The sequence below is a fragment of the Shewanella marisflavi genome (assembly GCF_002215585.1).
GTDB classification, from domain to species: Bacteria; Pseudomonadota; Gammaproteobacteria; order Enterobacterales; family Shewanellaceae; genus Shewanella; species Shewanella marisflavi.
Genome location: NZ_CP022272.1, coordinates 1,209,929 through 1,325,271 on the forward strand (window position 1 = coordinate 1,209,929; position 115,343 = coordinate 1,325,271).

At 49.5% G+C, this 115,343-nt stretch carries 96 protein-coding genes (2 of these 96 running past the window's edge); 54 read left to right on the plus strand and 42 right to left on the minus strand.

Features of this window, described 5'->3' with window-relative positions; translation table 11 throughout:
- Positions 1-1,355 carry the 3' portion of an NCS2 family permease gene (locus CFF01_RS05425; RefSeq protein ID WP_088904118.1) on the plus strand. Its footprint begins 4 nt before the window's first position, so the window shows 1,355 of its 1,359 coding nt (coding positions 5-1,359); its start codon lies beyond the left edge, outside the window; the stop codon is at positions 1,353-1,355.
- A gap of 173 nt (positions 1,356-1,528) precedes the next feature.
- On the opposite strand, the gene CFF01_RS05430 is transcribed toward CFF01_RS05425, so the two are convergent.
- Positions 1,529-1,957 (minus strand): CBS domain-containing protein, encoded by a 429-nt coding sequence (locus tag CFF01_RS05430; RefSeq protein WP_033537433.1) that lies wholly within the window; start codon positions 1,955-1,957, stop codon positions 1,529-1,531.
- A gap of 196 nt (positions 1,958-2,153) precedes the next feature.
- Here CFF01_RS05430 and dapE point away from each other — a divergent pair, with 196 nt between their 5' ends.
- A complete protein-coding gene (gene dapE, locus CFF01_RS05435) occupies positions 2,154-3,344 on the plus strand; it encodes a succinyl-diaminopimelate desuccinylase (protein WP_157704945.1) in 1,191 nt (396 codons plus the stop codon).
- Between the two features lie 67 nt (positions 3,345-3,411).
- Here dapE and CFF01_RS05440 read toward each other — a convergent pair whose 3' ends face one another.
- The 3 genes from CFF01_RS05440 to CFF01_RS05450 all read right to left on the minus strand — a co-directional run bounded on the left by CFF01_RS05440 (position 3,412) and on the right by CFF01_RS05450 (position 10,600).
- The gene (locus CFF01_RS05440) at positions 3,412-5,166 is read right to left on the minus strand and encodes a GNAT family N-acyltransferase (RefSeq protein WP_198387153.1); all 1,755 of its coding nucleotides are present in this window, start codon (positions 5,164-5,166) and stop codon (positions 3,412-3,414) included.
- 123 nt (positions 5,167-5,289) lie between these two features.
- Positions 5,290-8,964 (minus strand): two-component regulator propeller domain-containing protein, encoded by a 3,675-nt coding sequence (locus CFF01_RS05445; RefSeq protein ID WP_088904121.1) that lies wholly within the window; start codon positions 8,962-8,964, stop codon positions 5,290-5,292.
- 280 nt (positions 8,965-9,244) lie between these two features.
- Positions 9,245-10,600, minus strand: coding sequence for a YjiH family protein (locus CFF01_RS05450; RefSeq protein WP_033537436.1), 1,356 nt, complete (start codon positions 10,598-10,600; stop codon positions 9,245-9,247).
- Between the two features lie 433 nt (positions 10,601-11,033).
- Between CFF01_RS05450 and CFF01_RS05455 the strand changes: the two genes are divergently transcribed.
- A complete protein-coding gene (locus CFF01_RS05455) occupies positions 11,034-11,759 on the plus strand; it encodes a DUF998 domain-containing protein (protein WP_052125438.1) in 726 nt (241 codons plus the stop codon).
- 33 nt (positions 11,760-11,792) lie between these two features.
- On the opposite strand, the gene CFF01_RS05460 is transcribed toward CFF01_RS05455, so the two are convergent.
- Both CFF01_RS05460 and ubiU read right to left on the minus strand, forming a co-directional pair.
- Complete coding sequence (locus CFF01_RS05460; protein ID WP_088904122.1) at positions 11,793-12,641, minus strand: U32 family peptidase; 849 nt, start codon at positions 12,639-12,641, stop codon at positions 11,793-11,795.
- Between the two features lie 31 nt (positions 12,642-12,672).
- A complete protein-coding gene (ubiU, locus tag CFF01_RS05465; protein ID WP_088904123.1) occupies positions 12,673-13,674 on the minus strand; it encodes a ubiquinone anaerobic biosynthesis protein UbiU in 1,002 nt (333 codons plus the stop codon).
- A gap of 196 nt (positions 13,675-13,870) precedes the next feature.
- Here ubiU and ubiT point away from each other — a divergent pair, with 196 nt between their 5' ends.
- Positions 13,871-14,383: a ubiquinone anaerobic biosynthesis accessory factor UbiT gene (gene ubiT / locus CFF01_RS05470; RefSeq protein WP_088904124.1), complete on the plus strand. Its 513-nt coding sequence runs from the start codon at positions 13,871-13,873 to the stop codon at positions 14,381-14,383.
- Between the two features lie 147 nt (positions 14,384-14,530).
- Here ubiT and CFF01_RS05475 read toward each other — a convergent pair whose 3' ends face one another.
- Positions 14,531-14,788, minus strand: coding sequence for a YfhL family 4Fe-4S dicluster ferredoxin (locus tag CFF01_RS05475; RefSeq protein WP_088904125.1), 258 nt, complete (start codon positions 14,786-14,788; stop codon positions 14,531-14,533).
- Between the two features lie 266 nt (positions 14,789-15,054).
- A complete protein-coding gene (gene trhP, locus CFF01_RS05480; protein WP_088904126.1) occupies positions 15,055-16,413 on the minus strand; it encodes a prephenate-dependent tRNA uridine(34) hydroxylase TrhP in 1,359 nt (452 codons plus the stop codon).
- Between the two features lie 290 nt (positions 16,414-16,703).
- Between trhP and CFF01_RS05485 the strand changes: the two genes are divergently transcribed.
- Positions 16,704-17,546 carry an HDOD domain-containing protein gene (locus tag CFF01_RS05485; protein WP_033537449.1) on the plus strand — a complete coding sequence of 281 codons (843 nt, stop codon included), beginning with the start codon at positions 16,704-16,706 and terminating at the stop codon, positions 17,544-17,546.
- Positions 17,547-17,615: 69 nt separating this feature from the next.
- The gene (locus CFF01_RS05490) at positions 17,616-19,124 is read left to right on the plus strand and encodes a putative bifunctional diguanylate cyclase/phosphodiesterase (RefSeq protein WP_088904127.1); all 1,509 of its coding nucleotides are present in this window, start codon (positions 17,616-17,618) and stop codon (positions 19,122-19,124) included.
- Between the two features lie 28 nt (positions 19,125-19,152).
- Here the strand turns inward: CFF01_RS05490 and CFF01_RS05495 are convergent, their stop codons facing one another.
- Together CFF01_RS05495 and CFF01_RS05500 are read right to left on the minus strand one after the other, a co-directional pair.
- Positions 19,153-19,596 carry a thioesterase family protein gene (locus CFF01_RS05495; RefSeq protein WP_088904128.1) on the minus strand — a complete coding sequence of 148 codons (444 nt, stop codon included), beginning with the start codon at positions 19,594-19,596 and terminating at the stop codon, positions 19,153-19,155.
- Between the two features lie 65 nt (positions 19,597-19,661).
- On the minus strand, positions 19,662-20,456 hold the full coding sequence (locus CFF01_RS05500; RefSeq protein ID WP_088904129.1) for a substrate-binding periplasmic protein: 795 nt from the start codon (positions 20,454-20,456) through the stop codon (positions 19,662-19,664).
- A 311-nt stretch (positions 20,457-20,767) separates the two neighbouring features.
- Between CFF01_RS05500 and CFF01_RS05505 the strand changes: the two genes are divergently transcribed.
- The 5 genes from CFF01_RS05505 (at position 20,768) to CFF01_RS05525 (ending at position 28,966) form a co-directional block, all read left to right on the plus strand.
- Positions 20,768-23,800 carry an EAL domain-containing protein gene (locus CFF01_RS05505; protein WP_088904130.1) on the plus strand — a complete coding sequence of 1,011 codons (3,033 nt, stop codon included), beginning with the start codon at positions 20,768-20,770 and terminating at the stop codon, positions 23,798-23,800.
- Positions 23,801-23,886: 86 nt separating this feature from the next.
- Positions 23,887-25,197 carry a DEAD/DEAH box helicase gene (locus CFF01_RS05510; RefSeq protein WP_088904131.1) on the plus strand — a complete coding sequence of 437 codons (1,311 nt, stop codon included), beginning with the start codon at positions 23,887-23,889 and terminating at the stop codon, positions 25,195-25,197.
- 119 nt (positions 25,198-25,316) lie between these two features.
- Entirely contained in the window at positions 25,317-26,366 is a 1,050-nt protein-coding gene (locus CFF01_RS05515) for a CobW family GTP-binding protein (RefSeq protein WP_088904132.1), read from the plus strand.
- Between the two features lie 45 nt (positions 26,367-26,411).
- Complete coding sequence (locus CFF01_RS05520; RefSeq protein ID WP_088904133.1) at positions 26,412-27,758, plus strand: MATE family efflux transporter; 1,347 nt, start codon at positions 26,412-26,414, stop codon at positions 27,756-27,758.
- A gap of 143 nt (positions 27,759-27,901) precedes the next feature.
- Positions 27,902-28,966: a TonB family protein gene (locus tag CFF01_RS05525; protein ID WP_088904134.1), complete on the plus strand. Its 1,065-nt coding sequence runs from the start codon at positions 27,902-27,904 to the stop codon at positions 28,964-28,966.
- Between the two features lie 102 nt (positions 28,967-29,068).
- Here the strand turns inward: CFF01_RS05525 and nadK are convergent, their stop codons facing one another.
- On the minus strand, positions 29,069-29,947 hold the full coding sequence (gene nadK, locus CFF01_RS05530; protein WP_033537457.1) for an NAD(+) kinase: 879 nt from the start codon (positions 29,945-29,947) through the stop codon (positions 29,069-29,071).
- A gap of 361 nt (positions 29,948-30,308) precedes the next feature.
- Between nadK and grpE the strand changes: the two genes are divergently transcribed.
- The gene (gene grpE / locus CFF01_RS05535; protein ID WP_033537458.1) at positions 30,309-30,926 is read left to right on the plus strand and encodes a nucleotide exchange factor GrpE; all 618 of its coding nucleotides are present in this window, start codon (positions 30,309-30,311) and stop codon (positions 30,924-30,926) included.
- A gap of 67 nt (positions 30,927-30,993) precedes the next feature.
- Here grpE and dxs read toward each other — a convergent pair whose 3' ends face one another.
- Genes dxs through xseB form a run of 3 tightly spaced genes read right to left on the minus strand, consistent with a single transcriptional unit; the run spans position 30,994 to position 34,006 of the window.
- The gene (dxs, locus tag CFF01_RS05540) at positions 30,994-32,862 is read right to left on the minus strand and encodes a 1-deoxy-D-xylulose-5-phosphate synthase (RefSeq protein ID WP_088904135.1); all 1,869 of its coding nucleotides are present in this window, start codon (positions 32,860-32,862) and stop codon (positions 30,994-30,996) included.
- Positions 32,863-32,884: 22 nt separating this feature from the next.
- Entirely contained in the window at positions 32,885-33,766 is an 882-nt protein-coding gene (gene ispA, locus CFF01_RS05545; RefSeq protein WP_088904136.1) for a (2E,6E)-farnesyl diphosphate synthase, read from the minus strand.
- Positions 33,767-34,006: an exodeoxyribonuclease VII small subunit gene (gene xseB, locus CFF01_RS05550; protein ID WP_033537461.1), complete on the minus strand. Its 240-nt coding sequence runs from the start codon at positions 34,004-34,006 to the stop codon at positions 33,767-33,769. It abuts the gene before it with no gap.
- 395 nt (positions 34,007-34,401) lie between these two features.
- Here xseB and pomA point away from each other — a divergent pair, with 395 nt between their 5' ends.
- The 3 genes from pomA (at position 34,402) to thiI (ending at position 37,809) form a co-directional block, all read left to right on the plus strand.
- Complete coding sequence (gene pomA, locus CFF01_RS05555) at positions 34,402-35,169, plus strand: flagellar motor protein PomA (RefSeq protein WP_033537462.1); 768 nt, start codon at positions 34,402-34,404, stop codon at positions 35,167-35,169.
- A gap of 4 nt (positions 35,170-35,173) precedes the next feature.
- Complete coding sequence (locus tag CFF01_RS05560) at positions 35,174-36,118, plus strand: flagellar motor protein MotB (RefSeq protein WP_088904137.1); 945 nt, start codon at positions 35,174-35,176, stop codon at positions 36,116-36,118.
- 233 nt (positions 36,119-36,351) lie between these two features.
- Positions 36,352-37,809 carry a tRNA uracil 4-sulfurtransferase ThiI gene (thiI, locus tag CFF01_RS05565; RefSeq protein WP_033537464.1) on the plus strand — a complete coding sequence of 486 codons (1,458 nt, stop codon included), beginning with the start codon at positions 36,352-36,354 and terminating at the stop codon, positions 37,807-37,809.
- 233 nt (positions 37,810-38,042) lie between these two features.
- On the opposite strand, the gene CFF01_RS05570 is transcribed toward thiI, so the two are convergent.
- Positions 38,043-38,273, minus strand: coding sequence for a hypothetical protein (locus CFF01_RS05570; RefSeq protein ID WP_033537465.1), 231 nt, complete (start codon positions 38,271-38,273; stop codon positions 38,043-38,045).
- Positions 38,274-38,455: 182 nt separating this feature from the next.
- Between CFF01_RS05570 and CFF01_RS05575 the strand changes: the two genes are divergently transcribed.
- From CFF01_RS05575 to rlmM, 4 genes are all read left to right on the plus strand, one after another.
- On the plus strand, positions 38,456-39,367 hold the full coding sequence (locus CFF01_RS05575) for a transcriptional regulator GcvA (protein ID WP_033537466.1): 912 nt from the start codon (positions 38,456-38,458) through the stop codon (positions 39,365-39,367).
- Between the two features lie 46 nt (positions 39,368-39,413).
- Positions 39,414-40,109 carry an alpha/beta fold hydrolase gene (locus tag CFF01_RS05580; RefSeq protein WP_088904138.1) on the plus strand — a complete coding sequence of 232 codons (696 nt, stop codon included), beginning with the start codon at positions 39,414-39,416 and terminating at the stop codon, positions 40,107-40,109.
- Positions 40,102-40,491: a DUF423 domain-containing protein gene (locus tag CFF01_RS05585; RefSeq protein ID WP_088904139.1), complete on the plus strand. Its 390-nt coding sequence runs from the start codon at positions 40,102-40,104 to the stop codon at positions 40,489-40,491. The genes CFF01_RS05580 and CFF01_RS05585 overlap by 8 nt, the downstream gene beginning before the upstream one ends.
- A gap of 98 nt (positions 40,492-40,589) precedes the next feature.
- On the plus strand, positions 40,590-41,681 hold the full coding sequence (gene rlmM / locus CFF01_RS05590) for a 23S rRNA (cytidine(2498)-2'-O)-methyltransferase RlmM (RefSeq protein WP_088904140.1): 1,092 nt from the start codon (positions 40,590-40,592) through the stop codon (positions 41,679-41,681).
- Between the two features lie 125 nt (positions 41,682-41,806).
- Here the strand turns inward: rlmM and CFF01_RS05595 are convergent, their stop codons facing one another.
- Complete coding sequence (locus tag CFF01_RS05595; RefSeq protein WP_033537469.1) at positions 41,807-42,814, minus strand: isocitrate dehydrogenase; 1,008 nt, start codon at positions 42,812-42,814, stop codon at positions 41,807-41,809.
- Positions 42,815-43,080: 266 nt separating this feature from the next.
- Here CFF01_RS05595 and CFF01_RS05600 point away from each other — a divergent pair, with 266 nt between their 5' ends.
- Positions 43,081-45,894, plus strand: coding sequence for a S9 family peptidase (locus CFF01_RS05600; RefSeq protein ID WP_088904141.1), 2,814 nt, complete (start codon positions 43,081-43,083; stop codon positions 45,892-45,894).
- A gap of 96 nt (positions 45,895-45,990) precedes the next feature.
- Positions 45,991-46,461 (plus strand): methyltransferase family protein, encoded by a 471-nt coding sequence (locus CFF01_RS05605; RefSeq protein ID WP_232479512.1) that lies wholly within the window; start codon positions 45,991-45,993, stop codon positions 46,459-46,461.
- Between the two features lie 24 nt (positions 46,462-46,485).
- Here CFF01_RS05605 and CFF01_RS05610 read toward each other — a convergent pair whose 3' ends face one another.
- The 5 genes from CFF01_RS05610 to CFF01_RS05630 form a co-directional block, all read right to left on the minus strand.
- A complete protein-coding gene (locus CFF01_RS05610) occupies positions 46,486-46,872 on the minus strand; it encodes a DUF3192 domain-containing protein (protein WP_033537472.1) in 387 nt (128 codons plus the stop codon).
- Between the two features lie 151 nt (positions 46,873-47,023).
- Positions 47,024-47,794: a flap endonuclease Xni gene (gene xni, locus CFF01_RS05615; protein WP_088904143.1), complete on the minus strand. Its 771-nt coding sequence runs from the start codon at positions 47,792-47,794 to the stop codon at positions 47,024-47,026.
- Positions 47,795-47,812: 18 nt separating this feature from the next.
- Entirely contained in the window at positions 47,813-49,165 is a 1,353-nt protein-coding gene (gene ppnN, locus CFF01_RS05620; protein WP_033537474.1) for a nucleotide 5'-monophosphate nucleosidase PpnN, read from the minus strand.
- A gap of 70 nt (positions 49,166-49,235) precedes the next feature.
- Positions 49,236-50,792: a GGDEF domain-containing protein gene (locus CFF01_RS05625; protein ID WP_033537475.1), complete on the minus strand. Its 1,557-nt coding sequence runs from the start codon at positions 50,790-50,792 to the stop codon at positions 49,236-49,238.
- 197 nt (positions 50,793-50,989) lie between these two features.
- A complete protein-coding gene (locus tag CFF01_RS05630; RefSeq protein WP_088904144.1) occupies positions 50,990-53,140 on the minus strand; it encodes a tetratricopeptide repeat protein in 2,151 nt (716 codons plus the stop codon).
- Between the two features lie 125 nt (positions 53,141-53,265).
- Here CFF01_RS05630 and CFF01_RS05635 point away from each other — a divergent pair, with 125 nt between their 5' ends.
- A complete protein-coding gene (locus CFF01_RS05635) occupies positions 53,266-55,059 on the plus strand; it encodes a M61 family metallopeptidase (RefSeq protein ID WP_088904145.1) in 1,794 nt (597 codons plus the stop codon).
- Positions 55,060-55,141: 82 nt separating this feature from the next.
- On the opposite strand, the gene rdgC is transcribed toward CFF01_RS05635, so the two are convergent.
- Positions 55,142-56,053 (minus strand): recombination-associated protein RdgC, encoded by a 912-nt coding sequence (gene rdgC, locus CFF01_RS05640; protein ID WP_088904146.1) that lies wholly within the window; start codon positions 56,051-56,053, stop codon positions 55,142-55,144.
- Positions 56,054-56,354: 301 nt separating this feature from the next.
- Here rdgC and CFF01_RS05645 point away from each other — a divergent pair, with 301 nt between their 5' ends.
- The 8 genes from CFF01_RS05645 (at position 56,355) to CFF01_RS05685 (ending at position 65,355) form a co-directional block, all read left to right on the plus strand.
- Positions 56,355-57,305 (plus strand): porin, encoded by a 951-nt coding sequence (locus tag CFF01_RS05645; protein ID WP_033537479.1) that lies wholly within the window; start codon positions 56,355-56,357, stop codon positions 57,303-57,305.
- 187 nt (positions 57,306-57,492) lie between these two features.
- Positions 57,493-58,182, plus strand: coding sequence for a phosphate regulon transcriptional regulator PhoB (gene phoB, locus CFF01_RS05650; RefSeq protein WP_033537480.1), 690 nt, complete (start codon positions 57,493-57,495; stop codon positions 58,180-58,182).
- A 282-nt stretch (positions 58,183-58,464) separates the two neighbouring features.
- Positions 58,465-59,763 carry a phosphate regulon sensor histidine kinase PhoR gene (gene phoR, locus CFF01_RS05655; protein ID WP_088904147.1) on the plus strand — a complete coding sequence of 433 codons (1,299 nt, stop codon included), beginning with the start codon at positions 58,465-58,467 and terminating at the stop codon, positions 59,761-59,763.
- Positions 59,764-60,011: 248 nt separating this feature from the next.
- Positions 60,012-60,983, plus strand: a complete 972-nt coding sequence (locus CFF01_RS05660) for a PstS family phosphate ABC transporter substrate-binding protein (RefSeq protein WP_088904148.1) — start codon at positions 60,012-60,014, stop codon at positions 60,981-60,983.
- A gap of 1,345 nt (positions 60,984-62,328) precedes the next feature.
- Positions 62,329-62,943: a hypothetical protein gene (locus CFF01_RS05665; protein WP_198387126.1), complete on the plus strand. Its 615-nt coding sequence runs from the start codon at positions 62,329-62,331 to the stop codon at positions 62,941-62,943.
- Between the two features lie 120 nt (positions 62,944-63,063).
- Complete coding sequence (locus CFF01_RS05670; RefSeq protein ID WP_088904150.1) at positions 63,064-63,681, plus strand: MarC family protein; 618 nt, start codon at positions 63,064-63,066, stop codon at positions 63,679-63,681.
- A gap of 699 nt (positions 63,682-64,380) precedes the next feature.
- Entirely contained in the window at positions 64,381-64,578 is a 198-nt protein-coding gene (locus tag CFF01_RS05680) for a hypothetical protein (protein ID WP_088904152.1), read from the plus strand.
- 33 nt (positions 64,579-64,611) lie between these two features.
- Positions 64,612-65,355, plus strand: a complete 744-nt coding sequence (locus CFF01_RS05685) for an alpha/beta hydrolase (protein WP_157704947.1) — start codon at positions 64,612-64,614, stop codon at positions 65,353-65,355.
- An 11-nt stretch (positions 65,356-65,366) separates the two neighbouring features.
- Here CFF01_RS05685 and CFF01_RS05690 read toward each other — a convergent pair whose 3' ends face one another.
- Positions 65,367-66,248, minus strand: a complete 882-nt coding sequence (locus CFF01_RS05690; protein WP_088905885.1) for a collagenase — start codon at positions 66,246-66,248, stop codon at positions 65,367-65,369.
- A gap of 168 nt (positions 66,249-66,416) precedes the next feature.
- Between CFF01_RS05690 and CFF01_RS05695 the strand changes: the two genes are divergently transcribed.
- Positions 66,417-68,240: a M1 family metallopeptidase gene (locus CFF01_RS05695; RefSeq protein ID WP_088905886.1), complete on the plus strand. Its 1,824-nt coding sequence runs from the start codon at positions 66,417-66,419 to the stop codon at positions 68,238-68,240.
- Between the two features lie 848 nt (positions 68,241-69,088).
- On the opposite strand, the gene CFF01_RS05700 is transcribed toward CFF01_RS05695, so the two are convergent.
- On the minus strand, positions 69,089-69,577 hold the full coding sequence (locus tag CFF01_RS05700) for a glutathione peroxidase (protein WP_088904154.1): 489 nt from the start codon (positions 69,575-69,577) through the stop codon (positions 69,089-69,091).
- Positions 69,578-69,860: 283 nt separating this feature from the next.
- On the opposite strand from CFF01_RS05700, the gene CFF01_RS05705 reads away from it, so the two are divergent.
- The gene (locus CFF01_RS05705) at positions 69,861-70,397 is read left to right on the plus strand and encodes a YfaZ family outer membrane protein (protein WP_198387128.1); all 537 of its coding nucleotides are present in this window, start codon (positions 69,861-69,863) and stop codon (positions 70,395-70,397) included.
- A 113-nt stretch (positions 70,398-70,510) separates the two neighbouring features.
- On the opposite strand, the gene CFF01_RS05710 is transcribed toward CFF01_RS05705, so the two are convergent.
- Both CFF01_RS05710 and CFF01_RS05715 read right to left on the minus strand, forming a co-directional pair.
- Positions 70,511-70,774 (minus strand): hypothetical protein, encoded by a 264-nt coding sequence (locus CFF01_RS05710; RefSeq protein ID WP_088904156.1) that lies wholly within the window; start codon positions 70,772-70,774, stop codon positions 70,511-70,513.
- 46 nt (positions 70,775-70,820) lie between these two features.
- On the minus strand, positions 70,821-72,212 hold the full coding sequence (locus tag CFF01_RS05715) for an RsmB/NOP family class I SAM-dependent RNA methyltransferase (protein WP_088904157.1): 1,392 nt from the start codon (positions 72,210-72,212) through the stop codon (positions 70,821-70,823).
- Positions 72,213-72,564: 352 nt separating this feature from the next.
- On the opposite strand from CFF01_RS05715, the gene CFF01_RS05720 reads away from it, so the two are divergent.
- The 5 genes from CFF01_RS05720 to CFF01_RS05740 all read left to right on the plus strand — a co-directional run bounded on the left by CFF01_RS05720 (position 72,565) and on the right by CFF01_RS05740 (position 78,893).
- Entirely contained in the window at positions 72,565-73,041 is a 477-nt protein-coding gene (locus tag CFF01_RS05720; protein WP_033537489.1) for a MarR family winged helix-turn-helix transcriptional regulator, read from the plus strand.
- A 90-nt stretch (positions 73,042-73,131) separates the two neighbouring features.
- A complete protein-coding gene (locus CFF01_RS05725; protein WP_088905887.1) occupies positions 73,132-73,992 on the plus strand; it encodes a patatin-like phospholipase family protein in 861 nt (286 codons plus the stop codon).
- Positions 73,993-74,248: 256 nt separating this feature from the next.
- A complete protein-coding gene (gene pcaC, locus CFF01_RS05730) occupies positions 74,249-74,632 on the plus strand; it encodes a 4-carboxymuconolactone decarboxylase (protein WP_088904158.1) in 384 nt (127 codons plus the stop codon).
- Between the two features lie 1,382 nt (positions 74,633-76,014).
- Positions 76,015-77,106 carry a DUF4297 domain-containing protein gene (locus CFF01_RS05735; RefSeq protein ID WP_088904159.1) on the plus strand — a complete coding sequence of 364 codons (1,092 nt, stop codon included), beginning with the start codon at positions 76,015-76,017 and terminating at the stop codon, positions 77,104-77,106.
- A 47-nt stretch (positions 77,107-77,153) separates the two neighbouring features.
- The gene (locus CFF01_RS05740; protein WP_088904160.1) at positions 77,154-78,893 is read left to right on the plus strand and encodes a hypothetical protein; all 1,740 of its coding nucleotides are present in this window, start codon (positions 77,154-77,156) and stop codon (positions 78,891-78,893) included.
- 99 nt (positions 78,894-78,992) lie between these two features.
- Here the strand turns inward: CFF01_RS05740 and CFF01_RS05745 are convergent, their stop codons facing one another.
- The gene (locus CFF01_RS05745; protein WP_088904161.1) at positions 78,993-79,628 is read right to left on the minus strand and encodes a glutathione S-transferase; all 636 of its coding nucleotides are present in this window, start codon (positions 79,626-79,628) and stop codon (positions 78,993-78,995) included.
- 427 nt (positions 79,629-80,055) lie between these two features.
- On the opposite strand from CFF01_RS05745, the gene CFF01_RS05750 reads away from it, so the two are divergent.
- Entirely contained in the window at positions 80,056-80,655 is a 600-nt protein-coding gene (locus CFF01_RS05750) for a TetR/AcrR family transcriptional regulator (RefSeq protein ID WP_088904162.1), read from the plus strand.
- Between the two features lie 6 nt (positions 80,656-80,661).
- Here the strand turns inward: CFF01_RS05750 and CFF01_RS05755 are convergent, their stop codons facing one another.
- Both CFF01_RS05755 and CFF01_RS05760 read right to left on the minus strand, forming a co-directional pair.
- A complete protein-coding gene (locus CFF01_RS05755) occupies positions 80,662-81,531 on the minus strand; it encodes an SPFH domain-containing protein (RefSeq protein ID WP_232479513.1) in 870 nt (289 codons plus the stop codon).
- Positions 81,532-81,543: 12 nt separating this feature from the next.
- A complete protein-coding gene (locus tag CFF01_RS05760) occupies positions 81,544-82,242 on the minus strand; it encodes a DUF2461 domain-containing protein (RefSeq protein WP_088904163.1) in 699 nt (232 codons plus the stop codon).
- 158 nt (positions 82,243-82,400) lie between these two features.
- On the opposite strand from CFF01_RS05760, the gene CFF01_RS05765 reads away from it, so the two are divergent.
- The 3 genes from CFF01_RS05765 (at position 82,401) to CFF01_RS05775 (ending at position 85,111) form a co-directional block, all read left to right on the plus strand.
- Positions 82,401-82,853, plus strand: a complete 453-nt coding sequence (locus CFF01_RS05765; RefSeq protein WP_088904164.1) for a YaiI/YqxD family protein — start codon at positions 82,401-82,403, stop codon at positions 82,851-82,853.
- A 258-nt stretch (positions 82,854-83,111) separates the two neighbouring features.
- Positions 83,112-84,203 (plus strand): PfkB family carbohydrate kinase, encoded by a 1,092-nt coding sequence (locus CFF01_RS05770; protein ID WP_088904165.1) that lies wholly within the window; start codon positions 83,112-83,114, stop codon positions 84,201-84,203.
- Positions 84,197-85,111, plus strand: coding sequence for a pseudouridine-5'-phosphate glycosidase (locus CFF01_RS05775; RefSeq protein ID WP_033537497.1), 915 nt, complete (start codon positions 84,197-84,199; stop codon positions 85,109-85,111). The genes CFF01_RS05770 and CFF01_RS05775 overlap by 7 nt, the downstream gene beginning before the upstream one ends.
- A 51-nt stretch (positions 85,112-85,162) precedes the next feature.
- Here CFF01_RS05775 and CFF01_RS05780 read toward each other — a convergent pair whose 3' ends face one another.
- The 3 genes from CFF01_RS05780 to CFF01_RS05790 form a co-directional block, all read right to left on the minus strand.
- Complete coding sequence (locus CFF01_RS05780) at positions 85,163-85,726, minus strand: NUDIX hydrolase (RefSeq protein ID WP_088904166.1); 564 nt, start codon at positions 85,724-85,726, stop codon at positions 85,163-85,165.
- A 35-nt stretch (positions 85,727-85,761) separates the two neighbouring features.
- Positions 85,762-86,466 carry a tRNA (adenine(22)-N(1))-methyltransferase TrmK gene (locus tag CFF01_RS05785; RefSeq protein ID WP_088904167.1) on the minus strand — a complete coding sequence of 235 codons (705 nt, stop codon included), beginning with the start codon at positions 86,464-86,466 and terminating at the stop codon, positions 85,762-85,764.
- A gap of 67 nt (positions 86,467-86,533) precedes the next feature.
- Complete coding sequence (locus CFF01_RS05790; protein ID WP_033537500.1) at positions 86,534-86,782, minus strand: type 2 periplasmic-binding domain-containing protein; 249 nt, start codon at positions 86,780-86,782, stop codon at positions 86,534-86,536.
- Between the two features lie 155 nt (positions 86,783-86,937).
- Here CFF01_RS05790 and CFF01_RS05795 point away from each other — a divergent pair, with 155 nt between their 5' ends.
- Positions 86,938-87,639, plus strand: coding sequence for a type 2 periplasmic-binding domain-containing protein (locus CFF01_RS05795; RefSeq protein ID WP_157704949.1), 702 nt, complete (start codon positions 86,938-86,940; stop codon positions 87,637-87,639).
- A 298-nt stretch (positions 87,640-87,937) separates the two neighbouring features.
- Positions 87,938-89,773 carry a S8 family serine peptidase gene (locus CFF01_RS05800; RefSeq protein ID WP_088904169.1) on the plus strand — a complete coding sequence of 612 codons (1,836 nt, stop codon included), beginning with the start codon at positions 87,938-87,940 and terminating at the stop codon, positions 89,771-89,773.
- Between the two features lie 126 nt (positions 89,774-89,899).
- On the opposite strand, the gene rsmS is transcribed toward CFF01_RS05800, so the two are convergent.
- From rsmS to CFF01_RS05820, 4 genes are all read right to left on the minus strand, one after another.
- Positions 89,900-90,088 (minus strand): pleiotropic regulatory protein RsmS, encoded by a 189-nt coding sequence (gene rsmS, locus CFF01_RS05805; protein ID WP_088904170.1) that lies wholly within the window; start codon positions 90,086-90,088, stop codon positions 89,900-89,902.
- A 150-nt stretch (positions 90,089-90,238) separates the two neighbouring features.
- On the minus strand, positions 90,239-92,650 hold the full coding sequence (locus CFF01_RS05810; protein ID WP_088904171.1) for a TonB-dependent receptor plug domain-containing protein: 2,412 nt from the start codon (positions 92,648-92,650) through the stop codon (positions 90,239-90,241).
- Between the two features lie 424 nt (positions 92,651-93,074).
- Complete coding sequence (locus tag CFF01_RS05815; protein ID WP_088904172.1) at positions 93,075-93,476, minus strand: hypothetical protein; 402 nt, start codon at positions 93,474-93,476, stop codon at positions 93,075-93,077.
- Positions 93,477-93,484: 8 nt separating this feature from the next.
- Positions 93,485-95,059, minus strand: a complete 1,575-nt coding sequence (locus CFF01_RS05820) for a S41 family peptidase (RefSeq protein ID WP_033537506.1) — start codon at positions 95,057-95,059, stop codon at positions 93,485-93,487.
- A gap of 523 nt (positions 95,060-95,582) precedes the next feature.
- Here CFF01_RS05820 and CFF01_RS05825 point away from each other — a divergent pair.
- Positions 95,583-96,320 carry a DUF599 domain-containing protein gene (locus CFF01_RS05825; RefSeq protein WP_408640504.1) on the plus strand — a complete coding sequence of 246 codons (738 nt, stop codon included), beginning with the start codon at positions 95,583-95,585 and terminating at the stop codon, positions 96,318-96,320.
- 284 nt (positions 96,321-96,604) lie between these two features.
- Positions 96,605-97,360, plus strand: coding sequence for a putative porin (locus CFF01_RS05830; protein WP_088904173.1), 756 nt, complete (start codon positions 96,605-96,607; stop codon positions 97,358-97,360).
- A gap of 225 nt (positions 97,361-97,585) precedes the next feature.
- On the opposite strand, the gene CFF01_RS05835 is transcribed toward CFF01_RS05830, so the two are convergent.
- The gene (locus CFF01_RS05835) at positions 97,586-98,698 is read right to left on the minus strand and encodes an HD domain-containing phosphohydrolase (protein WP_088904174.1); all 1,113 of its coding nucleotides are present in this window, start codon (positions 98,696-98,698) and stop codon (positions 97,586-97,588) included.
- A gap of 204 nt (positions 98,699-98,902) precedes the next feature.
- Positions 98,903-100,192, minus strand: coding sequence for an O-acetylhomoserine aminocarboxypropyltransferase/cysteine synthase family protein (locus CFF01_RS05840; RefSeq protein ID WP_033537508.1), 1,290 nt, complete (start codon positions 100,190-100,192; stop codon positions 98,903-98,905).
- A gap of 459 nt (positions 100,193-100,651) precedes the next feature.
- Here CFF01_RS05840 and CFF01_RS05845 point away from each other — a divergent pair, with 459 nt between their 5' ends.
- The 6 genes from CFF01_RS05845 to nqrF all read left to right on the plus strand — a co-directional run bounded on the left by CFF01_RS05845 (position 100,652) and on the right by nqrF (position 106,609).
- Complete coding sequence (locus CFF01_RS05845) at positions 100,652-102,013, plus strand: Na(+)-translocating NADH-quinone reductase subunit A (protein WP_033537765.1); 1,362 nt, start codon at positions 100,652-100,654, stop codon at positions 102,011-102,013.
- Positions 102,013-103,227: an NADH:ubiquinone reductase (Na(+)-transporting) subunit B gene (locus CFF01_RS05850; protein ID WP_088904175.1), complete on the plus strand. Its 1,215-nt coding sequence runs from the start codon at positions 102,013-102,015 to the stop codon at positions 103,225-103,227. Before CFF01_RS05845 ends, CFF01_RS05850 begins: the two co-directional genes overlap by 1 nt.
- 114 nt (positions 103,228-103,341) lie before the next feature.
- Positions 103,342-104,112: a Na(+)-translocating NADH-quinone reductase subunit C gene (locus CFF01_RS05855; protein WP_033537510.1), complete on the plus strand. Its 771-nt coding sequence runs from the start codon at positions 103,342-103,344 to the stop codon at positions 104,110-104,112.
- 1 nt (position 104,113) lies between these two features.
- Positions 104,114-104,737: an NADH:ubiquinone reductase (Na(+)-transporting) subunit D gene (locus CFF01_RS05860; protein ID WP_033537511.1), complete on the plus strand. Its 624-nt coding sequence runs from the start codon at positions 104,114-104,116 to the stop codon at positions 104,735-104,737.
- A gap of 4 nt (positions 104,738-104,741) precedes the next feature.
- On the plus strand, positions 104,742-105,350 hold the full coding sequence (nqrE, locus tag CFF01_RS05865) for an NADH:ubiquinone reductase (Na(+)-transporting) subunit E (RefSeq protein ID WP_033537512.1): 609 nt from the start codon (positions 104,742-104,744) through the stop codon (positions 105,348-105,350).
- A gap of 41 nt (positions 105,351-105,391) precedes the next feature.
- Complete coding sequence (gene nqrF, locus CFF01_RS05870; RefSeq protein WP_033537513.1) at positions 105,392-106,609, plus strand: NADH:ubiquinone reductase (Na(+)-transporting) subunit F; 1,218 nt, start codon at positions 105,392-105,394, stop codon at positions 106,607-106,609.
- 57 nt (positions 106,610-106,666) lie between these two features.
- Here the strand turns inward: nqrF and CFF01_RS05875 are convergent, their stop codons facing one another.
- Positions 106,667-108,748, minus strand: coding sequence for an SEL1-like repeat protein (locus tag CFF01_RS05875; protein ID WP_088904176.1), 2,082 nt, complete (start codon positions 108,746-108,748; stop codon positions 106,667-106,669).
- Positions 108,749-108,931: 183 nt separating this feature from the next.
- Here CFF01_RS05875 and CFF01_RS05880 point away from each other — a divergent pair, with 183 nt between their 5' ends.
- The gene (locus CFF01_RS05880; RefSeq protein ID WP_033537766.1) at positions 108,932-109,702 is read left to right on the plus strand and encodes a hypothetical protein; all 771 of its coding nucleotides are present in this window, start codon (positions 108,932-108,934) and stop codon (positions 109,700-109,702) included.
- A 48-nt stretch (positions 109,703-109,750) separates the two neighbouring features.
- Here the strand turns inward: CFF01_RS05880 and CFF01_RS05885 are convergent, their stop codons facing one another.
- A complete protein-coding gene (locus CFF01_RS05885; RefSeq protein ID WP_088904177.1) occupies positions 109,751-110,113 on the minus strand; it encodes a group I truncated hemoglobin in 363 nt (120 codons plus the stop codon).
- A 420-nt stretch (positions 110,114-110,533) separates the two neighbouring features.
- Between CFF01_RS05885 and CFF01_RS05890 the strand changes: the two genes are divergently transcribed.
- Positions 110,534-111,601 carry a M43 family zinc metalloprotease gene (locus tag CFF01_RS05890; RefSeq protein ID WP_088904178.1) on the plus strand — a complete coding sequence of 356 codons (1,068 nt, stop codon included), beginning with the start codon at positions 110,534-110,536 and terminating at the stop codon, positions 111,599-111,601.
- 82 nt (positions 111,602-111,683) lie between these two features.
- On the opposite strand, the gene CFF01_RS05895 is transcribed toward CFF01_RS05890, so the two are convergent.
- Together CFF01_RS05895 and CFF01_RS05900 are read right to left on the minus strand one after the other, a co-directional pair.
- Entirely contained in the window at positions 111,684-112,034 is a 351-nt protein-coding gene (locus tag CFF01_RS05895; RefSeq protein WP_033537517.1) for a putative quinol monooxygenase, read from the minus strand.
- Between the two features lie 279 nt (positions 112,035-112,313).
- On the minus strand, positions 112,314-113,849 hold the full coding sequence (locus CFF01_RS05900; RefSeq protein ID WP_088904179.1) for a DUF3300 domain-containing protein: 1,536 nt from the start codon (positions 113,847-113,849) through the stop codon (positions 112,314-112,316).
- A 298-nt stretch (positions 113,850-114,147) separates the two neighbouring features.
- Between CFF01_RS05900 and CFF01_RS05905 the strand changes: the two genes are divergently transcribed.
- On the plus strand, positions 114,148-115,343 hold the 5' portion of the coding sequence (locus tag CFF01_RS05905; protein WP_088904180.1) for a diguanylate cyclase domain-containing protein. It continues 118 nt past the right edge of the window; 1,196 of the gene's 1,314 nt are visible here — the first part of the coding sequence; its start codon is at positions 114,148-114,150; its stop codon lies off the right edge, out of view.

Here is a 115,343-nt window from a genome sequence, read left to right on the forward strand (position 1 = left end):
AGTCTGAACAGACTCTCGCTACACCCGCTGTACCTGCAAGCTCCTTGCTTGACCGTTATTTCGCCATTACCGCCCGTGGTAGCACATTGCGCCAAGAGGTGATTGCCGGCTTAACCACCTTCCTTGCCATGGTCTATTCGGTGATCGTGGTGCCTAACATGTTGGGCGCGGCGGGTTTCGACCCCGGCGCCGTCTTCGTGGCCACCTGTCTGATTGCTTCCTTCGGCTCCCTCTTGATGGGGCTGTGGGCTAATCTGCCGATGGCGATTGGCTGCGCCATCTCTCTGACCGCCTTTACCGCCTTTAGCATGGTGCTGGGTCAGGGGATCTCGATTCCCGTGACTCTGGGCGCCATCTTCCTTATGGGGGTGGTATTCACCTTGGTGAGCGTAACCGGTGTGCGTCAGTGGGTACTAACCAACCTACCTAAGGGGATCGCCCATGGTACAGGTATCGGTATCGGCCTGTTCCTGCTACTTATCGCCACAAACAGCGTGAACCTGATCGTGGCTAACGATGCTGGCCTGCCAGTAAAGCTTGGCGACATTCATAGCTTGCCTGTCATCGCCACTGTGATTGGCCTTGCAGCTACCATAGGCCTTGAGCGACGCGGTGTTCCAGGTGGTATCTTATTGGTGATCATCGCTTTGTCACTCTTTGGCCTAGTGTTTGACTCAAGCGTGACTTATCAAGGTTTCTTTGCCCTGCCAGATTTGATGTCTGACAAGTCGCTTATCGGTCAGCTGGATATCATGGGGGCGTTAAACCCTGTGGTACTGCCTATTGTGCTGGCGTTGGTGATGACGGCGATTTTTGATGCGACCGGCACCATCCGCGCTGTGGCAGGTCAGGCAGAGCTTTTGGATGAGAAAGACAATATTGTTGGCGGCGGTAAGGCGCTGACCTCTGATTCGGTGAGCAGCATCTTTGCGGGCGCCGTTGGCGGCGCGCCAGCAGCCGTGTATATCGAGTCGGCGGCGGGCACTGCCGCTGGTGGTAAGACGGGCCTGACGGCAACTATCGTCGGCGTACTCTTCCTGCTAATGGTATTCCTGGCGCCACTGAGCTACCTGGTACCGGCTTATGCCACGGCGCCTGCGCTCATGTATGTGGGCTTATTAATGCTAAGTAACGTCACTAAGCTGAATTTCGATGACAAGATCGATGCCATGGCCGGTCTAACCTGCGCCGTGTTTATCATCCTAAGTTGCAATATCGTGACTGGTATCATGCTGGGCTTTGTGACCTTAGTGATCGGCCGTCTGGCCAGCGGTGAGTGGCGCGCACTGAAGCCTGGTGTGTTAGCCATCACTATCGGTCTGGTGGTCTTCTATATGGGTGGCTGGGCGATTTAAGCCTATATCGAATCCAAGGCTATTGGTTTAGCCGCGACGCCGATAAGATAAACCCAGGTCATTTGACCTGGGTTTGTTGTTTAAGGCTTTCGATTAAGGCTTTTTTAAGAGGATTTTCACCAAGGGATTCGAGTAAGGCTTCTAATTCAGCCCTTGGTTGAGACAAACGAGCGCTATGGCCGCTCTGGGTTTACCTCATCCTGGCTGAAGGCGCGCAGCAGATCTTTCCAGGTGATGATGCCAACGATTTTGTTAAAGCTCAGTACTGGCAAGCAACCTATGTTATGGGCCAACATTAGCTGGCTGGCGGTCTTGATATCGGCCTCGGGCGCTATGGTGATGGGGTCGCGAGTCATGACCTGATGGGCGCGGCGTTGCAGGGTGTCGCTGTCACGCTCTGTCTCACCTATGCTGCCGATATGAGGGCTAAGAGTGCGTAAATAATCACGCTCCGACAAGACGCCCTGCAAGATGTCGTTCTCAATAACCAAGAGGTGGTGAAAGGGGGCGCTGTCAAAGATCTCTTTGACTATAGTGAGCCTGTCATCCATCTCTATGGTGACGACCCTGCTGCTCATGATCTCCGCTACCCGTATTGTCATCGCCAACTCCTAATGGGCTTAGGTTTTACTGAGTTTTGTATATATCTCAGAGACTTTGGTGAAATATCATCCTTGTTCAAGTTATAACAGATAAATGAATGTTCAACAAATGACCATCTAAATTTCACATAAATGTCATGGGCTTGCCTTCTAATGGCTGGGACTATCGCTACGCCTGAGGAATAGGATGAATTCTATGTCATTGGCTCCCCAATTAAGCCAGCTGAATTTGAATCAACATAAAGCGGTGCGTTACACCAGCGAACTGATTCGGCGGCGCTCTATCACCCCGGAAGATGCCGGTTGCCAGCAGTGGCTTGGCGCTAAATTGGCGGCACTGGGTTTTAAGGTATCCCATTATCAAGACCAAGGGGTGAGTAATCTGTTGGCCGAACTGGATGAGCGTCCGGCGCTGCTAGCATTGGCAGGTCATACGGATGTGGTGCCGCCTGGAGATCTGAGCCGTTGGCTGAGCCCGCCGTTTGCCGCTACTCTGGCGGGGGATCTGTTAATTGGGCGCGGCGCCGTGGACATGAAATCTGGGCTTGCCGTCATGTTGGCGGCGGTAGAAGATCATATCAATTGTCATGGAATGCCGAGGGCTAATTGGCAGTTTATCGTCACCAGTGACGAAGAGGGGGAGGCCGAGTTTGGTACCCTGGCTTTGGTGGAGCGTCTAGCGGCTCTGGGGCGTTTGCCCAAATACTGTGTGGTCGCTGAGCCCACCGCCGATAAGCGCGCCGGTGATGTGATTAAGATAGGTCGGCGCGGCGCCATCTCTGCACGCCTCAGTCTGAAGGGCAAACAGGGACATGTGGCCTATCCTAAGAAGGCGGTGAATGCCCTGCATATGGCGGCGCGGGTGATGCAGGCGCTTGAGGCCCTCAGTTGGGACGAGGGCAGCGACGATTTTCCCGGCACCAGCCTGCAGGTCACCCATGTGGACTCGGGGGAATTTACCGACAATATTGTCCCTGGAAGCTGCGAGATCTGCTTCAACATCCGCTATAGCTATCGTTATAGTCAAGGGGACATCATTGAGCGCATTCAGCGTTGCCTCGATGATCTGGCGCTGGGTGAGGATGCTATCTGCTTGCAGTGGGAGCGTGGCTGTCAGCCCTATCACACCCAGGAAAATGATGGCCAGAGCCTGATCGCCCAGGTGGAGTCGGCTATCTTTGAGGTAACTGCCAGCTTTCCGCGTCTCTCTACCTCTGGTGGTACCTCGGATGGGCGTTTCTTATCATCGCCTCAGACCCAGGTGATTGAGCTGGGTCTGCCCAATCACACCATACATCAGGTCAATGAGCGGGTGGAGATTGCTGAAATAGTGCGCCTGTATCAGATCTATCGCGCCTTGTTGAGGCGTTTCGATGATCATGGTTAGTCTCAATATTTAGTCATAAAAAAGACGCCCATGAGGCGTCTTTTTTACTATCTCTTAGCTAAAAATACTACTTGAGCAGGCTCTCTTCACCGCCAGTATTGAGCTCCGGCAGATGGCAGTCGATGTAGCGGGCACGTTTCTTGGCCTTAAGCTTATGGGTGTCGACCAGCACCAGGCCATCGATACAGTCGCCAAACTCGGGGTCGATACCAAAATCGAGGAAGCTCACACCTAAACCGTCGCACAGCTCGCCATATTGCTTGTACAGGGCAGGGACCGCCGCGCCCATGCTGGCCAGCGCCTGCTTGAGCAGCTTAAATTCCGTCTGATAGTCTTCGCCAGGAAAGAGGGCATCGAGCTGCTCATGCTGCTCAGGGGTAAAGCGGTAACGGCTGTTGGCATGGGCCAGTTCCTGTAACGGGCAAAAATGTGCCTGATAGAAATAGACCAGCATAGCCTTCGCCTGTTCGGGTAGGGCATTACTAATAGAGACAGGGCCAAACAGGTAGCGATAGTCGGGATTTTTGGCGAGGAAGGCGCCTATGCCGAACCAGAGGTAGTCCAGGCTGCGCTTACCCCAGTATTTGGGCTGCACAAAGCTGCGTCCCAGTTCCAAGCCCTGTTCGAAGTAGGGGGCAAACTCGTCCCGATACTGAAACAGGGATTGACTGTAGAGGCCTTGGTTCTCGCTTTGGTAGAGGTTCTTGGCGCTGGCAAAACGATAGGCGCCGACGATCTCCAGCACCTTGCGATCCCAAAGTACCAGGTGCAGGTAGTCGGCGTCATATCTGTCGGTATCTCGCCGCTTGCCGCTGCCTTCACCCACGGCGCGAAAGGCGATTTCACGCAGCCTTCCTATCTCTCGCATGATGGGATTACTCTGCTTGTGGCGATAGAGATAGATGAGTTTCTCATCATGGGTCTCGCCCAGCAGTTCACACTGAGACAGGGCTTCAATCAGATCGCTGCGCGACTCGGGATGGGCGATAGCATTCTGTGTCTTAAATAGCGGACTACGGTTCTTGCCGATGCGATAGAGATGGTTCTTGAGCAGCTTTACTTGGGTCTTGAGCGGGAAGTCGCTGCTGGCCACTATCTCCTTGGGGATCAGCTGACCGATACGTAGCGGCATGGTGCGTTTAGCCTGTTTAAACATCTCTTTCACCAGCAAGAGACTGGCCAAGGGCTTGTAGATCATCGAGGCGCCGTAGAAGGTGGCCGAGTTCTTGGCGTCGGCAAACATGGGCAGCAGCGGCGCCTGACAGGCCTTGGCAATCTTTAAAAAGCCGCTGTGCCAGTGCAGATCCCTGACGCCATTGGGGCGCAGACGCGAGACCTCGCCGGAAGGAAAGATAAGCAGGGCGCCTTCGCTCTTGAGATGGTGGTGGATGTTATCCAGATGCTGTTTGGGGGTGCCGCCTGTCATGTTACGCACAGGTAATAGGATGGAATGTAGTGGCTCCAGCGTCATCAACAGCTCGTTGGCCACCACCTTGATATCCGGTCGCACCTTGCTGATCAGTTTGATCATCGCCAGGGCATCGAGCGAGCCAATGGGGTGGTTGGCATAGATCACCACCCGGCCTTCGCTGGGGATATTCTCAACCTCAGTGCTGGGCACACTATAGGTGAAGTTGAAGCTGGCCAGTACCTGCTCGATAAAATCGACTCCCTCGAGATAGGCAAACTCCTGGGTGATGGCATGACACTCCTTTTCCATCAAAAAGTAGCGCAGCAGCGCCTTGGTGGGTGGGGCCAGCCAGGGAATTTGGTTGATCTTAGGCAGGTTGGTGGCAACGACATCATCTACGGTAAAAATCATCTTTTGCATGGGATGGCTCACTGTGTTTGGCGCGGAGGCTGTCGAAAAACAGCCTCTCCATAGCAGCAGAGTAAGAGGGGAGTTTGACTAAGGGATGAACAAATTATTGCAGCCTGATGACGGCTAGCGCACGATGAGGCTGTCAGGCAGAGTGATGACAAAGGTACTGCCTTCACCTTGTCGAGAGGTGATGCTTATCTCCCCCTTGAGTACCTGAGTGACTATGTTGGAGACGATATTCATTCCTAAGCCACTGCCGCCTTTACCCCGTTTGGTGGTAAAGAAAGGTTGAAATACTTGGGCCTGGATCTCCTCTGACATGCCGCAGCCATCATCTTGATAGGTGATACGTATCCCATTCTCGCAGCGCTCCACCTCAAGGCTTAGTTGCCCCGCCTTGCCATCTGGATAGGCATGGATCACCGAGTTGTTAAACAGGTTACTGATGATCTGGTAGAAGGCTCCCGGTGTACTGTTGATGATCAGTTTTTCAGGGCAGTGGTAATGATATTGATGCGGTGTACGCGACAACATAGGGTTGAGGGAGATAAAGATCTCTTCCAGATAGGCATGCAGGTCAAACTCGCGTACATCTTCATGGGATTGATCCACCGAGACCTGCTTAAAGCTGGCGATAAGCTTTGAGGCGCGCTCTAGGTTAGCCAGCACCAGTCGGCAGCATTCTGCCACCTCGGTTTGGTATTGCTCGAAGTCTTCTTCGGTGATCTCGCCTTTGCGATAGAGCTGGTCGAAGTGTTTGACGCTCTCCTGCAGGTGGGAGGCGGCGGTGACGCTGATCCCTATGGGAGTGTTGACCTCATGGGTAATACTGGCTACCAAGCCGCCAAGGGCCGCCATCTTCTCCTTGTCCATCAACTCGCCCTGGGTATGTTCCAGCTCATCGAGTGTGTGTTTTAACTCATCGTTACGCATCTGCAGCTCTAGGGTGCGTTCGATGACTCGCTGCTCAAGTTGTTGATTGAGTTCTCGCAGCGCATGTTCCGTCTCTTTCTGCTGTTGGATATTCTTAATGGTACCGGCCACCCTAAGGGGGCGGCCCTGTTCGTCGCGCTCGACTACCTGACCGCGATTGAGTACCCAGAGCCACTTCCCACCTGGTGCCAGACCGCGATAGGTGAGAGAGAACTTATCTATTTGATCGCTCAAGCACTCTTTTACTACTCGTGAAACTTTTCGAATATCATCAGGATGCACGCAGGTGGTGATAGTTGTTTTAAGCTCTCCATCTTGCTCGGGATACTGCAAAAAGGTGTTGGTACGGGTGGCGATACCCTTGGGAATGTTCCAGTCCCAAAACTCATCACCGCTGCCCCAGAGTGCCAGTTGTAGTCGCTGCTCGCTCTGCGCCACCTCTTTTAGTAATAGTGCCTGTTGCTGATATTGAGACCACTTACGAAAGAAGATGATGCTCACCAACATCAAGGTCAGCATGAAGTAGAAGGTGTAGGCGAAGGGGGATTGCCAGGGCGGCGGATCGAGCATGATCTTTAGCCGCCTGACAGGGCTGTATTGTTGATTGATATCTTTGGCCCGGATCTCGAATAGATAGTGGCCGGGATTAAGGCCGGTAAAGTAGGTGACCTGCTCTGGTGAGCTGGTGATCCAAGTATCATTTAACCCAAGCAGACGATATTCATAACTGAGCCGGGTAGCGTTGTGTAGATCTGGGCTGTGATAGTGCAAAGAGAAGATATCAGCCGTGTGGGCCAGGGTTAAAGCAGGTGGCAAACGGGGCGTTGAATGCATCATATCCGGCAGTGGGTGAGCCTGGTCCAGCACAAACAGCTCGCTGATCACCGGCATAGTGGGCGGCTGGCGAGGGGGGATCTGCGCCGGATTGAAATGGTTGAAACCATTGACGCCCCCGAGGTAGAGAGTGTTGTTATTGCCCAGCGCCGCGGCGCCAAAGTTAAACTCGTTGTCCTGAATACCATCGATATCTGTGTAGTTGGTGGTCTGCAGCGTGTCGGGGTCGAGTTGGGTTAGCCCTTTGGTGGTGCCCAGCCAAAGGTGACGACGCTGATCGGCAAACAACAGATAGATGGTGTTGTCGATCAGGCCATCGGCCGTGGTCAACAGACGACTGCTGAAGTCTTGGGTATTGAAACGTAACAGTCCCTCGTTGCTGGCGATCCACAGAATATGATTGTTATCGGCGACGATGGAGAAGAGGTGCTTCTTGGGAATAGGGTGGCTGGTATGCAGGGAGAAATGGGTGATTTCACCGTCTGCTGTCAGTCTAATCAGTCCGTCACGTGATGAGGTGAGCCAGTAATTCCCTTCGCTATCTTGCAGCATGTCTGTGATGGTGGTGATAGGCAAAGGGACGGTGACAAACCCCTTTGTTATCCCCTCATATTTGGCGGCACCGCCATCGCTGCTGGTGACCCAAGGGGTGCCCTGCTGGTCGAAATAGAGCGCGTACAGCTGATTGCTTGGCAAGCTGTTAGGGCTGTTGGCATCCGCTTGGTAATGTATGTAGCTCTGTTTGTCTGAGGTATAGATAAAGAGGCCATCTCCCCGAGTGCCGATCCAGAGTTGGCCGGAGGCATCTTCCTTGATGAAGCTGATAAAACTTCGCCCCAGAATGGGGTTTTGCGGGTGGAAGGGCACAAAGCCGCTGAGTTCTCCGGAGGGATTTTTTTGTCCTTGGTAAACGCCGTTGGCGGTACCGACCCATAGCGTACCTTGTTTATCTTCTAGCAGGCTGCGGATATCCACATTGAGCAGGTTGTTGTCACTGAAGCTAAAACCGTGAATATGGCCGAAATACTGGGCGTCTAAAAAGGTTTTACTCATGCCGCCGCCCTTGCTACCTATCCACAGCTGTTGCTCGTTATCAATCCAGAGCGAGGTGATTACCGGGCTGTTGATACTGTAGCGGTTTTCGGCGGCCGAATTAAGCCTGTGGATCTCATTGCTGCTAGGGTTGTACCTTGCCAACCCTTGGGCGCGAAAGCCTATCCATAGGCTACCAAACTTATCTCGCTTAAGGGCGGCGATGGAAAAGCTGGGGCTAGCAGGTACGGCGCTGATCGCCTTGGTTTGATCATTGGTGATATCGAGTAAAAACAGTCCCCTGGTTTGGGTGCCTACCCAGAGTGTATTGCTCTTGCCCGCCTCGATGGCAGCAACCCCACGCAGTACCTCTTGGCCGTAAGGAGTGACTTGCCATACATTGTCTGTCTGTTTAAGGCTGGCCAGCCCATTGAGTGTGCCTACCCATAACCGCTCTTGAGGATCGCGATATAGGGTGTTGATGCGTCCACTCGGCAGGCCTGGGGTGTTTGTACTCTCCAGAGTCGCCAGCACATTGTTGCTGGTCGGTGAAAAGTAAAGCAGGCGATTGTCTGCTGTGGCTATCCACAGATTGCCTTGGGCGTCTTCGTTAAGATCGATAATATCATCGGGCAATGGGCTGTTGTTGCTGTTAAAGAGTTCAAAGGTTCCGCTCTTTTCATGGTATCTATTGATGCCGTCGTTGCGGGTGATCACCCATAGTGTGCTGCGGCTAAAATGTAGCTTTTTAATAAATCTCGCCGAAGGACCGAACTCATCGCCGCGGGTATCGAATATCTTAAAGTGCTTACCATCATAGCGGTTAAGCCCGGCCTGAGTTGCTATCCACAGATGTCCTTCTTTGTCATTGACGATATCTGTGATGGTGTTCATCGACAGCCCCTCTTTGGCGCCGAAAGAGTCAAATTGGGGCTGATAGCTGAAGGCTAGGCAACGGCTGCTGACTAAGCACAACAGGAAGAGAATGATTGCTCTCATTGAAGCGCGCCGAAATAGGTGTTTTTGCAATGCATTACTTGGCCCTTATGGTTAGCCTTTGTGTCCTTTGCTTGATCGCAGGTGTTACTGGTATATCCGCATAGCTTGACAAGATATGTCGCCGAATATCTCCGTCGAGAACATTCGATCAAATAGGCTGCTTATGAGTGTTTAAGTTTAGAAGTGTTTTGCGAAATTGCGAATTGAATGAATAAGATATTGTTGTGTGGCAGGCATAAAAAAGGGCAGCTTAAGCTGCCCTTGATGAGATGAAGTCTCTTTAGAAAATGAGGTGTGCGACACCTGCAATCACAGGTAGGGTGACCAAGGTTCTTAGGATAAAAATCACAAACAACTCTGCGATATTCACCGGTATCTTACTGCCAATCAGTAGGGCGCCCACTTCACTCATGTAGATCAACTGGGTGACTGACATGGCGGCGATAATGAAACGTGTCATATCTGACTCGATGGCGCTGGCAAGAATAGAGGGAATAAACATGTCAGCAAAGCCCACCACTATGGTTTTAGAGGCTTCAGTCGCTTCCGGTACCTGTAGTAGCTCGAGTAATGGGATGAAAGGCATGCCCAAGTAGTCGAAGATCGGCGTATATTCGGCGATCATCAAGGCTACTGTGCCTATGGCCATGACCACAGGGATCACACCAAAAATCATGTCGATGACATTTTTCAGGCCATCTTTAAAGGTATGTCCTATACCATTGGCCTTGGCTGCCTTAGCCAGTGCCTGCTCCAAACCCCAGGCGAATACGCCTTTGCCCTGTGGGATCACTTCATCATCAGGATGGCGTGGTGTCTCGTCTATGTAGTGATCTTTTTTCCACGAAAGTGGCGGTAGTTTAGGCACAATAATCGCGGCAACAATACCAGCTAGACACACAGTTAGGTAGAAGGGAACAAACAGGTGTTCCAGTTTAACTTGAGAGATCACCACCAGAGAGAAGGTAATAGAGACCGCCGAGAAGGTGGTACCTATGACAGCCGCTTCTCTTTGAGTATAGAAGCGTGACTCATATTGTTTGCTGGTCATTAGAATACCGACACTGCCATCACCCAACCAAGAGGCCATGCAATCGATGGCGCTGCGACCCGGGAGGTTAAACACGGGGCGCATGATTTTGGTGAGTAGGGTACCGAAGAGCTCAAGCAAGCCGAAGTTGAGCAGCAGCGGCAACAGCATACCGGCAAAGATAAAGACACAGAATAGGACGGGTAACAGGTCATTGAGCACCAAGGCCCCAGTATTACCTGAGTGAATCGCCTCCGGGCCAGTGCCGGTAAAAGTCAGTACGATAAAGATGGCACCTAATAGGCGAACTAATGTCCACATGGGACTGACATTAAGCAGTGCCTTAAAAAAGGGGTAACGTGTCAGTATCTTGGGATTAAAGAGTTTGCAGGCCAAAGTGGCAAGAGCCGTTACTACAACTATGATGGTGACGATCGCGGTTATGCTGTCACCTAATAGGTTTTGTAGCCCTTTAGATACGATGGCGATGGGAATCGTAATGGCATCTTGGTAGCTAATGGGAGTCATGAACAGTAACAGTCCGATAATAGATGGGACTAGAAACGTCAGCAGTGTTTTTATGTTATGGGTTTGTTTTTCAGCCACTTTATTTAGCCTATATTTTTGCTTCCCAACTTCGGGTAGCCATCTAATCTAATATCCGTTAATCAATACACTTTGAATATCCATTCAAGCGTAAGCGGGGAAGGTTACCCCCTAAGTCCAGTGATGTAAAACGATTATAATGCTTGGTAAGCCGTTTCACCTTTGCAGCATAGTTATTAGCACTTTATGACTATTTATATTGTACCTAAAAATGCGTCGGGTGCGCTAGGTGAAAAATAGTTAAATTCTTTTAAAAACAAAGTTATGCAGCTGTGCTTTGTGTGTTAACGTGGAGCGAGGTGGTTGGTGACGGTTTTTGAACCAGAACCTCTAGTATTAGTATGAGTGAATGTTGTTTGGATTTTATCCAGTGAGTGTTAGAAATATGCGCTAGACCTCGGCATAAATTTCTGATTCCATATATGGTTATGCAATGATGAATACAAAATATAAGGACCCTATGACTTCAAAAGAGCAGAAACTGTCTAAATTAGCATTTAGGTTTGGCTTGCTTGGACTCGTAGGACATCTCATTGGCTTGGTCGTCGCTGTGTTAGGCTTTAGCGACTATAGTGGCCAGGGGTTTAGTTTCTATAATTTTTCCTTGAGTGAGCTTGGCCAGTATGGTCATTCAGAGTTGGCCGTGGTGTTTAATGGTGGTCTGTTTTTCGGTAGTTTGAGTTTGACGCTCTTTGCCCTGTTTGCGCTGCAAAATAGTGATGGTCCCTGGGTACTAACCAGTTTCTTGCTTTTGGTTTTGTCACTGTTTGCGCTGACCTGCGTCGGTTTGTTTCCCATCAATGTCTACCATTTACACATACTGGGTATTGAGTACTTCTTCTATTTTTCTACCCTGTGTGTTGTCTTATATCTGGTTTATTTGCTACGTCATTGGCGCCGCCCAAAGCGCTTTGCCCTGCGTGGTAGCCTGGTGCTGAGCCTTTTGACTTTAGGGTTCTTGTCGAGTTTTATCTTGATGGCGCATAGCGATCAAGGTGTGGTTGCCAGCGGCATTTGGTTTTATCAAGATATGGTGATGGTAGAGCCCAGACCCGATATGCGCTGGCCTGTGATGGTGGAGTGGGGGGCGTTGCTCAGTTATATGCTTTGGTTGTTTTCTTTGGTGTGGACTCAGAGAGAAGCACGCCGAATCGCCTAAGTTTTCCCCGGCGCTTCGGCGTCTTGTTGTGAGTTACTCGCTCAGTGCCAGACCCGGTAGCTGATGCCAGTAGCCATTGCACTGCATATCCTGCTTGTCCGATTTTGTGGGTAAGGTTTCTGCCAAGGCGATGGATGCCATGGAAGAGGGCGAGATTCGGAAATAATCGACTCCCATCGCTTGCATCTGGGATTGCTGGCCGCAGAGATCCATATAATTTGCCGATTGAGTCTGAATACCGTTCAATCGCAGCAGTGGCTGATCTTCCTGAGTTTGCACCAGTAGGCCTTCCGGGTTTTCGATACAGATGGTTTGGCACTTGTCTTTAGTCAGCCCTTTGTGGCGAGCGGTAAAGCAGCGTGCCGAGTGCGCCAGCGGCATGAAACCATGACCAAAGACTTCCACTTCAACGTTTCGCGGCGCGAGATCGTCAAGCACCTGAGTGAGCCATGCCTTTGATAACTCCAACGGCATGACGAATCGCTGCATGCCCCAACTGGCAAATTTCTTCAGTGTCGCGGCGTTATAGCTGTTGATGCTGGGACCGCAAACGAAGGGCAATCCCTGCTCTTTGGCAAGATAGATGGCACCGATATCGTTGGCCTCTATGGTAAATTCACCATTTTCTACCTGCTTCTTGAGTTCAGTAAATTCAGACTGAGCTTCAATCAGCGTTAAGGTGGAGAGCACCACCTCCTTACCTGAGTCCTTTAGCATCTTCGCCAAGGCCAGATAATCGCCGAACTTTAGCTCGCGGCGACGACTACAGACAGTCTCGCCCAAGTAGATGAGTGGGACATTGCTTTGCGCCACGGCTTGATAAAATTCGACCACCTTGTCTTTGGGCCAGCAATATTGAATCGGTCCTAATGAGGTTTTCATCTTGTTATCCTTTTATCTTTATTGCTCGATGTTATTGCCAGGTACGTTCGTAAGCGCCGAGCGTAGTGACCTGCCCTTCGGAGACTTTTGCTAAGGCGTTATCCCATTGGGCCTGTGTGGTATAGGCCTGCGGGTCATTTAAGTAAGTATCGATTGCTTGACGCCACACGCGGGTGACCTGCTCGACATAGGCTGGGCTACGTTGACGCCCTTCAATCTTGAGCGAGACCACCCGCGCCTTGGCTAGCTCAGGGATTAGGCTGAGGGTGTTGAGACTGGTGGGTGATTCCAGCAGATGGGTCGCCTCTTTACTGTCGCTGGTGGTGTATCGCCCCTTGCAAACCACGGGGTAACCCATCTGTTCATCTTTACTCGATTGATCGATTAACACATGGTTGAGCCGCGTCTGCTGGTTATTACCCACCTCCTGCCAGCGCACATGCTTAGCCGGTGAGCAGGAGCCACCCGTGTTAGGGGATTGTCCCGTTACATAGGAGGAGAGATGACAGCGTCCTTCTGCCATGATGCACAGGCTGCCAAAGGCGAAAACCTCCAGATCCACAGGGGTTACCTTGGCGAGATCTCTTACCTGCTTCATCGACAACACACGGGGGAGCACCACACGTTCGATATTGAACTCTTTTTTATAGAGGCTTAGGGCGCCTAAGTTGGTGGCACTGGCCTGCACCGATAAGTGCAAAGGCAGATGGGGGTAGCGGCTATGGGCATAATCAAGCAGGGAGAGATCAGCCATGATCAGCGCATCCACACCTGTGTTGGCTGCCAGGTCAATCGCCTGGTACCAGCGCTGTTCTTCGCCAGGTTTGGGGAAGGTGTTGATGGTCAGAAAGATCTTCTTGCCCGCTTGTTGGGTGAGTTTAGCGGCTTGTGCTAATTTCTCTGGTGTAAAGTTAAGCCCAGCGAAGGAGCGGGCGTTAGTGTCATTCTTTAGCCCAAGATAGACGGCATCAGCACCGGCGTTTAAGGCGACTTTTAGTGAGGCAAGGTTACCCGCCGGACAAAGAAGTTCCATATGCTGTTCTCTCTTAAAAAGTGTGAAGTGTAAAAGGGAATGGCTGAACAATTCTTGATGTAAAACAGGTTTGTGATCATAAAATCTGGTTAAAATTGATTTCCGTATCACTTCCGATAGTTATTGTCGGGAATCGAGCAAAATATAGATCGAACTCATTATATCGGTCTTCAAATCGAGTAGGAGAACCTCAGTCATGCAGCGAAGTGTGTTGGCAAATATGGCCAAACATCTATTGCAATATGGGCCAAAAGTTATAGCCAAGCCTTTAAATTTAGTTCCATTTTCGATCAAGTCGCAGTTGTTGGAGCGGATATTGAATCTGCTGATGTCAGCCCAGATTAAAGATGGCGAACTGGATTTTTTGCATGATCGCTGGGTGAAGATCTCGGTAACCGATCTGGAGCTTAGCTTCGAGGTGAGTTTCGATGAGCGACTGTTCGTCAGAGAGCGTGGTGAAGCCGAGGTGAGTTTCAGTGGTTGCAGTCAGGAGCTGCTGCTGATAGCTGCGGGTAAGGAAGATCCCGACACCCTGTTTTTCCAGCGCCGTCTGGCGATTGAGGGGGATACCGAGCTGGGGCTTGAGGTGAAAAACCTGTTGCTGAGCATAGAGTTCGATACCATGCCAGTGTTTATGCGCCAAAGTATCACTCAGGCGGCGAGCATGCTAACTCAGTTACAGCGTCAGGCCAATATGCCTTGGGCCTAAATGAGCTCTTAAGCTAACGGCTGATGAGTCATTAAAAAGCGAAGCTAATGCTTCGCTTTTTTGTCTCTATTTTTTATCTCTATTTTTGTTGCTCTAGAGGTGAGTGATTCATCACTCGAAGGGTTGGCGCCGCTTCGTCTTCGCGCGTTAATCGATGGGCTTGCCAGTGATCAGGTGATATTTGACCAGGAGTTCATCCTCTGATTCCACATGGGCCGGATCGGGATCGATACAGTCTATCGGGCAAACAGAGACACAGGTCGGCTTGTCATAATGACCGACACACTCGGTGCACAGGTTGGGATCTATCTCATAGATCTCTTCACCCATGGTGATCGCCTGGTTAGGACACTCAGGTTCACACATGTCGCAGTTAATACAGCTGTCGTCGATCAGTAATGCCATCTATTTGTCTTGCCTTCTAAAAAATCTCTATTAGTGCCTTGGGTCATGACCCCGTCAGGTAAGCGTCTTGGCAGACCGCCTGTCGGCCGGCCATTATAGCACAGGCACAGAGTAAGCCTAATCACCAGCTTCGTCTCTACTAAGCAGTATAGGAAAAATGCCAGGGTCCCCCAAGTGACTGCTTGAGTCCAAAGGCCGTTGGGTTAAGCTTGGGGGGAGAGGCTCATAAAAAAACAGCCCGAAAGGTTCGGGCTGTTGCTGTTGTTTTACGGATGGGGCTGGCGAGTGCTCTGGCCATCGGTGAGGTTACGCATCAAGATGGCGCGCTCAACCTCGACTTCGGCGGGAACCGGTAGGTAGACGAAGTGACCCGAACCTAGTCCTGCCTCGACGCTCTCGCCTTTGCGGTTTTCCAGCTGTTCTATGGTCAGATTCATGTTGCCCTGTGGCGTCATCAACTCGACGCTGTCGCCCACGGAGAACTTGTTCTTCACATCGATCTCCGCCATTCCTTTAACGTTGCGCTTGCCGGTAAATTCGCCGACAAACTGTTGGGTGTCGCTGATAGAGTAGCCGTAGTCGTAGTTTTGGTACTCGTCATGTACGTGGCGACGCAGGAAGCCTTCGGTGTAACCACGGTGCGCCAGTCCTTCGAGCTGATACATGAGCGCTGGATTAAACTCACGGCCCGCAGCGGCATCTTCGATTGCCTGGCGATAGAGCTGGGCGGTACGCGCCACATAGTAGAAGGACTTGGTACGACCTTCAATTTTCAGTGAATCTATGCCCATCTTAGTCAGACGCTCGACGTGCTGAATGGCGCGCAGATCCTTAGAGTTCATGATATAGGTGCCGTGTTCATCTTCGAAGGCGGGCATATATTCGCCCGGACGTCCGGCTTCTTGCAGCAAGACCACTTCGCTGCTCGGCGCACCTTCGCCCAGAGTTGGATTATGCATCTGCACCTCAGGGTTAACCGCCACTATGTCACCCGTTTCGGTTTGCACTGCTTCGTGGGCGTCATACTTCCAGCGACAGGCGTTGGTGCAGGTGCCTTGGTTGGGGTCACGCTTGTTGATATAGCCAGAGAGCAGGCAGCGTCCAGAGTAGGCCATGCACAGGGCGCCGTGGACGAAGACTTCGAGTTCAATATCAGGGCAGCGCTGGCGGATCTCTTCGATCTCATCGAGCGAAAGCTCGCGAGAGAGGATCACACGTTTGATGCCTTGCTGCTGCCAAAACTTTACCGAGGCCCAGTTGATGGCATTGGCCTGTACTGACAGGTGAACGGTCTGATCCGGAAAGGCTTCGCGTACCATCATGATAAGACCTGGGTCTGACATGATCAGCGCATCGGGCTGCATGGCCACCACAGGCTCCATATCCTTGATATAGGTTTTGAGCTTAGTGTTGTGGGGGGCGATATTGCTCACCACATAGAGTTTTTTGCCTAGGCTATGGGCCTCTTGGATACCTGTTGCGAGGTTTTCCATCTTGAAATCATTGTTTCTGACACGCAGGCTATATCTCGGTTGGCCTGCGTAGACCGCATCGGCGCCATATGCGAAGGCATAACGCATATTTTTAAGGGTCCCGGCAGGAGACAGCAGCTCAGGTTTAAACATCATTTCTCTCAATTAACAGGTATCGAACAAACTTGGGGCGGGCATTTTACTCAATGGGGCAAGGCTTATGCAAATCAGAAATTGATTATTTTATGTTCAATAGGTGGCAAAGGCGGTTGAAGGCCTCATATTCTGATAAAAATAAGGCAATTAATAACCTATAATCTGAAACTTAGCTAAAATTACACAAATTCTTAACTGGATGGGTGATTTTTACCATCGCGGTTAGCAAGAGTGCTGATATACTCTGTGGCAACATCATTTAGGGTATAGTTTTTTAAGGAGTTAGAATGTCTAGCGAGCATCAACTACTGGTTGGGTTACTCAAAAAGTTAAAGGCGGATGCGCTAATTCTGCCCACTTTGCCCGAGGTAGCAATGCGCGTTCAAGAGGTGGTCTCCCGCCCCGACTCCAGCCCGAAGCAGGTGGCCGAAATTATTGGTCAAGACGCTGCCATTTCGGCTCGTATGATCAAGGTGGCCAACAGTGCCATGTACAGCCGCGGCATTAAGGCCGAAAACATTAATGCAGCGGTGACCCGTATCGGCCTGACTCAGATCAAGGCAATTGCCACCTCGGTAGCCATGGAGCAGCTCTTCATCTCGACCAACGAGATGGTGTGGGAGGTGATGGATGAGGTGTGGCGTTCATCCATTGAGGTGACTTCAGCGGCCTGTGCCTTACTGCTTAAGTATTCTAAGACCCATAAGCAGTGTGGTTTAAACTATGACACCTTGACCCTGGCTAGCTTGGTTCACAATATCGGCGCCTTGCCTGTGTTAACCGAGGCTGAGGCAAACCCACACTTGTTTACCAGTATCGAGCAACTCAGAGCCTTGGTGAGAAAGATGCAGGGCCCACTGGGGCGCGCTGTACTCAAGAGCTGGGACTTCTCACCCGAGGTGATGGAAGTGGTCGAGCGCTGGGCCGATCTCCCTTATCTTCCTGATCATGTCACCTACCTGGATTTCGTGCGTTCTGCGGCCTTCTACACTGGCGAACTACGTGCCGGCCATGAGCTGGAAGAGCGTCTGGATGTGTTTGTAAAACGTGGTTTGCCTGTGACGCCTGAGTATCTGGGATCGGATGAGTTTCTCGATAATTATCATTCGATTAAGTTAAGTTATGAATAGTCTAGCGAGCTATGCATCAGGCATAGCCGCTTTTGATGTTTCTCCTTTCATTTAAGCACTAGGGATAGCGTGGCTGCGACTGAGCTGATTTGGTTAATTGTATATCTGATAGCAATCGGCATCGCTGGTATCATTTATTGTTACTGGCATAGGCGCACTGAGCTTAAGTTTCTTAAAAGCTTGGTTACTCAGCTGAGTCAGCAACATAAAGTGCGCCAGCCCCTCAACCTCGTCTCCATTCCCTATCGTTTCATTCCCTTGTATGTGCAGCTACAGCATCTGCTCAAGCAACTGCCTCCCCCAAAAGGGCGCGATAAGCTGACCGGACTGCTCAATCGGGTCGGTCTTAAGGCCGAGCTGACTCGCAAGATGCCGCTGACTCACGGTATGTTTGTGCTTATCGATATTCATCGTTTTCGTTATGTAAACGATCTCTTTGGCTTTTCCCTGGGAGATAAGCTGCTGCAGGCGCTGGCGGAGCGATTGGCGCGCCGTATCGGTCATAAAGATATCTTGGCGAGAATGAATGAAGATGAGTTTCTGATCTATTTTAAGACTCCCATGAGTGAGGCTGAACTTAGCGTTTTGCAGCAGAGTCTGCAGCAGCCAATCGGTATCAAAGGGACTGTTATTAATCTGCAACTGCAAATTGGATATTTGGAGTTATCTTTACACCACGCCGATGTCAGCCAGATGCTGCGCCGTCTGGATTTGGCCTTGGTGCGAGCGAAGGAGAGTAGCAACTATATCGCCGCCTACCGAGAGGGCGATGATCGCAGCCAGCACAGGCAGTTGACCATAGTCAGTTGCTTCCCTAAGGCGCTTGAGCAGAATGAGCTCTATCTGGTGTATCAGCCCAAATATAACCTGGCAACGGGCAATTGTACCCATGCCGAAGCTTTGATCCGTTGGGAGAGTTCGGTACTGGGCACACTCTCTCCCGGGGAGTTTATTCCCTTGCTCGAGTGCGCCGGGATGATCAGTCTGCTGAGTCAGTGGGTGATCGATCAGGTGTTGCAGCAGCAGGTGCGCTGGCAAGAGAGCAATATTAGGTTGCAGGTGGCTATCAATCTGGCGATTGACGATCTTAGTGAGAGGCAGCTTAGCGAGCGGATTATCTCACGGCTTAAGCAGCAGGGCCTTAGCGCTAATCTGTTGGCGATAGAGATCACCGAGAGCCAGCTGATGACAGACATGGTGCGCACCGTTGCGGTATTGAATCGCCTTAAACGCGCAGGTGTAAATGTAGCCATCGATGACTTTGGTACAGGGCACTCCTCCTTGGCCTACCTTAAACATCTGCCTGTGGATGAGGTTAAGATAGATAGAGCGTTTCTTATGGGACTGGAATCTGATCCCCGAGCCCAGCATATAGTTAGCAGTGCCATCGAATTGGCGAAAGGCTTAGATTTCTCGGTAACGGTTGAGGGAGTGGAGCAGATGAGCGTGTTTAATCTGCTTAAAGATATGGGGGCGGATAAGGTGCAGGGGGATATTTTCGCTAAACCTATGACGGCGGCAGAGCTAGAGATGCACTGGCGCCGGCTTAATCGCCCCATAGGTGAACAGGCCTCTTAGTTTCATCGCGTTTTGAGGCCTGCAGATGTTACAGGCTAATAGGCTGATCAAAACTTTGGCTCAGCTTGGCAATAAGTGGCCCTGACATTGGGGACAGTTGCCTTGCCTTGTTCATACAAACCATTTCGATATGCGCCGTAACAGCCGGCTTCTTACCATTAGGCCGCCAGATCTCTTGTTGCCATATGGTGCGGTATTTACTCTCAAAATAGAAGCGGGTACGCACATCTATGATGTCGGCAAATTCTACGCCCTCATGGCACAGCATGTCACTGCGGTAGACGGCAAAGCCGAGCCCTTCTTGATGCCATAATTGAGCCAGATTATCGGCCCCAATCACATGCTCGCGAGCCCGCTCGAAATATTTGAGAAAGTTGGGGTGGTAGACCACACCTGAAAAGTCTGTGTCTTCGTAATAGATCTGAACCGGGAAGTGAAAGGTGGCGCTGAATTTATCTTGCTTGCTGCTCATCTACACGTATGCCTAGGCTACAAAGAAAGGCGCTAGCTTAGCATATTCTTATTGTAACTCGCGCCCTAATCTGTCCCGATCGCCTTGAGACTGTCCATGATTGCCTGATAACTACCATCTTGTTTTAAAGCGGTTAGTCCCTGGTCTAATTTTTCGGCATAGTGCTGAGCATTGGGGCTCTGTTTAGAGAAGGCGACATAGAGATCGCCGGTATGATTGTGCACGCTTGGCCCAATCACTCGATCAACCCCCATTTGCTGCAGGTATTGCTTGGCAACCTCGTCATACATAATGGCGGCGTCAATACGGTTGAGCAGTAGTAAATTGATTAACTGATTATGATTGTCCAGTTCGATCAATCTGAGTTGATTCAGCTGCTCTAGCTCGTCGCCGTATTCATATCCCTTGATAATGCCGACCACAAATCCTTGGGGCAGGTGCCACTTGTCTTCGGCCGTTATCGGGTGAGCATTATTTTGATAAAAAGAGGCCGATGCAGTAAACAGGGGCTGTTTACCGAAGATAAACTCCGACTCGGTTTTACGCTCTTTATGCAGGTTAAACACCCCATCGACAAGCCCTTGTTTGGTCATGACCACCCCTCTCGCGTAGGAGACCACTATACTATCGACATCGATATCAACGCGGGCGAAGGCCTGCTTAACCAGCTTGTGGGATAGTCCTTTACCATAGGGATCGGCAAATGGGGCCCAATTATCTTCCGCCGCTAGTCTTACTTTGGTCGGTTCTGTGGCCACTTGGGGGGCTAGTTGAGATTGGGTCTCGGCCGTAACGCTAAAACTGACAAGCGTCAGCAGCAGGCTCAAGCTGAGTCCAAAAGTGGTGAATAATTGCAGCATCAGATTCCTTGCAGAGTGCGCATCCTTAATGCGCCCATGATAAGGGGTTTTTAGGGGAGATCAACTGCGTAGCTTCGTGTTTTCTAATGATTTTTGTAGCCTTATTGCTACAATTGGGCAGATTTGCGGCGTGTCTCGCTGCAACTTATGCCAATCTTGGTGAGATCTCCTGTAGTGAAGGCTGTGCAGGAAGGAGTGAGTTACTTTCAAAATCATTGGCTTAAACTGATTTTTGTCAGTCCTTTTTTGTGGGGCTTCTGCTACACTCAGATTGATGTTATCAGATTGATAATAAAAACCTTAGATCCTCTATGAACCAAGATATTTTATTTGCGCTTTCTCAAAATGCCGCACTCTTGTTGATTTTGGTGTTTATCTACGATGCGGTGCCTCGTCAGCAACGCAGCGAGTATTTTCTATTGTGGCGTTTGGGTATAGGTGTCGTTATAGGTGGCATGACTGTGTTAATCATGGTCACCTCCTGGGAGTATCAAGAGGGCTTTTTCATTGATACCCGCTCAGTCGTCTTAGCCATTAGTGGTCTCTTTTTTGGTGGCTTACCGACCTTTATTGCCGCGTCGTGTGCCGCAGCTTACCGCCTGATTCAAGGTGGAGAGGGCATGTTTCTTGGACTAATCGTCATCATTGCCTCCGCCTTGTTTGGCAGTATTTGGCGCTACAATCGAAAGAGTGCTATTGCCGATTTAACTTTTACCGAACTCTATCTGTTTGGTTTTTTACTCCATTTTTCAATACTTTCTCTGCTTTTGGTTGTGCCATTCGCAATGTTTGTTGAGCTCCTGCTTCAGGTCGCTCTACCTGTGATGTTGATTTTCCCCTTGGTGACCGCGTTGATCGGGCTGCTGCTTGCAAGGCGGCTGGAGATTGAGCGCGACGCTAAGATTTTGCTACAAGACGATTTTATTTTTCGTTCGCAGTTTAATGTCGGCAACATGGGGATCGCCATTACCTCAGTCGATCAACGTTGGATGAAGGTAAACCCTCGCTTGTGCAAGATGCTTAAATACACAGAGGCTGAGCTGTTAAATCGTACCTGGTCGGAACTCACCTACTTTGAGGATCTTAATGCTGATTTAGAGCAGTTTGAGCGCATGCTTAAGGGAGAGATTGACGCTTACGAGATGGATAAACGTTTCGTTGCCAAGGATGGAGAGATTGTTTATACCCACCTGACGGTTGGGTGTCGACGCACCCACAATATGGTGGATATGGTGATCGCCGGTTTTATCGATATTACCGAACATAAAAGGGCTGAAATGGCGATGCGTACCAGTCAGGAGCGGCTAGCCTTGGTACTGGAGAGTAGCGATCTTGGCCTGTGGGATTGGGATATAAAGAGCAATCAAACCAAACGTAACCCATGGTGTGCCAGGGTGCTGGGTTGTGAGCTGGAGCAGCTCAATCAGGATAGTCGACTCTGGATCGACGCGATTCATCCCCAGGACAGAATGGAGGTGCTTAATTCTATCGAGCGCCATCTGAAAGGGGAGACGCAAAAACACAGCATAGAGTATCGCTTGATAAGCCACAGCGGAGAAGAGCATTGGATTTTAGATACGGGTAAGGTGGTGAGTCGGGACCGCAATGGTTTACCTACCCGTATGTGCGGCGTGCATTCAGATATTACCGAGCAGAAGCAGGTGCAGGAGTCACTGGAATTGGCAGCATCTGTATATAACAACTCGAGCGAAGCTATGAGCGTGCAAGATGACCAGGGGTTCATCATCACCATCAATGCCGCCTTTACCTCAATCACAGGTTATACAGAAGATGAGGCGCTGCAAAAAAATATCCGTATCTTACAGTGCTCGCGGACGCCCAAAAGTCAATATGATGAGATGAACCGCGCCATTCGCGACAGTGGCTATTGGCAGGGGGAGCTCTGGATTAAGAGCAAGAGTGGTGATGAATACATGGTCTGGCTCACCATTAATACCATTTTCGACCAGTACGGTGAGGTTTACCGCCGGGTGGCCTTATTCTCCGATATTACCGAGAAGAAGGAGGCGGAGCAGATCATCTGGAAGCAGGCTAACTATGACCCGCTGACAGGCTTACCTAATCGCCGTATGTTACTGGAATACTTAAGTACCGAGATACTGCGAATCGATCGTAATAAAAGTCATTTTGCGCTGATGTTTCTCGATCTGGATTTCTTCAAAGAGGTTAACGATACCTTAGGCCATGATATGGGGGATCTGCTTCTGCAGGAAACCGCGAAGCGCCTTAAGGGCTGTATTCGTGAGTCGGATGTGGTGGCACGTTTAGGCGGTGATGAGTTTACCGTGGTGCTGACGGGCATTGATGCGCCCAGCGGCGTCGAGCGGGTGGCGCAGAGCATTCTGGAGCGGATTGCCGAACCCTATAGTTTAGGCGATGAAACCGCCTATATCAGTGCCAGTATTGGTATCACCATCTATCCCGACGATGCGACCAGTATCGAAGGTTTGCTTAAGCATGCCGATCAGGCGATGTACGCCGCCAAGGAGCAGGGGCGCAATCGTTTTCACTATTTCACCCCTTCGATGCAGGAGTACGCCCGCTATCGTATGGCTTTGATTAAAGATTTGCGTAATGCCATCAATCGTAAGGAATTTGAGCTGTATTATCAGCCGATTGTCGATATGCAAAAGCAAGGTGTCTACAAGGCGGAAGCCTTGATCCGTTGGCAGCACCCCGAGCGGGGACTGGTGTCGCCGGGTGAATTTATTCCTATCGCCGAGGAAACGGGATTGATCAACGATATCGGCAACTGGGTATTTGAGAAGGCGGCCCAGCAGAGTGCACGTTGGCGCACTCAGTATGGCGTTGAGATCCAGATCAGTATCAACAAGTCGCCCATCCAGTTCCGTGATGAAGGAGATACCTTTGCCGAATGGCTGGCGCTGCTGCGTCACTTAGAGCTATCGAGCAATGCGATTTGCGTCGAGATCACTGAGGGCTTGCTGCTCGATGCCTCCATGGGGGTCAAAGATAAGCTGCTGGCCTACCGTGATGCTGGGATTCAGGTGTCACTGGATGACTTTGGTACAGGTTATTCCTCTTTGGCTTATCTGAAAAAGTTTGATATCGATTATCTCAAGATTGATCAATCCTTTACTCGCCACCTAGAATCAGATAGCGATGGTGTCGCCCTGTGTGAGGCTATCATAGTGATGGCCCATAAATTAGGGATCAAGGTAATTGCCGAAGGTGTTGAGACTCAGTTTCAGCATGACATTCTCGCTAATGCCGGCTGCGATTTCGGCCAGGGGTATCTCTACTCACGGCCTGTATCGCTGGTTGAGTTTGAGCGCTGCTATGTGGTTAATCGTGATAGCTAGCCCTTTCCTACTCGATATAGCGATACCTTTAGTCCGGCATTTTTGCTAGACTCCGCGCTCACTTTTTGTCACCTCATAGGTCCCCCATGAATTTTGATGCACTCTCATTAAACCCACTGCTCGCTCAGGCTGCCGAGGCATGTGGTTATCAGGCATTGACTCAGGTGCAGGCCAAGGTGATCCCCAGCGCCTTAGCTGGGCAGGATCTGATGGCCTGTGCCGAAACGGGCACGGGCAAGACGGCGGCCTTTAGCTTTGTCCTCTTGCAGCGTTTGCTGAATGAGCCAAGAAGGCTAGGACAGCTCACGGCCTTGGTATTGACCCCGACCAGAGAGTTGGCCATGCAGGTCGCTGAGAGTATCAGCCGCTACAGCCAGTTTACCGAGCTGACGACCCTGGCCGTTTATGGCGGCGCCAACATCAATCCTCAGCGTAAAGCTTTAGCCAAAGGGGTGGACATTTTGGTAGCGACCCCTGGACGCCTATTTGACCTGATTGGTCAGCAGGCGCTGGATCTTGGCGAGGTCGCGCATCTGGTGATCGACGAAGCGGATCGCATGTTGGATATGGGGTTTGTCAAAGATATCGAGCGAACCAAGCGTCTGCTGGCTGAACCTCATTCCACTATGATGTTTTCTGCGACCTTTAGCCCGCAGGTCAAAGCCCTGGCAACCACTATGCTGGATAACCCTGAGTGGATTAACGTTGTCCGCCAAGGCAGTGGCCCCAAGATAGAGCAGAAGGTCTATACCTTGGATGGCCGTCGCAAGGCCGAGCTGCTCGCCGAATGGGTAGGGCGTCATAACTGGCAGCAGGTGCTGGTGTTTGTGAACACTAAGGAGAGCGCCGAGCGCCTGCACAGGGAATTGACGCTGGATGGCATTAAAAACGCCGTATTTCATGGTGATAAAACCCAGGGGGCGCGCAATCGAGCGTTAGAGCAGTTTAAGGCTGGTGAGCTCAGGGTATTGGTGGCAACCGATGTGGCCGCCCGTGGTCTGGATATTGCCGCCTTGCCTTTGGTGATCAACCTGGAGCTGCCAGATGATCCTCAGGATTATGTGCACCGCATAGGTCGTACCGGCCGTGCAGGGTTAAGCGGTGTCAGTATTTCTTTGGTGGCCAAGAAAGATGAAGCCGCCCTGGCGACCATAGAGAGCCTTATCGGCATGACACTAGCGCGTCATGTAGAGCCTGGCTATGAACTGGGGGCGCCACTACCGGCCAGATACCGTGAGCTGGAGAGTGCGTCTCAGCCGAAGGCAGCAAAACGCGATAAGTTTAACAGCAAATTTAAGGGTAAGTCCCAGGGGCGTTCAAATGGGGGCAAGCCTGGCGGCGCGAAACGTGGTGCGGGGCGTACACACAAGAGCGGCCCTAAAGTAAACAAAGACTGACCCAAACGAGCCGCCAATTAGCCCTGCCGTGTTATTGAGTCCTTATATATCCTAGGGCGTGTCGTGGTATCTTGTTATCACTCGCGCCGTCCTAGTGATTGTTGATGTTGGAGCCTTGCATGATCCTCAAACCTATACCTACCCATGTAATCACCGGCTTTCTTGGCGTAGGTAAAACCAGTCTTATTAAGTATTTGCTGTCGAATAAGCCTGCCGATGAAACCTGGGCCGTACTGGTGAATGAGTTTGGTGAAATAGGCATAGACGGCGAGCTGTTAAAGGGAAGTGATACGGGGATCGCCATCAAAGAGGTGGCGGGTGGTTGCCTGTGCTGCGCCGCTGGCGTACCGACTCAGGTGGCGGTGAATCAACTGATTGCCCGGGCCAAACCCGACAGACTCTTGATTGAACCGACGGGTCTTGGGCACCCCAAGGAGATCGTCGAGGTGTTAAGTCAGGGGCATTTTCAGCAGGTGATCGCGCTAAAGAGCACTATCTGTCTGGTGGACCCGAGAAAACTACAAGATGATCGTTATCTACAGAGCAGTCTGTTCATCGACCAGTTAAGGATTGCCGACCTTATCCTAGCGACCAAGATGGATCTTAGCGATGAGGCGGATCTTACGCGTCTGCAAGGTTTTTTAACCCAGCAGGGGATCACGGCAGCTCCCGTACCTGTCAGTTTGATGCAGACACCTAAGGTGGGTGAGCAATCTCTGTTTGTCTTTATTTGCAGCCACTATTTTGATCGGGCTACGGCCTGGCACACTCAGCCTGCGATCAAGGCGCCTGCTAACGCTATGATGCGGCCAGCGCTGCCGTTTGAAGAGGCACCAGAAACAGAGATTGCATTTGACGAGCAGGGGATCTACCGCGCCAGTAATCAGCATGAGGGAAACTATAGTGCCGGTTGGGTGTTCGATTGCCGGTTTGAGTTTGATTTCGAGGGGCTGATCGCCTGGGTGAAGGGACTGGAGTGCTTACGTTTTAAGGCTGTGGTGATCACCGATGAGGGGATTGCCGCGCTTAACTTGGTGGATGGTCAACTGACGGTGATGGAGCTCGATGATAGTCTGGATTCTCGTCTCGAATTGATCGCCTCAACGGCTATCAATGTGACTGATATCGAAGCGGCGCTGCTGCAGCTATCTAAACCGCTCGCTATCTGATATCTTCGCATCCCAACAGCCGTTTGTGTCGATTTATTAACCCCTATGCTTGAAAGCAGCCAGAGTTCTCCCTTAGCCACTGAGCCCATCCCTAAACTGGTGTGGCGTTATGCCATTCCCACCATTCTCTCTATGGTGGTGACAGGCGTCTATGTGGCTATCGACGGTATGTTTGTGGGCCACTATCTGGGCGAGGTGGGTCTGGCCGGCATGATGTTGGCCTATCCTGTGGGCGCCATTCTCTATGCCATCGGCGCCCTGATCGGCATGGGCGCTGCTGCGTTAGTCTCGATTAATCTCGGGCTCAACGACGTTAGCCGGGCCAGACACCTGTTGGGTAACGCCTTTACCCTCTGTTTGCTGGCGGGGGTGGTTTTTGCGCTGGTGGGTACCCAATGGAGCGAGGCTGTGCTGATCTGGCTTGGCGCCGAAGGTGAGGTGCTGAGTAGTGCTCTGGAATATCTGTTTTGGTATTTTGCCCTCGGCGTCTTCCCCATCCTCGCCATCGCCTTTACCGCTTTGCTGCGAAACGATGGCAGGCCAGGATTTGTCACTGTTGTATTGATTATATCCGGATGCCTGAATGTGTTGTTAGACTGGCTCCTGATTGTCGTTTACCCCTTTGGATTAGCCGGGGCGGCGATTGCGACCATGATCTGTCAGGCCGTTACCGGGCTTCTTTGTCTGCAGCATTTCTTCACGTCTAAGACACGCCTAGGGATTAACTGGCAGCAGATGCGTCTTAATCTGGACCACTGCATTAATATCCTCAGAGTGGGCTTTCCCAGTTTCCTGATGAACCTCTATCTGTCTATCGTGCTCACCTTGCACAATATGGCGTTTCTTTGGGTGGGCGGCGCTATCCATGTGGCGGCTTATGGTGTGGTCAGTTATGCCGAAGCCCTCTTTTATCTCATTTTCGAAGGGATAGCTTTTGGCACGCAGCCGCTTTTGAGTTTCAATACCGGGGCTAAGCGTTTTGACCGGGTCTTTGAGACCCTGAAAATCGTTATCATCATGACGCTGGTAACGGCGCTGGCGGGTGTTGCCTTTATCTATTGGGTACCAGAGTACCTGGTCTACATCTTTGCCGGCGATAACCCTGAATTAACGCCTGTGGCGATTGAGGGCATGCGTCTCTATTTCTGGGGGCTGCCGTTCGAAGGGCTGATCTTGGTGGGCGCGGCGTTTTTCCAGGCCATTAACCGTCCGCGCGAGGCGTCGATACTGACCGGCAGTAAGCTCGTGTTAATTGCTCTTGTGCTGTATCTGTTTGCCTGGTTGTTTGGCGTAGCTGGCGTGTGGGTCTCTCTAGCGACTTGCTCTTTAGTGCTGACACTGTGGATGATTTACGTTATGAGTAAGCTTTCAAAGGATTTAAGTCTGTCCTGATTCCTGATACCCTAGAGGGGATTTTCGTTTCCAGACCGAGAGTGGATACGCAGGATGTGCCAAGGTGGGCCTATCCTGGCTGTTAGCGGTAAGGTTGACAACGGAAACCTATGTTGGACGTTCACAAATAAGGATATTTGTTCATGAAAAAGTTTTTCTCCGGTGCGGCGTTATTAGTCTGCGCGCATCTTATTGCCCCGTTTGGCATCGCTTCCCCTTTTAGTGACAGTTACACGGCCTATCAGCAGGCACTTGCCGAGCAAGATAAGGCGAAGGTGGTGCTCACCGCAGCGAAAGCCTATGAGCTTGGGCAGGGCTATTTTGAGCCAGGCAGTGTGGATGTCGCCAACCTTGAGCTTAATTTGGCCACGGCGCTACAAGACAATGATGAGATACAGACTGCTCATCAACACTTCAACAATGTTATTGAGATCTATCGCCAGCACTTTGGTCACGATGCCTTGGAGCTTATTGACCCCTTGATCGGTGCGGCGCAGACCATGGAAGCTTCCAAAGAGAAGGTGAAATTATTCCAACAGGCGATCTCTATCGCCCAGGATAGCGATAAGCCTCTGCTGCAGGCAGAAGTAAAGATGCTGACTTTTCATGGTTTGGTTTCGACTCAATTCTATACCCGAGATATTCGAGACGAGGCCTTGGAAGCCTACCAAATCTATCGTCATGAGCTGCCAGCCGATGCAATGGCGCGGATTAAGGCTGCTTACTATGCCGGGATGATTAAGGCGGCGGAGAAAGATGAGGATGAGGCGATCGCCCTGCTGGAGGAGGTCGTCAAGCAATTCTCTGTACTGGACTATAGTCACCCCTATAAACTGGCCGCCCATGCTCGGTTGGTGGAGCTTTACGAGGCAGAAGGCTTCAGTGACAAGTCGACTCAGCATTGTGTGGCCATTGGCAGCATGAGGCCTTGGTCAGATGAACAGGATCAGGCACCTATCTACCGTGAGCCACCTAAATACCCTCTCTCATACGCCAGAGACGGCCGGGAGGGGTGGACTCAGATGAGCTTTACTGTGGATGAGCAGGGCTTTGTGCGCGACCCAGTGGTGCTTGCCTCTGAAGGGGGACAGTTGTTTACCCGGGAATCGTTGAAGGTGATCAAACGTTGGCGATATGCGCCTAAGTTTGTCGACGGAAAGCCGATACCGGCAGAGGTCACAGTGCAGCTACACTATCAGCTGAATTAATCTTAACGCCCGAGCTAAGCTCGGGCTTTTTGTTGCCCGTCTACAATCAGCTTTACCCACTTGAATCACTTGCTATATCGCCGCTGAGTGTTTCCAGCGAGGTTAAAACAGCTTGCTGCCCCAGCCAAGCTTGTTTCTTAGTACGTGGAAATAGTTGTAGCCCTTGGGATGGATCAGTCTGAGCCGCTCTGAGCTTCGGCGCACTATGATCTCATCGCCAGGCAAGACTGGCAGGGTGACGTGACCGTCACAACTAACCTCTAAGGCGTCGCCATTATGGGGAGACACGACCAGCTTGATGATGCTGCAGGCGTCGACCACGATAGGTCGGCAGGAGAGGGTGTGTGGGAACATGGGGACTAAGATTAATGCCTCAAGGTTGGGCGTTAAAATTGCACCGCCAGCCGATAGCGAATAGGCGGTCGAGCCTGTTGGCGTCGAGACTATCATGCCGTCAGCGCGCTGGCTGTACATGAACTTGTCGTCGATGTAGACCTCAAATTCGATCATATGGGCAATCTTTCCTGGGTGAAGTACTGCCTCGTTGACCGCGGTATTGCTGGACTTCATCTCGCCGTGCCTGTGCACCTCAGATTCCAGTAGGAACCTGTGCTCAGTTTCGTACTCGCCTTGCAGTACCTTGCCCAGTGCCTCTTCGAAAGTATCAGGGGGAAGATCGGTCAGGAAGCCTAGATTGCCGCGGTTAACTCCGATTACGCCGATATCGAAACGTGCGAGCACCCTTGCAGCACCCAGCATATTACCGTCGCCGCCTACGACAATGGCGAGATCGCAATATTCGCCTATTTGCAAAAGATCGACCGATTTGACCTGAGGACCAATCTCTGCGGCCACCCGCTCTTCGACGTAAACATCATAAGACTGCATGGTTAACCAATGATGCAGGCGTTTAAGGGTCTTATGCGTACCTGAATGGTGGGGTTTGCCGATTAAGCCGATTGTTTGAAACGCTTTGCTCATATTTCTGTTCGATCTATGCCTAGGGGCTATTGATCTTTCCTATTTGTTTTTGCAGCAATTTGTGGGCGATTTATATCAGGCAGAGCCCGAGTCGTTATTCTACATAAACGGGCGATAACCCAGTAGAAATCGCCTATATAAAGTTGCCTGAAGGGTTCATCTAAACGTACCCAGCTCTGTGTTGCGTGCTATTTACATAGCATAAGGATGCGACACAGTACGTGCCTTGAGCAAAACACGTTTAGATTGAACAAAAATCAAATCTGAAAGATAAACAGACCCTAGGGCTTGAAACCTCAAATTTGATCCCCATAATATGCCCAGAGCATGCAGAAACAAAGCATTTTTAGCTGGAGTAACAATGAGCAAAGAGTCAGACAAAGCCCAAGAACCACAAATTGAAGAAACTGAAGCTGTAGAAGTTGAAACCGAGGTGGTTGAAGATGCAGCCAGTTTGATGGACGAACTTACCCAAGCTAATTTCCGTGTTGAAGAGCTAGAACAAGCCCTGGCAGCTGCCGAGGCTAAAGTGGAAGAGCAGAAGGATTCTGTGATTCGCGCCGCTGCCGAAGTGGATAACGTACGTCGCCGCGCGGCTATCGATGTCGAGAAGGCGCATAAGTTTGCCCTAGAGAAGTTCGCAAATGAGCTTTTGCCTGTGATCGATAACATGGAGCGCGCCCTGCTAGGTACCAGCCCCGAAGATGAAGCCACTAAGGCGATCTATGAAGGGGTAGAGTTGACGCTGAAGAGTTTTACCAGTGCGGTAGAGAAGTTTGGCCTGACCCAGGTGAATCCACAAGGTGAGGCGTTTAACCCTGATCATCATCAGGCGATCGGTATGCAGCCAAGCGAAGAGTTCCCGGCTAATACTGTGATGATGGTAATGCAAAAAGGTTATATGCTGAACGAGCGTCTATTGCGTCCTGCCATGGTGATGGTGTCTCAGGGCGGCGCGAGCGTCGATACTCAGGCATAAGTTGATTGCTTTAAGAGATTAAAAAAGGCCTCATTAAGAGGCCTTTTTTGTGGGCTGAGGATCAGGCTTAGTCCGCCAGATAGGCGCGGATCTGCGCTTCGATACCCGGGCCATCGAGTTGCAGTTCGGCCAGGATCTCGCCGCATTCACCATGCTTGATAAACTCATCGGGCAGGCCGATATTGAGCACAGGCATAGGTTGCTTCAGCTGCTGTAGTACTTCCAGCACACCAGAGCCAGCGCCGCCCATGATGGCGTTCTCTTCCACCGTAACCAAGAGGTCATGACTGTCTGCCAGCTGTTTAATCAGCGCCACATCCAGTGGTTTAACAAAACGCATGTCGGCCAGGGTGGCATCTAAGGCGTCTGCGGCCTGACGCGCCGAGGCGAGCGTAGTGCCAAAGTTAAGGATGGCAATCTTCTTACCCTGACGTTTGATGAGGCCCTTGCCTATCTCCATCGCCGTCATGGTTTCAACCTGAGGCTCTCCTGTGGCACTGCCTCTTGGATAACGTATGGCCGTGGGGCCCTCGTTATAGCAGTAACCTGTGTAGAGCATCTGACGACATTCGTTTTCATCCGAGGGTGCCATGATCACCATGTTTGGAATGGCGCGCATATAGCTGAGATCGAAGGCCCCTTGGTGGGTTGGGCCGTCTGGACCTACGATACCGCCGCGGTCGATAGCAAAGATCACCGGTAGCTTCTGTAGCGCCACGTCGTGGATCAGCTGATCATAGCCGCGCTGCAAGAAGGTGGAGTAGATAGCCAGTACAGGTTTATATCCCTCACAGGCAAAACCTGCGGCTAGGGTGACCGCGTGTTGCTCGGCAATGGCGGCGTCGAAATACTGTTTCGGGAAACGCTGAGAAAATTCTACCATGCCAGAGCCTTCACGCATGGCGGGGGTGATCCCAAGTACCTTGTCATCCTTCTCTGCCATGTCACACAACCAGCGTCCAAACACCTGAGAGAAGGTGGGGTTAGCGGGTTTCGCGGCAGGTTTTGCGAAGGTCGATGGGTCAAACTTAGGTACGGCATGCCAGCCGATAGGATCTTTCTCGGCAGGCTCATAACCGCGACCCTTCTTGGTCATGATATGCAGTATCTGCGGGCCAGAAAGGTTACGCATGTTGCGTAACGTCTCGACCAGAGCGTCGACATCATGGCCATCGATAGGGCCGATATAGTTAAAGCCGAGCTCTTCGAACATGGTGCCAGGGACAACCATGCCTTTTAGGTGTTCTTCGGTGCGCTTAGCCATCTCTTTGATGACTGGCATTCCCTTGAGCACCTTCTTACTGTTTTCGCGGATCGTGGTATAGAGACGACCCGACATCAGCTGTGCCAGATGATTGTTGAGTGCACCGACGTTTTCCGAGATAGACATCTCGTTGTCGTTGAGTACGACCAGCATGTCGTTGTGCAGATCGCCGGCGTGGTTCATGGCTTCAAATACCATGCCGCCTGTCATGGCGCCATCGCCGATGACGGCAACCACCTTACGACCGGCTTGCTCTTTTTCAGCGGCCACGGCCATGGCTAGCGCGGCACTGATAGAGGTGCCAGAGTGTCCTACGCTGAAGGTGTCATATTCACTCTCTTCACGCCAAGGGAAAGGATGAATACCGCCCTTTTGGCGAATGGTGTGCATTTTATCACGGCGGCCAGTGAGGATCTTATGGGGGTAAGCCTGATGACCCACATCCCAGATCAGGCGATCGAATGGCGTGTTGTAGACATAATGCAGCGCCACTGTCAGTTCAACCGTGCCAAGGCCAGAGGCGAAGTGGCCGCTGGAAATGCCTACCGACTGTAGGAGGTAACTTCTGAGTTCATCAGCAAGTTTTGGTAGCACCCCTTGTGGAAGCTGTCGTAATTCGTCGGGGGTGTCAGCCTGTGCCAGCACAGGGTATTTCGTAATATCCAAACTCATAGCGAGATTCTTTGGCTCTTTATTATACTCTTCGCTCAATGATGAAACGGGCGAATTCGGCAATTAACTGGCTATTGTATGGTAATTTAGCCAGCGCTGATAGGGCGTCTTCAATCAAACTTTTTGCAGTCTCTTGTGCCCCGGATAAACCAAGTAGTTTCGGATAGGTACTTTTGTTCGACTCACAGTCCGATCCCTGGGGTTTCCCTAGCTCTTCTGTGCTGGCAATAATATCCAGTACATCATCTTGTACCTGAAAGGCGAGACCTATTGCATCGGCAAATGTTAACAGATGGCGAGCTTGTTCATCTGTGACCTTGGCAGCAATGATAGGTAATTCTACTGCGCAGCGAATTAACGCACCGGTTTTTAATCTGTGAAGTCGTTTTAATGTGTCGAGATCTATCTGCTTATCTGTGGCGTTAAGATCCATCGCCTGACCACCACACATGCCGCTGTAACCCGAGGCTTTGGCGAGAGCCCGTACCATGGCCAGTTGCTGCTCGGCGGTGAGTTCGCTCTCTTCTCGGCTGATGATTTCAAACGCCAGGGTTTGCAGGGCATCACCTGCCAGTATGGCCGTGGCTTCATTAAAGGCGATATGTACAGTCGGTTGACCGCGACGCAGGGCATCGTCATCCATGGCGGGGAGATCGTCATGGATCAAAGAGTAGGCATGAATACATTCGATGGCAGCGGCGCAGGCATCGAGTCTTTCCAGTGGCACATTAAGCATTTCGCCGATGGCATAGACCAGAAAAGGGCGGATACGCTTGCCGCCGATCAGGGCGCCATGTTTCATGGCGGCCTTCAGTTGTGGCTCAGTCTCGCCTTGTGCCTTGATAAAATGGCGCAGCTGTTCATCGACGCGCTGCTGGTATCGCGTTATCGCTTCGTTTAGCAATTATTCGCCCTCTGGCAGATAGGGTTGCAAGCTGGGTTGATCCTGTTCCTGGGTCAAGATGGAGACTTTCTGTTGGGCCTGTTCGAGTTTGCCTTGGCTATTTCTGACCAGATTGATGCCGCGTTCAAATTGTTTGAGGGCGTCGTCTAAAGCCACATCGCCTTGCTCTAAGCTGGTGACGATCTGTTCTAATTCTGTGAGCGACTCTTCGAAGGTCAGGTTTTCAGGTTTTTTGGCCACGGTGATTTTCCCAAGAATTTAGCGACAGACAAAGTATCTCAGTCGACCTTAGGGGTCAAATTGCGCTGTCGTATATTTGTGCAATAGCACGCTTTAAGGAGGTTTTTTTATAAAAAATTGAATTTGTAGCTAAACTTGCGTGTAAGCTGTCCGATAATTGAATTAGAACAATACTCAATTTTGTCAGATATTATATCGTAAACTCCCGCCTGCGGTTAGGTGAATTCATGTCTAATTGGCGACTTTTATGTCACCACCCAGCGCAAATGAGATGTCTTAGATTATAAGAGTGAGTAGAGTGGATATCCGTCTCGAGATGATTATGGTGTTGACTGAGAGCTTGGTCATTAGGCCGAGATATTAGCAATAGCCGATACTGTATAAGAGGAAGAGTTGTGGATTTAGCGACCCTGATAGGCCTAATTGGTGCGTTTGGTTTTATTATCGGAGCTATGATCGGTAGTGGCGGCATTGCCATATTTATCGATGTGAATTCAGTGCTAATCGTATTGATAGGCTCTTTGTTTGTGGTGATGATGAAATACAACCTCAAACAGTTCCTCGGTTCGGTCAAGATCGCGGCCAAAGCCTTTATGTTCAAGATAGATAAGCCGGATGAGCTGATCGAGCAGGCGGTCACTATGGCCGATGCCGCCCGTAAAGGGGGCTTTTTGGCCCTTGAGGAGGCGGAGATCAGCAACAGCTTTATGCAAAAAGCGGTCGACATGCTCGTCGATGGGCATGATGGTGACGTAGTACGTGAGGCGCTGGAAAAAGATATCGCCCTCACCGAAGAGCGCCATAAAACCGGAATCGGTATCTTTAAGGCGCTGGGGGATGTGGCGCCCGCCATGGGGATGATTGGTACCCTTATCGGTCTGGTGGCCATGTTGTCTAACATGGATGATCCTAAGTCGATTGGGCCTGCGATGGCGGTAGCCTTGTTGACGACTCTCTATGGTGCCATTCTTGCCAACATGGTGGCCTTGCCTATTGCCGACAAACTCACGCTACGCATGAGTGAAGAGATGCTTAATCGAAACCTTATTATGGATGCGGTTTTGGCTATTCAAGATGGCCAAAACCCAAGGGTCATCGAGGGATTCTTGAAGAATTACCTCTCGGAGAAACAGCGAGAGATAGACACGACGGACGGGGAATAGCCAGATGGCTAAGAAGGTCAAATGCGATTGCCCTCCAGCCGGGGCGCCTATGTGGTTGGCAACTTTTGCCGACCTCATGTCGCTGCTGATGTGTTTTTTCGTCTTGCTGCTCGCCTTCTCTGAGATGGACGTCATGAAGTTCAAGCAGATCGCCGGGTCGATGAAGTATGCCTTTGGGGTACAGAATAAGGTCGAAGTTAAAGACATTCCCAAGGGAACCTCGGTGATCGCACTGGAGTTTCGCCCTGGTAAACCAGAACCCACACCGATTGAGATCATTAACCAACAAACCAACGAGATGACTGAGCCCATCATTGAGGTGCAGGCCGGTGAAGATGATAGCGCCGGCGGCGTGCAGCAACAGCAGGGTGAGCAACGTGGTGGCGAGGCATCATCGACGGCTCAGGAAGAGTCTGACGCTGAAGCGCAGGCCAAGCAACAGCAGCAAGAGGCAGCATCACAGGATCAGATCAATGATCAGGTGAAAAAGATGGCCCAGGAGCTCAATAAGGAGATCGTCGATGGGGCGATCGAGATTGAATCTCTCGGGCAGCAGATCATTATTCGCATCCGAGAGAAAGGGGCTTTTTCATCGGGTTCAGGTTTCCTTCAGCCTAGGTTTAAGCCTGTAGTGCGTCGCGTGGGTGAGCTGCTCAAGGATGTGCCGGGGATCATTACCGTTTCGGGTCACACCGACGATATGAAGATCAGTAACGAGCTTTACAGTTCTAACTGGGATCTCTCCAGCAAGCGTGCTGTGGCCGTCGCCCATGAGCTGGTACGCGTTTCAGGGTTTGATCAGCAGCGTATGAAGGTTGTTGGCATGGCCAGTACCGCGCCGTTAGTGCCCAATGACTCCGCCGATAACCGCGCCCGCAACCGCCGAGTTGAAATTGCGATTGAGCAAGGCAAGGCGAAGGAGTCCGATGAGATCCTCGTTGGGCAGTAAAATGAAATAAAGCTCCATAATGAAAAAGTCCACTTAGGTGGACTTTTTGCATTTCCATTACTCAGGCTAGGCCCTATCCCTTGTGAGCTGGCAAGGCATCGCTGAATAAAAAGTGCTCACTTCTGCCTGACATGGCAGAAAATCCTTCCCGAGCCGCTGATTTATGGGCATTTGTGCAGTGGGCTTGGTATAATGGCAAGATTGCTGTTTAAATTTATTCCCTCGGAACGCCCATGAAATTTATCGTAAAACTGTTTCCTGAAATCATGATGAAAAGCAAACCGGTAAGAATGCGTTTTACCAAGATGCTTGAAACCAATATCCGCAATGTGCTGCGTAAGGTCGATGAAGAGGCCAAAGTACAGCGTCAGTGGGATAAGATCATGGTCAGGGTGCCAGAAGACAAACCAGAGATGATTGAGCGTTATGCCGAGCGTCTCGCCTGTATTCCAGGTATTGCCCATGTTCTGCAGGTGCGCGAGAGCACCTTCGAGTCAGTCGACGATATCTATCAGCAAACCTTGGCGCTTTATAAAGAGCAGTTAGCCGGTAAAACGTTTTGTGTGCGGGTTAAGCGTAGTGGCCAACACGATTTTAACTCGATAGAGGTTGAGCGTTATGTTGGTGGTGGGCTAAATCAGTTTACCGAAGCGGCTGGGGTTAGGCTTAAGAATCCCGATATGACGGTCAACCTTGAGATAGATAAGGAAAACCTTTATCTGGTTGAGAAGCGTATCCAAGGTCTGGGAGGCTTCCCGATGGCAACTCAGGAAGATGTATTGTCATTGATCTCTGGCGGCTTCGACTCTGGCGTTTCTAGTTTCCAGTTTATCAAGCGTGGTTCTCGTACCCATTACTGTTTCTTTAATCTGGGCGGCGACCAGCATGAGATTGGTGTGAAGCAGGTGGCCTATCATCTGTGGCAGAAGTATGGCGAGTCACACAAGGTGAAATTCATCTCAGTTCCCTTTGACCCTGTGGTGCAGGAGATCCTAGAGAAGGTCGATAACGGTCAGATGGGGGTTATCCTCAAGCGTATGATGATGCGTGCCGCCAGCCTTATCGCCGAGAAGATGGGTATTCAGGCCTTGGTGACGGGTGAAGCTATGGGGCAGGTCTCGAGTCAGACCCTGACCAATCTAAACGTGATTGACCGCAGCACAGATATGTTGATTCTGCGTCCGCTGATCGTGATGGATAAGCAAGACATCATTAATATAAGTCGCGAGATAGGTACTGAAGACTTTGCCAAGTCGATCCCTGAATATTGCGGTGTTATCTCGCAAAAGCCGACGGTGAAAGCTGTGATGGGTAAGATTCTCGCCGAGGAGGAGAAGTTCTCCGAAGACTTAATTGAGCGAGTAGTGGCTGCCGCCGAGGTGATTGATATTCGCGATATCGCTGCCAGCATGGATACTAAGATCACCGAGACTGAGACGGTTGATGCGGTGTCGGGCGGTGAAGTGGTGGTGGATATTCGCGCACCGGAAGAGGAAGAGCAGAGTCCGCTTGCCCTTGATGGCATAGAAGTAAAGTGTATTCCCTTCTTTAAGTTAGCGACTCAGTTTGCCGATCTGGACAAAGAGAAGACCTATCTGCTTTATTGCGATAGAGGCGTCATGAGCAAGCTACAGGCGCTTTACCTTCAAGAGCAGGGATATCACAACGTTAAGGTCTATCGTCCTGTATAGCGCTTTGTAGGTGTCAGTGTAGTGACGGGAACTAAGTGTTAAAGATAGAGGCTGCCAGTGGGCAGCCTTTTTTATGAGCGACTCTCACTATTACAGCTATAAATGCTTGGATTTATTGAGGGGCTGACGTAATTTAACTGGGCTGATGCCTCACTCGTGGGTAGTTGTTGTGGGTAATCATGGGCATAAAAAAGCCGCATCAAAGATGCGGCTTAATTGAAAAGGCTTTGAGATTATTCAGCGCGTTGAGCACTGATGCTGGTTTCTTGCTGCTCATCTTTTTGAGCGACCAGAATAGCGTTAAGGTCTTCGTTAAGATCTTGTTGCATCTGTTCTAAGCCTTCGGCCAGTTGTGCACTGATAGATGCATGCAGATCTGCGGTGTCGATAACTATCTCATCGGCGGTTGCAGCAGTTGATGCTGAGAGCAGTGCGATGGCAAATACAGTTTTAAAGTTAATCATAGTGGTCGCCTCCGGGCGGCATATCTTGGGGTGTCAGACACTCCCCATATACGTCGTCGAGGCTGTCTAACTATACTCATTTCGTTGGCGCAAAATTTAACCAAAAACCCTTCCCTTTACAAACGATAAAATGTAACAATACGGATTAGAAAAACTAATTAAAATGTGAGACAAGGATCACTATGTCGAGACGTTTACCTCCATTGAATGCAGTGAAGGCATTTGAAGCTGCTGCCCGTCACTTAAGCTTTACGCGCGCCGCGGAAGAACTTTTTGTGACACAGGCCGCGGTAAGTCATCAAATTAAAGCATTAGAAGAATATTTAGGGCTAAAACTTTTCCGTCGTAAGAACCGTTCCTTGCTATTGACCGAAGAGGGGCAGGGCTATTTTCTCGACATCAAAGATATTTTTGTTCAACTTGCTGATGCCACAGATAGATTATTGGCTCGAAGTGCCATCGGTTCACTAACGGTAAGCACTTCACCGAGTTTTGCTATTCAGTGGTTGGTGCCTCGTCTGGCTAATTTTAGTGAGAATAATCCCGATATCGATGTGCGTATCAAGGCGGTGGATGATGAAACCAGTAGCCTGACCGATGACGTAGACGTGGCCATCTATTACGGCATGGGCAACTGGCCTGGCGTGCGTGCCGATAAGCTAAGAAACGAGGTGTTGATCCCCGTTTGTTCTCCGCTTTTACTTAATGGACCTAAGCCTTTATCTGAGCCGAGCGACCTTAGACATCACACCTTATTGCACGATTCCAGCCGCCATGATTGGCAGGCTTGGTTTAGACAATGTGGGATTAATGATATTAATGTGAATCAGGGGCCTATCTTTAGTCACTCCTCCTTGGTGTTACAGGCTGCTGCTCATGGTCAGGGTGTCGCGCTGGGTTATAGTGTATTGGCCCGACCCGACATCAAGGCTGGACGCTTGGTCTGTCCTTTCCCCGAAGTGCTCGTTAGTAAAAACGCTTACTATCTAGTGTGTCAGCAGAATCATGCCGAGATAGGTAAGATCGTGGCCTTTAGAAAGTGGATGCTAGACATGTTTGAAGAGGAGTCTCGTAGCGAGTTGTTGCCGGGATAATCTATTGGCGGGCATTTAAGGTGCCTCGCCATTATTAAGGGATAAGATGAGTTTTACGCAAGTATTGAATGAACGGCTTGGCGCGGCCGAGTTACCGCCTAGCCAGTGTCTGTTTTCGGGCCCAATTAAGGCGCAACAACTCCAGAGCGATACCCTGGTGGTGTTGGCGCACGGGGCCGGGGCCAACATGGAGCACGACTTTATGGCGCAGATGGCCGCTAAGCTCGCAGAGCAGGGCGTGGCCGTGGTTAGGTTTAACTTTCCTTATATGCGCAATAATGCCATTGATGGCAAGCGCCGCCCGCCGGATCGCGCGCCTAAGCTATTAAAAGATTTCTCTGTGCATCTCGATACCCTGCGCCAGGTATATCAGCCCAAACGCTTAGTGGTCATGGGGAAATCCATGGGAGGACGTATGGCCACCATTCTGGGGGCTGAGATGCCACTCGATGGGGTGATCTGTCTAGGTTACCCCTTCGTGCCGCTTAAAGGGGGTAACCCCAGACTTGAGCCTATCGCCGAGTGCCAAGCACCGCTACTGATCCTTCAAGGTGAGCGGGATAAGTTTGGCGCCAAGGGGCAGGTGGAACCTTGGCTTGCCTCCTATAGTGCAAAACTTGAGTGGTTAGCCGATGGCGATCATAGTTTTCAACCAAGAAAGTCGTCAGGTACCAGTCTAGGCGCTAATCTGGATCTAGCTGTCTCACATAGTATCCATTTTATTAGGGGGTTAGATGCGTAAAGGGTTTTTATTGCTAGCAGCGCTAAGCGGTTTTTTAGCCGTTGCCTTAGGGGCTTTTGGTGCTCACGGACTCAAGCAGGTCACGACACCCGAGATGCTCGACATTTTTAACCTTGGGGTTGAGTATCAGTTTTATCATACCTTTGCCCTGATAGCCGTTGCCTTTAGTGGCCATTGGCTCAAGTCGCGTTTGATTGACTGGGCAGGTTATCTGTTTCTGTTGGGCATAGTACTGTTTTCCGGCTCGCTTTATCTCTATGTGCTGGTCGGCAGTAAGTGGACGGGCCCGGTAACGCCTATTGGAGGCGTTTGCTTCCTGGTCGGCTGGTTGTTTATTGCGGTGGCCGTGTGGCGTAATCGCGTAGTGGAGCTGGATGATTAGCCTGTGGCTAAAGCATTAAGATAATCGTATTCATTTTCGAGAAAGTGTAGAATGGCGGCCAATTGTGTGGGTCGCCATTTTTTATTCAGGAAGTTCTGATGATAAACCTATTTTTATATTGCCGTGCCGGCTACGAGAAAGACTGCGCCGCCGAGATTCAAGAGCGGGCCGCGGAGCTGAATATTGGCGGCTTTGTAAAGACAAACCGTAACGATGGTTATGTGATCTTCCAGTGTTTTCAAGTGGGAGATGCGGATCTCTTGGCGGAGAAGCTTGAGCTGGACTCTTTGATCTTTACCCGCCAGATGTTTGCCGCCAATGAGCTGCTAAAGGACCTTCCTGAGGGTGATCGGGTGACGCCTATCGTCGAAGCGCTGGCGAAGGTACATAAGGCGGGTGAACTGAGGGTTGAGACGCCTGATACTAATGAGGCCAAAGAGCTCTCCACTTTCTGCCGTAAATTTACCGTGCCTTTGAGACAGGCACTGAAACGCAGCGGCGCCCTGCTTGAGAAAGAAAACCCTAAGCGACCCATTATCCATGTCTGCTTTGTTGGCCCGGGAACCGCTTATGTGGGTTATTCGCTTAGTCATAACAGTTCGCCCTATTTTATGGGGATCCCGAGACTCAAGATGGCTAGCGATGCGCCGAGTCGCTCGACGCTCAAGTTGGATGAAGCCTTTATCCACTTCATTCCTAAGTCAGAACAGGAACAGCGCCTGCGCAGTGGTATGAACTCGGTGGATCTCGGTGCCTGCCCTGGTGGCTGGACCTATCAGTTGGTGCGTCGCGGTATGTTTGTGGCGGCGGTTGATAACGGCCCCATGGCGCAGAATTTGATGGATACCGGTCAGGTGAGACACTATCAGGCCGATGGATTCCGTTTCGAGCCGCCAAAGAAGAATATCTACTGGCTGGTGTGCGACATGGTTGAGAAGCCTTCGCGTGTGGCCGAGCTGATGGAGGCCTGGGCGATTAACGGCTGGTTTAAGGAAGCGATCTTTAACCTTAAGCTGCCGATGAAGAGCCGTTATAAAGAGGTGTCGACCATCTTAGCAACCATGAAAGAGGTGCTGAGGGAAAATGGCATCGATGACTTCCACCTAGCCTGTAAGCATCTTTACCACGACAGAGACGAAGTGACTGTGCATCTCTGGTTGCGCCCAGGTGTAGGTTTTAATTTCGGTTAACTTTGCTCAGCGTGCTAGCTAAATGTGCTAAGTGTGTAAACATATTTCAGGACGAGACAAACAGCTAATAAAAAGCCCCGCGTTAAGCGGGGCTTTTTTGTCACTGATTGACCTTCAGGTGTCGATTACAGACGTTCGATAACCGCCTGAGTAAAGTCAGTCGTACCATGAGTACCGCCCAAGTCGCGGGTAGTACGGTCGCCTTCTTCGATAACGGCTGAAACCGCGTTACGAATAGCTTGTGCCTTGTCTGACATACCTAAGTATTCCAGCATCTGAATCGATGCCAGGATCACTGAGGTGGGGTTCGCCAGGTTCTTACCTGCGATATCTGGCGCACTGCCGTGAACCGCTTCGAAGATCGCTGCGTTTTTACCTATGTTGGCACCCGGTGCCATCCCCAGGCCGCCAACCAGACCGGCGCAAAGATCCGATAGGATATCGCCAAACAGGTTAGTGGTTACGATCACGTCGAAGTTTTCTGGGTTCATCACCAGTTTCATACAGGTCGCGTCGACAATCATCTCTTCAGTGGTGATGTCTGGGTAACGCTGGCTTACTTCGCGAGCCACTTTCAGGAACAGGCCTGAAGTTGACTTCATGATGTTAGCCTTGTGTACGATAGTGACCTTCTTACGACCCTCTTTACGCGCTAGCTCGTAGGCGAAGGTAGTGATCTGCTCTGCGCCCTGACGGGTGATGATACTGGTGGCTTCGGCGGTGGCACCGTCTTCAGAAACCGTTTGGCCTAAGCCTGAGTACATCCCCTCGGTGTTTTCACGTACCGTGATGATATCGATATTGTCGTAACGAGCCTGAGTACCTTTAAAAGACAATACAGGGCGTACGTTTGCGTAAAGGCTGAATTTTTTACGTAAAGTGACGTTGATTGAGGTAAAGCCTTCGCCAACAGGGGTGGTTAGCGGCCCTTTTAGGGTGATACGGTTCTTTTCAATCAGGTCTAGTGTGCGTTGGGGTAGAAGTTCACCTTGCTTCTCAAGTGCGGCTAGGCCAGCATCGGCGAACTCGTATTCGAAATCACATCCGGCTTTATCTAAGATCTTGATTGCTGAGTCGATTATGCTCGGGCCAATCCCATCACCTGGGATAACGGTAATTGTTCTTTTTGACATGGAGAGTCCTTCCACGGTTGGTCGTTACTGCTATTGTCTGACCATGTCGAAAGACACGGTTTTATGACTATGAATTTTTAGAATCTTATCGGCTTTATTTTAACTACTTTCGCGCAAATTTTACAGGAAATAGTGAGCAATCTCACGTTTTTTTGTGTAGGCTAACTTGCAATAATAGAGGCTAATCACGATGATTGATCCTTAAGCGTTAAAAAAGTCTACTTTAGTCTAACGTCCGTTAATAACAAGTTAAAACGAGGAAGACCTTGAAGCCATTACCAACCCTATCTTTGTTATGTGCCAGTCTTTTTTCTTGCGCCGCATTTAGCGCCGATGTGACACCCGATGTCATCATGAAATTCGAATCCCTCAATAAACCTGTCCTGTCGGCAAAAGGCAATGCTTTCGCCGTAGAGGTAAGCCCTGATAGAGGCGATAGCCATGGCTTGGTGAAACGTCTCGATGCAGACACTAGCTTTAGTGTGGCAGGTGGTAGCAAACCTATTATCAGCCACGATGGTCGTTTCGCCGCTTTCACCTTGGCGCCTAGTCTACTTGAGCAGGAAAAAGCCACGCCCAAGGCGCGCAAAAAACTGAAGTCAGGCGTTGTCTTAGTCGACACTCAAACGGGTAAAGAGACTCGCTATGACAAGGTAAAGCAGTTTGCCTTTAATGAAAGGGGGAGTCATTTGGCCATCTGGTATGAGGCGGGTGAAGAGGCCGATAACGACGCGGATGATGACGGGCAAAGTAGCGATAAGAACAGTAAGCCTAAGGCATCTGAGACAGAGAAGCCGTCAAAGGTCGACAAGTTTGATGAAGGGCGGACCTTAGAGCTGGTCAACCTAAAGACCGGCAGCAGTGAAAAGTTAGCCCATGTTACGGCTTACTATTTTGACAAAGTGGGTCATTCCCTAGTGGTTGCGCAAAATGATGCGGCCAACAATCTGCACAGGGTTCAGCGCCTGGACCTCAATAGTGGCGACTTGCAGGTGGTTTCGGGATATGTGGATCAGCAGATCGGCGCTGTGTCGGTCAGTGAAGATGGTAAATATATCGCCTACACCTATGGCAAGGCAGCTGATGCGCCTTGGGGGCGTGAATATCACCTAGCCTTGTATCAGACGGCAGATGAGACGCTGCACCAGGTGGCTAACACCAAGGAGTGGACCTTAAATCGTTACAGCGAGCTGACTTTCTCAGACGACAGCAAGCGACTCTTTTTCGGCCGTGTGCCTGAGGTGAGCCAGCAGCTTGAGTTGCCTAAGGTGACCAAGAGAGAAGATCTTTATGACAACCAAGTGATCACCGGACAGCGTGAGCTGAGGGTTTGGCATGGTGATGACCCGCGCATTAAGCCTAACGAGGTAAAACAGTACAAGAAGGAGCTTAAACGCACCTATTTGGCTGTGCTGCATCTGGGCTCCAAGCAAGTGGTGCAACTGGCCGATCAGACGGTGCCTGATATCGAGTTAGGTCAACAGCAGCGCTTCGTGCTAGCCAGCACTGATGTGCCATATCTAAAGATGATCACTTGGGCGGGTTTCTACCGCGATTACTATTTGGTGGATCTCAATACGGGACGCAAGCAGGCGTTCTTGATCCAGCAACCTGTAGGTCAAAAGCCATCGCTATCACCTAACGAGCGATTCGTCGCCTATTACCAGCAGGGTAATATTTTCCTTTATCAGATCGCCCAGGATAGTCGGGTTAAACTGACTAAAGACTTTAAGACGCCATTTGCTGACGAAGACCATGACTACCCTTCGGCAGCACCAGGTTATGGTCTGGGGCCTTGGCTTGAAGATGGTTCGGCGTTTCTTGCCTATGATAAGTACGATATCTGGCAGTTCAATACCGACTCTTTCGATGCGTTTCGCATAACCGCAGCCAAGGGACGTAAGACGCAGATCCAGTATCGTGTCACAGGTCTGCTAGAAAGAGAGGACAAGCCGGATCTGCTTAAGGAAAACCAAACCTTGCTGCTTCACGGCTACAACGAGCGCACCAAGGGTGATGGGTTCTATGAAGCCAAGGTAGGCGTCTCTGGCGTTAAGCCTTTGATGGAAGGCGATTACAAGCTTAAATTGTTGGCCCGCGCCGAACAGAGCGATGCCATTCTCTTTTCCAAAGAGCGTTATGATCTCTACCCAGATCTTTACGCCAGTAAGTTGTTGAGTCCGCAGCAGGCAAAGCGTCAGACACGTTTAGACGATCAGAAACGTCAGCTTGATTGGGGCAAGGCCGAGTTGGTGCATTGGACAAATGGTGACGGTAAGCCACTCGATGGTGTGTTAATTAAGCCATCTAATTATGTGGCGGGTAAACGCTATCCTGTGCTGGTTTATTTCTATCGCTTTATGAGTGACAGGCTGCACGCCTTCCCTGATATGAAGCTTAACCACAGACCTAACTTTGCCTGGTATGCCGATAATGGTTATGCCATCTTCTTGCCCGATATTCGCTTTGAGGTAGGTTACCCTGGCGCCAGCTCAGTGCAGGCCTTGACCTCTGGTGTGCAGAAGTTGATTGATATGGGCATTGCTGATGCCGATGCCGTGGGTATTCAGGGGCACTCATGGGGTGGTTATCAGACAGCCTTTGCCGTCACTCAGACCTCTATCTTCAAGGCGGCAGTTACCGGTGCACCTGTATCTAACATGACCAGCGCCTACAGTGGTATTCGTCACGGTACTGGTCTGGCACGTCAGTTCCAGTATGAAACGGGTCAGAGCCGTATCGGTGAGAGTCTGTTTAAGGCGCCGCAGAAATATATCGAAAACTCACCCGTTTTCTATGTTGAGCGCATTAAGACACCTATGATGATCATGTTTGGTGATAAAGATGATGCCGTGCCTTGGGAGCAGGGCGTTGAGCTGTACCTAGCGATGCGCCGCGCGGGTAAGGATGTGGTGTTCCTGCAGTACCAGGATGAACCTCATCATCTGAAGAAGTACCCAAACAAGCTCGACTATAGCCTGCGTATGATGCAATACTTTGAGCATTATTTGAAAGGCAAGCCAGCGCCTAAATGGCTCTCTGAAGGAGAGGCCTATCAGGAGTATAAGAAGGCGGGTTAACCTCTTCTCGATACATCAAGCCGGGCAAGTGCCCGGCTTTTTTGTGCGAAGAAATGGTTGGTTTGGTCAGGAGATAGCGAATTTATGGAGAAGCATATGACAGGAGAGGATCGCCGAGGCGCCAGGGTAAAAGTGCCGCCACCGTTAATTTTTCTGGTTGCCATGGGGGCTGGTTACGCCTTGGAGCGGATCTGTCCACTAGCGCTAACACCTCATCCGGTTGGCCAGGTCGGCGGCGGGCTAATCTTGCTGGCTACTTGCCTGGTGTTATTACATATCATGTTGATCTTTAAGCGGCGTCAGACGGCAATCGAGCCGTGGAAGCCCACGAAACACATCATCACCTCTGGCTATTACGCTTATAGCCGCAACCCCATCTATGTGGCTTTTTGTGGCTTTCCTGTGGGGCTGGGGATCATGCTGGGATCCCCCTGGCTATTGCTCAGCACCTTGCCTGCCTGCGCGGCAGTCTATTGGCTGGCTATTCGTCGTGAAGAGGCTTATCTGTTGGCTAAATTTCCCAAGGAGTATGGTGCGTATCAACAGAGGGTGAGGCGCTGGTTATAACAGCGCCATTTCGAGGTGTAGTGCTCAGCCGCCGATGGGAGAGTTGAGATATTGCTGGTAAGTATCTTGTCCCCAGGCGATTAGCTTATTATTTTTAAACAGCAGCGGCGTACATTCATCTCGGGTGGTTTCACCATCAGATTTGCTGTGGTGGGTACGATAGAACAGCACCTGTAGTGTGTCGTTGTTACTGCTTTTGGCCTCGGAAAAGTCAGCCTTACCCAAGAGGGTCTTTATCTGCTCTATGGGTTGGCCTATAGATAACTCGGTGAGTTTTGCATTGTTGTAGGCTTGCCTGTCCTCCCAATCCATATCATCAGGTGTTGGCTCATAAACCAGCACCACGACGGCGACAAAGGCAAGATAGGCCGCAAAGATAGTGCCTATGATCACTGGGACTTTAGATTTCATATTTCGTAGAGGTCCTTCCATGTAGCGTGCGCATCTGCAGTGAATAATCCACCGCAACATATTGGTTACAATATAAAGCAGATGAAAAACGTATGGTAGTACCGTTTTCGCTTGTGATGGCCTGAAAGCCAAGAAATAAGTAACCGAATGTTTACGCCTGAGTCGGTTGTTCTGCCCTGAAATTCGCCAGGCGGGTGTTTAGGGGGATATCGGTTTGCAGTTGCACCAGCTTGTAGCTCAGCCTGGCCATTGACCTGCCGGCTTCGAGTTTCTTAGCCTGTTTGGCGCCAATCTTATCGAGAGAGGCATACACATTGGCCAAAGTTCGAAAGGTTTTGAGTAGTTCACAGGCCGATTTGGGACCTATTCCGGGTATGCCGGGGATCTTATTGCCGCTGTCGCCAGCCATGGCAAGATAATCGATGAACTGACTGCGGTCGACGCCCAATTGCTGCTCGCGATCTTCGATAGTGATCTGTTGCTGGTTAAAGTAGTCCCATAGGCTGATGCCAGGGCCGAGCAACTGGGTGAAGCCTTTATCGGTGGAGATGATAAGCGCTTTCCCCTTAGCTTTAACCGTCTTACTGGCCAGGGTTGCAATCACATCATCGGCTTCGGCATTGGCATCGATGGAGTGAAATCCTCGCTGCGCCAGATGCTCCTTTAGATTAGGTAGGGCATCGCTTAAGGCCGTGGGCATCGGCTTGCGGCCTTTCTTATAATCTTGATATAGCTGTTTACGCCAGGAGATGGCATCGCCGTCCCATACGAGGGCTACATGTGTGGGTTGATGTTTGGCCATGAGTTTACGACAGGCAGATGTCACGCGCTCTGGTAGTCCATTGACATCATTTTCATCGGGCTGGGCGGCGTGTATGCGCCGCACCAGGTTGAGTCCATCTATGATTAAAAATCGATTCATCGTCTATCTAGCGTTAAGTTAAGTGGCGATTCGGTAGCAGGGCACATATTCGCTGCCGGGCAGCTTCATACGTTGCTGACTGACGAAAGCCTGTAATAGGGTGTCCATCAATCTCATTAACTCTTTGTCGCCTCTGAGCTCGAAGGGGCCTAAACGCTCTATCTCTCTCATGGTATCCATCTTGACGTTACCCGCGACTATACCAGAAAAAGCACGTCTCAGGTTGGCGGCCAGCTCAGCCTTGTTGTGCTGAAAGTAGAGATTGAGATTGCCCATGATCTCATGATCTGGGGTAAAGGGCAGCTGAAATTCAGGTTCTATCTTGAGTGACCAGTTGTATTGATAGGAATCGCCAGTATCTCTACGGTGTTGCTTAATCACAGTCATACCATGGCTCATGATCCGCGCAACGCGCACAGGATCGTCGATAACGATTTCATACTTGTTTTGTGCTTCTTCGCCCAGGGTCGCGCCAATAAACTCATCTATCTTAATAAAGTATTCGGCGCTGTCTCTCGGGCCTGTGAGCACCAAGGGGAACGGAATGTTGGCGTTCTCTTTGCAAAGTAAGATCCCCAGCAGATAGAGTAGCTCCTCCGCAGTACCCGCGCCGCCGGGGAAGATCACTATGCCATGACCTAAGCGCACGAATGCCTCGAGGCGCTTTTCGATATCTGGCAATATCACCAGCTCATTGACGATCTGATTGGGAGGCTCGGCGGCAATAATGCTGGGCTCAGTTAAACCGATATAACGCGCAGTGCGTACCCTTTGTTTGGCATGACCAATGGTGGCGCCTTTCATCGGCCCCTCCATGGCGCCGGGTCCACAGCCGGTGCAGATATCCATGCTGCGTAGTCCCAACTCATAACCCACTTCGCGGGTGTATTGATACTCTGTTGAATTGATACTGTGCCCCCCCCAACAGACCACTATGTTAGGCTCTTGGCGAGGAATAACCTGAGCGTTACGCAAGATATCGAACACCACATTGGTGATATGGTTAGAGTTGGTTAAATTGATATTTTTGAGGTTGTCGTAGCGATCGCTGATATAGACGATATCCCTCAGCACGGCAAAAAGATGCTCTTGAATGCCAGCAATGATATTGCCATCGACAAAGGCCGCTTCGGGCGGGTTAACCAGTTCAATTTTGATGCCGCGTTCACGTCGCAGTACATTGATATTAAAATTGCGGTACTGCTCAAATAAACTGCAAGCGTCATCGCTCTCTAATCCAGAGGCGAGCACTGCCAAAGAGCAGTTGCGAAAGAGTTGGTAGAGTTCACTACTGGCATTTTGCTTGAGGCGATCGACTTCCAACTGGGAAAGTTGATCCATGCTGCCTCTGGGACTGATATTGACGATCATGGCGACTCCTTAGCAGTAGACGCAAGCCATGACACCCGGGGAAAGGATGAAATACCCAGGTTGCCCTGGGTTAGGCGTCAATAATCACTCTGTCTCTGCTTTCATGTTTGGCCTTGTAGAGTGCTGCGTCGGCGCGTTCGAAGGTTTCGCTTATCTGTTCGTTTTCAAGAATTTGTGCAGCACCTATTGATACTGTAACTGTAATTCTCTGATTTTTAAATTTAAAAGGAATATTTTTTACTTTCTCACGTACGCGGTTCAACAGGTGCTCAATATCGCTGGCCGAGACGTCAGGGATAAGTAGCACAAACTCTTCGCCGCCATAGCGAGCCACAAACTCAGATTCACGCAGCGAGTTCTTTAGCGCCATGGCAATCACCTGCAGCGTCTTATCGCCAGTGCTGTGACCAAAGTTATCATTGATCGATTTGAAGTGATCTATGTCTGCCACGGCGACCCAGAGTGGATGACGATGGCGCTGGTAGTTGCGGAACTCCTGTTCCATACGCTCTTCCAGCGCCGCACGATTGGGCAGCTGGGTCAGGGTATCGAGCAGGTTGAGCTTTTGCTGTTCAAACAGGCGCTCTTTGTAGGCGTTGGCTTCTTTACTCAGCTCGTTAAGCTCATCGCGCATGGTTTCCATCGACTTGCGCAGCATCGCCTGTTCACGTTGTTCAAGCGCTTCTTTACGTCCTAGCGCGGTGCGAATCGAGGCGAGCTGTTCGGTGACCTGTAACTTGAGTTGGCCGAGATCGTCAATGTCGATAATGGCATCACCAACGTTATCGACGCGCGAGTTGATCTCGCGGTTGAGCTGTTTCTTGAGCTGATAGCTGCGCTGGTTGCTGTTATAGGAGTCGTTGACCACCTCACGCACCGCAGAGAGGGCATCATTGAGCGCGTAGAGAAATTCCTGTGAGGCACTTTTTTCTAGGGCGATATTTTCCAGCAGCAGTGAGAGTATGGTCTGGTAGGCATCTATTAGCCCATCAACATCAATCTCGGCGGCCAGATAATCTTTGATCACTAACACCTGATCGCGCTGATCTTTACGAAACTCGATCTCTGAGATCATCTGCGCCAACTCATGAGCCTGCTGTCTGTGCTTGGGTAGTACGACTAACTTATCGCCCTGGTTGAGCTGCTCATTCATGATGGCTTCGAAAAAGCCAACCAGCCGCTCTACTTTGGGGAAATAATCCCAATAGGTATGAAATGGCTTACTGAGATCTTGCTTATAATAGGCGAGCTCTTTTTTGAGTTTTTCCGGTACAGAGTCGACACGCTGTAGCTGACGAATCACCTTAGAGAGACTGGTCCGCCCCTCTTCGAGCTGACTTATTACATGGTGGTATTGCTGCTTGAGAAGTTGCTCCACCTCGAGCAGATCGGGTAATGCTTCATCGATATGTTCGATAGTGCTCAGGTTGTGGCGTAGCTTGGCCAGCTTGTTGTCGAGTTCAATGCTTTGACCCTTACAGGCCAGGCTAAGGTGACCAATAAATTGCAATAGCGAGTTTTGGCTTTGGGCTTTTTGCTCGGTGAGTTCAGCTAATGCAGATTTGGCAGAATGAAGTTTCTGCTGAAGGAGTGATACCTTGGAAAGGCTTGTCATCGCGTCTTTCATTCTAGACCTTGTAAATAAGCTTCAGCGTAGGTTGAAAGTTGAAACTTCTATTTGGTAATGCGCATAGAAGTCGCCGAATTATTTTACCATTGGCTAATAGAGACCTGTATGACTTCAATGGTATCCGATCCAATAGGTTATGCAAATAAACGTTAGAGGGTATGTGACCCACGCAGGATAGTTTCGTTAAATTATATCTACAGCTCATTATTTGCTCCCTGCCATTTGGGCCATTGGATGAGGGCCTTGTTCTCGTTGCTTTCGACCTTAACCAAGCCTCGGCCAATTCCTTTTTCCAAGTGTAAGTATAGCGGGTTAGACAAAATTGCAGCAGGAGCAAAATTAAGTGGCGTAATGGTGACATAACAATCTTTGTGTTTACCTAGACTCATTGCGCCTGCGACCAGCATCTGTAGTACGTTAAAATAGGTCTCAGGTGTCACTTTTATGTCGGGATTGCTTAGTAAAGGCACCTTGATAACGCCCAGGCTGAATTGAACTGATTGCATCTGAGGCTGTTCATCCAATACTGTTCGAATCTGTTCCAGCAAGGCCTCTGGTGACTTGAACTGTTTGAGGCTGATCAGCAGATGTCCTGGGCGGATTAAGAAGGTCTCCCCGTCTAAGCTGTGGCTCAGGTTATCCATTAACCCTGCCGTGGTCTCCAAGTAGATGTCACTGCCTAGAGTGAGATCTTGTTTATAGCCGCCATCGAGAGAGATAAGAGCTAGCTGCACCGTTTCCTTACTGTGGGCAAAATGTTCGATAAAGCCGTTATAACCGGGCAGCTGAGTCATTGGCTCCTGCTTCACTTTTTGCTTCAGTGTGGCCAACTCCTGTTTCAGTTTGGCTTTGCCGCGCCATTGGTTGAAGCCCACCAGCGCCAGTAGCAAACTGATGATAAAGGTGAGGCTCGCTGCTAGTCTGGATTGATGGTTCTGCTTCTCTTGCGCTTTAGCTTCTGATTGCAGTTGGTTCAACTGCAACTTGAGTTTCTGCTCTGCCAGCACGCTAGGGTTATAGTCGGAAGGCGGGGCGCTGTTTGTGACGAGTTCTTGGCTGAGGTTGCTTAACTGATCCAGAGCATCGAGGGCTTTTTCGATATCGCCAAGCTCCTTTAGGGCGCGCGTCTTATACTGTAATGCCTCGAACATCTGTTCGGGGAGTTGCTTTTCTTGCGCCAACACGAAAGCTTTGGAGGCATAGGCATTAACCATGCTCCAATCACCTAATTTAGTGGCGACTTGGGCGATCAGCAGATCGTTATAGATAAGGTAATGATTGCTCTTTTTTTGTAAGAAGAGGCCGTTGGCCTTGAGCAGGTTAGTCAGCGCTCTTTTAGGCTCATTATTGTTAAAGTAGGCCTCGCCTAAGTTGTGCAAGTTCAGCGCTTGGGCGGTGAGATTGCCGCGTCTGACATCTATCTGTTGGGCGTTGAGGTAATAATCGATCGCCTGGTTCCACAGTTGCTGCTCACCATAGACCATAGCGATCACCGTCATGGCGCTGGAGAGGAAGTTGTCTTTACCTATCAAAGTAAATCCATCTGCGGCTTTATGAGCATAGGTGAGGGCTTCGTCCCAAGACTTAAGATCTCTGTATACCCTTGCTAAGCGCAGCGACAAGATGGCATTTAAGAAGGGCTTGTCTAAACCTTCGGCTAGACGAATCGCCTCAGTATAATGCTGTAGTGCCTTGGCATATTGCTCCTCGCTGTTGTAATAGCGGCCGAGTGTCGCCTCAGCCTTGGCAATCAAATAATCGTCTCTTAGTTGGTAAGCGAGTTCACGGTATTGATTCAAGTGAGTGAGAGCCGCGCTTTTTTGCAGAGTAATACGATAAACGTCTCCCAATTGGTATTGAATACTGTGTAATAACAGTTGAGTCGGGAGATCTTCGCTCTGTTTTAACTGCTCCAGAGCCTGTTGATAGTAGATGATTGCTTGCTGATAATCTTGCTTGTCTCGACCGGCCTTTCTGCCCTCTAGCATTAATAGGTAGGCCTTGTCGTAGGCGGTATCGGCGATGCTCCTTAGTTGGGTCATGATGCGCTGCGCCTGCTCTAGCGCATTGTCTGCTCCGATGCCTGGCTCCAGATAGACTCGTGCAAGCCATTGCAGTTGCTGCTCTAACTCTTCTGGGCTGTAGCCTTGGGCCTCTGCCAGTCGGTTAAACTCTATCTCATTGGTAAAATCAATCGGGAAGGAGAGGCTGGCACTGATCTCTTGATAAAATTCAGCTGCCGATTCTTTAAATTTGACCTCTTTGCTGATCAATTGGCTGAAGGCCGCGTTGGCCGTGGCTGAGTAGCAAAAAAACAACACAAGGCTATAGAGAAAAATGCGCATTTTGTAGCATCACCGAGCCGCAGGCGGGCATATTATGTTTTTAGAATTCTGTCCGCAGTGGCGGGGTAAATCGGGTTATACTGACGAACTTCACATAACAACTATGATAACAGAAGGAAGCCAGAGTGAAACTAGCTGTACCCTTGATTTTGATTTTTAGTCCTTTTTTCCTATCTCAAGCCCACGCAGATGTTAATTATAAGATCGATCTGACGACACCAGACCATCACCTGGCCAAGGTGGAAGTTGCGTTTCCCGCCTCTAACGCCAAGCAGCTTAAGATCAATCTCCCTGTATGGCGCACCGGCAAATATCAGGTATTACCATTAGCCGATGCCATTCGTCATTTTAAGGCTGAGGATGATTCAGGTAAGGCGCTCGAGTGGCAGCGCACCGCGAGCGGCGAATGGCAGGTCAATCTCCTTGAGCCCACTCGGGTTAAGGTTTCTTACCAAGTCTATGCCAACACATTGGGTCAACGTGTGACGCATATCGATAGCAGCCATGCCTATTTAGATGCCAGCGGGGTGTTTGTTTACAGCCCTGAATTTCGCGACCAGCAGGTTAAGGTGTCGCTAGAAGTGCCTGAACAATGGCGTAGCTACTCAGGTATGGACGCAATCGGCCCACATAGCTTTAGCGCTGACAATTATGATGTGTTGGTGGATTCCCCCATAGAGACGGGAATTAACCAACATAGACGTTTTTCAGCTGATGGCCGCGACTATGAGTTAGTCGTTTGGGGAGAGGGCAACTATGATATCGACAAGATGGTTGAGGATCTCACTAGGCTCAGCGGACAGGCAAAGGCTATTTGGGATGGTTATCCTTTTGAGCGATATGTATACATGGTACATGCAACGAGTGGGGCAAGCGGCGCGACAGAGCACCTTAATTCAACCGTTATCCAGCGGCCCCGTTTCAGCTTTCGTGAGCGCAAAGATTACTTAGGTTTTATCAAGACCGCCTCCCATGAATTTATTCATACCTGGAATGTGAAGGCTTATCGTCCTCAGGGATTGGTGCCCTATGATTATCAGGATGAGGGGATCACCGAGCTGCTGTGGATTGCCGAAGGCTCGACCAGCTATTTTCAGAGTCAGTTGCTCCTGCGTGCAGGCGTTATCACGCCGAAAGAATTTTTAGAGGATCTGGCCAAACGCATCGGCCGTAACGAACAGACTCCTGGGCGCGAGGTGCAAGCGATTGCCGAGGCGAGTGCCGGTCAGTGGGTGAGTGGTGGCGGAGATTATGCCCGAAATCACAGCAGCAATATCTATTCGGAGGGCTATTTGACCTCATTGGCGCTGGACTTCAGCCTACTGAGCGAGACTCAACTAAAGGCATCCTACCGGGATCTGCATGCTAAGTTGTACCAAGAGTACAGGCTACCGGCCGGTTACCGCGTTGCCGATGTGCAGCAACTGCTCGCTGACTTGTCCGGCAAAGATTATGCTGACTGGTGGCAGCGCCATGTCAATCAGCCCCTGGCGCTAGATTTTGACGCCTTGTTGGCAAAGGCGGGTCTGCAGCGAGACTATGGCAAAGAGAATAAGGCGATTGCCGATGCAGGCATGGAGATCGCCGGCAGCTTGCGCCTGAGTCATGTGAGGCGTGAAGGCCCGGCGTGGCGTGCTGGCATAGTGGCGGGCGATGAGCTGGTGGCGATTAATGGCCTTAAGGTGACTGCCAAGGGGTTTGAGGCGCGTATTAAAGACTTTAAGCCGGGCGACACTATCCGTGTGACCCTGTTTAGCAATGACACCCTGAAAGAGGTTTCCTTAACCTTAGGCCAGCAACCGAGTGAGAAGCTAAAACTGACCAGTGTAGATAAGCCTAACCGTCAACAAAAAGCCTTCTTCAAGGCTTGGCTTGGCATTGACTGGCCCTTTGATGCGTCGGGCAAGTTGCAAGATTAAGTCGGCGAGAATAATAAAAAACCACCCATTCGGGTGGTTTTTTATTGCCTTACTGTGGAAAGCAAAGCTTGATATGGCTGGCTTACAGACTATCTTCCAGGCCGCCAAGCACTTCAACTAGCGAGTTCATCAAGGCGATCAGTTCGCTGCCCATCAGGGCAAAGTCGGCATCGAGACGGGCGAGTGGGTCTTCGTTACCCACTTCGTCATTGTGAGCCCTAAACTCTTCGGAGAACTTAAGGCGTTTGATGCCAGCATCTGATTGCAGCACGAAGGCGATAGACTGACCGAAATGCAGCGCCAGTTTGTGAACCTGTTTGCCTACCTCGATATGTGCAAGCACCTCGTTTTCGGTCAGGTCTTGTTGCTTAAAGCGCACTATGCCGCCTTCATCAGAATCAGACTTGAGCTCGGCTTCATCTTGCATCTCAAAAGGGGCTGGCGTGCTGTTGCTCTTAAGCCACTCGGTCATCTGGCTCTCGATAGGCGTCTTGAAGCTCATAGGGATCACAGGTAGCGAACCTAAGGCTTTACGCAGCAGAGCCAGCAGTTCTTCTGCTTTAGTAGCGCTGGATGAGTCGACTAAGATCATCTCGATTTCAGGCAGGATCAGCGCGTGGATCTGGCTACGACGAGAGAAGGCGCGTGGCAGCAGGGTAGTGGTGATCTCATCCTTAAGGGCGTCTTTCTCTTTCTTAGCCAGTTTGCGGCTTTCTTCGGCTTCGATCTGCGCTACTTTTTCATCTAAGGCTTCTTTGATCACCTGTGATGGCAGGATCTTTTCCTCTTTCGTGGCACAGATAAGATGTCTGTTTTCGGCGCTGTGTACTAAGGTGTGGCCGAGTTTGCCCAGTGCCTTTGAAAAGCCAAATTTGCTGATGTCCTGGCTGGAACAGGGAGAAAAGGTAAAGTCTTCCAGGGACTTCTCTAGCGCTTCGGTATCGACAGAGAAAGGTTTATTAAAACGATATACAGTAAGATTCTTAAACCACATGATAGGCGCTCAATCAAAAATAAAGCCGCAGTGTAAGCCATTGCGCCGCGCGGGTAAACCGCTAACATTTTTCGCCAAAATGTCACAAAAAACGCCCAGGTGACATAATTCATTAAACTGTAATATTTCTAATCATTGCTCTGAAGTGCCCATGGTTGCTGGGGTTGCCGCTAGCGGGCCTCGTTGACTTCTATTCAATTACTCAGTCGCTAAATACTTGAAATAAAACTGCAACATAAAAATTGCAAACTTTCGGCCGTCCAAACCAATAACCAAGACGAACAAACGTCGAAAGGATTAAATGATGAACGTTTTTTGTAAAACACTACTCGCTTCTGCGCTAGCTACTGCCACTCTTGCTTCTGCACACGCTGCAGATCCTTTGACTGTTTACGGCAAACTAAACGTAACGGCTCAATCCAACGATGTAGATGGTGATGCAACGACGACTATTCAGAGCAACGCTTCTCGCTTTGGCGTGAAGGGGGCTTTCGAGCTAAGCAGCTCGCTGGAAGCTTTCTACACTGTTGAGTATGAAGTGGACACTGGTGATGACGTTAAGGAAAACTTCAAGGCTCGTAACCAGTTCGTTGGTGTAAAAGGTAACTTCGGTGCTGTTTCTATTGGCCGTAATGACACCATGCTTAAGATTTCACAAGGTAAAGTTGATCAGTTCAACGACCTGTCTGGTGACCTGAAAAACCTGTTCAAGGGTGAAAACCGCATTGAACAAACAGCGACTTACATGACGCCTAATTGGAGTGGTTTCAAGTTAGGTGTGACCTATGCTGCTGAAGGCGCAAGCTCACAGTATGGACAAGACGGTTTCAGTGTTGCTGCAATGTACGGTGATGCCAAGCTGAAAAAGACCCCAGTATTTGCCTCTATTGCCTATGATGCTGACGTTAAAGGCTACGAAGTTGTTCGTGCCACCATTCAAGGTAAGGTTGCAGGCCTGAAGCTTGGCGGTATGTACCAGCAGCAGGAAGAGACTTATAAGAAAGATGGTACTGAGGTTGTCGGTGCAGACAGCAAGACGGGTTACCTGTTTAGCGCATCTTACACAATTGATGCGGCAGTATTAAAAGGTCAGTATCAAGACATGGAAGATAAAGGTGATTCTTGGTCAGTCGGTATTGATTATAAGCTAGGTAAGCCAACTAAAGTGCTGGCATTCTACACTAACCGTGATTTTGAAGGTGATGACACTACCGATAAGTTCTTTGGCGTAGGTCTAGAACACAAGTTCTAAATTATTGATAAATCAGAGTCACCCGCGAGTCGGGTACTTGATAAAGGGAGGCTGATGCCTCCCTTTTTAATGTAAGATTTATGACAAAATTAGCCGTTTTATGACAAACTAGCCCGGCGGTTTCATAATTTTGTAATAAAAAAGACCAATAATGGACACGTGGGAATTCACAGATAGAAGATCGCATATGACTGCTAGGATTTTGATAGTTGAAGATGAGCTAGCCATCCGAGAGATGTTAGCTTTTGTTTTAGAACAACATGGATTCACGACAACTACAGCAGAGGATTTCGACTCGGCATTGGATATGTTGTCAGAGCCCTATCCAGATTTGGTATTGCTTGATTGGATGTTCCCAGGTGGAAGTGGTATCCAGTTAGCGAAGAAGCTACGCCAGGATGAGTTTACCCGTCACATCCCGGTTATCATGCTGACGGCCCGTGGTGAAGAGGAAGATAAGGTCAAAGGGCTCGAGGTGGGCGCCGATGATTATATCACCAAGCCCTTCTCACCTAAGGAGCTGGTGGCACGTATCAAGGCGGTTATGCGCCGTGCTGCGCCGACGGCTCTGGAAGAGCCAATTGACGTACAAGGATTGGTTCTCGATCCTGTGAGCCACCGCGTGACGGTAGGTGAGCAGGTGCTTGAGATGGGACCGACCGAATTTAGGTTGCTCCATTTCTTCATGACCCATCCCGAGCGCGTCTATAGCCGCGAGCAGCTGTTGGACAACGTTTGGGGCACCAATGTGTATGTCGAAGACAGAACTGTCGATGTGCATATTCGTCGACTGCGTAAGGCGGTAGAACCGTCGAACCATGATCGCCTAATTCAAACCGTTCGTGGGGCGGGGTATCGTTTTTCGACCCGTCTATAGGGCCTGTATATTTGTGGCTTACTTTATGTTCAGGCTAAACACCTTTAAGCGGTAGTAATGAGAAAAGGTGTTTAGATGACCCTTAGGGGCAGCGGCTATTATCTCTTTTTTTCAGTTATCGCATGATGATATCGAGTAAAGATATTACCCATGTTTAGCCTTGAAAAAACATAATAGCGCGCTGCAGACACATACAGCAAAGGTCAACAGACCCTAGCAAATGGATAGGCACAAGAGGCAATATAAGCTATCTTGTGCCCATTCGCTCACTATGGCTTATCTATGTTTGATTCATATTCAGGGTATCAACTACTCACTCGACTAGTGATATATCTACTGCTCTGTCTTGCCGTTGGATTACTCATAAATCAAGTGCTGTGGATCATGTTGCTCGGCAGCCTCGCCTTGCTCGCCTGGCACTATAAACAGATATCTAGACTCAATTATTGGCTATGGCGCGATAAGCGTCTGACACCGCCCAATGGCAGTGGAAGCTGGGAAGGGGTGTTTAATGGTATCTATCGCCTGCAAGGGAAAAACAGAAAGCGCGTTAGTCAGTTAGCCTATCTTCTCGCCCGTTTCAGACAGGGGGCCGAGGCATTGCCCGATGCGGCTGTGGTGCTCGATTCAGAAAACAATATTGCCTGGTGTAATAAGCTGGCGCAGCTGCTACTTGGCCTGGTATGGCCCCAAGATAATGGTCAGCGGATCGACAACCTGATCCGTCATCCTGACTTTGCTAAATACCTAAGGCAAGCCGATTTCGATGAGCCATTCGAGTTGACCGATACCCATAGTGATGGCCGAGTGTTAGAGATCCGCATCATGGACTATGGCTCGGGGCAACGTTTGCTTATTGCCAGGGACATTACCCGTATTCGGCAACTTGAAGGGATGCGCAAGGAGTTTGTGGCCAACGTCTCTCACGAGCTCAAGACGCCGCTGACGGTGTTGCAAGGATACCTTGAGATGATGCAGGGGATGGCTGAGCCGGATTCGCCCAATCTCAAGGCGGTTTCACAGATGCAGCAACAAACCAATCGCATGCGATCTATGGTCGAGCAGCTGCTGGTGTTGTCGCGCATCGAAGATGGCAGCGCCGTTAACCTGGAGACCAAGGTGAATATGGGGCACCTCATCGATACCTTAAAAGAGGAAGCACAGGCCTTGGCCATGGATCAGTATGAGCTGACGATTCAGGCCGAACCCGGGCTGAACCTCTATGGCAGTGAGGTGCAGTTACGAAGTGCCTGCTCTAACTTGGTGTCTAATGCGATTCGTTATACTGAGCCCGGCGGCAAGATCGATATTCGCTGGAAGCGGGTGCCTCTTGGGGCCGAATTTAGCGTGACCGATACGGGAGAGGGGATAGCGCCCCAGCACCTTACCCGACTGACCGAGCGTTTTTATCGGGTCGACAGCGCCCGTTCGCGTCAAAGTGGTGGAACCGGACTTGGCTTGGCCATTACTAAGCACGCCCTTAGCCACCATCAGAGCGATCTCATGATTGAGAGTAAGCTAGGTGTGGGGAGTCGCTTTAGTTTTATTATTCCTAATCACCTGCTCGATATACAGCGTTAGTCAGGGTAAGCTTGCTCACACGCCGTCATTATTGACGGCGTTTTTTATGGCGGCCAACCATGACGCAATCTTGACGATTTCATGTCAAACTCAATATAAAGAGGTGAAAAGCGGCGTTTACGGCAAGTTTATTAGCAGTTGTCATCTAAGTGTCACATCACAGTCATAGACTTGTCACTGTTGCGATTGATACTAGCTGCAACTTAAATGAAACGAGTAAGCAAGTCCGCTTAACACTGGAGCATAGAATGAAACTTAAACAGCTTGTCGGTGCGGTGAGTTTAACAGCCGCTAGTGTATTCTCAGCAGCCTCTGTGGCCGCTCTTGATCCATCACTGCCAACTTATGAGAAGAGCAGCGGTGTATCAGGTAACCTATCTTCTGTAGGTTCAGACACTTTAGCCAACATGATGACCCTATGGGCGGAAGAGTACAAAGAGATGTACCCTAACGTTAACATTCAGATTCAAGCCGCGGGTTCTTCTACTGCGCCACCAGCACTGACTGAAGGTACTTCACAGTTCGGCCCTATGAGCCGTAAGATGAAGCCTAACGAAATCGAAGCTTTTGAAAAGCATTACGGTTACCAGCCAACAGCTATCCGTGTTGCTATCGATGCCCTGGCGGTATTCGTACACAAGGATAACCCAATCAAGGGTCTAAGCATCGAGCAGATCGACGGCATCTTCTCTGCAACACACAAGTGTGGCGGTAGCGATGTTCAACGTTGGGGCGATGTAGGTCTAGACGGTTCTTGGGCGGCTAAAGACGTACAGCTATATGGCCGTAACTCAGTATCTGGTACTTACGGTTACTTCAAGAAGAAGGCTCTTTGTAAGGGCGACTTCAAGGCTAACGTGAACGAGCAGCCTGGTTCTGCATCAGTGGTTCAGTCAGTTTCTCAATCACTTAACGCTATCGGTTACTCAGGTATCGGTTATAAGACAGCAGGTGTGAAAGCGGTTGCTATCTCTAAGAAGGGTGACAACTTTATCGAAGCGACTGCCGCTAACGCCGCTGACGGTAGCTACCCACTATCACGTTACCTGTACGTATACGTGAACAAGCATCCTAACAAAGATTTGGCACCACTTGAGCGTGAATTCCTGCGCTTCGTGCTGTCAAAGCAGGGTCAGCAAATCGTAATGAAAGACGGTTATGTGCCGCTACCACGTAGTGTGACAGCTAAAGACCTGGAAAAAGCGGGTATCCGTCTGTAAGATTACCGCTTGATATAGAAAAGGCCTCCTAGTGAGGCCTTTTTTGTCTTCCAAATAAGACGATATTTTGTTTGCTTGAGTCGTATTTGACTGCAATTTCATTTGTTGAGTGTGGTTGAAGGGCTCACCTTTATGGGAAGCTAACGCCTGCCCGGCGGGGGGGAATGTGGGAATGCTTTCGGGTCGTAGCGTTTGGTTGCTTGGGTATTTGCTATGGACTTGAAGGTCACACCTTCATGGCAAACTAACGCCTGTACGGCGAGGGTTGTGCAGAAGCATCTGCTACACGCCGTGCATCCGTCCGTGGAGGCTCGACGATGGCATCTGACCTACATGGATGTTGGGAATGCCAAAAAATGTTAGGAACATTTTTGGCCCTGCCATCGACGTCCGCAGATGCATCTACACTTGGTATTTAACGTCTCTTCGATTTGGCTTCATCTGTCAGTGCTATGGATTTTGGCTTTGGTTTATTTGGGATCAATGATTGGATTGAAGGTTGTACCTTCATGGCAACCTAACGCCTGCCCGGCGAGGGATGTGCAGATACGCCTGTGACACGCTGTGCGCCATCCCTGCCCGCTCTACGGTTTCATCCCTGAAACCGAAGGTCACCGGCGTATCTACACTCGGTATCCAACGTCTCTTCGATTTAACTTCATCTGTCAGTGCTATGGATTTTGGCTTTGGTCTATTTGGAATCAATGAGTAGATTGAAGATTGCACCTTCATGGCAAGCTAACGCCTGCCCGGCGAGGGAATGTGCAAGCACACTTTTGGCACGCCGAGATTCCGTCCTTGGAGGCTTCACGGCGGTACTGACCTACATGGATGTAGGGAATGCCAAAAAATGTAGGGAACATTTTTGGCCCTGCCATCGACGTCCGCAGATGCATCTACACTTGGTATCTAACGTATCTTCGATTTGGCCGTGTTTGGGGGTGACAAAGGGAATGAAAAAGCTGATTTGGTTTTGCCCCGAAGTGAGTTGTTGGTCAGCCAGTAAATCGCAAAATTACTACTCAACAATTTCTTATCTAAGTCCTGTTTGTGCGATTCAGCACAAGAAGTAGAAACTGGACAGATACACAGTCATATTTAAATTATGTGACTTTTGGGTGATTTTAAGCCTAAATCCGTGCGCGTTTTGCCGTCATTGATAGCGTAAATCCATTTAAAATCAATTTATTGAAACCCTTGTCAAGTAGATGATAGGTTTGAAAAACGGGCATGCGCGTTTTTCCAGATGGATTACTTATATGAAAAGCGGCAAAATGTTGATAAGTTCATTACATACAGATAGTTAACTGTGTGCGTTTTCACTGGTTCAACGAGGTAAACGCGCATGCGCACTAATAAAATGTTAGCTTTAAAGGAGAATCATCAGCATATGGATAATTTAAAAATAATAAGTATTATGGCTGTAATTTCATTATCAGCATGTAATTCAATACCTCAGAGCAATATTTCAAATTACAATGCAAAGGGCAATCTTGAATCACCTAAGCCCTCAGGTTGTGTTGCAGTAAATCAATTATCAAACCAACAAAATCCTGTCGATATTTTTACAGGTTTAAACACTTGTATTACTGATGGGAATTATTCTCAAGCAGCAGAATTGTATTTTGCTGGGATGAGTTACGGTTACTTTGATACAAAACGGGTGTCAGATAAAACGGCTCATCAAGCTATCAGTGTTTTACGCATGAATGTATTTGGTGCACAACCCAAAGAAGTTATGGATAAGTTGCAAGTTGCACTAGAGAAAATATCTTCTGATAATTCCGCTATTTGTAAAAGCCTAGCTGATCTAGGTGCTCCGTCCTATAAACCTACCTATATGATTCAACACGGTATGGGTGCATTTACAGGTCAAAGTACCAAAGATGGTTTGGTTGAAAACTTTGATTCAGGTGTAGCATGGCAAGACACTTTAACAACGATTGCTAAGTGTGTTTAAAGCTAACAAGTTGCTTAAACGGACAAAAAACAGTTGGCTTTTGTTCGTTCCTCACTATTTTAGCCAACTATTTTTAGCCGCTTAGCAAAGCGTTAGCCCTATAACAGAAATGGTAACCGAATGAATGATCTATACACTCAAGTGATAACCGTCTTTTTAGGTTTTTTTGCCATCATGAATCCTATCGCTAATACCGCAGCCTTTGCTGGTCTGGTAGGAGGTAAAAGCAAAGCAGAGCAAATTAAAATTGCATCGAAAGCACTCATTATTACGTTTATTGTAATTCTATCTTTTGCTCTACTTGGAAAGGCAATTTTTCATTTATTTAGCATCACCATCTCCGCATTGAGGATAACAGGGGGCATTTTGGTGTTTCTTGTCGGGTATCACATGCTTAATGGGCATAGTTCCAAGATGCATTCAGCTGAAGGTAGTGAAGAAACGGATATCGCGGTATCGCCCTTGGCAGTCCCTCTTCTTGCTGGGCCTGGAACCATAGCAACGGCAATGAATTATTCTTCCTCAGGAGGAATAACGGGGATATTAGTGACTGTTTCTGTATTTGCAGTTATGTGTCTTATCACTTTCGTCTGCTTTATTTTTAGTTCAAAGATTTTGGCGGTAATAGGTGAAAGTGGTCTTAATATTGTCACTCGACTAATGGGGCTAATTCTTGCTGTCATGGGAACGCAAATGGTGATTACTGGGGTAACCACTGTTGTCACTAGCATCAGCTAGCAAGGCCTTCCCAAATCGCCCTTCAGGCGGGACGTCGCTGACGCTCCGCTTTTATGGTGGCGTTAGCACATAGAAAGCTCACATATATAGATCTAAGGTTCTAACTCGGTGTGAACACAGTTGTGACCTTGTGATCCTCGGCCATTTTTTGACATCTAAATCTAACGCCCTGTTTGGCATCCATGTCTCTCGTTCATAGGTATGAAGATTGGCATCAGTCACAGTGTCATAAATGTGTTTCCACTTAGGCTTGCCGCAGGCAATTCAAAACCATGAAGGTCAGCGCATCTATCAGCGAAGTAAAAATCTATACCGCAAGATGCTAGAAGCCAAGGTGTCCGCCTTTGATTCGAAGGCAAACGCTAGTAAATTCAGGATAAAAAAAAGCGACCTTGATGAGGTCGCTCTAAGTTCCAAATTCGGAATCTAAGGATAGTTGCGCTAGAAACTATCTAAAGGGAATGATGATGAACGGTCAACACACTGATGATTAATTAAGACCTGTCACTGGATTAACTAATCGATGCAAATTCTGTTCATATAATCAGAGTGCTTTCATCGGGTTTAGTTCAGAAAATTTTTTAAATATTTTCATTTTTTTTAAAAACCTTATTAAATCAATTAAAAACTTCATGTTAAGCCTTGCCTAAAGTAGGCTTGGGCATCTGATTCATTCGCGACTTTAGGGACAATCCCCCCATGAAATCTTCTTTCCTAACTGTGTCATTCGCGCTACTGACCATACTCTGCGTGAGTATCACATCCTTCTGCCTAGCCGCTGAGCCGATAAAAGCTGAGCAGATAAATGCCGGGCAGATAGTGGCAGGAGAGAGGGCGGCAGGGGAGAGCGCTTTAAGTGCGATTGAGCTAGGAAAGGTTGAGATCCCCCGCACTTAGGTCTTTGAGCTCACAGACCCCGTGAGTAAGCGGGTGTATCCACTTTGGGTCAAGCTGCCGCGCTCATATCAGCCTGATAGCACGAGGCGTTATCCGGTTATCTATGTGTCCGATGCACCTTACGCCTTTCAGATCGTCTCTGGCATGACCGGTTTTCCCATGAATAGCGGCAAGATGCGTGAGGCCATCATAGTCGGGCTCTCCTATGCCAAAGGAGATAAGGGGCCGCAGAGCCGAGTGCGCGACTATACCCCATTCTCCGATACAGATTGGAAGCTGACCACTGGCGGCGCCAGCCACTACGCAGATTATCTGCAGACTCAGATTTTGCCCTTCATGGCCGAGCACTACCGGGTGGAAGACAAGGAGCGCACCTTTGTGGGCAACTCGCTCGGTGGCCTGCTGGGGGCTTATCTGCTGCTTGAGCGGCCAAATTTGTTTGATAATTATGTGCTGGGTAGTCCGTCGGTGTGGTTTAAAGGCGAGCAGATCTTATCCCTGAAGGCTAAGGAGAGAGCCATGGAGAAACAGCAGCTAAAACGCCGGATCTTTTTGGCGGTCGGCGCGCTGGAGACGCCGGATAAAGGTGACATGCAACACGACATGGTGGCCGGGGCGGATAAACTTAGGGCGCATTTAAAGCATCAGCTAGGCGATCTCATAGAGCTGGAGTCGCTCACCATTGAGGGAGCGCGTCACGAAACCGCCTTTCCCACCACAGCGAGCCAAGGCCTTTACTGGCTCTTGGCGCGTGATGGTCAAAACAGCACTCGGTAAGAGGCTTAGCCTTAAGGCGTTTGATTTGAAGAGGCGCTGGCTGGATTCAGACGCTTAAGCCAGGCCTGAAATTCTGCATCCATGCTGGTGCCCCATTGGGTAACCAGAGCCTGATATCTGGGGTAGTCGCCCTTGCGGGTAAAGCCGAGCATAGTCTCTATTTTGTCTCTGTGGTGCTCCATCATGAAGCGCACCGCCAGATAACCCCAGCGATAGATGCGATCTGTCCCGCCATTTTGCTCATAGCTGGTGTTAAACAGCTCGCTAAGTTCGAACTGCTGTTTGGCGATGATCGCTATGGCTGTCTGGTTGTCATCGCCCTGTGAGATATATTCTCCCAAGCCTTCACTCCACCATACTAAATGAGGCAGCAGCGGCGCAGGTTTAGGGCAATACTCGGGGGCGCTGTGAGAGTCATGTAAAGATGCGCAGAAATCGCCATAGAGATTGAAGTGACCGTCGAGGTAATGCACATACTCGTGGGCCAGATTCCAGATCTGCCCGTTGCGCTCGTAGGCCACAAATTCGGCTTGATTACCTTCCTGATGAGGCAGTCCCTCTAAAAACATGCCGCCGTTGTCGCTGGGCACGTTAAAGTGCGCCGTGACATAACGGGTGTAGTCCTCGCGGCTGTGGTAAACATTAGCGCGCATGCGCTGATTGTTGTCATTGGCTACCGGCTTACCTTGGGTACCAAATAGCTGGTGGAACTTGGCCTCTTGTTTCTGCATCAGTGTGCAGGCCTGGGTGATTTGCTCCTTAGTCAAAGCCTGGGAGCGTATGGTGATCGTGGGGCTGCAGTCGTGGTGTTGACTTAAGACCTGTTGCAAGGGGGCAACGGGAGAGGTTTCACCTGCCTGTAAGGCAAAGCTGGTCAGCAAAGGCAGAGCCATCGCTGTGATACGTGTTAGGGCTGGTTGAGACACTGGGGTTTCCTTATTGTTATTTTTGTATAAAATATCCCAATTGTTCCATTTTCATTCGGTGAAGTCAATTTACACCCGCTTATCAAGATGAGCCCTTTGCTTACGGCGATGACATTCGAGGCCACCGGGACTAAAATGGCACCAGCCCTTCATCATAAAAAAAAAGGATTCCTTGTGGCAGAGCAGTGGGATAATCAACAAGACCATCATTCGTTTGCTAATGTCGATGACCTCAGGGTCACACACCTGAGTCTAGCCTTAAGCGTCGACTTTGCAGCGCAGCAACTGAGTGGCAGCGCCCGTTTAACCTTGGACTATCGCGATGGCGATTGTCGCAGCCTCTATCTCGACACGCGTGAACTGACTATCAAGAGTGTGCATGACCAGGCTGGTAATGCCTTGGCATTTCAGCTCGACCAGCAAGATAGCGTGCGCGGTCAGCGCCTGGTGATCACACTCGTCGAGCCCAGCAGCGAGGTTATCGTCAATTACCATACCTCGCCTCAGGCCCAGGGCTTACAGTGGTTATCGCCAGAGCAGACCAGCGGCAAGCAGCTTCCGTTTCTGTTCAGTCAGTCGCAGCCTATCAATGCGCGTAGCTGGGTGCCACTGCAAGACACCCCAAGGGCCAGAATCACCTTTGATGCCGAGATCAAAGTGCCCAAAGGGATGCGCGCAGTGATGAGTGCCATGAATCATGGTGATGCCCCCTTAGAGGGAATATTCCATTTCGAGATGGAAAAGCCAATTCCTACCCATCTGTTGGCCATTGCCGTCGGGGATCTGCACTTTGGTGCTATCGGTCCTCGCACTGGGGTATATGCCGAACCTCAGATTTTGAGTGCGGCGGTGAAGGAGTTTGAAGATACCGAGAAGATGGTCGAGATCGCCGAATCCCTGCTGGGGCCTTATGCCTGGGGACGATACGACATGTTGGTGTTGCCGCCAAGCTTTCCATTTGGCGGCATGGAAAACCCCAGACTCGCCTTTATGACGCCGACGCTGATCGCAGGAGACAAAAGCCTGGTATCGACCGTTGCCCATGAACTGGCACACTCCTGGACCGGCAATCTGGTCAGCAATGCCACCTGGCGTGATCTCTGGCTAAATGAGGGCTTTACCACCTATTTCACTAACCGTATTGTCGAAGCTGTGTATGGCAAGGAACTGGCTGAACTTGAGGTGGTACTGGAATATGGTCGCCTTAAAGAGGAGCTTATCAGTATGCCTCTCACCTCGCAGACTCTGCCGGCCAATGTGCAGGCGGGTGACCCAAATGATGCCTTTAACCGCTTTACCTATGATAAGGCCTCCATGTTTGTTCATGAGCTGGAGCATCGCCTTGGCCGCGCCGACTTCGACCGTTTTCTGTTTGATTATGTAAATCATTTTGCCTTTCAGGCGATCACCACAGAAACCTTTGTCGAGTACGCCAAGTCAACCCTGCTGACCCAATATGATGATAAGTTAACAGAGGCCGAGTTGCAGGAGTGGGTCTATGGCACTGGGATGCCATCTTGGTTTGTGCCGCCCACTTCCAATAGTCTGGAGAAGGTCGATCATCTGCGTACTGCCTGGCTCGCCGGAGAGCCCCTCAATAAGGCCAATACGGGTGATTGGCGCGTACACCATTGGCAATATTTTTTAAACAGCCTGCCCGAGGTGCTCGACCAGCAGGCGCTGATCGATCTCGATACCTGTTTCGATTTCAGTCGTAGCACCAATGCCGAAATCGCCTGTGATTGGTATCGAGTGGCGATCCGTAATCAATATGATCCAGTACTGCCTTTCGTTGAGGCATATTTGATTAAAATAGGTCGGGGGAAGTTTGTCAGGCCCCTGTATAACGAGCTGTTGCTGGCGGGATATCAGCAGGAGGTGCGTAGCATCTATCAAAAAGCGAGAGGAGGGTACCATCCATCGCTGTCGGTACACCTAGATAAACAGTTGCTGGGCTAGGTAAAAAAAATGGCAACCCAAGGGGTTGCCATAACAATTAATATGGAGAAAGAAACTTGTGCGCTAGCGAAATTTCTTGGCTCCAGAGACCAACAAGGTCTCAAAGGGAGATGATGAACAAACAATGATGAAAAATCTGTTACTCCTTATCAGAGTCACCATCTTTCACTTAGTTCCCCAGTGATTCAAAAAAAATTGATAAATTGTCATTTTCTCGCCTTAGGCGCTTCCTGGCTCAAAAATCCCATCAAAAAGACAAAAAAAATGGCAACCAAAGGTTGCCATAAAGCTAAATAGTGTCGAGTTATTAACCTATTGCGCTAGCGAGGTTAATGCTCTTGGGACCAATCGGTCGCCAAAGGGAAATGATGATGAACAATGAAACATAAACCAGGTATTCGCAGTAAAGCTTACTTTGCAACGAGTTACCCAATCCGCTAATCCGTTCACTTAATCAGAGTCAGCAAGTCCCGATTAGTTCAATAAAGCTTATAAAAATTTCGGATTTTTTTTCTAAGTCCCAGGAAAGTGACCATTTTTATGGGTTTTCAACGGGCCTGTATCTTGAGGCCTTGTATGTCACTGTCCAACTTAGATGTTCACTCGATGACAGACATTTAACAACTAAATTTCAATTAACATTATGATATTTATGGATTAATAAAAAAAGGCAACCAAGAAGGGTTGCCTGTCGATCTATGCAGATCTAGGGGGACTGCGCTAGAAGTCCCAGGGAGAATGATGAACATGAAAAGCAAATCTTCGCGTTCAATATTTGGAGTATTCAAACAGTGATAAGTTCAAAAAATAAACAAAAATGTTTGAAAATATTTCCAACATTCTCTTATCTATTTGGATTGGTTAACTAAAGCTGAAATTTTTTCTGACAATGATTCGGGGGTCGTGGTGGGAGCGAAGCGCTCCAGCACTTTTCCTTCGCCATCTACCAGAAATTTAGTGAAGTTCCATTTAATCGATTCGCTGCCCAACAGGCCTTTAGCCTCACGTTTGAGGTATCGATACAAGGGATGTGCCTGGTTGCCGTTAACCTCTATCTTGGCAAATAGCGGAAAGTTTACGGCAAAGTTTAATTCACAGAACTGACTTATCTCACTTTCGTCTCCCTGCTCCTGCTGACCAAACTGGTTGCAAGGAAAGCCAAGTACGGCAAATTTTTCCGGGCCAAACTGGTCATAGAGTGCTTGTAGGGCCTGATATTGCGGCGTAAAGCCGCACTTACTGGCGGTATTGACGATAAGCAGTACCTTACCTTTGAAATCTGCCATCGACTGGGTGCTGCCGTCGATACGGGTCAGTGAAAAATCATAAATAGACATAGTCGCTTCCTCTCGTTGATGGGGTTAGCCTAGCAGTAAAATAGATTGTGCGCAATTTAAATGAGGTTCATTAGGGAAGACACCGACATTGGAGGTGGACTGTGCGGCTTATCTGTTAGCCATCTTTGTAGGTGGTTTATTTCAGTTGTAATAAGGTATCGTTAACTTATGTGGTGAAATGTTATAAACCCCTTTTAAAACAAGTTGATGAAGTATATTTAATGGTGGCGTCTGCATCAGTTTGATACCCTGCGGCGATAGTAAAAAGACCTATCAAGGGGTGATGATGAAAACAAAATTGGCGCTGATGATTGTCGGCTGCTTCAGCCTGACGGCTCAGGCGACTAACCTGAACGTGGGGATCAATGATGATGTTATATCCACAGATCTGCAGATGGAGCTTAGTCCGTCGGCCAATCTGGTGATGGGGTATCTTTATTCTGATGATGAAGGCCATAGTATCTCGGCGGCGGCCCATATGACTCATGATGCTGGGGCTCATCATTTTGAGGTTGGCCCTAAGTTTTCGCATTATTGGGCGAAAAACAGCAGTAACGGCAGTGTAGTCGCCATTGGTGGCCGCTATTCGTTAGCGCTGGGATCAAACATTGCGCTAAAAGCTTCGGCTTATTATGCGCCTTCGGTACTCAGTTTTGGCAGCGTCGACGGGCAGTATGAGTTAGATGGTAAGGTCCAGTATCAGGTAAATCCTAGCCTGGGGCTATTTGTCGGTTATCGCAACATACGCTTGCAATATGATGATCGTCGTGACAATACCTTTGATACAGGCTTCTACATTGGCGCGAGTGCCAGTTTTTAAGAAGGTTTCCCCCGGTGAACGCCAATTGGCGTTCACGCGCGGCTTGTCAAAGCGCTAAATCTTTGCGCTAAATCTTTGCGCTAAATCTTAACGCCACAGCTTATCGCCACTGCTTATCGCCAAATCCCTTGGTCGAACTCGTCATCATGCTCGTAACGCTTAGGCTGATTAGATTGATGTCGACGCCTCTGCTTGCTGCGCTTGTTACGTAATTTATCCTGGGCATCGAATTCCCACGTCGGGGTTTCTTTAGATGCCATCTCAAACTCATCATAGTGTGACATGATCTCACCAATCTCTTGTGATTGAACCTTAATGCAAGTGGCATGGTAAATAGGCAAGATGACGTTTAGGTGACAGGGAAGAGACGAACTCATGACACGAGCGCCGTGAGGCCACGGCGCTGAAGAAACTAGGGGACGACTAGTCTTGGCGTATCATCTTAGCGACAAACATACCGTCGCTATCTGCCTGATAGGGCAGTACGGTCAGCATTGACGTCGCCTCGCCGGTAAAGGGATGAGTCAAGGTCTGCAGACTAAAATCAGTACGCGTCTTTAAGAAGGCTTCTACCACGGCCTGGTTTTCAGCCGGGCTGATAGAGCAGGTGGCATAAACCAGCGAGCCGCCGGGTTTTACTGCCTCACAGGCGCGACTTAAGATATCCAGTTGCAGGTTGGCCTTGTCCGTGATGGCGCTGGCATCATCTAACCAGCGCATATCTGGGTTGCGACGCCAAGTGCCGGTGCAGCTGCAGGGGGCATCGACCAGTACGCCATCGAAGTGGCGAGCGGGTATCGGTAGGGCATCTGACAGCCAAGGCTGGGTGGTGATCCCTTTGAATTTGGCGCGTTTGGCGCGTTTGGCCAGTTCTTCGAGTGGCTTGCGACGAATATCTGAGGCAATCACCTTGCCACTGGCCTGCTTATCTTGTTGTAGCATCAAGGAGCGCAGTTGCAGACTCTTCCCGCCGGCGCCGCTGCAGGCGTCCCACCAGATCTCATCGGCCTTTGGCGCGCAGATATTGCCTATCACCTGAGAGCCCAAGTCTTGGATCTCTAACTTGCCCTCACTATAGAGAGGTAGGGCATTGAGGTTGAGACTCTTGTGACCCAGGTTGATGGCATCGCTGAAAAAGTCGCTGCCGCTTGCCGTGATGCCTTGCTCGGCGAGTTGGGCTTGAGCCTTTGCTAGGGTGATCCCTTGCAGGCGGCCCCAGATAGGCGGACGGCTACACAGGGATTCAACCAGCTGTTGGCGCATCTCTGGTGAAGCAGGAAAGTGTGCCCAAAACCAGTCGGGGGCCAGGTCGTCAAATGCAAATGCTTGGTCGGGAATAGAAGTTTCAAGCAGGGCCTGTTTTTCTGTCAAACTGCTGTTGGGGTTTAATTGGCCAAGCTCAGCTAAGCCGCTAAAACCGCGCCATGCCTGAATGATCTCCTGCCAGCCGTGGGATTCAAGGGTGGCGGTCAGTGCGAGCTGGGCAAACCAGTGTTGGGTGGCGTCTTGCTGAGGCAAGCCTTTAAGCCAGCCATGCCAGCGAAACAAGCCAAACAGGCTCTCGCGGATCACTCGTCTGTCTTTCGAACCATGTTTCTTATGAGCGCGAAAATAATCGGCCAGAATACGATCTCCTGGCAGTTTGCTGTTCAGCGTTTCACAAAATAGGTGATGTATGGTCAGGCTATAACTTAGGGCGCGTTTTTCGGCGCCGCTTTGGGCGTCCACCGCCTGATGCAGGGCTTCACCCGATAGGCTGGCAATGGCCAGGTGGGTGGCTGGTGGTGTGTTTGTCGAAGATGTGGAGTCGCCCATGAATATACGCCTAAGCTAAGATCTATTACTAAGGGCGCAAGTGTACCAGAAGTCGGCCTATTTGCTATCACCAAGCTGGTTACTGGCTTCTTAAGATAAGGGCTCGGCCCGTCATCTTGCCCAAGCATTTTTTCACCTTATTTGACGCTGTTAATTTCGACTGTCCGTGATCCTTGAGCCCTATTGCCTTCCCAAAGTCTAAGCCAAGGCTGTGGATGATTTATCGCCGTGCTCAGCCTTTGTCATTAGTGCAAAAGCAGAGCAAGTGATAAGCTAGTATTGCTTTTTTTCTAATTGGGGCATGAGTCTGGAAATTTTTTCTGGTATGGTGCGGCTGAAACGAGAGGAGATTATGGAAAAGTACGAACAACTACTGATTTCGCTGCGCCGCGTGATCCGCGCCATCGATATACATTCTCGGCAGCTCAATAAGCAATCAGGTCTTACCGGGCCCCAGCTGATGGTGATGCAGACTATTGCCGCCTATGATCGCCCGCTCGCCAAGGAGATCGCCCAGGAAGTGGCGCTGAGTCCGGCTACGGTTGCCACCATTATCGACCGTCTCGAGGCGCGAAACTTGGTGGTGAGAACCCGCAGCGAGTCAGATAAGCGCAAGTGGCATCTGTCGCTCAGTGAGGCTGGTATCGAGATTTTAAGGGCAGCCCCTAAGCCGCTTCAGGAACATTTTATCAAGCGTTATCAAAATCTTGAAGATTGGGAGCAGAGCCAGTTACTTTCAGCCGTTGAACGTATTGCTTCTATGATGGATGCCCAAGAGCTAGATGCCGCCCCTGTGTTGTTAGTTGGGCAGATCCAGGCGGAAGAGTAAGTGGCTAGCGCAGATTCTCCATCGCTTCATGTGCCTGAGCAGCACAGAACAACGGGTCACAATGGTGATGTGTACGCTAGCGAGCGAAAGATAGATAACTGCGCCTTGGTATTGGAAGGTGGCGGACTGCGCGCCATCTACACCGCAGGTGTGCTCGATGCCTTTTTAAAAGCTGGGCTTCATTTTCAGTACTTGGTGGGCGTGTCGGCTGGTGCTATTTATCCTGCTTCTTATCTTTCACGCCAACAGGGTCGTAACCTGACCATTCAACAAAATTTTCTTGCCGATAAGCGCTATATGGGGCTTAAGCATCTGCTGCGTAACGGCAACTATGTGAACACAGATTTTACCTATCGTCGCATGGCCCATGAGTTAGTGCCCTATGATTTTGACGCCTTTGCTCACAGTGAGGCTGAGTTTAAGGTGGGCGCCTTTAACTGCCTCACTGGCGAAACTGACTTTTTTGGCATGAGTGACTTTAGCGATCATGACACCTTATTAGAGGTGCTTATTGCCTCAAGCAGCCTGCCTTTTATCTCAAGACCGACCTGGCTCAAGGGAACGCCCTATCTCGATGGTGGCATAGGCGCGCCGATCCCCTTGGCACAGGCTCGTAAAGATGGTTTTAAGCGCCAGGTGGTGATCCTGACCCAGGAGCAGGACTATCGAAAATCGGCCTTTAAGGCCAAATGGCTGGCTAAGCGTCTCTATCGTCGCTATCCCAAGGTGGCCAATGCCCTGATTGAACGTCACAATACCTACAATCGGGCGCTCGATGAGTTGGCACAGGCGCAAGCTGACGGCACGGCTTTGGTATTGCAGCCCGCGACGCCCCTTGGGCTGTCTCGCCTTGAGCGGGATGTTACTAAGGTAGAGGCCGTTTATCGCCGCGGCCTTCGAGAGGGTGAAGCCTTTATCCCTCAGCTGATGGCGTTTATCGCTAACACCTAGCACCTAATACCTAGCAACTAGCTACGAGCATCTTGCACGAGTTCCATATTGTCCTGCCACGTAAGGCGCAATCTTTCCTGCAAGTGGCAAGCTCTGTCAATATAGCCGCAATCTATCCCTTAACCTTGGTATTAATCAGCTCTGGTGCTTTAGTCGCATTGGCATTGATTTAGGTTGACCTTTGGCTGTTTTACAAGCAACTTAAACAGCTGTTTTATTAAAGTATCAATTTAATCATGATGTTAAAGGAGTCCCCATGGATAAGGCCAAATACGATCAAGGGTTAGCCATCAGGCGCGAGGTGATGGGCGATAGCTTTGTAGACAAGGCGCTGTCATCGGCCAGCGATTTTACCCAGCCACTACAAGAGTTGGTGACCCGCAACGCCTGGGGAGAAGTGTGGGCCAGAGAGGGGCTAGACAGGCGAACCCGTAGCCTGATCACCATAGCCACCCTTGCGGCGCTCAAGGCATCTACCGAACTCAAGGGGCATGTACGCGGCGCACTGCGTAACGGCTGCACCGTCGAGGAGATCCAAGAGGTGTTGCTGCACTCCACCGTTTACTGCGGCATGCCGGCGGGCGTCGAGGCGTTTCGCGCGGCGAATGAGGTGATAGCCGAGTGGCAGGAAGGGGAGTAGGGATTGGCAATCCCTTGGTTTGCTTTAGTAGCGTTTGGCTGCAACTTTATTTAATTAAAGTGTTTGAAGACCGTACCTTGATGGCAATCTATCGCCTGCCCGGCGGGTGCTGTACATGGATGTACCAATGTCGTGATCACATGGAAGTGAAAGAGCGACCTTATGTGCTGATACTGCTGTGACACGCTGTGCGCCATCTGACCTCCAAGGATGGAGGGAATGCCGAAAAATGTCGGGAACATTTTCGGCCCTGTTTCGGAAGCTCACAGTCGTATCTACACTCGGTATCTACCGTCTCTTCGATTTGGCTTCTTCTGGTGTCTTGGGACTTTCGGTTTGTTCCAAGTTGCGGCATTTACCTGAATGCTTTTTGGTAAGGTGTTTGAAGGTCGCACCTTCACTGTGATTTATCACCTGCCCGGCGCGTGCTGTATATGGATGTACCAATGTCGTGATCACATGGATGTGAAAGAGCGATGGATGTGCTTACACCAGTGTTGGTATCTCTTCGATTTAAGGCTACTCATGCGTGTTGATGCTTTTGCCTGAGTGCCTAATGAATGCAGGTATTTGGAAGGGGACTTCAAACCATAGCTTCATGATTATCTAACGCCTGCCCGGCGTGGGATGTGCAGATACACCTGTGAGACGCCGTGAATAAATCCCTTTAGGCTCTACCGAAACATCCCTGTTTCGGAAGCTCACCGGCGTATCTACACTCGGTATCTACCGTCTCTTCGATTTGGCTTCTTCTGGTGTCTTGGGACTTTCGGTTTGTTCCAAGTTGCGGCATTTACCTGAATGCTTTTTGGTAAGGTGTTTGAAGGTCGAACCTTCACTGTAATCTATCGCCTGCCCGGCGGGTGCTGTACATGGATGTACCAATGTCGCGATCACATGGATGTGAAAGAGCGACCTTATGTGCAGATACTGCTGTGACACGCTGTGCGCCATCCCTGGCCGCTCTGCGGTTTCATCCCTGAAACCGAAGGTCACAGCCGTATCTACACTTGGTATTTAACGCTTCTTCGATTGCCGCTGATCCGGGAAAGTGGGCTCAAGCCACTATTCTTGTTAGTAAAAATCTTTGATTAAATGTGACATGACATGTTGAATGCCAGCCAGAAGATAGTTTAAAGTATCACCAATTAAGGACAGAGCTAGGCCAACTCGAATCAAACATCGACTACGCCATTCAGGGAATGAAAAAGCCAACCACATGCGCCAATCACCTCCTTTAGAAGATGACTCTGCCCCCGCTTATTTACATGCTTGGTCTCCTACCTTACAAGGTAGTTTACCTTGTAAGGTCTCATTAATAAGTTGTTATACGTTTAGAGTAAACCCAAAAATTTTTAGTTCTAAAATTTCAAAGGAAAAATATGAAGGAAAAGGAATTAGATAGCAGCATTAATCCTTTGGGGGTGGATGCTAAAAGAGAAAAGGCAGGAAGTGAAACTTTTAGAAAGTATAATTATCAATATCACTGGGCATTTTGTAGAATGCTCGATGAGCATAGCGATGGCAATGAATACGCAATTTTTGTAGAAGAGCATGAAGATGTAACATTAGCAAATAGCCTCGATAGCCAAAAAGCACTATTCGAGTTCAATCAAATCAAAGAAATATCCAGTAAGTCAACTGTCAATACACTCTCAAAAGATAAAAGTAACACAGCATCACCTCTAAAAAAGCTAGCCGACAGTGTGTGCAACAAAGAATTCTCAGACAAAATATCCAACGTAAATTTTGTCTCCACTGGAGGATTTAGTTTCGATTTACACAAAAAGGGATTATCTTTTGAAGTCATAAAAGTAGGTTTACTGTTAAAGGAAGAGAAAGAAAAAATACTAGCTTGTATTTCTGGTATTGATAAAGAGAATATCTTAGAAGAAAAGCTGGCTTTTATAATTCCTGAGCTGCCAGAAAAAGGCTTTGACTACGTTGTTGAAGGTAAAATTAGTCAACTTATAAACAAGCGGAATCCAGGCTGCACATACAATTCAAGCTCTATTTATAGCTGTATAATAAGAGATCTGCAGAGAAAGGGTGAGAATAGCTTTGACTATTATGATTGGGATGCATCATTAAAAAAGAAAGCTGTCACGAGTCGTCAGGTAGATGAAATTATCACTCAGCATGTTAAAAGAAAGCCTGATGAAAATCTAACTGCAGAATTAATAGATATTCTAAAAAATGAATATAACTTAGGCTCCTTGAGGCGGCGAAAAATAGTAAGTGCATTCGATAGGTACTATACTGCAAAGCTAAGCAGTCGTGATAGTGAGCTTAACAAAGTTTCGGTTGAGATAAAAGAAATAATAAATTCTAATATTGATGGATTTTCTACTGCAGCTGAGCTAGAAGCTTATGTCTTAGCTCAAGGAACGGAGCTTTTAAAAAACTACTTTCCTAGCACAGAGGATTTCTCCGGTGCTTTTTTATATGAGTTGATTGCAAATGATGAATATTGACACTTACACATACAAAAAGCTTATTAGGAATTTAAGGAATAAAACACATGAAAATCTTGAAGTTCAAGAAACTAACAATAATAAGCAACCTAGAAAAGAAAGCCAAACAATTAGAGTTCTCAGACAGATACAATCTGATTCTAGCCGAGGACGAGAATAGCGTTGGAAAATCATCGGTAGTTAAAAACCTTTTCTGGTGTTTCGGATGCGACCCAAGATTCGACGACAAGTGGAAAGGTTTGTCTTGTAAAGGTATTGTTGAATTTGAAATTAATAGCAAGGCATACTGGGTTGCTAGAGATGATAACCGTTTTTTCATTTCTGATGACGGTATAAACTTCAAAAGTTACGTAGGTGTTTCAGGCGAATTCTCTAAAAAGGTTTCTGAGCTTGTCAACTTCAATGCTTTACTGCCTGTGAGAAATAAAGATGAAGTTATAACACCTCCACCTGCATTTTATTTTCTTCCTTTTTACATAGATCAAAAACAAAGCTGGTCAAATGCGTGGTCATCATTTGATAAACTTGGGCAATTTGCTGATTGGAAAAAGCCCATCATCGAATACCATTCAGGAATGATCAAAAAAAGCTATTTTGACCTGACTCAAGATATATATGAGAAAAAAAGAGAAAAAGCTGTCGTTAAAAACAAGATTGAAAATTACGAAACTGCTATATCAATTGTCAGTGATTTCATTCCTAGTATTGAGACTACAGTAAACTTAGAAGAATTTGATGAGATAGAAGAAGAGCTGAGGTATAAAATACTTGAATTACATAACAAACAGGAGTTAGTCTTTGAAGAATTCGCAGAACTTAGAGCAGAAAAAGCACACATACAAAGCCAGCTTGCAATTGCAAATGAAGCTGTTAGCGAATTAGAAAAAGATTATGAGTTTGCAGAAGAAATAGAAGAAGAAATTGAATGTCCTACATGTGGAGTAGTTCACGACAACACTTTAGTAAATAGATTTGCTCTGCTAAAAGATAAAGAGCAAGCCGAACAGGTTGTTAAAAGACTTCAAAGAACACTTAGAAGGTCTGAGAGTACGGTTCAAAATAAAGAGGGTGAGCTGAAAGATATTAGGCGCAAAATAGAAGTACTAAATGAGAAATACTACAAAAAGGAAGATAATGGTAATCCAATAACATTTCAAAACATACTTGATTCTGTTGCAGCTCATTCTGTAACCCACAAAGTCAATAGCAGCAAAAACATCAAACTTGAACATTTTTACTCCTTAGAAGCAGACGAAAAAAACTTAGGTAAGGATAGGAATGATACTGTCAAAGAAAGTCGAAAAGAGGTTAAAGAAAAATTCTTAGAGCTTTTCCCAAATTATATTGCAAAGTTGAGAGCATTTGGTGTTAACACTTCTAGTATTAAATCACCAGAGACTCATGCAAAGGTCGCAAAAAGTGGTGGGGCTGCAGAAAGCTCAAGAGCAATGCTTGCTTATTATGTCAGCTTCTACAATCTTATAAGCATGTACAGTGAGGAGGCTTTAAGTCCACTTGTGATTGACACTCCTAATCAGCATGAGCAAGCCGCAGACCATTACGAAAGCATAGTTTCATTAATAATGAATAATACACCAAAAAATTCACAAATTTTTCTATGTGGAATGGATTCAACAAAGCTTTCAGCAATAAAGTCACAAGGAAAAGTTCACTTTTTAGAGAAAGAACATTCACTACTGGAAGCTGAAAAATATAAAGAGTTGAATGAGACTTATAGTTATATCTTTGAATCATCAGAGAAACGTATAACAAGTGGTTCCAGGTGACGCCTTCGGCGCACCTGTACCAAGCGTTAATAGGGGCGAGCTTGAGCTTTGGCTTGGGCTCGCCTTGTTTGTTTTAGCCCTTCATAGTTAGAAGCTGTGTTAGCCGTTGACGGCGATGATGGAGGGGCGTTGTTCCATCTTGGCGAGCCAGGCGGTGAGGTGGGGCTGGTCGTCGTTTGGGGTGATCTCCAGGTGTTTGATGAAGCTCATCATTACGTAAGCGGTGATGTCGGCGATAGAGAATTGCTGGCCGGCGATAAAAGGCTGCTCGCTGAGCTGTTTCTCAAGCGTGGGTAGAAATTCTATCACGCGCTGGCGGGACTCTTGGCCCCAGGCCTCGACGCAGCGCTCTCTGTCTTCATATATCTTGGTGATGTTTCTAAAGGCCTGAAAGGCGACGAACAGGCCTTGCAACTCACAGATCCGTTGCCACATCTCAACCTGTGCCTTTTCCAGCGCCGTATCGCCAAACAGTGAGTGGCTTGATGTGGTGATCTCGTCGAAGTAACGACAGATAGCAACCGATTCACATAGGCTCTGACCGTCGTCGAGTTCCAGCACCGGAATGCGGCCATTGACGCTAATGGCCTTAAATTCATCATTTAGGTTGTCACCCCCGCGCAGGTTAAGACTCACGCGCTCAAGACCTATCTCTTGCTCGTTGATGCCAAGTTCCTTAAGGAAGATATTGACGCGTCTGGCGCTGGGGGTCATGGCTAATTCGTAGAGTTTCATCTATCCCTCTCTGACTCTTGTGAAAGTTGTTGTGGTGCCCTCAGTTGAAGGTTTTCGCTTTAACTGAACGCTCGTTTAGAATAGAATCTAATTCATATCTGAACGTTCGGTCAAGAAACTTGTTGCGAACGCTTAACTAGGGTCTGTTGAACTTTTGCGTTCATTTTTGCAGTATTCTGTATCGATTTTATACAAGGCAGAGCGATTGCAGTGTAGTGTGCTACATCAATGAGCGATAACGCAGTAGAAAAATGATACAGACGCTGCCCGAAGGGGTCGTCTTGAGTATGTTCAACTTTTTGTTACTCGGCTTTTATATAGAATTACTATACCTCAAGCCTAGTGCCTCAATTTGAACGTACTCAATTAGAACAAAATTTGTTCTCAAAAGATAAACAGACCCTATAAACTCAGAGCAAAATCATCTATGGCGAGAAGTTGTAATTTTGATAGGCAGGAGAAGCTGATAGCGGCCATGGAGCTGTTCTGGCAGAAGGGTTATGCTGATACCTCGGTGGCGGATCTGGTCGAGCACCTTAAGATCAACCGTTTTAGCCTGTATAACAGCTTCGGCGATAAGCTTAGCCTGTACCGTGAGGCGCTGGGCTACTATTTCGATAACCACGCCATGCCTAATCTTTCACCGCTGCTGGCCGAAGAGGCGGGTCTAGACGAGATAGTGACCTACCTTGAAGCCTTTATCGTCAAGCAATCGACCCAGCCTTTTGGCTGCTTCTTGCAAAATGCCGTGCTGGAAAAATACCTCAGCGATGAGGTAGTGCAAGGGATCTGTGCCCGCCTGTTCGATGAGCTGCACCAGACGTTTGAGCGTGTGCTCGGCGCCGCGCAGCAAAGGGGTGAGTTAGTGGCCAGCGCCCAAAGTGCGCAGCTGGCCAGCTTTCTGGTGATGCAGATGCAAGGAATACGCGTGCTGGGCAAGGCCAGGCAACAGCCGCGTATCGCCCAGGCGCGTGAGGTGCTACTGAGCTATCTTCATTCGCTTAAATCGAACACACCTGTCATCTAAGGCCGATTATTTGGCACCTTTAATCAGAGGGATGCCGTTGGTGCCGACCGGAATATAGACAGTGGTATGGTTGGGTGAGTCGGCCATCTTCAATTGGGCATTAATCGCCTCGTGCTGCAGGTAGTTGGGGGTTAGGGTCTCGTTGATGATCTGCTGCGCCTTGGCTATCCCCTTGGCCTCTTCGATACGGATCTCCGCATCCTTCTGGGCGATCTCTTTCTGGGTTTCTTTCTCCGACAACAACTGCTGGGCGGCGAGTTTTTTCTCAACCGCGATAGCGACTATGTCGGGGTAGTTGATGTTACCGACAATCACATTGTTGAGCTGGAAGGGCGACGTCTTGAGGTAGCCGTTGAGTTTGACCGATACTGCCTCGGCGATCTCCGAGCGGTTCTCCTTTAGCGCCACACTGTCATAACGCTGCACCTCGTCACGTACATAGGTACGGAAGGTCTCTCGCACGAAGCGGACATACCAGTTTTCAGCGCCATATTTTTCCACCACCTCTTTTACCGTGCCTGATTTGATGGCGATCACCGCATGAAAGTTAAAGCTGATATTGAGATCGTCCTTGGCGAGGATCTTAAAGTTTTCCGTGTAGGTGTTGGGGCGCATATCTATGTTGATCACCTCGTTGCGCCACAATGATACCCCATAGTTGCTTGGGCCAATCAGGGTGCCGCGATAGCCACCAGCGCCAAAAATACGCGGTTTCTCAAACACATAGCTCTCTTCTCCCGCAGGGGTGTTGGGGTTGGTACAGCCCGTTAGGCCAGTGGCCAGAGGCAGTACGATAATCAGCGGCGCAATAAATTTTAAGCCTTTGGCGTTAAAGCCTTGCGGGGTAAATAGCTTGTTGGGTTTGCGGTTAAACATTAAAAGTCCTTTTTAATAATCAAGATCCAGGGCAAAACAGAGGTAGCCCATCAGTTTATTGACCTGGCTAAATTGCTCGGCGCACCAGGTATCGAAATGGTTGGCAAACAGCTGCTGTGGGTCGAGCGGTTTGATAGCGATAAAGTCTTTGCGTTTAAGCTCGTCTAGCATGGGGTGGTGCTTGTCATAGCCTTTGGGCGGTCGCTGCAGGCTATCCCCCTCCATGACAAAGCCCGCAGCGCTGAGCTGTTTAAGCGCTTGTTTGTAGGCATTAGGGTTGTCATCGATGCAGCTGCGAATTTGGCTTAGCGCCTTGCTGTCGGGGTGCCAGATCCCCGCGCCGAGAAAGCAGCCGTCGTTGGCGATATGCAAATACAGTCCAGGAGCGTGTACATCTTTTCCCTGAAAATGACGAAACTGTATGCCAACGTTAACCTTATAGGGGGTCTTATCCTTGCTAAAACGGGCATCGCGCTGAGGGCGCATCAGGCTGCCGCCGACCTTCTTGGGCACGGCAGTCAGCCGCGGCGAGAGCTGCTTGATATGAGGCGCCATAGCATCGATAAACTTGAGTGCGGGAGTGCGTACCTTAGCCTCATACTCGGCTTGATGGGTCTTGAACCATTCGCGCTCGTTATTGCTTGCCAGCTTGGCGAGAAAATCGAGACAATCCGGGCTAAATAGCGCTTCCTTGGGGGCTGATGTGGTCATAATCTATCTAATAAAAATCAATATCTTGAATAAATTACCATAATAGTTCCCTAGAGTGTTAATACCGCTTGCTGAGGAATAAGGTCACTCGTTATAAAGCGCGATAGCTATGCTATAGTGCTCGCAGCCATGATTGACTGTGATGACAGGAAGAAGAGATGAAGATTTGGGTCGATGCCGATGCCTGCCCCGGCGTGATTAAAGAGATACTGTTTCGCGCCGCCGAGCGCGCCGAGATTGCCGTGACCTTAGTGGCGAACCACGCCATGCGTATTCCGCCGTCGCGCTTTATTCAGCTGGTGACTGTCTCCTCCGGCTTCGATGTGGCCGACAATGAGATAGTGCGCCGCGCCGCCCCTGGCGATCTGGTGATCACCGCCGATATCCCTTTGGCCTCTGAAGTTATCGATAAAGGCGCTCTGGCGCTTAATCCAAGGGGCGAGCTCTATACTGAGCAAAATATTAAGTCCATTCTCAACATGCGTGACTTTATGGACACCATGCGCGCCAGCGGCGTGCAGACCGGCGGCCCGGCGGCTATCGGCCAGAGTGAGAAGCAGGCCTTCGGTAACCAGTTGGATCGCCTGATCACTAAGCACCATAAGCGTTAAGCTGCGCTGCCACTCGATGAATGAGCGCCTGTTTGGCGCTTTTTTTGTGGCTAAAAGTGAGTACTTGCTGACGCCTCAGCGCCTATCAAGATGGAATATCTGCTGCAGGTGAATGAGGCGGGCCTCACATAACTACTTGATTCTGATTTTGTTTCTCTTGCACCCTCTGTTCAAATCGATTACTTTAAAACAAAAGTTTGCCATACAAACATTTGTTTGCTGTGGCGAGCGATACCTATGCTTAGAGAGATCGCCTGAATGACGGAACGTGAATTAGAAATCTTAGCACTACTCAAGCAAGACCCTTTGATCCCACAGCAGGAGCTGGCCGACCGCATTGGCATCAGCCGCTCAGCGGTGGCGGGACATATCATGAATCTGACCCATAAAGGGGTTATTCGTGGCAAGGGCTATATTCTGGCAGAAGCCAGGTATGCCGTGGTAGTTGGCGGTGCCAACATGGACATTCTCGGTCGCCCCGCGTCTAGTCTGCGGGTGGGGGATTCTAATCCGGGCAGCGTAAGCAGCTCGCCTGGCGGAGTGGGGCGTAACATCGCCGAGAACCTGGCTCGCTTGGGGTCTGATACCCGTTTGATGACCGCCGTGGGTAAAGATGCCTATGGTCAGCAGATCGTCGAACATTGCCAGCGGGCCGGTATCGACATGAAACCTAGTCTCCAACTAAGTGATGGCGTGACCTCAACCTATCTTTCCGTGCTCGACGGCGATAGCGACATGCATGTGGCGATCAACGATATGGCGATTCTCGAACGCCTGAGTGTGGATGTGCTCAAGGCTCAGCAAGCCATGCTAAAACGGGCGAGTCTTATCATAGTCGATGCCAATCTCAGTGAGGCGGCCTTAGCCTATCTGCTGAGTAACTTTGCCGATATTCCGCTGTTTGTCGATACGGTTTCCTGCGCCAAGGCGGAGAAGATCAAGCCCTATCTTAGTGCCGTGCATACCCTTAAGCCGAACCTCAAAGAGGCGGAGCAGCTTTCGGGGATCTCAATCGCCAACTACAACGAACTGCCTACGCTGGCCAACTGGTTCCATGACCAAGGCGTTAAGCGCGTTTTCTTGAGCCTGGGAGTTGACGGCGTCTTCTACAGCGATGGTCAGGAGCAGGCCCATATTCCGGCCATTCCAGTTGATATGGTCAATGCCAATGGCGCCGGAGATGCCTTCCTGGCGGGCCTAGCCCACGGCTTTATTCAAGACTGGTCGACTCGCAAGTCGACCGAGTTTGCCATGGCGGCGGCAGTGGTTGCCCTGTCGGATCTGGCAACCATCAATCCCAATATGTCAGAAATATCAGTTAACCGAGTTATCAAGGAGTCTCTATGTTAGCGCAGTACCTAGATATCAACCCAGAAGTGAAAGCGGCACTGGATGCCGGCCGTCCTGTGGTGGCGCTGGAATCGACCATCATCTCTCACGGTATGCCCTATCCGCAAAACGTCGAGACCGCTCTCAAGGTGGAGCAGATTATCCGTGACAACGGCGCGGTGCCAGCCACCATCGCCATCTTAAAGGGGCGGCTCAAGGTGGGCATGACCCATGACGAGATCGAGTATCTGGGTAAGGCGGGCCAAGCGGTGATCAAGACCAGTCGCCGTGACATTCCTTTTATCGTTGCTAAGCAGGCCGATGGCGCGACCACTGTGGCCTCGACCATGATTTTAGCGGCGATGGCTGGCATCAAGGTATTTGCCACTGGCGGCATTGGCGGTGTGCATCGCGGCGCTCAGCAGACTTTTGACATTTCTGCCGACCTGCAGGAGCTGGCTAATACCGATGTGGCCGTGGTGTGCGCCGGCGCCAAATCGATTCTGGATATCGGTTTGACCCTGGAATACCTAGAGACCCAAGGTGTGCCTGTAGTAGGTTATGAAACCGAGACGCTACCTGCTTTCTACACCCGCGAGAGTGATTTTGGTGTCGACTATCGTCTGGATACGCCTAAGCAGGTGGCCGATGCTATGACGGCCAAGTGGCAGATGGGTCTCAAAGGTGGCGTGGTGGTCGCCAACCCTATTCCGGCCGAATATGCCCTGGATAAGGCGATGATCGATCAGGTGATTAAAGATGCCGTGGCAGAGATGGACGCCAAGGGGATTTCAGGTAAGGCCTCGACGCCATTCCTGCTCGCCAAGGTGGCCGAAAAGACAGAGGGCAGCAGCCTGGCGGCCAATATTCAGCTGGTGTTTAACAATGCCAAGTTGGCGGCGCAGATCGCCTGCGAGTACAGCCGTTAATTGCTAGCAATAGGTATAAAAAAGAGCGCTTAGGCGCTCTTTTTTGTGGGGTTACGGGCAGTTTATCTTGAGGTGACTTTCATTAGTGAGTAGCTCATCGCGGATCAGCCTGAGTAGATAGGTCTCGCGCTCGATAGACAGTCCCTTCTTTTCGCTGTGGGCCATAGTGTGCTCGTTATGGGCAATCGCTTGGTGAATATCGATCCAGACCGGGCGCATGCCATTTTGCAGCTCATGGCTCTCAAGTTTGGTATCGCCCAGCTCTTCGCCAATGGTGCAAACAAAGCAGAAAGATTCCATCTGCACAAAATCGAACCCAGGCTTGTACCAGGGACGAAACTCTTGATAGCGGCCGAACTCGCTTAATATCTCAATAGTGTGGGCGCCGGTTTCCTCTTCCAGCTCGCGCATCAGGGCCTGGCGAATATCTTCGCCCTCATCCACGCCGCCACCGGGAATACTGTAATCGTGATAACGCGCGGTGTAGAGCATCAAGATTTCACTGCCCCTAAGCACTATGGCGCGCGCCGCGCGGCGGGTGAAGCCTTGCCCGGCTATCGCATCGGGCGTAGCGGCATTAAGGTCGGGATGGATAGTGGATTTAAGCAGGTGCATAAATGGACTCGGTTGAAGATGATAAAGAGCAAGCCTTAGACGCCAAGTTGATTGAGCTGAGCTTGGTAGTCTTGAATGGCGCGGCTGAGCAATTGGCGTTGCTCGATTGGATTTTCGCCCCTAAGCACCTGGGTGTAGTGGGTTAATAGACGAGTAAGGTAGGTTTGCTGAATCGCCATGGGCGCCGATGACCATAGCCTGTCGCCAATCGCCGTGATGGGATGCTCTGCCTGACGTGCCAGATGCAACAGCTCATAACAGCGCTTATTTTCGCTGATAAGTCGTTCATCGAAGCGCTTTAGCCCGAGTGCATTGAGCCTCTCTCTGAGTTGATAGGTGTGATGCACAGGGCAGAGCAGAAATTCGATCTTTTGTCCTAGGGTATCGGCTTTTTGCTGAATAGCGCTCACCAACTCATAGGTTAGCTCACCACCAACGCCTGCGATGATCACCAGATGGGGCGCATCGGTGACATAGTCATCAAGCGGAAGTTTGGCCACATCCATGCAGTGCACCTGCCATTTGGCGGTATCTGGTCTTGGCGGATAAAAGCGCCTTAGCTTGTCGGTGAGGCCTTGCATGATGTCCGGCACAATATCGACAAAATGTATGGTCGGTGCGGCCTGGCGTTTTAGCAGGGCGGCGCCGAGCAGGCCGTGATCGCAGCAGCAATCCCAGATATGGGGGTAGCGACCATCGACCATGTTTTCTAGCTGAGTGAGGCGTTGACTGAGTTTCAAGCGGTGGACTCGTTATAACCTTAAAGAGGGGCTCTTGGCATGACTGGCGTGAGTTTCCTGCCTTGCGTTACAGCAGGTCGATTTCCAGCAGAATATCGGTGCAGCCTTTTTTGCAAAACACGCCGTAGTGACCGGTTTTTGCCTTTTCGGTGGGCACGACTAACTTTAATGGTTGTTTGCAGGTATCACACTGGGCGCTGTTGCCCTTAAACAGTCGCTTGATCAGATTTTTCTGCTCGTTAAAGGACTTCGCCGTGGTCTTGTTGATGGCGGAGAAATCTAGCTTCTGGGTGTTGCTGCTACTTGGCTCTGTCATGCTCAATATCATCAGTTGATAAATAATGGCACTAGTATACCAGTCTGAGTTTCAGGCAAAAGGGGGTCTATGGCCTATTGTGACCATATTAACTCTGGGAGCTAGTCTATATTAGTTAGCTATACTTTAGAGCAAGCGAAGGTATATGAGGTTGAGTGACTGGTTATATGCGTAAGTTCTCTGTGTCTGTGACGCTGTTGATGTTTTGCTCAGCCTGGGTGAGGGCTGTTCCTCTTGAGGTCGTCGCCATCAACTACCCGCCGTTCACGCAAGAGTCCCAAGCTGATGGTGACCATGGGACGGCGTTCGGTATGCTGGAACAGGCATTAGCCGATTCTCAGGTTACCTTGAAACCACAGTTTTATTCTGCCGCCAGGGCCAATAAGTTGATTCATTCTGGGCAATGGTGCGCCAGTTTCTATCCGCCTAAGCAGGCTTCATCTAACTATGTTCATGTCCCCTTATCTAGCCAACCAGTTGAGTTGGGCTTATATCGTAAGCGTCAAGCAGAGCCTTTTTCCTGGCAAGACTTGTCTGATCTAGCGGGCAGCCGCATCGCCCTTTTAAGAGGGTTTTCTCGTGATGGTCTGGGACTTAAGTTTAATCAGGCGGGGATAACCCTGTTTAATGTGGAAACGATTCGCCAGGGATTACAGCTGTTGCTTAAACAGCGAGTCGACTATGCCTTTGCCGATAATATCTCAGGCCCCATGCTCTTTAGTGAGTTGGGTGTTGATGCCAAAGACTATCAATTTTCCTCGACTTTGCTAGACAGTACACCCGTTGGCATCTGGCTAAATCTTGGCTGTGACGAGGCGGCTAAGGCGCGAAGAGACCTTAATGCCAAGGGGTATTAAGCCTGATTTATCCTGGCTGTAATGCTGGTGTTTGTTTGATAGTTAAACCTTATGTGGAAGAAGAGATGACTAAATCAGTCATAGTCCAGAAGCATTTAAAATGTACCATGGTGCAACATATGTTTATTTTTTGTTAATATCTTGTTGCTATTGAGTTGGTGTGATAGCTTGTTGCTTGTTGTGTGGTAGTAAATGCCAAATTAGGTCGCAATATAAGAGAGATATACCGCGGCATTTGCTATTCAGGGAAGTTTTAATAAAAGACTCTTAACAAAATAAATATAATGGAGAGACCTCTATGAAGTTAACTAAATTGGCAAGTGCCGTAATGGCGTTAAGTGTAGGCCTGTCAACTCAGGCATTTGCCGATGATGATCGTTACATCATCCAGGTAGACAATGGCAGTAAAGGTGTTGTTAAGGCACTGGCAAAACAGTTAGGTGCACAGATCCATGTAGACGGTAACGGCTTTATTGCTGCGACCTTTGCTGGTAAAGATCTTGCCCAGGTCAAAGGACTGTTAAACAATCCACACGTTAAATTAGTAGAGGCGGATCAGCGTCGTCATCTGATGGGCTTTAGCGATGATGCGGGCAATCCTATGACTCAGCAGGTAACGCCTTACGCCGTTTATCAATCGCAGGCAGATCAGGTGGCCTTCAATGCCGCTGCTGGCATGAAGGTATGTGTTATCGACTCAGGTCTGGACGCGTCTAACCCAGATTTTGTGTGGAACAACATCACTGGCGACAACGACTCAGGCACAGGCAGCTGGAACGTTAACGGTGGTCCACATGGTACACACGTTGCGGGTACTATCGGTGCGGCCGACAACAATGTGGGCGTGATCGGTATGGCGCCAGGCGTCGACATGCACATCATTAAGGTATTTAACGCTGAAGGTTGGGGTTACTCATCTGATCTGGCTCACGCCACTAACTTGTGTAGTGCGGCCGGTGCCAACATCATCAGCATGAGCTTAGGTGGCGGCGGCGCTAACTCGACCGAATCTAATGCCTTCCAGGCGTTTGTTGATGCCGGCGGCCTAGTGGTTGCGGCAGCAGGTAACGATGGTAATAGCGTTCGTTCATACCCTGCGGGTTATCCATCTGTGATGATGGTGGGCGCAAACGATGCGAACAACAACATCGCCGATTTTTCTCAGTTCCCATCTTGTACTTCGGGCCGTGGTCCTAAGGCCACTACAGACGAAACTATCTGTGTGGAAGTGACCGCTGGTGGTGTCGATACACTGTCTACATATCCGGCAGGTATGGCAACCGCAGCTAACCTAACCGCTGATGGCGCTTCATTTGCCAGCAGCGCGATGGAAAACTCAGGTTCGGTTTCAGGTAGTACCTATTACATGGGCACCGCCGAGGCGACCGATTCGGGCGCTAACGGTAATATCTGTGTGATCGACCGTGGTGTGATCTCATTCCATGACAAGGTTGCTAACTGTGAGAGCTCTGGTGGTATCGGCGCGATCATTATCAACAATGAGCCAGGCATGTTGTATGGCACCTTAGGTGACACCAACAGCACTTCAATCCCTGCTGTCGGTACAGCGCAGGAAGATCGTGCGGCGCTATTGGCGGCAAGCACGGCAACTGTGGATATCGGTACCTCGGATTATGGTTTCATGAGCGGTACTTCTATGGCGACACCAGCCGTATCAGGCATCGCCGCCCTGGTTTGGTCTAACCATAACCAATGTACTGGTAGCGAGATCCGTGCGGCGCTGAAAGCCACAGCTATGGACAGTGGTGCAGCGGGTAAAGATGTGTACTTCGGTTATGGTATCGTTCAGGCTGCAGCCGCCGATGCTTACCTGACAGCTAACGGCTGTGCTGGTGGTAATAATGGTGGTGACAATGGCGGCGGAACCGGTGGTGATTTCACCCTGTCGGCAAACGGCTACAAGAACAAGGGCGTTAAGACAGTGGATCTGACTTTCTCTGGCGCTGCTGGTGCAAACGTAGATGTTTACCGTGATGGCAGCATGATCGCGACCACTTCGGCAAGCAGCACCTATACCGACACTATCAACACTAAAGGTGGCGGAACTTACACTTATAAAGCTTGTGATGAAGGGACTACGACCTGTACTGCTGAACAGACAGTTGTCTTCTAAGTAAAGCTTTTGAGTCACACTAAAAACGCAGCTTAGGCTGCGTTTTTTTATGGTTAACTCATTACCCAATAAATGGGAGCAATGAATGGGCCGCAAATGAATGCGTGATGCCCTGAGTGTAAGCGGCTAAGTGTTCGCTTTGCCCAGTTTTCTTTGCAGATCTTGCTTGACTATCTCTAATGCCGCCAGTGCCACATCAGGTTCAATCTCATGACTCTCCAGAAGATAAATAAGGTCTACGGCGAGTTTTATGTCGTCACTCGCGTCATCAAGACCTGTCTTAGCTGTGGTCGAGTTATCTGCTGCTTGTGTCATATCCTTCCCTCAAATGTCTGCTGTCGATTCTCACATAGGCCGTCGATGGGAACAAGTTACTTAGGCTGTCCCTTGTACGCATCTATGTGTGGCTAAATAAAAAAACAGGCCATAAATGGCCTGTTTTTAGGGTGAGGAAGCGATACGAGATTAGTAGGTATATTTTGCTTCTAAGAAGACGTAACCACCATTAAAGCCAAATGGCGTATTGGTTAATGGATAGACGAAGATACCATTGAAGTTGTTGCTGTCCGGACGCTTCTCTGGATAGACATCAAACAGATTTTGCGCCCCGGCGGTAAAGCTCAGCGCCTCAGTTGCCGCATATTGCACTGACAAATCCATTACCCATTGGTCGCTATAAGTTACATCGCCAGAGGAATAACCCACGGTGTAATCGCCAAAGTAGCTTAGACGAACGTTGGTTTTGAAGTCGCCGAGCCTGTGGGTGAGTCCCAGGTTGCCTGTGTTGTTTGGCGTGGCCGAGGTCATGCGGGTTTGTTCGATACGATCGAAGAGTTCTTTACCTACGCCGTCTAAGACTTGCGGGAAATGAATATCTTGAATTTCCGTTTTGTTATAGGCATAGGCCAGGTTGGCCTGCAGATCGCCCCAAGCACCGATATCAAAGTCCTGGCTTATCACCAGGTCAACCCCTTGGGTACGGGTATCGACGGCGTTAATGAAGAAGCGTGCCGATTCGGCATTCGTGCCAGCTAAGGCTTGTGCAACGGCTGGTGAATCATCTGGCGTGACTGAGCTCGACAAGATGATACGGTCATCGACCGAGATCTGATAGGCGTCCAAGGTCACTGCCAGGCCCGCGTCATTGCGATAGACCAGACCGAGACTGAAAGATTGTGATAACTCAGGCTCTAGCTCATTGATCCCTAGCCCTTTTGTCACGGGGGATAGCGTGTTGAAGGTACCCGACTCTGTCGGTACTAACTGACCCGTGACAGGATCAGGGTTAAACAGGGTAGAGATATTGCTGAAATACAGCTGCTGTACACTAGGCGCTCTAAATCCTGTGTTAATGGTTCCGCGCAGGGCCAGGTTGTCGGTAAAGTCATAACGACCCGCTAGCTTCCAGCTGGTGTTGTCGCCGAAGTCTGAATAGTTTTCGTAACGCAGCGCCGCCGCCCAGTAAAAGTCATCGGTTAACTGGTTTTCTAGCTCGACATAAACGCCGGTGTTATCTCGAGTCTCGTCGACTTGAGATTCTGGGGTAAAGCCCGAAAAGCCCTGGCTGCCAGCGGCGCGATTATCAAAACCCCCATTGACGTAGGAAGCAGTCTCGCCTGCTTCAATTTGGTAGCCATTTTTACGCCACGACACACCCGCGGCAAAGAGGATCTCTGAGTCATTTGCAAAGGAGAAATAGCGCGACGCATCGATGTTTACGTTGGTTTCACGGGTCGACAAGGTGCCTGCATCAAACTCGGTTGGGCTGTCGGGGCCCAAAGATGCGTTTAATGAGTTAACAATGTTGTAGTTAAATGAGTTTTCGCCATGGCCTGCGGAGGTATCTATGTTCCATTCACCCAGGGTGAACTCATAACCTAGCACTAACGAGGTGTCGATTATTTCAGGGTTGATCTGGGGTAAGAAACCATCGGGGTAAACTTCGGTTAAGTTGCGCTTATCCAGGGCTCTGCGGTAGAAGGCGCCAGATTTAGTTTCGCGTTGGCTCACGCCACCGAAGGCGTATAGCTCGCCGTTGTCCGAAATAGCCTTGGCTGCGTTGATGAACAGCCCTAGGTTGTCGTATTCGGCATCGCCAACTTGGTGACTCTTGCGATTAAAGCTGGCTTCGCGAGGATCCGCCGAACCATCGGCTAGCTGCGGATACTGCTGGCGAGGATCTAGCCCTGCGCGGTTAGTGCTATTTTTATGGTGGGCCTCGAGAGAGACATTAATGAAGCCATCGTCACCCAGGGCTATGCCGTGGTTGGCGCCCACTCGCCACTGTTCACCGTCACCCGCGTAGGTCTGGCCTGCTTGTGCCGATACGCTACCACCTTGTTCACTGTCTTTTAGCACCACGTTGATGACGCCGGCAATGGCATCGGAACCATATTGCGCCGATGCGCCGTCACGTAGGATCTCGATACGCTTGATAGCGGTCATTGGAATGGCGTTTAAATCGACGTTAGATGAGCCTTTACCTACAGTGCCACTTAAATGGACCAATGCCGAACCGTGACGACGTTTACCATTGACCAGGACTAAGGTGTGATCCGGTGACAGGCCGCGCAGGCTTGCCGGGCGCACCGCATCTGAGCCATCGGTTACCGATGAGAATGGAAAGCTGTAACTTGGCGCGGCAAATTGCAGTGCCTTAGCCGTTTCTGTCATCCCTGTCGATTCGAGCTGCTCGGCGGTAATAATGTCGACTGGTGCCACACTATCTGTGGCGGTACGTAGTGCGATACGTGAACCTATGATCTCGATTTTTTCGAAACTGGCTTGTTGATCTAAGCTGGCTTGTTGATCTTCAGCGTGGACGCCAGGAAGGATGAGTGCAGATGACACTGCTAATGCGGAAACAGCTAAGCGCATAAGGCCTCTTAATAATTTGTATGTAAAACAATAATGAGAAGCGCGGGATATTATCACTGTAACAATTGTTACATTTAGAAGGATATGTACTAACTCATTGCAGACGGTTCTATTGGGAGCTCGCAATAGCGTATCGGAGGGCAATCTTATGTCGCCTAACGCCGCTACAGAGCTTGATGACGTTTGTAACGGATCTTTGGAGCGTTTTTGTGTGGCCCTTTGAGTAGCTCTTTATGTATGAGCCTTTCTGTATCGGTCTTTCTGTATGGGCCTCGCTGTATGGATTTAGGTATCGCGTAATCCAGGCTGGAGGATTAACCTCGCGGCCTCCAGATAAAAGCGCACTAAGCATGAAAAACGACGGCTGCTTTGGGTAAGCAGCCGTCGTGTAAAAGACTCATCTGGATAGATTATTCAGCATGGTTTATTCAGGATAGCAGCGAGTCACTGTCAGCGGTGCACTGCGATGCTTCTCGGAATCTGTGACAAAACACTCATCACCGCTTATCCAAAGCTGCACGATTTGTGGCAGCTCAAAGTTGCGGCCCATTAACAGCTGCCCGTTAGGATCCGTATGGGGACTGCGCTCCAGGGCCAATCGACTGTTTTGAGTGAATGCATCGGCGGCTAGGGTCACCTTCTCCATCTGTAACAGTTTGGCAATGGCGTTTTCCAGCTCAGTCAGACTCTCAGCACTCGGTTCGCTGACTATGGCTGGTACTGGGGCAGGCACTGGGGCTGGCAAAGCAGCGTCTTGTGCCTGCAGTGAGCAGCCAAGGAGGGTTAACGGCATGAAGCAGATCATGATACGAACTATGCGTTTCATCATAAATCCTATTCAGGCTGAGTCAGAATCCGGCTATTTAACAGCAGATTTTGCTTGCGCGTATCTTCGAGAATGTAACCTGTGTCGATAAATCCTGGTTTGACTTGGCTACGTGCCGCGCTTGCAACCTGGGCTGGACAGAAGTTGCTATCGCGATAGTAAAGCGCCGCCGATAACAGACCTTCATTTTGGTCACCTAAAGCGTGGTTGAAGTCATCAGCCACATCACAACCAGGTACTTCGCTTGCTAGCGTTGGATTGCTGCTGGGGACAAAGCCGTCAGAGTAATCACCAAAGCCTTTATCGTTCTCACCCTTAAATTGAATGGTGAAATAGGTGGTGCCACAGTTTGGTGTTGGGTAGAAGCCATAGGGCTTACCACAGGTGGTGCCGCCAATTTGGATCACCTCAACATCGATACCACGCAGGCTGTTGATCAGTGCCTCACTGGCTGAGCAGGTGTTGTCGGTCGTGAGGACAAATACTCGTGACAGATTAAGTGTCGGTAAACTCTGACCGCTTGATAGAAGGCCTGGATTAAAGCCAAGAGACTCATCGATGAAAGGCATTGGGGTCAAGGTTTGGCCTGTGACAGGATCTTTGGTTGGGTATTTGTCGTTAAAGGTACTGCGCTCAAAGATACGATTTTGTGTCGCTTCTTTACCGGCAATCATATAGCCCAGCTGGCTGGCCATGGCCAGTAAGCCACCACCGTTGTATCGCAGATCCAGCACTAGGTCGTCAACCTTAGCGGTTGCCAGAGTGTTGATGGCATCGAACAGACCACGCTCAGCGGTGGCGATGTGGGAATTGAACTGTAGATAGCCCACATTACCTGTTGGGGTGCTCACAACTTTAGTATTTTGCACTGGGGTTGAAACCACAGTTTGCGCCGTCAGTATCACATCTCGGGTCTGACTTGCGCCCAGATCTTGTATCGTGAATCGAGTCTCTTGTCCGGCATCGCTAGGGAACAAGCCATTATTTAAGGTATTGATTGACGCCATGTCATTGGCATCTTTTACGCTGACGCCATCTATGCTAACGATGACTGCCCCGCGGGCGATATTGGCATTGCTTGCAGGAGTGTTTGGTTCAGTGTAAGCAACGGTCACTTTTCTGTCTGTGGTGGCAGTGAGCTGCTGAAGATGAACACTCATGCCATAGCCGACCGATGCACCCGACTGATTAAGTTGTTCCCATTCGCTGGTAGGCATAGAGAAATGGAACTGGTCTTTGGGGTTGCCTGATGGCGATAGGTTTTCGGTTTTCAGTAGGCTGAAATATTCCAATACCTGATAAGGCGCCGGATCTCTGTCGATTATCTCGCTGTACCAGAGGTAGGTGTCGTTACTCCACGAACGTAACCAGAGTTTCTCCTTGAGACCCGTATCGCACTGAGCCGCTAACTGTGTATAAGGGGTAAATTCACCCTCGACCCATGTCACCGTGCCGCCCGACCCCGTGCCGATGGAACCGCCGTTGCCAGAGGTATCACTACCGCTGCCTCCTCCACTACAGCCAGTGAGCAAAAGGCCTGAAGCTAGCAGGCTTGTAAACAGAGCATTAGAGATTGACTTCATAAATAATCCTTTATTCTTAGACTCTTGTAACTTGGCACGTTGCGATTGTTATCGGCCCTTGCAAGTGGATACACAGCTGCAACATAATTTTCACTATCTTAGCTAAGATTTGTGAGTAGGTATAGCCTGAGCGCGAGAGTGCGTAGACCTTTGTGGTTTGTTTTTGAGCTAGTTTGTAGACGATCTATAGAAACCAAAGGGGGTGACGCCTAGTGATTCAATATAAACCGTCGATAACACAGTAGAAATGGCTGATAAAAGCGCAGAGAGTACGATTTAATGTTTTATCGGTCACCCTCTACAAAGCAGTATCAATTGCAGCGCTTTATAATCCACTTTCTATCTCCTGTGCTGATACGACCGCGATGTATTGCTCTGGTGGTAGACAATACCCTAGATAACAGAGTCATAGTGGCTTAAGGGTAAATAGAACCTAGGAAATAGAGTTGCAATATCAATAGGCTATGATTAAATGAAATGAGGTCTTCTGGTAGCCGGTTGCCATAGTTAACAAGTTGAATCCATGATGAATAATTATCTGCTCGATCTCATTGCTGTGATCTGTTTCTTTAGTTGTTGGATCGGGTACGCCCGCTTTGCCCGTCAGAAGGCTAAGACAACCAACTGTATTGCCCGTTGTTTGCACCAGCACAGGGTGCATTGGATGTATCAGTTACTTGGGCGCGAGGTGAGGGTGGCCGAGGCCGCATTACTGGCTAACTTAGAGCGTAATATTACCTTCTTTGCCAGTACCACTATGTTGGTGCTCGCCGGTGTGTTAACCCTGTTTGCTCAGGTTGAACGCCTGGAGGCTGTCATTACCTCAATCCCGCTGACGGCGCCCCCTGTGCATCTGCTGATCCAGTTAAAATTGGGTATTTTGACCTTTATCTTTGTAATGGCCTTCTTTCAATTTACTTGGTCTATGCGTCAATATGGGTTTCTCAATGTGATGGTGGGGGCGACCCCGGTTGATAAGAGCGGCAACGACGAACGTCTCAAGGATTACGCCTATCAGATGGCGATAGTACAAGATAGGGCCGCCCATGCTTACAACTATGGCCTGCGTTCCTACTATTTTTCGATGGCTGTGCTGGGGTGGTTTTTCCATCCACTGCTGTTTATCGCCTCTAGCCTAGTGGTGGTCTATACCCTGTATCGCCGCGAATTTAAGTCCAGAGCGGTGCAGGCGATCACTCACGGGATGTTGATCCTCGATGAGCGCGAGCAGACGAAAGCTGCCAGCACTAAAGGCCTTTAATAATTATAGGGATATTGATTTCTGCATCTGGATGGCAAGTTGTAACCTTTGGGTTTCACTTGTTATCTGGCTGTTAATTGTTGTTTTTGATAATGTTTTTTTGCTTAGCTTTTATGAAGTTTTTATTGCGCTATTCCTAAACTATGGCTTATCGTTAGCGCCGCTAGGAGAGCACAGGATATTTATTCTTATAAATACCAGAAAATTACAATGGATTGAGTTCAACACCTTTCTATTTTTTATCTTTTATTCTCCTAGCTTCATAAATATAAGGGAATACATTGATGAAAAAATCAGTAACAGCCGTTGCCATTCTTCTTGGTCTTAGCAGCATGAGCGCACTCGCGGTGCAAGACAACGCCTTTCAACACGAAGTTGGTTTGAACTACCAGTCTAACTCTGAAGAGTTCGGCGATGGTCTGTGGAAAGCAAATTACCGTTACTATGTGACGCCAGTGGATCAGAGCAGCAGCCCATATGCCCTAAATGGCTTCCTGGCGCAAAGCTCTAATCTGGGTGCTTACTACAGCAACTTTGATGATGCCGACCTGGACTCTTACGGTATCGACGGCACCTATGTTTTCGCCTCAAAGTGGTTTGTTGGTGTGAACTATCAGAAGCACGACTATGCTCACTTCGATTTCGACACCTATGGCGCTGAAGTGGGTTACTACTTCAACGACTCTTCAGCTGTTTCTGTCTTCTATGCCGATGGCGATGAGGGTATTGAGGAGCGCTACGGTGTGAAGGTTCGCAGCTATATCGCCCTACAATCTACTGCCGGTGTGGATCTACAGGCTAACTGGACTCACAGTGACAATGACGACATGATCAACCTGGGCGCCGATTGGTATGTGAACAATGCTTGGTCTGTGGGTCTGGGTTATACCGATACAGAGTATGATGATGCATTTGATGTAAGAACCGCTTACTGGCTGCGCATTTCTGATAACGTGTCGGCGAACTTCCAGGTCGCGCGCGTGTTGGATTCTGACTTCGACGGCGTAAACATTGGTCTTGGCCTAGTAGGTCGTTTCTAAGACTAAGCCATGATTTGACTGTAAGGCCTGCTGGCGCCCTGGCTTGGCAGGCCTTTACTTATACTTTGGCGATGCCGAATGTGTCGCAGGGGGTGTTTTACCATCGCCTGTAAACCTTACCCTGCTAACCGACTGCTTTAACCTCAGCATCTTAAAGCCAAGTCTTAACCTATTTCGACTTATGGTATTCAGGCTTACTTCACATGGATTGAGGGCTTTAACTGCCTAAAACTCTGTGGAGTCAAAGGTCTTCTGAATCTTTATCACCTCGGGGAGCGCCTCATTTAGCGCGGCGACACAGCTGGCGTCTAATTTGTCTCCAGACAGTCTATTCAATTCGGCAAAGGCGTCGGCGTTCGTCCAGGCTGATTTATAGGGACGTTCGCTAGTGAGCGCGTCAAATACATCGGCCACCGCCACAATTCTTGCCTCAATGGGGATCGACTCACCGGCCAACCCGGCAGGGTAACCCGAACCGTCTATGGCTTCATGATGATAGAGCACGATATTGCGTAACACCTGAGTGTGATCCAGGTTGCTCAAGTGGTAGTTACAGAGCAGCTTGTCGATCAAGTTTCGCCCCGCCTCACAGTGTTTTTGCATCTCTTTGCGCTCTTGTGAGGTGAGTGGGCCACGTTTAAACAATATCTCGTCGGGCACGGTGATCTTGCCGATATCATGTAGAGGCGCAAACAGGAAGATATGTTCGATAAAGTGGTCGTTTAAATTTCTGTCATCGGCAACGCGTTGAGCGATCAGACGAGAATAGTGCGCCATGCGGCTGAGATGGCCAGCGGTTTCCGGATCGCGAAAATGGGTCACATCGATGGCTGTTTTCATGGTCGAGGCGAGGGTCATGACCTCGCTTAATTCGTTGATCACCATTAGTGCCAGCAAGTTGCCGATAAGATCTAAGTGTTCAAGACAGCGTTTATCGAAAACATCTTTATCTTCGCTATTAAAGAAAATAAAGCCTAGCAGGTTGGTGCCAGACAGCAGCGGTAGGGTATAGCTACTGCGATAGCCTGCCTCATAAATCTTGATGGCGTGTTCGTGTTGGCTGTCCTCATAGATGCTGAGGTCTTGTACTACTCTGGCGGCGCGGGATTTGGCTATCTGTAATAGCGAGTGGCATTGACTGAGATTGGCTTGATAATGATTGAGCGGCGAAGGTTTACCGCTGTAAATAAAGGTGCGTACGAGATCGCTTTCTTCGTCAAACAGAGCGATGGCAATGCGAGTGATTTGTGGCAATTTTTCTTGGGTAGAGGTATGCAAGTGAGCCAGCTTGCTCATGAGTGATGAGTGTTGATTAAGATCCGTAGAGGTGTAGTACATGTGCCGCTCCCTTGCCATGCGGGTCGCTTGTTAAAGCCAAAGGTCGCCAATACTCATTATAGTCAACAGATATGCATAGTTAGCACTATACCAAGGTATTAGCTAAAAAAGGCGTAAAAGCATGACCTTAATCAAGATACCGAGCCAATGGCCCGGTATCTGAGGTCTGTAAAGGAAGTTTATAAAAGGCGCAGGGAGATGGGGTTATAGCGCCTTATCCAGCGCCTGTGAGACATCCTGAATAATGTCATCGATATGCTCAATGCCAACTGAGATACGAATTAGGTCTTCTGATACCCCCGCCTTGGCGAGTTCCTCACCGTTGAGCTGCCTGTGGGTGGTGGTGGCCGGATGGCAGGCTAAGGATTTGGCATCGCCTATGTTCACCAAGCGTAGGATCATCTGTAGCGCATCGATAAAGCGTCCACCGGCGGCTTTCGCTTCTTCGCTGGTTTCGGCCTTGATGCCAAAGCTGATGATGCCAGAGGCCTTGCCAGAAGTGATCTTCTCGCAGTTACTACGATAGGGACTGTTTTGTAGTGCACCATAGTTGACCCAGCTTACTCTTGGGTCTTGCTCGAGAAACTTCGCCAGCGCCAGTGCATTATCGCAGTGACGTTCCATACGCAGGGCTAGGGTTTCTAGTCCTTGCAGCAGCAGGAAGGCACTCTGAGGGGCGAGGGCGGCGCCTGTGTTGCGCAGCGGCACCACGCGGCAGCGACCAATAAAGGCTGCCGGGCCGAAGGCCTGGGTGTAGACCACACCATGATAGGAGGGATCTGGCTCGTTGAGTAAGGCAAAGCGTTTAGGTTGCGATGCCCAGTCAAACTTACCTGAGTCGATGATCACCCCGCCTATGGTGGTGCCGTGGCCGCCAATATATTTAGTGAGCGAATGGATAACGATATCGGCGCCATGCTCGAAGGGGCGACAGAGCACCGGAGTGGCAACGGTATTATCTACGATCAGCGGTACGCCATGCTTATGGGCCAACTCGGCCAAACGGGCGATATCGACAATATTACCCGCCGGATTGCCGATAGACTCGCAAAACAGCGCCTTGGTATTGTCATCGATATGGGCTTCCAGCGCCTCGAAATCGTCGAAGGCCGCCATGCGCACCTCTACCCCTTGCCTCGGCAGGGTGTGGGCAAACAGATTATAGGTGCCGCCATAGAGCTGACTGGTGCTAACAATGTTATCGCCCACTTGGGTTAGGGCTTGAATGGCATAGGTGATGGCTGCCATCCCCGAGGCGAGCGCCAGTGCGCCTATGCCGCCCTCGATAGCGGCGAGACGCTGTTCGAGCACATCTGTGGTGGGGTTCATGATGCGAGTGTAGATATTGCCTGGCACCTTAAGGTCAAACAGGTCGGCCCCATGTTGGGTATCGTCAAAGGTATAGGAGGTGGTTTGGTAAATGGGAACCGCGGCCGCTTTGGTTGTCGCTTCCGATGTATAGCCGTGATGCAGTGCTAAAGATTCGAGTTTCATCTTGTTCATCCTATCCTGAGTAGAAAACCTGTGACCAAAAATGACCATAGCATTTAGACTTCTAGATGTCTAAATCTTTTTTTGTTCGCTGAGATTAGTGCTTAAAGTCCCCGATATCGCAATCAGTTTTGTCTTTATTAGTCTCAAATCTTTGGTTGCACCTGCCTCAATTAAGGGACAAAAAAATAGCAATTTTGTTATGCCTTATAGGGGAATTTTTGTCCCACTTTTAATACTTTAGTTGCAACTAAATAAGGTGTATCTGCTTTATTGGTTTTATCGTTATAAAACTACATTGTTAACAGTTCTCAGGATTGGCTGGCGATCAAGATCACATTTTCAATCTAAAAACTGTTGTTAAGTTACAGCTTGGTGTCGGAATGTGACCTCAATATCGGAATCAAAGTTAACAAACTTTTACCATAAGGCATCCCAGTTTAGTAACGGTTGATGTTTGCGATGGCAGCTTTTCCAGACAAGATTAAGACGATAAAGAAGGGCTTAGATGTGCCTATCGCAGGTGAGCCTCGGCAAGAGATTGATTGCTGCGCTCGACCTGCAAAGGTAGCACTGCTAGGTGAGGAATATGTTGGCCTAAAACCCACACTCTTGGTGGAGGTTGGCGATCGGGTTAAGAAGGGCCAAGCGCTGTTCGAAGACAAGAAGGCACCAGGTGTGCGCTTTACCGCGCCGGCCAGTGGCCTGATTGTCGAGATCAATCGCGGCGAGCGCCGTGTATTGCAATCGGTCGTGATCCAAGTGGAGGGCGAGGAGCAGATCACTTTCCAAGCCTATTCAGACCTTAATCTGCTCAGCCGTGATGCCGTAAAACAAAACCTAGTAGAGAGTGGTCTATGGACCGCGCTACGTACCCGTCCTTTCTCGCGAGTGCCCCTGCTGGACAGCGAGCCTGTGGCAATATTTGTCAACGCCATGGACACCAATCCTTTAGCTGCCGATCCTCGGGTGATCATTAAAGATCAGCAAGAGGCCTTCGCTGCCGGACTCAAGGTGCTTAGCTATCTGACGCCGGGCAAGATTCATCTGTGCCACGATGTCGGTGAAGCCCTGCCTGGTGCAGACTTGCCTCAGGTTGAAAGCCATCAATTTGCCGGCGTGCATCCCGCCGGACTGGTTGGCACCCATATTCACTTTATTTCACCTGCTAGCCTGGAGCGTCCAGTGTGGCATCTGGGTTATCAGGATCTCATCGCCTACGGCAAGTTGTTCTTGACCGGTGAGCTCTATACGGATCGCGTGGTCGCTCTAGGTGGGCCGACGGCACTTAATCCAAGGCTGCTGCGCACTCAGCTCGGCGCTCAGTTAAGCGAGCTGGTAAAAGGCGAGGTTAAGCCTGGCAGCAATCGTATAGTGTCAGGCTCTGTATTGGCTGGCCATACCGCCGAAGGCGTTCATGACTATCTGGGCCGTTTCCATCAGCAGATCTCAGTGCTCGCCGAAGATATTAAGCATCAGCTGATGCCATGGGTACGTGGCGGCCGCGATAAGTTTTCTATTACCCGCGCCGTGACCTCTCGTTTTAAGGCCACTAAACGTTTGTTTGACCTGACCACCAACGCAGGCGGCTCTCATCGCGCCATGATGGCCTTTGGCCAGCTGGATCGCGTCATGCCGCTGGATATCTTACCCACGCTTTTGGTGCGCGATCTCGTGGTGCGTGACACCGATGAGGCTCAGGCCTTAGGGGCCTTAGAGCTGGATGAGGAAGATTTAGCCCTGTGTACTTTTGTCTGTCCCGGTAAGTATGATTTCGGGCAGGAACTGCGCATCTGCCTAGATATTATTGAGAGGGAAGGTTAATGAGTAAGCAAGACAATAAGCCTGATGTGCAAGAGAACTACTATGCCCATGGCTCGTCGATGCGCAGCTTCTTGCGCTCGCTGCTTTATGCCCATGGCCGCAGCACTAAAGGCAAGGTGCATGTGCGTGATGCGATTGATGTCAAACGTACCATGACCTTAGTGGGCCTTTGCCTGCTACCTGCCATATTGTTTGGTATTTATAACATAGGTTTACAGGCGCAGCAGGCATTGGCCTCTGGGCTGACGACACCAGAGAGTTGGCAGTTATGGGTGTTCAATGGCATTTCTGGAGGCCTCAGTGAGCAAACTGGGCTTTTAGGGCTATTTGCCTATGGCCTGAGCTTTTTCCTGCCCATCTATCTTACCGCGCTGGTGGTAAGCCTGTTTTGGGAAGTGGTGTTTGCTAAGGTGCGTCGTCAGGAGCTGCATGAAGGCTTCTTCGTTACTGCCTTGCTATTTACCTTGATTCTGCCGGTATCAACACCGCTTTGGATAGTTGCCCTGGGCATCACCTTTGGTGTGATCATGGCCAAGGAGGTGTTTGGTGGCATGGGGTATAACTTTTTAAACCCTGCGCTGGCCGGTTACGCCTTTATCTATTTCGCTTATCCGACAGAGGTGGCGCAGATTGCTCAGTTTGTGGCGGTCGATGGTTTCTCTGGCGCGACTGTGCTGCACGAAACTGCGGCGGGTAAGATGAGCTTTGAAGGCTACACCTGGTATCAGGCCTTTAGTGACCCGCTTTGGTGGGATGCCTTCTTTGGCTTCACCGTGGGATCGATTGCCGAAACCAGCACGCTGGCCATTCTTTTCGGTGGCCTGCTACTGCTGTTGACCCGTCTGGCCGACTGGCGTGTGGTGACAGGGGTAATGGCTGGCATGCTAGCCACTGCTCTGCTGTTTAATCTCATCGGCTCAGATAAGAACGCCATGTTCGCCATGCCGTGGACCTGGCATCTGGTCACTGGTGGTTTTGCCTTGGGGATGATGTTCATGGCGACCGACCCGGTCACCACAGCGTACACCCGTCAGGGTAAGTTTGCCTATGGTGCTCTTATCGGTTTCATGACTGTGCTGATCCGCGTGCTGAATCTCAAGATGCCAGAGGGGATTATGCTGGCGATACTGTTTGCCAACTTGTGGGCGCCAATTTTCGATTACCTGGTGGCGCGCAGCAACATCAAGCGGAGGCTGAAACGTAATGCCTTATAAATCTGAACATATGTTAAGGATCCAGACCGCCAACTTTTGGTCGTCAATTCTCGCATCCTTTTTGTTTCGTCGTTCCAGCCGCGCCGAGCGCGACACTATGGAGAAGCAACGCTAATGGCATTTAAGAAAGATACTGTTGTGGGGACCATGATCTTCACACTCGTCCTCTGCCTCTCTTGTTCTTTTATGATCACAGGTACGGCCGAGGTACTCAAAGAACGTAAGTTGGCCAAGAAGCGCGATGAGCTTAAGCGTTATGTACTCATTGCCGCCGATATTGATATCGGGGGAGATAAGGACTTTCGCGCCATCTTCGAGAAGTCGGTTACGCCTATGCTGGTGGATCTCGATTCTGGCGAGATAGACACTCAGGCCAATGTACTGGATTTTGACGACCGCATGGCGGCCATCAACCCGCAGACCTCGATCAAGCCTAAGAAGGATATCGCCAAGATTAAGACCCGCGCTAACCAGGCTCGCGTATTCAAGGTGTTTGACGAAAAAGGTGAACTCCATGCCGTAGTGCTACCCATCTATGGCAAGGGGCTCTGGTCGATCATCTATGGTTATGTGGCACTTAAGCCAGACCTGAACACTATCGAAAACGTGGTCTTCTATGAGCATGGTGAAACGCCTGGCATAGGTGATTTTCTCGATGACTCGGCCTGGACCGATAAGTTTAAAGGCAAGCAGCTGTTTGATGATAAAGGAAAAGTCTCTTTCAGTGTGGTTAAGGGTGGCGCTGAGCCGGGTGATCTGCATGGTGTTGATGCGGTCAGTGGCGCAACCATGACGGGACGCGGCGTACAACGTGCCGTGCAGTTCTGGTTCGGTGTTGAAGGTTATCAGACCTTCCTTCACAAGCTAAAAGCGTCGGAGGTTTAAGATGAGTAAGAGTATGACGGCGACGCGGGATATTTTAACCACGCCCATCTTCGCTAATAACCCGATTGCCATGCAGGTACTGGGGGTCTGTTCGGCGCTGGCGGTGAGCAACTCGATGCAAACTGCTTTGGTGATGACGCTGGCGGTGACCTTTGTGTTGGTGTTTTCCAATCTGATCATCTCCACGATCCGTAACTTTATTCCTAACAGTGTGCGCATCATCGCTCAGATGACAGTGATCGCATCCCTGGTGATTATCGTCGACATGGTGCTGCAAGATGTGGCCTATGAGCTATCGCGCCAGTTGTCAGTGTTTGTGGGCTTGATCATTACTAACTGCATCATCATGGGCCGCGCTGAAGCTTACGCCATGAAGATGCCGCCACATCTGGCCGTTGTAGACGCCATGGGTAACGCCATGGGTTATGGCGTTATCTTGCTCAGTGTCGCCTTTGTGCGTGAACTTCTGGGCTCGGGCACCCTGTTTGGCCATGAGATCCTTAAGACTGTAGAGAACGACGGCTGGTATCTGGCGAACGAGATGTTCAAGCTACCGCCGAGTGCATTCTTCCTGATTGGCTTACTGATCTGGGCCATCAATGTTATCCAGCGTAAGCGAGGTTAAGGCTATGGAACACTATATTAATCTCTTTGTTCAGGCGGTCTTTATCGACAACATGGCGCTCTCTTTCTTCATGGGCATGTGTACTTTCCTCGCCGTGTCGAAAAAGGTGTCGACCTCTTTTGGTCTGGGTATCGCCGTAATTGTGGTGATGACACTCGCGGTGCCGCTAAACCAGCTGATCTATGCCAACGTGTTGGCTCCTGGCGCGCTGGCTTGGGCTGGCTATCCTGAGCTTGACTTGAGCTACCTGCAGCTGATCACCTTTATCGGTGTGATCGCCGCACTGGTGCAGATCCTGGAGATGTTTCTGGATAAGTACATTCCTAGCCTCTATCAGAGCCTGGGGATCTTCCTGCCGCTGCTAACGGTTAACTGCGCTATCTTCGCCGGGGTGATCTTCATGGCAAACCGCGACTACAGCCTAGCTGAGTCAGTGGTGTTTGCTACTGGGTCGGGTTTGGGCTGGGCGATGGCGATTGTGCTGCTGGCCGGCCTGCGTGAGCGGATGAAGTTCCACGCCATCCCCGCGGGGCTGCAAGGTGTAGGCATCACCTTTATTACCACAGGCCTGATGGCATTAGGCTTTATGTCTTTCTCCGGCATTTCGCTCTAAGTGGCGTGCTTAAGTCAGTGCATTAAGAAAAGGGTTATTAGATGGAAATGGCAATAGGCATAGGCATGTTCACCATAGTCGTGTGCATGCTGGTAATAGTGATTTTAGTCGCCAAGAGCAAGTTAGTGATCAACGGTGATGTCAGCATTCGCATCAATGATGACGATGAGAAGAGCATTACCACGGCGGCGGGCGACAAGCTGCTGGGCGCGTTGGCAAGCAAGGATATCTTTATTCCTTCCGCTTGCGGCGGTGGCGGTACCTGCGGTCAGTGCCGAGTAAAGGTGAAGTCTGGAGGCGGCGATATTCTGCCTACCGAACGTGACCATATCAACAAGAAAGAGGCCAAAGAGGGTTGTCGCCTGGCCTGTCAGGTGGCGGTGAAGACTGACATGGAACTTGAGCTGGAAGAGGAGATCTTTGGCGTCAAGAAGTGGCAGTGTGAGGTGATCTCGAACGACAACCAGGCCACCTTTATCAAGGAGCTGCTGCTTAAGCTGCCCGAAGGTGAAGATGTTAAGTTTAAGGCCGGTGGTTACATTCAAATTGAAGCGCCGGCTCATCAGGTGAAATACAGCGATTTCGATATCCCGACCGAGTACCGTGACGATTGGGAAAAGTATGGCCTGTTCGATCTGGTTTCGACCGTAGATGAAGATGTGCTGCGTGCCTACTCTATGGCTAACTACCCTGATGAGAAGGGCATTATCATGCTGAATGTGCGTATCGCTACGCCGCCAGCCGATGGTTTGCCGCCGGGCAAGATGTCTTCTTATATCTTTAATCTTAAGGCGGGTGACAAGGTCACTATCTCTGGGCCATTTGGTGAGTTCTTTGTTAAAGAGACAGATGCCGAGATGGTGTTTATCGGTGGTGGTGCCGGTATGGCGCCGATGCGCTCACATATCTTCAACCAGCTTAAGGGTGAAAAGACCAAGCGTAAGATGACTTTCTGGTATGGTGCTCGCTCATGCCGTGAGATCTTCTATCAGGAGGATTTTGACGCACTGGCGGCTGAGAACGATAACTTTGAGTGGCATGTGGCTCTCTCGGATCCGCTCCCCGAGGACAACTGGGACGGTTACACCGGCTTTATCCATAATGTGCTCTATGAGAACTATCTGAAGAATCATAAGGCGCCGGAAGATTGTGAGTTCTACATGTGTGGCCCTCCAATCATGAACTCCTCGGTGATCAACATGCTGGAAAGCCTAGGTGTTGAGCAAGAGAATATCCTGCTGGATGACTTCGGCGATTAACCCTGAGTCTCTTAAGAAATAAAAACGCAGCCATTGGCTGCGTTTTTTGTGGGGAATTTATAACTTTTCTTGCAAATACTTTATTGCTTTTTGATTACCACCATTCGCACTTTTATTCATCCAGGTTTCTCCTGCAGTCGTGGATTCTCTGTCCAGCAAATATTTCCCTAATCTATATTGGGCCTCACTATCGTTATGTTCAGCGGCTTTTCTCAGCCAGGTTAATCCCAATTCTTCATTAACGGGGATGCCTTCACCCTCAAGATAAAGTTCACTGAGATTTAACATGGCTGTTGTTTGCCCATGCCACTCTGCGGCAGAACGATAGAGGCTAACGGCTTGCTCAATGTCTTGCTTAACACCAAGGCCTAGGCGATACATCTCTCCAAGATTATTCGCGGCAGTTGAATCTTGTTGCTTGAGTGCCAATTCGTAAAAATGACGGGCTTGTAGGTAGTCCTGCTTAATCTCATTTCCAAAGAAAAAGAGATTTCCAAGTTTCATGTTTTCGTTATAGTTTCGTAACTTGCAAAAAGTGGTGTAGAGCTCAAGGCCATATTGCATGTTTTGAGGCACGCCTTCTCCGTTCATATAGAGTAGACCTAACCGCATATAAGCATAAGGATGTTCTCCTTCAATGCCTTTCTTATACCAAGCGATAGCTAGGTCTAAATCATGATGGTTGGGGCTACCATATTCGTATAGTTGACCTAAGTTAACGGTCGAGTCAATTTCTCCTTGTGAGTGAGCTTTCTCAAAATATGCAATGGCTTTATCAATATTGTGCTCGACTAAATCGCTTTTGTAGTAGATGACCCCTAGGTAGTGGGTTGCTAGGGAGTTACCTTCAGCTATCTCTAATAAGTAGGGGAGTGCGAGTTGATCATTTTTTTCTGTTCCTAAGCCTAAATGATAGGCTTTACCTACTTCAAAGTAGGCTTGCTCTAAGCCGAGATCTGCTGCTTGTTGAAAAAGAGACAAGGCTTTAGTTCTGTCCCGCTTAACAGAGTTTCCATCTCGATAGATGGTGCCCAAATTATATAAAGCTTGGGGATTATTCATGGTCGCCGCTTTATTGAAAAGCTCTAGCCCTAATGCCGTATTTCGTTCAACATGATTGCCATTGAAGTAGATAGAAGCCATGTTGTTTAGCGCTAGTGCATTATTTTGTTGAGCCGCAAGCTGGTATAACTTTAGAGCCGTATCAATATCTTGAGGAACGTATTGTCCAGATTCAAAATAGGTCGCTAAGTTAACCATAGATCCCGCATCACCTAATTCCGCGGCTCTCTGGTAAATCTGTATAGCTAACTTCTGGTCTTGCTCTACAAACCAACCGAAATCGTACATATTGGCCATATAACCAACAGCAGATTTATGGTTTTGCTCAACGGCCAATAGAAGGTAATGTACACCCTTCTCGGGGTCTACTTTGGTGGCTACGCCATCGAAATATATAGTCGCCAAATTGTACTGAGCAGAAGCATTACCTGCGTCGGCAGCGAGTTTGTACCATTCAAATGATTGCTTAACGTTGTCTTTTTCAAAATGGTAGAGATACGCTAAACCTAGATAACAGGAAGCTAGCTGTTGCTTAGCACCAAGTAAAAAGTTTGCCTCGGCCTTTAGCAAGTCCTTCCTGGCTGGCTCGTCTAAATAGAGAAATCCTAACTCGCATGAAGCCATTGGAGCGTTCAACGAAATTGCTCGCTGATAATAATCTATCGCTTGATCGAGGTTTTGATCGACAAACTCACCATTTCGGTAAAACGCTGCAAGGTTTATTAAGGCTTGGGTATCATGCTGTTTTGCGGCTTTTAGATACCAGTGAAATGCAAGTTCGTTGTCTTCTTTAATACCTAATGCGCCAACATCATAGATTAACCCTAATTCACTCTGAGCTCTGGGTAGTCCCTCGTTTGCAGTCTCTTTATATAGCATGAGTGCTTTTTCGGGCTGACCACTTTCATAGTATTGCTGCGCTAGCGTTAGCTTTTCCTCGCTTGTTAATTTTGAGCTTTCTACCTGTAGATCGATAGACGGATTACTAGCCATCTCGGAGGAAGGGGGGTTAGTGTTAGTTGCAACGCAAGCACTTAGGATTCCTAGGCAAAATAAAGTCGAAATGGTACGGTACATGTCATTCCTTTAACATTTGTTTAATGCTTTTGCATCATATCGTTAGGGCTAGGAAAAAGTAAATGTCTATATTGCGGCTCAGGCAATTTAGGGACTGTCATTATGGTTTGATCTACATCAAGGAGCCTGTAGTAGGGGATCTCTATATTGTTTTGTTATCTAAAGGTTAATAAAGCGAATGATATGAGCGACGAGCTAGCGGGCAGTGAGAGCATAACGCCAAAGAGTACCTATACCGTGTCGGCCAGGGGCAAGGCCGATCACCAATCTGTGATGAAGTTTTTAAGGCAACACTTTGGTGCAGTGCCACTGGCCCAGGTAGAGAGCGTATTTGGTTTTGTGGAGCGCTCTAGCCTATATGGTGGCCGTTTTTATCTGATGCGACAGTTGTCTGAGCGGGATGTAGGCTTGTTGGCTGATAACAATATTGGTATCAGGATCCCTTTTACCAACCACTTTGCCACTAAGGAGGAATTTGACGCCAATCGATCCTTGCTGGCCAAATATCATCACAAACGCAATTCCATTATCTGCACCAATGACGACCTGGCTTATTGGATTAAGCAGGAGTTTCCCGACTATGACATCGAAGCCAGCGTGATTAAAAATTTGACCAAGGCCGAGCAGGTTGAGGAGGCGTTTACACTCTATGATACTGTGGTCTTGCCCATGGTACTCAATGATGACGAGGCGTTCTTGAGCGCGCTGCAACATAAAGATCGCATCCGTCTATTCGCCAACGCAGGTTGTGCTTATACCTGTCCGGCTCGCACCTGCTACAAGTCTATCTCTAAGTTTAATAAGGGCAATGGTGGCGAGTTTAAATGTTCGCAAGACCTCAAGGCCCGTGAGATGCAGGGCATGGTGGATTTTGACCTCACCCGTCTCAGACGTCTGGGATTTCATAAGTTTAAGCTGCTTAGGGCCAGGGCGGGAGAGCAGACGGGCTATTAGCAGCGCGCGTCCGATAACCTATCGATTTAGGTTATCGGTCATTGCGGGTCATCGGCCGATGATTTCGCCTTTAAGCGAGTAGGCGGCGAGCAGTAATTCCTGCTTCTCTTGTTGTCCCACCTGATGTTTATCTAACACCAGCATAATGTCGTCCAATACGGCTAAAAACTCCTTTTCATTGATGTTCATTGTCTTGTGCGTCTCAATCATGCTCTTACCCGTATATTCCTGTGGCCCGCCGGTTGCAGCGCAGAGAAACTCCGTCACCTTTTCTATTACGGCGTGACGATCTGAATTGAGGTAACGGCTGGCGATATCGGGATTGTCTGCATGGGTATCAAAAATATCTGTCGCTATCTTGGCTATCTGAGTCTCACCGCCAAGACGTTCATAAAGCGTGGCATCACTCATAGTCTTGCCTCACTGGTTGCCGACACCTGGAGGTCGGTATCTCCTTACTTAGGTGATCAATTGTAGTTGTCATCAGGAGAGGCGATGCTGCGTTAGCCGCGTCAGTTACCGTGAAGGCGAGTTAATTTGTAAGCGGATGATTCTTTAGGGCTTCTGGCTATTAAAAGCTTGTCTGCAGGATGATATTTGCCTAAGCAGCCGTTTTTTAAGGGCATGAGATGAAGGTGGTGAGAATGCGTTGCACTCCTGTGATTTTTACAATTTGTTCACATTTTTTGATTTACACCTGTTTTTATTTGGGTATATTGTATACAGAATATTTTATCTCATAGGTAATGTTGTTATTCGTCTGGAGGGAAGCTAACACGCCAAGGATATGGCTAATTAACCTAAAACCTAACAATAAGAGTGACTAATAACATGACCCATAAACTTACATTAGCCATTTTGGCCGCCCTGTTAACGAGCTCTGCCAGTGTGAGCGCCAAACAACCTGAATTTGCTGCCGACCATTGTAAGGCTGGCGAGATCAATGCTCAGCATTATCGTAATTTCCCCGCCGCTTTAGATGAGGCTAAGGCGCGCCATGCAAAGTTGTTTGAGCGTAAGCGTGCCATGGCTAAGCCTGGTAGCGACGCTCTTGAAGAGCAGGGGGATACACCCCAAGCGCTGGCGCTGTCGACGACACCAAACTATGTGATTCCTGTGGTGTTTCATGTCTATGGTACAGAGTTCAATGGCAAGCCAGTCAACGATGCGGTGATCATCGATGCGCTTAACAAGACTAATGAAGACTTTCAGGGACGCACAGCGGATTTTGCCGATATCGATCCCGAGTTCCAGGCGGTAAAGCAGGCGCTCAATATCGAGTTTCGCCTAGCCAGTATCGATCCTAATGGTAATCCCACTTCCGGTATCATCTATCATCCGGCGTCTTCTGGGGCGGGCAACTACTCAAGCTCCGACGTGAAACGGGATCATTGGGATAACTACAAGTATATGAATGTCTACATTCAGAACGATCTCTATGCCGATGGTGTCACCAATAACTCTGGTGTGGCCTGGTATCCGGACTCCACCATGTCCAATGAAGGCCTGGCACGTGTGACCTACAACGGCGCCTATTTGGGGAGCAATACCGATGAGAACTTCCGCTCAGTATTGACCCATGAGTTCGGTCACTTCCTGGATCTGATCCATACCTTCGAAGGTGGGTGTAAGCGTGGCATGGAGCGTCGCTGTGATACCACAGGCGATGAGAACTGTGACACGCCGCAGCAAAACAGCTGGCAGATGAACCCAGGTGATGGCGGCATAGTGAACTGCATGGGCCAAACCATCAACTGGCAGAACTTTATGGCTTACTCAGATCAATATGCCAATTTCACCCAAGATCAGGTAGCCCGTATGACCAATGGTCTGGATAGTCAGGCTCGTGTGACCCTCTGGTCGGCACAAAACCTGGCCGCGACTGGTGTGGCTAACTAATACAGACAGCCATTAAAAAACGCAGCCTTGGCTGCGTTTTTTTGTTTGGGCTAGGCTGGTTTGCTTTGGATTAGTCAAATGGCTAGACAAATACCGGGGCGTCATATTCATAGCCCTCGTCGGTATAGGCAGTCACTATGGCATCATCCACCAAGCCCGCGGGGGAGCTTACCTGAGTCTCAAAGAAGTGCGTGATCTGCTGGCGACGACCGTGAGCCGCCCAGCTTTCGCCATCGGCCCAGATCTCGTTGAAGACGATAGGATAGTCGGTGCGGCTGGCACTCGGATGGTCTATCTGACGGGTGAGAATGTACTGAATACACCCCTGTTCCCGCAATGAGTCGGGCTCCAGTGCCTTGAGTACTTCAAAGAGTTCGGCTTCCTTGCCCGCCTTGGGGCGAAACTGGGCTATCACAAAAACACGAGTGGACATGTGTAAGTTCTCCTCAGAATAAAGACCGAGTTTAGCCTAGTTTTTCTATGGGTTGAAGCCGAGGCCTTTTTGCTACCTGTCAAAGCCATTGGTGAAGGAATCACTAGCCTTGTTAGGTCGACAATTTATTAGGAGTCACGTTATCTCACCCGCATTATTTGGGGGCTGTGAGCAGTATTTGGCGAAGCATGTGAGCGACTGGCGAAGCGGAAAGGCTGACTTTGGCAGGTGGGTGAGCAGACAGATGACGGCGAGTCTAGCTCGCCGCCTGAGTTTGTTTTAGTGATCTCGCTGTTTAATACGACCTTGCTGGCTGTGAGACGCTGCGCCGCGGGCCTGTGTGGACTGATGGCTGTTATTTCGCTGATAGCTCTTTGGCTGAGGGCTTCGCTCTCTTTGAAAGTTATTGGGCTGATAGCCGTTGTTGGGCTGAAGGCTCTTGTCACGTTGATAGCCGTTGTCGCGCTGAGGGCTCTTATCACGCTGATAGCCGTTGTTGGGCTGAAGGCTCTTGTCACGCTGAGGGCTCTTATCACGCTGATAGCTGTTGTTGCGCTGAGGGCTCTTATCACGCTGATAGCCGTTGTTGCGCTGAAGGCTCTTATCACGCTGAGGGCTCATATCTCGCTGAAGGCTCTTATCCCTTTGCCCTTGGCTCTGATGTGACCAATCCCTGGCTTTATTGCCCGAAGCTCGGTCGGCCTTTGGCTCGCCTTTTAGGTTGAGCTTGTCCCTTTTTTCATAGTATTTGGTCGGCTGCTGATGTTTATCGGCGCGAGTGACTTTGTGCTGACGAGAATCACTTAGTTTGTGGCTAAAGTTTTGCTCTCGACGTGCTTGGATCTGCGCTGAGCCTTGATGTTTAGCCGGATTCATTTTGTCATGGCGCCCGACATTTTTGTGCTGTTTGACATCATAACGGTTTGGGCGATATTGACCATAGCGAGCCTTGACCTTAGGCGAGCGGTAGGCAACACCGTGTCGATGTGCCGGTTTATGGTTCCAGCGCTGTGCGCCGTGACTAGTCACTATGCGTTTGTGGGGACGATAGTGCGCCGTATGGTGATGGTGAGTTACCACAATGTGACGGTGTCTCCAGCTAAAGGCACTGAAAAAGAAGTTAAAACTGATGCGAATCCCGCTGTTCCAGTAAAAGTGGCTTGAAAAATGCCCAGGGCGATAGTAACCATAGCTCGGTGGATAGGCCCAATAAACGGGTGGGTAGTTATACCAGTGCCAGTGTCCATAGACCACACGGGTGTCATAGTAAGGCACATAGATCACCTCCGGCTGCACCGGCTCTATGATGATCTGACGATTGACCTTAGTGACGCGCATATTTTTCATCTCATCGAAGGCGTCGGCCTCTTCTGCTTGCTGTCTCAGGCCTTGAATGCTATCTAAAACCCGACCCTCGTCTTGCAGGAAGGCATCGCCGAGTTTCTGGGTCCATTCAAGATCGTCGCTCAGGCGTTGCAGCACATCGGGAAAGGCAACCAAAGCGGTGACGCTGGGATCCCAATATTGCTTCTCTGCGCGTTTTACTGCTTCAGCGCTGTCTAAGTTTTGATGCTTGTCACGCCAACGCTTGGCCTGAACGACCTCAAGCGGGTAGGTGGAAGCAATCAAAATATGGGTGAGCAAACTGTCTGGATATAGTGCGATTGGAGCCAGCATCTGTGCTAGCTCGGCATCGCTAAACTGTATCTCCTGAGCAGCACCTTGCGCCCCTTCCAGTGCCGATACTGAAGGACTAAGCAGTGACTGTGAAACGGCAAAGAGCAGGAGCAAAGTCCATTGTCTGATGCTTTTCATAACGTCTCCTAGGCTTATCTGTCATTGGATTTGATCAGATGATAAACCGCCCAAGATGAACATTAGCTGAAGGCTATTTTATTCCTGAGATACCTATTGTTTGACGTAAGACATGTGATGGATAAAAGCGAAGAGCGAAGCACATGAAAAGCAACTATAGTTGTAATCATATCAGCTTATTAGCCGTAATGATTCGGTGTGTTAATAGATATAAAAGCTCAAGGTAAACAGGGGCAAAATAACTAACATCATCCCCCTGCGGGAGAGAATTATGGGGCAGACGGAGAGCGGGTGCTAGGTGAGTATTCAGAAAAAACTATTAGGTTTGCTGACGCTGTTATTCCTATTTGTATTTGCCAATATATTCATGGCTTACTTTTTAGAGCAAAAGAGTGAGCAGAAACTGAGTTGGGTTAATCATACCCATACCTTGCTGTCCTACTCAGATCAGCTTTTATTGGCGCTGGCCAATGCCGAGACGGGGCAGAGGGGGTATCTGCTCACGGGCCAAAGGCATTATCTTCAGCCTTATAACCTTTCGCTTAACACCATCGACGACTTGCTGAATAAGCTCACAATACTCACCCAGGACAACCTGAAACAGCAACAACTGTTAGGGCGCTTGAGCACAGAGGTGGAGTTTAAAATAGCCGAGTTAAAAGAGTCATTAGCGCTTTTCGAGCAAGACCAAGTTGCTGCTATGGCACTGGTGCGCAGTAATTTGGGCCAAGAATATATGGATAATATTCGTCATTATATCGATGATTTTAATCGCGAAGAGCAGCGCTTACTCGACATTCGTGTGGCCGAGCTCAGCGAGGTGAGAAGTGATATTAGGACTGTTTTTATCATTGAAATCATAGTGACTCTGTTTTTGGCATTGGCAATCTTTGTGCTGATCAGAAAAGATTTGTTTGCCCCCTTAACTAAATTAGTCGATGCCACAAAGCGAATGGAGGCGGGGGAGCGTCAACACCTGACCGATTTCTTGCCCAACAACGAGATCGGTTACTTGATGTCCTCATTTTACAAAATGAGCGAAGCCGTGTTTCAAAAGCATCAGCAACTGCATAAACAGGCGCATCTCGATGAACTCACGGGAGTCAGTAATAGGGTCTGTCTGTTTAAAGACATAAGTCATGCGATAGAGCAGGCGCTGCACAAAGAGACTATTTTGGCATTACTGTTTTTGGATATCGACAATTTCAAACAGATAAACGACAAGCATGGTCATCATTGCGGAGATCAGCTTTTGAAAGTGCTGGCAACAAGACTAACCCAGAGTTTGCGGCGCAGCGACGGTATTTATCGCTACGGTGGTGACGAGTTTATTATCTTGCTCAGTGATATGAGCAGTGTAGAAGAAGTTCATAAAACCCTAGCTGGGGTCGTCGCAAAAATGCAAGGTAGCTTTAGTTACCAAGGGGAAGAGCTGCCGCTGCACTTCAGTCTCGGTGCCGCACTGGTGCCTCAGGACTGCCAAGACAGTGAAAC

Excerpts from the sequence above, each read along its gene's own strand:
- CFF01_RS05430 (WP_033537433.1), bottom strand. The coding sequence starts at position 1,957 with ATGACAATACGGGTAGCGGAGATCATGAGCAGCAGGGTCGTCACCATA.
- dapE (WP_157704945.1), top strand. The coding sequence starts at position 2,154 with ATGTCATTGGCTCCCCAATTAAGCCAGCTGAATTTGAATCAACATAAA.
- CFF01_RS05440 (WP_198387153.1), bottom strand. The coding sequence starts at position 5,166 with ATGATTTTTACCGTAGATGATGTCGTTGCCACCAACCTGCCTAAGATC.
- CFF01_RS05445 (WP_088904121.1), bottom strand. The coding sequence starts at position 8,964 with ATGAGAGCAATCATTCTCTTCCTGTTGTGCTTAGTCAGCAGCCGTTGC.
- CFF01_RS05455 (WP_052125438.1), top strand. The coding sequence starts at position 11,034 with ATGATGAATACAAAATATAAGGACCCTATGACTTCAAAAGAGCAGAAA.
- CFF01_RS05460 (WP_088904122.1), bottom strand. The coding sequence starts at position 12,641 with ATGAAAACCTCATTAGGACCGATTCAATATTGCTGGCCCAAAGACAAG.
- ubiU (WP_088904123.1), bottom strand. The coding sequence starts at position 13,674 with ATGGAACTTCTTTGTCCGGCGGGTAACCTTGCCTCACTAAAAGTCGCC.
- ubiT (WP_088904124.1), top strand. The coding sequence starts at position 13,871 with ATGCAGCGAAGTGTGTTGGCAAATATGGCCAAACATCTATTGCAATAT.
- CFF01_RS05475 (WP_088904125.1), bottom strand. The coding sequence starts at position 14,788 with ATGGCATTACTGATCGACGACAGCTGTATTAACTGCGACATGTGTGAA.
- trhP (WP_088904126.1), bottom strand. The coding sequence starts at position 16,413 with ATGTTTAAACCTGAGCTGCTGTCTCCTGCCGGGACCCTTAAAAATATG.
- CFF01_RS05485 (WP_033537449.1), top strand. The coding sequence starts at position 16,704 with ATGTCTAGCGAGCATCAACTACTGGTTGGGTTACTCAAAAAGTTAAAG.
- CFF01_RS05495 (WP_088904128.1), bottom strand. The coding sequence starts at position 19,596 with ATGAGCAGCAAGCAAGATAAATTCAGCGCCACCTTTCACTTCCCGGTT.
- CFF01_RS05500 (WP_088904129.1), bottom strand. The coding sequence starts at position 20,456 with ATGCTGCAATTATTCACCACTTTTGGACTCAGCTTGAGCCTGCTGCTG.
- CFF01_RS05505 (WP_088904130.1), top strand. The coding sequence starts at position 20,768 with ATGAACCAAGATATTTTATTTGCGCTTTCTCAAAATGCCGCACTCTTG.
- CFF01_RS05510 (WP_088904131.1), top strand. The coding sequence starts at position 23,887 with ATGAATTTTGATGCACTCTCATTAAACCCACTGCTCGCTCAGGCTGCC.
- CFF01_RS05515 (WP_088904132.1), top strand. The coding sequence starts at position 25,317 with ATGATCCTCAAACCTATACCTACCCATGTAATCACCGGCTTTCTTGGC.
- CFF01_RS05520 (WP_088904133.1), top strand. The coding sequence starts at position 26,412 with ATGCTTGAAAGCAGCCAGAGTTCTCCCTTAGCCACTGAGCCCATCCCT.
- CFF01_RS05525 (WP_088904134.1), top strand. The coding sequence starts at position 27,902 with ATGAAAAAGTTTTTCTCCGGTGCGGCGTTATTAGTCTGCGCGCATCTT.
- nadK (WP_033537457.1), bottom strand. The coding sequence starts at position 29,947 with ATGAGCAAAGCGTTTCAAACAATCGGCTTAATCGGCAAACCCCACCAT.
- grpE (WP_033537458.1), top strand. The coding sequence starts at position 30,309 with ATGAGCAAAGAGTCAGACAAAGCCCAAGAACCACAAATTGAAGAAACT.
- dxs (WP_088904135.1), bottom strand. The coding sequence starts at position 32,862 with ATGAGTTTGGATATTACGAAATACCCTGTGCTGGCACAGGCTGACACC.
- CFF01_RS05560 (WP_088904137.1), top strand. The coding sequence starts at position 35,174 with ATGGCTAAGAAGGTCAAATGCGATTGCCCTCCAGCCGGGGCGCCTATG.
- thiI (WP_033537464.1), top strand. The coding sequence starts at position 36,352 with ATGAAATTTATCGTAAAACTGTTTCCTGAAATCATGATGAAAAGCAAA.
- CFF01_RS05570 (WP_033537465.1), bottom strand. The coding sequence starts at position 38,273 with ATGATTAACTTTAAAACTGTATTTGCCATCGCACTGCTCTCAGCATCA.
- CFF01_RS05575 (WP_033537466.1), top strand. The coding sequence starts at position 38,456 with ATGTCGAGACGTTTACCTCCATTGAATGCAGTGAAGGCATTTGAAGCT.
- CFF01_RS05580 (WP_088904138.1), top strand. The coding sequence starts at position 39,414 with ATGAGTTTTACGCAAGTATTGAATGAACGGCTTGGCGCGGCCGAGTTA.
- CFF01_RS05585 (WP_088904139.1), top strand. The coding sequence starts at position 40,102 with ATGCGTAAAGGGTTTTTATTGCTAGCAGCGCTAAGCGGTTTTTTAGCC.
- rlmM (WP_088904140.1), top strand. The coding sequence starts at position 40,590 with ATGATAAACCTATTTTTATATTGCCGTGCCGGCTACGAGAAAGACTGC.
- CFF01_RS05595 (WP_033537469.1), bottom strand. The coding sequence starts at position 42,814 with ATGTCAAAAAGAACAATTACCGTTATCCCAGGTGATGGGATTGGCCCG.
- CFF01_RS05605 (WP_232479512.1), top strand. The coding sequence starts at position 45,991 with ATGACAGGAGAGGATCGCCGAGGCGCCAGGGTAAAAGTGCCGCCACCG.
- CFF01_RS05610 (WP_033537472.1), bottom strand. The coding sequence starts at position 46,872 with ATGAAATCTAAAGTCCCAGTGATCATAGGCACTATCTTTGCGGCCTAT.
- xni (WP_088904143.1), bottom strand. The coding sequence starts at position 47,794 with ATGAATCGATTTTTAATCATAGATGGACTCAACCTGGTGCGGCGCATA.
- ppnN (WP_033537474.1), bottom strand. The coding sequence starts at position 49,165 with ATGATCGTCAATATCAGTCCCAGAGGCAGCATGGATCAACTTTCCCAG.
- CFF01_RS05625 (WP_033537475.1), bottom strand. The coding sequence starts at position 50,792 with ATGAAAGACGCGATGACAAGCCTTTCCAAGGTATCACTCCTTCAGCAG.
- CFF01_RS05630 (WP_088904144.1), bottom strand. The coding sequence starts at position 53,140 with ATGCGCATTTTTCTCTATAGCCTTGTGTTGTTTTTTTGCTACTCAGCC.
- rdgC (WP_088904146.1), bottom strand. The coding sequence starts at position 56,053 with ATGTGGTTTAAGAATCTTACTGTATATCGTTTTAATAAACCTTTCTCT.
- CFF01_RS05645 (WP_033537479.1), top strand. The coding sequence starts at position 56,355 with ATGATGAACGTTTTTTGTAAAACACTACTCGCTTCTGCGCTAGCTACT.
- phoB (WP_033537480.1), top strand. The coding sequence starts at position 57,493 with ATGACTGCTAGGATTTTGATAGTTGAAGATGAGCTAGCCATCCGAGAG.
- phoR (WP_088904147.1), top strand. The coding sequence starts at position 58,465 with ATGTTTGATTCATATTCAGGGTATCAACTACTCACTCGACTAGTGATA.
- CFF01_RS05660 (WP_088904148.1), top strand. The coding sequence starts at position 60,012 with ATGAAACTTAAACAGCTTGTCGGTGCGGTGAGTTTAACAGCCGCTAGT.
- CFF01_RS05665 (WP_198387126.1), top strand. The coding sequence starts at position 62,329 with ATGCGCACTAATAAAATGTTAGCTTTAAAGGAGAATCATCAGCATATG.
- CFF01_RS05670 (WP_088904150.1), top strand. The coding sequence starts at position 63,064 with ATGAATGATCTATACACTCAAGTGATAACCGTCTTTTTAGGTTTTTTT.
- CFF01_RS05680 (WP_088904152.1), top strand. The coding sequence starts at position 64,381 with ATGAAATCTTCTTTCCTAACTGTGTCATTCGCGCTACTGACCATACTC.
- CFF01_RS05690 (WP_088905885.1), bottom strand. The coding sequence starts at position 66,248 with ATGGCTCTGCCTTTGCTGACCAGCTTTGCCTTACAGGCAGGTGAAACC.
- CFF01_RS05695 (WP_088905886.1), top strand. The coding sequence starts at position 66,417 with ATGGCACCAGCCCTTCATCATAAAAAAAAAGGATTCCTTGTGGCAGAG.
- CFF01_RS05700 (WP_088904154.1), bottom strand. The coding sequence starts at position 69,577 with ATGTCTATTTATGATTTTTCACTGACCCGTATCGACGGCAGCACCCAG.
- CFF01_RS05705 (WP_198387128.1), top strand. The coding sequence starts at position 69,861 with ATGATGAAAACAAAATTGGCGCTGATGATTGTCGGCTGCTTCAGCCTG.
- CFF01_RS05710 (WP_088904156.1), bottom strand. The coding sequence starts at position 70,774 with ATGAGTTCGTCTCTTCCCTGTCACCTAAACGTCATCTTGCCTATTTAC.
- CFF01_RS05715 (WP_088904157.1), bottom strand. The coding sequence starts at position 72,212 with ATGGGCGACTCCACATCTTCGACAAACACACCACCAGCCACCCACCTG.
- CFF01_RS05720 (WP_033537489.1), top strand. The coding sequence starts at position 72,565 with ATGGAAAAGTACGAACAACTACTGATTTCGCTGCGCCGCGTGATCCGC.
- pcaC (WP_088904158.1), top strand. The coding sequence starts at position 74,249 with ATGGATAAGGCCAAATACGATCAAGGGTTAGCCATCAGGCGCGAGGTG.
- CFF01_RS05735 (WP_088904159.1), top strand. The coding sequence starts at position 76,015 with ATGAAGGAAAAGGAATTAGATAGCAGCATTAATCCTTTGGGGGTGGAT.
- CFF01_RS05740 (WP_088904160.1), top strand. The coding sequence starts at position 77,154 with ATGAAAATCTTGAAGTTCAAGAAACTAACAATAATAAGCAACCTAGAA.
- CFF01_RS05745 (WP_088904161.1), bottom strand. The coding sequence starts at position 79,628 with ATGAAACTCTACGAATTAGCCATGACCCCCAGCGCCAGACGCGTCAAT.
- CFF01_RS05750 (WP_088904162.1), top strand. The coding sequence starts at position 80,056 with ATGGCGAGAAGTTGTAATTTTGATAGGCAGGAGAAGCTGATAGCGGCC.
- CFF01_RS05755 (WP_232479513.1), bottom strand. The coding sequence starts at position 81,531 with ATGTTTAACCGCAAACCCAACAAGCTATTTACCCCGCAAGGCTTTAAC.
- CFF01_RS05760 (WP_088904163.1), bottom strand. The coding sequence starts at position 82,242 with ATGACCACATCAGCCCCCAAGGAAGCGCTATTTAGCCCGGATTGTCTC.
- CFF01_RS05765 (WP_088904164.1), top strand. The coding sequence starts at position 82,401 with ATGAAGATTTGGGTCGATGCCGATGCCTGCCCCGGCGTGATTAAAGAG.
- CFF01_RS05770 (WP_088904165.1), top strand. The coding sequence starts at position 83,112 with ATGACGGAACGTGAATTAGAAATCTTAGCACTACTCAAGCAAGACCCT.
- CFF01_RS05775 (WP_033537497.1), top strand. The coding sequence starts at position 84,197 with ATGTTAGCGCAGTACCTAGATATCAACCCAGAAGTGAAAGCGGCACTG.
- CFF01_RS05780 (WP_088904166.1), bottom strand. The coding sequence starts at position 85,726 with ATGCACCTGCTTAAATCCACTATCCATCCCGACCTTAATGCCGCTACG.
- CFF01_RS05790 (WP_033537500.1), bottom strand. The coding sequence starts at position 86,782 with ATGACAGAGCCAAGTAGCAGCAACACCCAGAAGCTAGATTTCTCCGCC.
- CFF01_RS05800 (WP_088904169.1), top strand. The coding sequence starts at position 87,938 with ATGAAGTTAACTAAATTGGCAAGTGCCGTAATGGCGTTAAGTGTAGGC.
- rsmS (WP_088904170.1), bottom strand. The coding sequence starts at position 90,088 with ATGACACAAGCAGCAGATAACTCGACCACAGCTAAGACAGGTCTTGAT.
- CFF01_RS05810 (WP_088904171.1), bottom strand. The coding sequence starts at position 92,650 with ATGCGCTTAGCTGTTTCCGCATTAGCAGTGTCATCTGCACTCATCCTT.
- CFF01_RS05815 (WP_088904172.1), bottom strand. The coding sequence starts at position 93,476 with ATGAAACGCATAGTTCGTATCATGATCTGCTTCATGCCGTTAACCCTC.
- CFF01_RS05820 (WP_033537506.1), bottom strand. The coding sequence starts at position 95,059 with ATGAAGTCAATCTCTAATGCTCTGTTTACAAGCCTGCTAGCTTCAGGC.
- CFF01_RS05825 (WP_408640504.1), top strand. The coding sequence starts at position 95,583 with ATGATGAATAATTATCTGCTCGATCTCATTGCTGTGATCTGTTTCTTT.
- CFF01_RS05830 (WP_088904173.1), top strand. The coding sequence starts at position 96,605 with ATGAAAAAATCAGTAACAGCCGTTGCCATTCTTCTTGGTCTTAGCAGC.
- CFF01_RS05835 (WP_088904174.1), bottom strand. The coding sequence starts at position 98,698 with ATGTACTACACCTCTACGGATCTTAATCAACACTCATCACTCATGAGC.
- CFF01_RS05840 (WP_033537508.1), bottom strand. The coding sequence starts at position 100,192 with ATGAAACTCGAATCTTTAGCACTGCATCACGGCTATACATCGGAAGCG.
- CFF01_RS05845 (WP_033537765.1), top strand. The coding sequence starts at position 100,652 with ATGGCAGCTTTTCCAGACAAGATTAAGACGATAAAGAAGGGCTTAGAT.
- CFF01_RS05850 (WP_088904175.1), top strand. The coding sequence starts at position 102,013 with ATGAGTAAGCAAGACAATAAGCCTGATGTGCAAGAGAACTACTATGCC.
- CFF01_RS05855 (WP_033537510.1), top strand. The coding sequence starts at position 103,342 with ATGGCATTTAAGAAAGATACTGTTGTGGGGACCATGATCTTCACACTC.
- CFF01_RS05860 (WP_033537511.1), top strand. The coding sequence starts at position 104,114 with ATGAGTAAGAGTATGACGGCGACGCGGGATATTTTAACCACGCCCATC.
- nqrE (WP_033537512.1), top strand. The coding sequence starts at position 104,742 with ATGGAACACTATATTAATCTCTTTGTTCAGGCGGTCTTTATCGACAAC.
- nqrF (WP_033537513.1), top strand. The coding sequence starts at position 105,392 with ATGGAAATGGCAATAGGCATAGGCATGTTCACCATAGTCGTGTGCATG.
- CFF01_RS05875 (WP_088904176.1), bottom strand. The coding sequence starts at position 108,748 with ATGTACCGTACCATTTCGACTTTATTTTGCCTAGGAATCCTAAGTGCT.
- CFF01_RS05880 (WP_033537766.1), top strand. The coding sequence starts at position 108,932 with ATGAGCGACGAGCTAGCGGGCAGTGAGAGCATAACGCCAAAGAGTACC.
- CFF01_RS05885 (WP_088904177.1), bottom strand. The coding sequence starts at position 110,113 with ATGAGTGATGCCACGCTTTATGAACGTCTTGGCGGTGAGACTCAGATA.
- CFF01_RS05890 (WP_088904178.1), top strand. The coding sequence starts at position 110,534 with ATGACCCATAAACTTACATTAGCCATTTTGGCCGCCCTGTTAACGAGC.
- CFF01_RS05895 (WP_033537517.1), bottom strand. The coding sequence starts at position 112,034 with ATGTCCACTCGTGTTTTTGTGATAGCCCAGTTTCGCCCCAAGGCGGGC.
- CFF01_RS05900 (WP_088904179.1), bottom strand. The coding sequence starts at position 113,849 with ATGAAAAGCATCAGACAATGGACTTTGCTCCTGCTCTTTGCCGTTTCA.